Here is a 115,343-nt window from a genome sequence, read left to right as displayed (position 1 = left end):
CATGTATCAGAAGGAAGTGGGGTGTAATGAAGTGGAACTGAAAAAGAAAGAACTGATTTTGGAAGGTCTGGACTGTGCAAACTGTTCTTTGAAAATAGAGAACGAGATGAATACTCTGGAGGGCGTCAAAGCAGAGGTGAATTTTGCCACGAAAACCCTTACCCTCATCTATGGTGCGCATGAAGATGAGGAGCTATTGAAAAAAGCGGAGCATATTGTGCATCGTCATGAGCCTGATGTGGTTGTGAAGGAAAAAAGGAAGAGTAAAACAGAAGAGGAGATTTACCTCCTGGAGGGTCTTGGATGTGCAAACTGTGCCATGAAAATGGAACAGGAGCTTTCGAAGCTTCCAGCTGTTCAGTCTGTTACGCTTGATTTTGCCACAAGAAAGCTGAGAGTGCTGCCTAAAGAAGGGATGCTGTCTCATGAGGACAGAAAAAAGATGGCAGAAATCATAGAAAGCATTGAAAAAGATACGAAGCTCATTTTGGCGGAAAAAGAAGAGAGAAAGGTGGAAGGAGAGTATCAGAAAATACTCCGTGTTCACGGGAAGGACCTGTCCATGATTGTCCTCAGCGGATTTCTTCTTTTGGCTGCAGTTGCGATGCCCGTCAGTGATACCCTGAAGGTTCTTCTCTTTCTCTTGTCCTATGTACTGGTGGGTGGTGAGATTGTGCTTCGTGCAGTCAGAAACCTTGTGAGAGGGCAGGTTTTTGATGAGAATTTTCTCATGGCTATTGCCACGATCGGTGCTTTTATCATTGGAGAGTATGCAGAAGGCGTTGCAGTGATGCTCTTTTACCAGGTGGGAGAACTGTTTCAGTCCATGGCGGTGGAAAGGTCAAGAAGATCCATTGCAGAACTTATGGACATCCGCCCGGAATATGCCAATCTTATTGTAGATGGTGCTGCAGTGAAAGTGTCACCGGAAGAGGTGAAGCCTGGAGATGTGATCCTGGTGAAGCCTGGAGAGAAGGTGCCTCTGGATGGCGTGGTGGTAGAAGGAACCTCTTCCCTGAACACCTCCGCACTCACTGGTGAGTCTATGCCAAGGGATGTGGAGTCAGGAAGCGAGATCCTCAGCGGGTTCATCAACCAGAATGGTCTTCTAAAAGTGGAAGTGACAAAGGAATTTGGAGCCTCTGCTGTCTCTAAAATATTGGAGCTTGTGGAGAATGCTTCTGGGAAAAAAGCGCCGACGGAAAGTTTCATCTCAAAGTTTGCCAGATACTATACACCTTTTGTAGTGGTTTCCGCACTGCTGCTGGCGGTGATTCCACCGCTGGTTCTAGGAGACCCCTTTTCCATGTGGGCTTATAGAGCTCTGGTGTTTCTGGTGATCAGCTGTCCTTGTGCACTGGTTGTTTCTATTCCTTTGGGATTCTTTGGCGGTATCGGAGGTGCTTCCCGAAGAGGTGTGCTGATAAAAGGCGGGAACTATCTGGAAGCGCTGAATGATGTGGAGACCGTGGTCTTTGACAAGACTGGAACCCTTACAGAAGGTAAGTTCACAGTAACAAAGATTCTACCTGAAGGAGATCTTTCTGAGGCTTCACTTCTTGAAACAGCGGCCCATGTGGAGTCCTTTTCCAGTCATCCCATCTCTCTTTCTATAGTAACCGCCTACGGTAAAGAACTGGAAAGAGAACGAATCTCCTCGTATGAGGAAATAGCCGGCCATGGCATCAAGGCTGTACTTGATGGGAAAACAGTATTTGCTGGCAACAGAAGGCTTATGGACAAAGAAGGAATCATCGTGCCTCCACTATCTTTTGGGGGAACTCTAGTGTATCTCTCTCAAGGTGGACAGTACATTGGAGCACTGCTGATCTCTGATACCATTAAAAAGGGTGCTCAGGAAACCATCAAAGTGCTGAAACAAATGGGTGTCAGGAAAACTGTCATGCTCACTGGAGATCTGAAGCAGGTGGGGGAGGAAATCGCAACTGCTCTTAGAATTGATGAAGTGTACACAGAGCTTCTCCCACAAGATAAAGTATCAGTCTTCGAAAGGCTGAAAGAAAATACAGCAAGAAAAATAGTGTTTGTGGGAGATGGCATCAATGATGCGCCGGTCCTGGCTCAGGCAGATATTGGCATCTCCATGGGATCTCTTGGTTCTGATGCGGCTATAGAGGCATCCGATGTGGTTCTTATGACCGATGAGCCCATGAGGATTGTGACCGCACTTAAGATTGCCCAAAGAACCCGCAGCATTGTTTGGCAGAATATCATCTTTGCTCTGGGCGTGAAAGGCGTCTTCCTTGTTCTTGGCGCTTTTGGTGTTGCCAGCATGTGGGAAGCGGTGTTTGCGGATGTCGGAGTAACTGTCATTGCGGTTCTCAATGCCATGAGAGTCATGAAAACAGAACATTTATAAGGAAAAACCAGCTTTCTGTTCTAACCAGCAGAAAGCTGGTTTAGTGTTTTTTTACTGTATATTCTTGAATAGCGTTTTCGATGCTCCAAGGTAAGTACTATAATAAAGATAGAAATATGTACAAAAAATGAGGATCATAGTATGGAAAACTTGCTTATAACCATTGCCGCAGCGTTCTTAGGAGGATTTCTTCTACAGAGGCTGAGAGTTCCTGGAGGAATGATGCTGGGCAGTGTGCTGACCGTGGCACTTCTTAATATCAACACATCCATGGTGGACATCCCGCCTGAGTTCAGATTTCTTGCTCAGTGCATTGCAGGTGCATATATCGGTATGACGGTGAAAAGAGAGAACTTCGGAAGACTGAAGGATCTTGTGCGGCCTATTTTGGTGCTTCTTGGTGGGTTATTCGTCACCAATGTGCTTGTGGGGATTCTAATTTATCTCGTCAGTCCTCTGGATCTTCTTACTTCTTTTTTGTGTGGCATCCCTGGCGGAATCAGTGATACACCACTGATTGCTGCAGATCTGGGGGCTGATGCCACTAAGGTTACAGTGCTTCAGTTTGTGAGACTGATTTCTGGCATCGGTATGATTCCTCTCCTTGTAAAAAGAGAAAAGAATCTAGGGATCTCTCATCCTCCGGTACAGCAAGATCTGATCGTGAAGAAAGAATCGCCTTTTGGGACGTCAAAGCTTTGGCTTTCCTTGGCAGCAGCCTTCTTGGGCGGACTGCTCGGAAAAACGCTGGGCATTCCTGCAGGCACGCTTCTTTTTGCTATGATCTCCATTCTGCTTTTAAAAATGCTCCATATTGAAGTGACATTTCCCATCTGGTTTAAACGTCTGGCACAGCTTTTTTCCGGGGCTTATATTGGCAGTCATTTCGGTTATCAGGATTTTTTAGAGCTGAAGTTTCTTCTGATTCCTGCTCTGATTCTTGTTGGATTGAATCTTCTTGCCTGTTATCTACTTGGGCACTATATCTCGGTGAAGTTTGGTATTCCTTTATCTCAGGCCATCTTGTCCTCCTCACCTGCAGGAGCTTCTGATATGGCGCTGATCGCCTCAGATCTTGGCGTTTCAGGTTCAGATGTGGCCATGATCCAGATTGCAAGGCTCATTGGCGCCATCTCCATTTTTCCTCAGATTTTCTATTTAGTATCCCAGTGGTTTTCTTAGAACCAACGAGATAAAGAACTCCACCATCTTCTGCCCCTACAGTGCGGAGATGGTGGAGTTCTTCTTGTTATTTTCGCAAGCTCAGAATCTTGTCGGCCCTAGGTGCCCGAAGCATGGAGGCAGAAGGCATATTGGAGCCGAGAAGCGGCGTCAGATAGTACTTGAAAGCATCGGTGACATTATTTCCTTCCTTATTTAAAAATTCTTCCGGCATCAGCTTTGTTTTTGCGGCTACTTCCTTCAGGCTGCTGAGCTTGTAATCAACGGAGTAGTATCCGGTTCTATGGATGGTGATGGATCCGTCCACGTTCTGCCAGATGGCGAACTGGGCGGCTTTTTCCCCTACTTCTCTTGCCTCACGCTGATCCACATCCGATACACAACCCATAAAGGAGCGCTGCAGATAACCAAAAGTATCGGAACGGACTCTTCCGATACTGAGCTTCTCCTTCACTTCTTTTACAAGAAGATCGCCCAGAGCACCGGTACCAGAGAGAGAAACATTTCCATGGGAGTCTTTTTCACGGCGTCCCAGTTTTTCTAGAACTGGGACGCCGTTTTCATCTGCAACCCCTTCGGAAACGGCGACGATGCATCTGCCGTATCTGTCATAGATTTTTTTCACATCTGTGAGGAAATGATCCATTCTGAACGCTTTTTCAGGTACATAGATGAGGTGTGGCCCATCGTCCGGATACTTTTGGGCGATGGAGGAAGCTGCCGTGAGAAACCCGGAGTGTCTGCCCATGACCACTCCGATGTGAACTCCGGGAAGGGCCCGGTTGTCGAGATTCAGTCCAATGAAGCTCTGAGCCACAAATTTTGCAGCAGAACCATAGCCTGGTGTATGATCGTTGACCATGAGATCGTTGTCGATGGTTTTTGGGATATGGATGGCTCTGAACTCATAATTGGAGCGTTCTGCTTCTTCATTTACTATTCGGACGGTATCTGCTGAGTCATTGCCTCCAATGTAGAAAAAATACCGCACATCATGGGCTTTGAATACTTTGAAAATCTCCTGACAGTAAGCTTTGTCCGGTTTGTCTCTTGTGGAGAACAGGGCGGAGGAGGGAGTCACAGCCACCCGTTCCAGATTGTTCGTGGTTTCCTGGGTAAGATCAAGAAAATCCTCGTTGATGATTCCCCGAACACCATTAATCGCACCATAGACTTTTGTGATCTGTGGAAATTTTCTGGATTCCAGAACAACTCCCACGAGGGATTCATTGATGACTGCGGTAGGTCCGCCTCCTTGAGCGACTACCACTTTACCTTCCAGTTTCATTCATTGCACCTGCCTTTTGCTGAAATGTGAGAATTTTCTTTTATTTTATCATAAATGGATGCTTTTCCCCAGCAATTTGGAATTTTTTATGCGGATTCTGGTGTTGTTTATCCCAATGCCATCCTTGAAAGTTAAATCCACGTTAAGAGATCGATTTAAGAATAATTGTCTCTTGTGAAAGGAAAGAAATTCCAGTAGACTGAATGAGTATTAGGGAGTAGCTTCTTTCTGTCTGAAATGAGACTGAAAGTGTGGACGGTCGTCATGACGAGTAAAATCCGGTTGTCCAATCAGGTTTATGAAAGCGAGACTTTTACCAGTGGATAGCATTGGAAAAGTCTTTTTCTTTTGCGCTTTTCAGGCAGATTCCAAAAAAACATCGAGGAGAGAAAAAATGAAAACTACCGCTATTGTTCTTTTTATTCTGACCTATGTGCTGCTTCTGTCTTTGCCCAAGCACAGAGCAAAGATTGCCATGGCTACAGCCACCATTTTTGTTGCCTTGGGTATCCTGCCATTCTCAAAAGTGTTCACCACGGTGGACTGGAATGTGATTCTAATGATCGCAGGTACCATGGGACTGGTTTCTCTTTTTATTGACTCTAAGATGCCGTCTCTTCTAGCGGACTTCATCATTGCCAAGACACCGAATGTGAAATGGGCCATTGTGTCACTTTCTCTATTTGCAGGAATTATTTCTGCTTTTGTGGACAATGTGGCCACCGTGCTCATGGTGGCTCCGGTAGCACTGACCATCTGTAAAAAGCTCAAAATTTCCCCGGTGCCAAGTATCATCTCCATTGCAGTGGCATCAAACCTGCAAGGCGCAGCAACACTTGTTGGAGATACAACCTCCATCCTTCTTGGAGGACATCTGGATATGAACTTCTTTGACTTCTTTGTTTATAATGGGAAGCCCAGTCTGTTCTTTATTGTGCAGATTGGAGCCATTGCATCAACCGTGATGCTGTTATGGCTGTTCAGAAAAGAAAAACAGCCAGTAACGTCTCTAGAAAGAACTGTTGTGACAGATTTTTTCCCAACAGTACTGCTGATTTTGATGATCATCCTTCTCATTACAGCCTCTTTCATTCCCAATACACCCAAGACAATCAATGGAATCATCTGCGTCATTTTATTTGTTGTTGGAATAGTCAGAGCTCTTCTTGTTAAGAGAGACAATCAAACTGTCATCAATGCAATCAAAGAAATTGACTATGTTACGCTGCTTCTGCTCTCAGGGCTTTTTATCGTAGTAGGTGGAATCACTGAAGTAGGGGTTATCGAGGACATTGCGGCGATATTTGTAAAGATAGCTGGAGATAATTTATTTGTGGTCTATACACTGATTGTGTGGTTCTCTGTGCTGGTATCCGCATTTATAGACAATATTATTTACACAGCGACTATGCTGCCAGTAATTGGTGGTATTGGTGCTCTTATTGGGGGAGACCCAACAGTCCTTTATTTTGGCCTCATCATCGGCGCTACTTTAGGTGGAAACCTTACCCCCATCGGTGCATCTGCAAATATTGCAGGGATCGGTATTCTTACAAAGCAAGGCTACGAGGTAAAGACTAAGGACTTCACGTCCATTGGTGTCCCATTCACACTGATTGCTGTGATCACTGGATATATTCTGACTTGGTTTATATTCGGATAATTACTTGTTTTCCAAAGACCCTTCGGGGTCTTTTCTTTTGTAGCTATTTTTGAGATTGACAAAAAATTATCTTTACTTGAGAAACGAAGGAAATTCCAGTAAAATGAATGAGTATTAGGGAGTAGCTTCTTTCTGTCTGAAATGAGACTGAAAGTGTGGACAGTCGTCATGACGAGTAAAATCCGGTTGTCCAATCAGGTTTATGAAAGCGAGACTTTTACCAGTGGATTGCATTGGAAAAGTCTTTTTATTTTGCACTTTTCAGACAGAATCCAAAAAACATCAAGGAGAGAAAAAATGAAAACTACCGCTATTGTTCTTTTTATCCTGACCTATGTGCTGCTTCTGTCTTTGCCTAAGCACAGAGCAAAGATTGCCATGGCTACAGCCACCATTTTTGTTGCCTTGGGTATCCTGCCATTCTCAAAAGTGTTCACCACCGTGGACTGGAATGTGATTCTAATGATCGCAGGTACCATGGGACTGGTGTCTCTCTTTATTGACTCTAAGATGCCGTCTCTTCTAGCGGACTTCATCATTGCCAAGACACCAAATGTGAAATGGGCCATTGTGTCACTTTCTCTATTTGCAGGAATCATTTCTGCTTTTGTGGACAATGTGGCCACCGTGCTCATGGTGGCTCCAGTTGCGCTGACCATCTGCAAGAAGCTGAATGTATCACCTGTTTCCAGCATCATAGCCATCTCCGTAGCTTCCAATCTGCAGGGTGCTGCAACACTGGTGGGAGACACCACATCAATTCTTCTTGCTGGACATCTGGATATGAACTTCTTTGACTTTTTCTTCTACCAGGGAAAGATAGGATTGTTCTTTATTGTTCAGATTGGTGCCATTGCATCCACACTGATGCTCCTATGGATCTTCCGTAAAGAGAAGCAGCCAGTGACAGCGCTGGACAAGACCGTTGTGACAGATTATTTCCCATCTTTTCTTCTGATTCTCATGGTCCTGCTGCTCATTGCGGCTTCTTTCATACCCAACACACCGCGCACCATCAATGGCATCATCTGTATGACACTTTTTGTTGTGGGAATGATCCGGGCGTTGGTAGTGAAGCGTGATGAAAAGACCGTAGCCAATGCAGTCAGGGAGATTGACTATGTGACGCTTCTACTTCTTTCTGGACTTTTCATCGTCGTTGGTGGAATCACTGAAGTGGGTGTTATTGATGACATCGCGGCCATCTTTATCAAAATTGCAGGAGACAACCTTTTTATTGTGTATACGCTGATTGTGTGGTTCTCTGTTGTGGTGTCAGCGTTTATCGACAACATCATCTATACAGCAACGATGCTTCCAGTCATCGGCGGTATTGGGGCGCTCATCGGTGGAGACATCACAGTGCTCTACTTTGGTCTCATCATCGGCGCTACCTTAGGCGGGAACCTTACCCCCATTGGCGCTTCTGCAAACATTGCAGGAATTGGTATTCTGACGAAGCAGGGCTACGAAGTGAAAACCAAGGATTTCACCTCCATTGGTGTGCCTTTCACCCTCATTGCCGTTATTACAGGATACATTCTGACATGGTTCTTATTTGCATAAGTATTCATTTTCTAAAGACCCTTCGGGGTCTTTTTTTGTGTGATTATTTTGCTTGTATGCTTGCTTATGGTGAAATAATCAGGATTTTTGTGATAGAATTTTACTAAGATCATACGTAGAAAGAGGTGGAATTTATGCAGCAAAGACGTGGTGTAGCCCTTTCCAAAAAATCATTTTTTTCTTCCGTCACCATTCTAGGGATCCTCATGCTTCTTTCAGGAGTCCTCACAAGGGTGCTCCCCTCAGGTTCCTACGAGAGGATTCTAGAAGATGGCCGTGAAAAAATAGTGCCAGGGTCCTTTTCGGTATTGGAACGTCCGGTGTACCCTCTATACAGATGGATTACTGCGCCCTTTGAAGTTCTCTTTGGTGAAGATCAAGTGACCATCATTGTCATCATCATGTTTTTATTACTGATAGGAGCGTCTTTCCGGGTTCTTGATGAGAGCGGACTTTTGCGCTACATCATGGAGACTATGGTGGAGAAATATGAGAAACGCAAGTATCTTCTCATGGGACTTCTGATACTCTTTTTTATGTCCTTTGGTTCCTTTTTCGGAATCTTTGAGGAGCTTATCGTTCTGGTGCCCATGGCTGTGACGCTATCCTACTCCTTTGGATGGGATTCACTTGTAGGTCTTGGCATCAGCGCCATGGCGTCGGGATTCGGATTTGCTGCGGCCATCCTCAATCCCTTTACCCTGGGGGTATCTCAAAAGATTGCAGGTCTACCGGCTTTTTCAGGAAGTCTTTACAGAGTGCTTATCTTCTCTGTCATTTACTGCATTTTGTATGGGTATCTTTATCTCTATGCGAAGCGTATCGAGAAGAATCCGTCCTTTTCTATGGTGTATGAGGAAGACCGTGCGCTGAAAGAAAGGTTCACCCATTTTGAAGAGCCCATATCCACCAAAAATAAAAATCTTGGGAGAGTTGTAAAGATCTACGGCTATTTTATTCTTGCCATGGTGATGGTTATTGCTTTGGGATTCTTTATCCCAGTTTTATCGGCAGCGGCGCTGCCTTTAGTGGCTGTGATCTTTCTTGTTGCGTCTGTGACCTCCGGGATATTAAGTGAGTACAAGCCGTTTCAGGGGATGCTGAAAGATCTTGCCCAGGGTTTTACTTCGATGCTACCCGCGGTTCTTCTGATCCTCATGGCCATGTCCATCAAGCATATCATGACAGAGGGTATGGTGATGGATTCAGTCCTCTACTATGCTTCAGAGAGGTTGTCTGGCCTTAGCCCCAATATGGCGGTACTGGGTCTTTACCTTCTCATTCTGATGCTGGATTTCTTCATTGGTTCTGGTTCTGCGAAAGCATTTCTTGTGATGCCGATCCTTTTGCCTCTTACAGATATTCTCCAGGTCACAAGGCAAACAGCAGTCCAGGCGTTCTTGTTTGGAGATGGATTCTCCAACCTTCTTTTTCCAACGAATCCAACACTTATGATTGCACTGGGACTTACAGTGGTCAGTTATCCTAAGTGGATCCGGTGGTCCATTAAGATTCAAGGTATTGTTTTTATTGTGACGCTGATGTTTTTGTTTTTGGCCAATTCCTTTCAGTATGGCCCGTTTTAGGAGAGTTTTATGAGAAATTTGGATGATGCGGTGAAAAGTCTTCAGAAAGCAGTTCAGTTCAGGACTGTTTCTGACATGGATATGGAACGAGTGGATTTTAAGCCTTACGAAGAGTTCCTTTCACATCTCAAGGAAACGTATAAAGAAGTGTACAGGAGAGCAGAAGTCACATGGATCAATAAGTACAGTCCAGTTTTTCATCTTCAAGGCAATAAAGAAGATGAGCCGGTTCTACTTCTTGGACATTATGATGTGGTGCCTGTGGCAGAAGGAACGAAAGAAGACTGGCTGAGCGATCCTTTTGGAGGAGAAATCCGGGATGGATATGTATACGGACGAGGCACCTTAGATGATAAAAATCAGGTGATTTCCATCCTGGAAGCCTTGGAGAATCTTCTTCAGGGAGGTTATACACCCGCCAGGGATTTTTACCTTGCCTTTGGATTTGATGAAGAAGTGGGAGGCAGTCTTGGCGCGAAAGAGATTTCCGCCTATTTTAGAGAGAAAAACTTGAGATTTTTTATGGTGCTGGATGAGGGCGGTGCAGTCATGGAAGATGTCCTGGAAGGGGTTACAGTGCCTTTGGCCCTGGTTGGGGTTGCAGAGAAGGGATCTTCCATGATCAAAGTGACAGCAAAGGGAGAAGGCGGACACTCTTCTATGCCGCCGGAATATCTGGTGACAGAAGTCCTTGGAAAAGCGCTCCTTGCCATTGCCAGCCAGCCCATGGAAGCAAGACTGACTGGATCTGTGGAGGCGATGTTTCAAGGGATGGGTCCTCACATGGGATGGAAAGGCAAACTCCTTGGAAACATCAGAACGAGCTTTCCGTTGGTGCGGAAGACCCTGGAAAAAACACCGGCGCTTCATGCGCTCATAAGAACAACCCTTACACCAACGGTGGTCCGGGCAGGAAATGCATATAATGTTATTCCCCAGGAAGCTTCTATGATCCTCAATGCAAGAATTCTGCCAGGGGATACCACAGAGGATGTTCTTCGTCACCTGAAGAAAATCCATGAAGGGCTTCCGGTACAGTACCAGTATCTTGTGAAGGAAGAGGCTTCCAAAGTCACGGACCATGAAGGAGATGCATTTTCTCTTCTGAAAAGTCTTATTCTTGGAATCTATGAGGATGCAGTGGTACTGCCTTATCTCATGGCCGGCGGCACAGACAGCAGAAAATATGAGGAGCTTTCAGATAACATCCTGAGATTTAGTGCAGTGAGGATGAAGAATGAGGATCTCAAGAGAATTCATGGAACCGATGAACGGATTTCTATGGAAAATCTGGAAAGAATGATTGCCTTCTATAGGAATTTATTCCTTCATTTTTCCTAAGGATTCATTTAGGATGCATAAAAGAGCGGAATCTCTTATGGGAGAATCCGCTCTTTTTGATGGCTTTTATTTATTTTTTCAGTCCGAACTTATCTAGGAAGGCATCTTTTTTCGCAACGAGAGCTTCCCATTCATTGAGAAGGAGATTGTCTTTTCGGTCTCCGGTCTCCATGAAAAACATGGAAAGTCCACCAGGACCCACATGGGTTCCTACAGCAACACCCATCTGCATGATATAGATGTCTCCAGTAAAACCAGTCTCCTGAAGAAACTTCGCTTTCAGGTTTTCGGCGTAGCTTTTGTCTGTGGTGTATCCGATGATGACAAAAGCTGTGAGATTTTCATCGTTTCTCTTTTTGAACTCCTCTACGTAGTGGGTAAGAACTTTCTTTCTTCCGCGCTCCTTGGCGACGATGGCGCCTTTTGTGTCTTTCATAGACATGATGGGTTTCAGCTTCAGCATTTTGCCGATGAGGGCGCTGGCGCTGGAAAGGCGTCCGCTTCTAAGGAGATGATTAAGATCATCCACGGTGAGGAAGTGCTTTACGTTTCTTTTGTAAGCTTCATTAAAGTCGATGAGCTCCTGAAAGCTTGCTCCCTTTTCTCTAAGCATGGCGCTCTTCATAAGAAGCCAGCCACTGCCGTGGCTCATGCATGTGGAGTCCACCACATGGATTTTCACATTTGATCCTGGGAACTCCTCGTAAAAATAGTCTTTGGCAAGGACGGCAGACTGGTAAGCACCGCTGGTGCCGCTGCTCATACAGATGCAGAGTATTTCTTCCATACCTTTGTCTTTTGCTTCTTTCATGATATCGAGGTAGGAAGAGGGACTTGGCATGCCAGTAGTCGGTGGTGTCTCCAGATTTTCCATCATGCTGTAAAACTCATCCGCCGTGATATCCACTCGGTCTCTATAGGTTTTTCCGTTCATGGTTACAGTTAAAGGTGCAATGCTGATGTCATACTTGTCCAAAATATCCTGGGACAGGTCGCAGGTTGAATCTGCCATGATTTTGATCATTAAAATTCCTCCAGTTCAGAATGAGTTTCGGTTTCAGTTCATTCTGTAAATCCATTCTATTATAAAATAGATTGATAGATTTTGATACTCTTATCGTCTTAAATTCTTGTATGGAGACTGAAGGTTTTGTATACTGCTGCTGGACAATATTGGAAAAACCTCTGATATAATGGTTGTAAGTTTTTATTTATATCAGAATGGAGATAAACATGAACATATACAAAAGGTATTTTCGTAAATATCGGGTACTTTTTTTTACAGCCACCACCTTTGTTTTCCTGGAGGCCATGGCTGATCTTCTACAGCCCACCATCATGGCCAGGATCATTGATGAAGGGGTTCGTGAGAAAAATGTGGAGACGGTGATAGGATATGGTCTTCTGATGCTCTTCATCACGTTTTTAGGGGCTGTCTTTGCTACGTTACGGAACATTCTGGCTTCCAAAGTTTCCCAAGGATTTGGGAAGGACTTGAGGGCGGATCTTTTCGAGAAGATCATGAACTTTTCTGAAGGAAGTGCAGATCGCATGGAGAGCGGTTCTCTCATCACAAGAATGACCAATGATACTGCCCAGGCGGTGCAGTTTGTCAACGGAATGATGCGCATTTTTTTCAAAGCGCCGGTGACAGGCATCGGAAGTATGATTCTTGCCGCTGCTCTCAGCCCGAAGCTTTCCATGATTCTCTTTCTGGTGGTGGGTGTTGTGGCAGTGCTTATCTATTTCAGCATGAAGTTGAGCTATGAGCGCTTTGCGAAAGTCCAGTATGCCATGGACAGGTTGAACCTTGTGGTCCAGGAATATCTGCTTGGAATCCGTCTGGTGAAAGCCTTTGGCAGACAGGATTTCGAGGAAGAGAAGTTTGCAAAATCCAATGAAGATCTGGAGAGAAAAGGCATCAGTTCCCAGCTGGTCATTGCTTACTTCGCTCCGGTGCTTAGTCTGGTGGTGAGTCTTGGTATTGCGATGGTTCTTTATGCCGGAAGCATTCTTTTTGTTCGGCAGGAGATTGAAGTGGGCAAGGTTGCTGCGTTTATCAGTTATATGACGCAGATTCTCACCTCTATCATTATGATTACAAATATTTTCACGACCTTTGTCCGCACCAAAGCATCCACTGAAAGAATCCATGAGGTTTTCATGGCAGAGGAAGATGCGAAAGGAGGTACAAAGGTAAGCACATCCGAAGCCATGTCTGTGGTGTTTGAGAATCTTTCCTTCTCCTATCCATCTGGAAGCGGACTCTACGCACTGGAAAATTTGAGCTTTCGTATCAATGCGGGCGAGACCTTGGCGGTCATCGGGCCTACGGGATCTGGTAAATCCACCCTGGTTTGGCTGCTCCTTAGATTTTATGATGTGAAGGAAGGCAGGATTCTTCTTGATGGCATAGACATTCGGGACTACGCAGTGGATAAGGTGCGAAATGCAGTATCCGTTTCTTCCCAGAAGACCATGCTGTTTTCAGGTTCTATTCGGGATAATATCGCATGGAGCAGTCCAGAAATGAGTCCTGAGAGAGTGGAGAGTGCTGCACAAGCCGCCCAAGCAGAAGAGTTTATCCTTTCTATGCAAGAAGGGTATGAGAGCAGTATTTACCAGGGGGCGGTGAATCTGTCGGGGGGACAGAAGCAAAGAGTCTCTATTGCCAGGGCGCTGGCCAAAGAATCCAAGCTACTCATTCTGGATGATTCCACATCAGCACTGGATGCAGTGACAGACAGAAAAGTCAGGGAAGCTATAAAGGAGTTTAAACCCAGAAGAACGACCATCCTCATCACCCAGAGAATTGGCACAGCCATGGGTGCGGATAAAATTCTCGTTCTTTCTCAAGGGAAAATGGAGGGATTTGGTACCCATGAGGACCTGATGAAGAATTCTTCCACCTATAGAGATTTGTATGTGTCTCAAATTGGAGAACTGGATAAGGCGGTGATGTAGATGGAAAAGAATGGAAAAGGGGCTCAGAATCTCGATCAGATGCCAAAGTTCGGACGGTTTGGCGGTGGAGCAAACCGTTTTGTTCCTTCTGAAAAACCAAGAGCATACAAGAAAACCCTTCAGCGGCTTCTGGCACTTTTCAGAAGATACAGAAAAGCGCTCTTGCGCGCAACTGTCCTTACCCTGATAGCGTCTTCTTTCTCCCTGGTGGTGCCTCTCTATATCGGAAGAGCCATCAATGCCTATGATCTGGAAAATAACCTCGTGGATACTCCTCTTCTCCAGAGAATGATTCTGTACCTTCTATTCTGCTATGTCATGGTTTGGCTGCTTCAGACCGTCAATGGCGTTCTTATGGCCAAGGTGACCCAGCGTTTGGTGAAGGATCTGAGAGAGAGCTTTTTCAGTAAGCTTCAGAGAATTCCCCTTCTGTTCTATGATAGAAGACCCCATGGAGATACCATGAGCCGTATGACCAATGATGTGGATAATATCAGCGGTTCCATTGCACAGACAACTACAGAGCTCATCGCATCCCTCTTCACATTGGTAGGCTCCCTCATTATGATGCTTTCTTTGAATTTCTTGCTGACGCTTCTTGCGCTCATTGCGGTTCCGCTTTTTATCATCCTGACGAAAATCATTGCGAAGAAAAGCAGAACTTACTTCATGCAGAGACAAAAAGCGTTGGGAGATCTGAGTGGGATTGTAGAAGAGAGCATTACGGGCATGAAAATGGTGAAGGCATTCAACAGAAAAGAAGAAACACTGAAAGAGTTCAGACAGGTGAATGAAGAGCTGGAAAAAGCCGCAACAAAAGCGCTGATCTGGGCAGGTTTTCTCATGCCTTTCATGGGGGTTATCAGCAATCTTTCTTTTGCGCTCATAGCTTTTGCAGGAGGTCTCATGAGCGTGAATGGTACCATCAGTGTCGGGATTGTTGTGAGTTTTCTTACTTATTCCAAACAGTTCGGCAGACCACTCAACAACATTGCCGGTATGTTCACGAACATACAGCAGGCGCTGGTGGGGGCGGAGAGAGTCTTTGAGATTCTGGATGAACAGGAAGAAGAGAAAGATGTTCATGATGCAGTGACCCTAATGAATCCTAGAGGAGAAATCTCTTTTCAGGACGTTTATTTTTCTTACGCCAAAGATAAACCTGTGCTTCAAGGTGTAAGTTTCAAGGTGAATCCAGGGGAAACCATTGCGCTGGTCGGAGAAACTGGAGCAGGAAAAACAACCATTGTGAACCTTATGACCAGGTTTTATGACTTGGAAAAAGGGACCATCACCTTTGATGGAATGGACCTTAGGACTATTGAGAGAAGAAGTCTCATGGAGAATTTCTCAGTGGTGCTGCAAGACACCTTCCTGTTCACCGGTACCATCCGGGAAAACATCAGGTATGCAAGACCTGATGCCACCGATGAGGAGATTTACCATGCAGCCAGAGTCGCTCATGCAGAGGATTTTATTCTGAAGCTTCCTCAAGGGTACGATACGGAGGTTTCTGGGAGTACAGATACGCTTTCCCAAGGGCAGAGACAGCTATTGGCCATCTCAAGAGCAGTGCTTTCTGATGCGCCAGTGCTAATTCTCGATGAAGCCACCAGCTCTGTAGACACCAAGACTGAAAAGGAAATACAGAAAGCCATGGTCAAGCTTCTGAGAAATCGGACGAGTGTCATCATTGCCCACAGGCTTTCCACCATTAAGAGCGCTGACAGAATCTATGTCATCGGAGAAGGAAGGATCCTCGAGGAGGGGCCTCATGAAGAACTGATGAGGATGAAGGGCAGATATCATGAGATGGTTATAAGCCAGGTAGGAAATGGTGCAATATCGGAAGTATAGAATATATTGAAAAGAAGGATCCCTGTGATGAAACAAAGGGGATCCTTCTTGTTGATATCATAGTTTATGGCACAAAAAAAGCAGCTGCTTACGCAACTGCTTGATTTATTAGATTATCTTCTGTTGAACTTTTCGTTCTTTCTTGCTCTTCTGCAATCAGGACATCTAACTGGTTCGTTTTCGAAACCCTTTTCCTTGTAGAATTCCTGCTCACCTACGGTGAAAATGAATTCGTTGTTGCAGTCTCTGCAAATGATCTTCTTGTCTTCCATGTGTTTTTCCTCCTTAGAACAGTTATACCTAAAATTCTCTGTCGCTAAGGCGAAATTGAAATCTGTGTAATTAACTGTAAATTTGTTTTGCCGTTTCCGACTTGTTTAGTATAGCACACCTTTAAAAAAATAGATAGCTTTTTTCGAAAATAGTTTTTCAGAAGAAAAGTAAGTAAATGCAGCAGAGAAAGCAAACAGCATTATGAACTCTGAGAAGTAAAGAGCCACAAGAGTATAACTCTACGGGAATCAGAGAAAATACTTTATTTTCCCATTGGATTGGTTTATGATGAATTTGAATGTGGACTGTGTTATAGTCTGCGTTATATCTTATTTAGGCAAAGGAGGCGTTTTAAGATGATTGTAAGAAGAATGATTGCAAAGAACAGAACTGCTGGAGGATTTGCCGGATAAGAAGCAAAATTCCTCCAAACCAAAGTTGGAGGTAATAAATTGAATCAAAGAAATGAAAGCCTAGGGTTTACAGAACAAGTGCTGGCGGAAGCCAGTCAGTTTGAATCCTATTATGTTGGAAGAATTATCAGCCAGAAGCAAAAACTCTATGAAATTGCACTGCTTGAAGGAACCATTCACGGAGAAGTCACAGGAAAAATGCGTTATGAAGCCATGGATCCAGCGGACTTTCCAGTGGTGGGAGATTTTGTCATGGTGGACCGAAAGGAAGAAACCCATGGATATGCACTGATCCATGAGATTCTCACCAGAAAGAGCCTTTTTGTCCGAAAGGTTGCGGGGAAAAGAAGAGATGCGCAAGCTGTAGCTGCTAATGTGGATACTGTATTCCTCTGTATGGCTCTTAATGAGAACTTCAATCTTAGGAGACTGGAGAGGTATTTTACAGTAGCGCTTGAAAGCGGGGCAGTTCCTGTGATTGTCCTGACCAAGGGAGACCTGGCGGAAAATCTCTCAGAGAAGCTTTCTGAAGTGGAAAGAATTACACTGGGTTATGAGGTCATTGTCACTTCTTCCCTGACGGGAGAAGGGGTGGACAAACTTCGGCCCTATGCGGAGAAAGGCAAGACTGTGGCTTTTCTTGGCTCCTCAGGTGTTGGGAAATCCAGTCTCATCAACAGTCTGCTCGGAAGCTCGGTCATGGAGACCAAGGCTACGGGCTATGAAGATAAGGGAAGACATACGACAACGCACCGGGAGCTGCTGTTATTAGAAGACGGAGGGGCGCTCATAGATACCCCTGGTATGCGTGAACTGGGTATACTGGAAGCGGATTTCTCAAAATCCTTCGAAGACATCTATGCTTTGGCGGAATCCTGCAGATTCAGAGACTGCTCCCATGTGAGTGAGCCCCATTGCGCTGTGAAAAAGGCTGTGGAGGAAGGGGTGCTTCCTGTGGAAAGATATGAGAATTTCCTCAAACTCAGGCAAGAGGTCCCCAGCTATGAAGGCTTGAACTCCAGAGAAATTGAAAAGAAGAAACTGGACCGTATGTTTGGTGGGAAGAAAGAGATGAAGAAGACAAAGGACCAGGTGAAAAAGAAGAATAAGTATGAGTTCCGTGACTGATCACGGAAGTGAAGTGAAGAACCTTTCTGATGGAGAGGTTCTTTCATATTTAGTGGATGATAACTTGCGAAATATCAGTCTGTATGCATTCTTTCCTGCAAATAGTTGAACATTTTTCTGTGTAAAGGTTTAGAGGTCCTTGTGCTTTTTCTTGTCCTGGGTTATTATTAGTTTTAATTAAAAAATGAATCCCCTGTATAATCTTGGAGATATGGTCCATAAGTTTCTACCAGACCACCGCAAACGGTCTGACTACGGGAGTGCAAACTGATTCTTCTTCTGGGAGAGTGGACGTATTTCTGTCCATTATTTTTCAGAGAATCAGGATGTATTCTAGCCGTGGTGAAACCACGGTTTTTTTATTTTGAGCGTATGATCCTAAGAACAGAGGGTATGAAAAGAGGAGCATCATCATGGAAGCATTGAAAGAAAAAATAAGGCAGGAAGGAAGAGTTCTGGGAGGATCTGTTTTGAAAGTGGACAGTTTTCTGAATCACCAGCTGGATCCTGAATTTTTAAATGAGATTGGAAAAGCCTTCAAGGAGACGTTTAAAGAGCTGAAGGTGACAAAAATACTGACAGCCGAAGTTTCAGGTATTGCCATCGCGGTCATGGCTGGACTGCACTTCCAAGTTCCTGTGGTATTCGCGAAAAAAACCCAGTCTCTCAATCTGGATCCCGAGACCTATGAAGGTGAAGTCTATTCTTATACAAAGCAGCAGCATTATAAAATCAGAGTTTCCAAAAGGTATCTCAGTAAAGAAGATCAGGTGCTGATCCTGGATGATTTCTTAGCCAATGGGGAAGCGCTTAAGGGGCTTTATCAGATTGTGGAAGCTTCTGGAGCCACGCTTTTAGGCACAGGCGTAGTCATTGAGAAAGGATTCCAGGAAGGGGGCAAGAAGCTCAGGGCCGAAGGAAGAGATATCAGAGCCCTTGCAACCATTTTGTCCATGGATCGTGGAGAGATTACATTTTTATAGATGATACGTTGCTCGCCCCTCTACTGCACTCATAAAGGAGAGATTTATTTTTGGAAAAGAACTTTTATCCGTGGTTCAAACGTGAAGACATCGATGGTTTCTTTGCTCTGTTTCAGAATAACCTGGCAAATTTTGTGCTCATAGCTGTTTCTATGACAGCCATGGGATTTCCGGCCAGCATCGTTTATGGAAAGGTCATTCCTGGCGTTGCCATGTCGGTGCTTTTTGGCAATCTGTATTATGCGAAGCTTGCAGAAAAGCTGGCTTTGAAAGAAAAAAGAAAAGATGTGACTGCTCTTGCCTATGGGGTATCCACTCCAGTGATGTTTATCTATCTTTTTGGCGTGCTTCGTCCTGCCTTAGAGCTTACAGGGGATCCTGAGCTTGCCTGGAAAATTGGGCTGGGTGCCTGCTTCTTTGGTGGTGTCATAGAAGTTCTAGGAAGCTTTATCGGTAAGTTTGTTCATAGGCACCTGCCTAGAGCAGCCATGCTGGGTGCTCTAGCTGGCGTCGCATTTGCATTCATTGGTGGAGAGATGTTCTTCATGACTTATGAGCTGCCCGTAGCTGGGATGGTGGTTCTTGTCATTATGCTCATTGGTTTTATTGCGAAAAAACCTCTTCCTTTTAAGATTCCTGCTGCACTCTTTGCCATCGTCATCGGGACTTTTCTAGCCTATACTGTGGGTGGTCAGGATATGAGCCAAGTTCGGGAAGGTCTAGGCAGTTTTGGATTCTACCTGCCCATCCCGACCCTTGGACTGTTTGAAGGTATTATTTTCATGGCTAGCGAAATGGCTGGTCTTTTTGCCATACTGCTTCCCATTTCTATCTACAACTTTGTGGAAACCATGAACAACGTGGAAGCCATGGCATCTGCAGGAGACAGATATGATGTGGCAGAGGCTCAGCTGGCAGACGGACTTGGTACCCTCTTTGGTACTTTCTTTGGCGGCGTTTTCCCCACAACCGTTTATATCGCCTCCATCGGGTCCAAATGGATGAATGCAGGAAGAGGATATTCTATCCTCAACGGCTTTGTGTTTCTCTTAGCCTCCACCTTTGGTGTGGTGGCTGTGATGGCTAGGATCATTCCTATGGCTGTCATCGCACCTATTCTTGTTTTTGTGGGCATCTCCATGGTAACCCAAGCCTTCGGCACAGTGGAGAAAAAACATTTTCCAGCCGTGGTGATTGCCATGTTCCCCTACTTCGCCAATTATCTCATGACCCGCTTTAACGGTGGGGCAGGCGAGGTTGTGGCAAAGCTGTCCAGCGGTATTGTCCCTCTTGGACAGGGTGCCATGTTTACGGGCCTTATCTGGGGCGCTATTTTAGTGTTTCTGATTGATGGGGAGTATAAGAAGGCATCGGTCACTTCTCTATGCGCTGCGCTTCTTTCAGCCACTGGATTCATGCATGCACCGAAGCTTGCCTTATTTTTCGACATGAGGTTTGTAACTGGATACGTGGCTGTGACTGTTATTTTTGAAGGGTACAGACGGTATGATAAAGTGCTGCTCCGAAAAAATGAAGTAATCCGTGAAAAGACAGAAGAAGTCTTGCCGGGAGATCTCCTGGCCGCTTCAGAGCAGTAAAACATAAGAGAATATCAGTGTTTTTGAAAGGGCATCTTGAAAAAGAGGGCCCTTTCTTCCTATGGTATAATAGATACATGAAAAAATAAGGAATTAGGTGAAGACATGAGTAAAGCACTGATACTTGCGGAGAAACCATCCGTTGGGAAAGACATCGCAAAAGCACTGGGGCTAAGCAGTTCAAAAGACGGATATATTGAAGGGAAAGACTATATTGTCACCTGGGCCATGGGGCATCTGGTGACGTTAGCTGCTCCGGAAGAATATAAGCCGGAGTACAAAGAATGGAAAATGGAGCTTCTGCCCATAATTCCAGAGAGAATGAAGCTCTCCGTCATCGGGAAAACAAGAAAGCAGTATAATACAGTGAAGTTTCTTCTGGACAGAAAAGATGTGACCAGCATCATCATCGCCACTGACGCAGGCCGTGAAGGAGAGCTGGTTGCCCGCTGGATCCTCCAAAAAGCAGGAGCAAGAAAACCCTTGAAAAGGCTCTGGATTTCCTCAGTGACGGAAAAGGCCATCCGGGATGGGTTTAAAAATCTCAAGGATGCGAAGCTCTATGAGACTCTGTTTTATTCAGCTGAAGCAAGAAGCCAGGCGGACTGGATCGTGGGGATCAATGCCACCAGAGCGCTGACTGTGAAGCATAATGCCCAGCTTTCTTTAGGCAGGGTTCAGACACCGACCCTAGCCATGGTGAAGGCAAGAGAAGAAGAAATCAGAGCTTTTATTCCAGTCCCTTTCCATACCTTGAAACTCAAAGTACAGGGACTGACCTTCCATCATGAGGGTGGTAGAATTTTTAAGGAAGAAGAAGCGAAGAAAAAGTATGATCTTCTGCAGAACAAGAACCTTCTCATTTCTGAGGTGACCACTAAAGAAAAAAGAAAAGATGCGCCGCTTCTTTATGATCTGACGGAGCTTCAGAGAGATGCCAGCAATTTCTACGGGTTCAGTCCCAAGGAAACACTGAACATCATGCAGATGCTCTATGAGCGGCACAAAGTGCTGACGTATCCTAGAACCGACTCCAGATATCTGACGAAGGACCTTCTGGCCACACTGAAAGACCGAGTGAAGGCTTCTGCAGTAGGCGATCTTAGTAAGATTGGCATGGATATCCTTAGAAAAGGCATCAAAGAAAAGAAGAATTTCATCAATGATGCAAAAGTTTCTGACCATCATGCCATCATTCCTACAGAAGAATCTGTGGTGCTTTCCACCCTGACGGACAAAGAACGTAAAATCTATCTGCTGGTGGTTAAAAGATTCCTGTCGGTTCTGATGGATTCCTATGTTTATGAGGAGATGCAGATTCATGGAGAATGCGCAGGAGAAAAGTTCAAAGCATCCACAAAAAGAACCATCCAGGAAGGATACCGGGCTCTTGTGAAGGACGAGGAAGAGGAACTGGAAGAAAGAAGCAGTCAGTTTAAAAAAGGAGACAAGGTCACCATCGAAAGAGTACTCCTTGAAAGAGGACTCACACAGCCACCTGCCTATTTCACGGATGCCACACTTTTATCAGCCATGGAGAATCCTGGAAAGTATATGGAGACAAAAGACAAGTCTCTTGAAAATATTCTGAAGGAAACCAGTGGACTGGGCACTGTGGCCACTAGAGCAGATATCATTGAAAAGCTCTTTTCTTCCTTTGTTCTTGAGAAGCGGGGCAAAGAGATCCATATCACAGAAAAGGGAAGACAGCTTATAAAGCTTGCTCCAGAAGATCTGACTTCACCGGAGATGACAGCAAGGTGGGAGAAAAAGCTGGAGATGATCCGTGCCGGACAGCTGAAAGAGGAAGCCTTTATACGTGAAATGGAAGAGTACACAAGAAAAGTCATCGGAGAAATCAAAGGCTCCAAGGAAACCTTCAGACACGAGAATCTTTCCAGCCAGAAGTGTCCAGAGTGCGGCAAGAACCTTCTAGAAGTAAAGGGCAAGAAGTCCAATATGCTGGTATGCCAGGACCGGGAGTGCGGCTTCAGAAAGACGCTGTCCACCCAAAGCAACGCCAGATGTCCAGAATGCAAGAAGAAAATGGAGCTTCATGGAGAAGGAGATGGGAAGCACTTCAGGTGCGTCTGCGGCTATAGAGAAAAGCTCACCGCTTTCCAGGCAAGAAGAGAAAAAGAAGGCACTGCCATGAAGAAGGGCGATGTGAAAAAATATCTCAATCAGCTCAACAAGAGTAACGATGAGCCAGTGAATTCTGCTTTAAGCGATGCGCTGAAAGATCTGTTCAAATAGTACATAAAAGGAGCTGCTGTTCATTTACTTAGTGAACAGCAGCTCCTTTTTAATTAATGGTGCTATGCCGATACTCTGATGGCGTTTTTCCAGTATACTGGCGGAAGACCTTACAGAAATAGTGCTGGTTTTTATACCCTGCTTTTTCTGAAATCTCAAGAACGGAGAGGTCTTTACTGTTTTTCAGAAGACACATGGAGGACTCTATCCGAATCTTTGTGAGATATTCGGAGAAACTTAGACCAGTCTCTTTTTTCAGCATTCTGCTGAGGGAAGAGGTGCTTATGTGGAGAAGATTCGCCAGGCTCTGCAGGGAAAAATCTGAGTTTCCGTAATTGCGGTAGAGAAGTTGAAGGGCTTTTTTCTCCAGGTTTTCATCCGCACTCAACGTGTTCTCCTTCTTTGCATGATTTTCCTGTATCAGATCATGAAGGGCAGTCTCCAGTGATTGCAGAAGCTTTTTTCTATCGATGGGCTTCAGAATATAATCCAGTGCCCGAAGCTTCACGGCCTTCTGGGCATACTGGAATTCGTCATACCCGGAGATGATGATGAACTTCGAATGGATTCCTTGTGTTTGAACATTCTCCATGATCTCGAGGCCTGTCATTCCAGGCATATTGATGTCCATAAGCACCAGATCAGGTTCTTCAAAAAGGATCATCTCATGGGCTTCAAAACCATTGGAGGCAAGACCGATGATGTCATAATCAGTACACGTCTTCTCAATGATGGCTTTCAGTCCGTTTCTAATGATGGCTTCATCGTCGCAGATGAGCAGTTTATACATCGTAGATCTCCTCCTTTTTCCCTAGGGGCAGTCTGATGGTGACGGTGGTCCCTTCTTGATTAGAACTTTCCACATGAAGGCCATAGGGGCTTCCATAGGTCAACCTTACCCTCTGATGGACGTTATGAAGACCATAGCTCACAGGTTGCCGTTTGCCTTCAAAAGCTTCTTCCAGCTGGTTCACCTGTTCTTCTGTCATTCCTACGCCGTTATCCTGGACCTTTAGAAGCAGGTCCCTTCCCTCCAGTTGAGAGAAGATGATGATTTTCCCGTGAGATAGTTTTGGTTTTATCCCATGATAGATGGCATTTTCCACCAGAGGCTGCAGCAGGATTTTTGGAAGAGACATATCATAGAGGGATTCATCCACCTGGATCTCATAGGTGAGAATCTCTTCGTATCTTGCTTTTTGGATATCCAGGTAGCTTCTTACATGCTGGAGTTCCTCACGAAGAGGAATCATCTCTTTTCCTTTACTGAGGGACACCCGGAAGAAGCTGGACAGGGATAAAATGAGCTCTGAAAGATCAGAAGCGTCATATTCAAGTGCCTTCCACTGTAAGGTGTCTAACGTGTTATAGATGAAGTGGGGATTGATCTGAGCCTGGAGAATCTCAAGCTCTCGTTGACGCTTTTCTTTCTGGGTTTCCACCACTTCTTTCATGAGCCTTTTAAGATCCTTCACCATACTGTTGAAATGGCGGGACAAATCGGCAATCTCATCATTGCCTTTTACAGGCAGCTGACTGCTGAAATCCCCCTCCTGTACATGATCCATGGCCACAGACAGGTTTGTGATTCTTCTTGTGATCTGGCTGCTGATGAAAAAAGCACCTAAGATGCCAGCGCCAAACATGGTGACAAATACTTTGGAGAGGGAAAGACTCAGTGCGGAAGCTTCTTTGTAGAGCTTCTCATTTTCCACCAGCGTGCACAGATACCAGCCTGGACTGGAAGGAATTTCAGCATAGAAAGCATGATGATTCTCATCGATGGCCTTCTGAACCACAGAGGAAGGAGAATCGGAAGGAATAGATTCTCTGATCTTTGTGAGGATCTCTTTTGGATAGCTTTCAGCCCCCATGGTGTACATCATCCCCCGGCGGTCCATGATCATGGTCTTTCCTTCGTAGATGGAGAGATTTCCAGTGATTTCTGTGAGTTTTTTAAGTGAAATAGAGGCAGCCACAAAGCCCTTTTTGCTGCCATCTTCACCAGATATGCCGTAGCAGAGTACAGTGATGGGGGTACCATCTGTCTTGGAAGACACCGGTGCACTGAAAAGATAGGGTTTGTCCGTGACAAGCATTTCTTTGAAGTAGCTGCGGTCTCTGACGTCTATGGTCTGATTTTCTGTGATGTATTCCAGTCCGCTGAAATCATTGATCCCGAAGGTGCCATACTCGTTTCCGTAGTAGGCATCCATATCACTGCTGAGCTTTGTCACATACTCCTTTAAAGCGGTCTCCTCCATGGCAGTGACGGTGGGAGTCCGGCTGATGGTATGCAGCTCCCGGATCCTTTGGCTGAGCCATCCGGAGACTTCGCTGGCCTTGGAGGACATAAGCTTGAGACTCAGTTCATCGGTGGTCTTCCGGCTGCTCTCATAGCTTCTGTATGAAGTGAAAACAGCAGAAAGGACAAAGGTGCCGGTGAGAATAAGGGTAAAGAGCAGGGTGAATTTCCATTTAAGCTTCATTATTTTCTCCATTTGCATAAAAGTATAAAATCTTGACGGGGAAGTGCAAAGACTGCACGAAAGAATTGTACTACACTGTTAAGGAAATAACAAATAATGATTTTTGGAGGGTTTTATGAGAAAAATTATGGCGATGCTCTTGCTGCTTTCGTTGTCGCTGACTTCTGCGGCTTGTGGAAATGGAGCAAAAGACAGTATTCCAGATGGGACTTTTGAAGGAACTGGCAATGGAAGAGGCGGAGAAATCAAAGTCTCTCTTACCATGAAAGATCAGAAGGTTGCGGACATCGAGGTCCTGGAAAATCAGGAATCCGAAGGGCTTTCTGAAGCCATGAACATGCTGAAAGAAGAGATCATAGCAACCAATAATCTGGATGTGGACGTTGTCTCCGGAGCCACTCTGACTTCTGTGGGGTTCCGTCTGGCAGTTCAGGATGCCTTCAGTAAAACAGGGGCAGACAAGTCGCTTCTTCTGAAGAAGGAAAAGCCAGCACCAGAAAAAAGAGAAGAAAAGTATGATGCGGATGTCATTGTCATTGGGGCAGGTGGCGCAGGACTTACAGCTGCCATCACTGCGGCGGAGAACGGCATGAACGTCATCGTTTTAGAAAAAATGCCCATGGCGGGAGGTAATACTCTCATCTCTGGAGGAGAGTATGCAGCACCAGAGAACTGGGTACAGGAAAAGGAAGCTATAGAAGACAGTGCAGATCTTTTCTATGGGGATATCATGAAGGGCGGAGATGAGGAAAGCAATCCTGCTCTTGCCAGAGTGCTTGCGGACAAAGCCCTGGAGGGAGCCGAGTGGCTTCGGGATGAAGTAGGTATGATCTTTGAAGACTATATGCTGTTCTTTGGTGGCCACTCTGTGGAAAGAAGCCTGGTGCCAAAGAATGCCACAGGGTACGAGATGATCCACAAGCTTACAGAAAAGCTGAAAGAGACTGCATCCCCACTGCATCTTGAAACAAAAGCCACAGAGCTCATCATGGATGAGAATGGCCGTGTGACTGGGGTGAAAGCGGAGTATCATGGACAGATCATTGAATACACAGCAAAGAAAGGTGTCATCATGGCATCTGGCGGTTTTGGATACAACAAAGAAATGCGTGCCAAGTACAATGAAGAGATGGGAGAAGGATACCTTTCCACAAACTCTGTGGGCAGCATGGGAGATGGCCTTGTTATGGCAGAAAAGATCGGAGCATCCCTGGTGGATATGAGCTTCATCCAGGCTTATCCAACCTGTGACACACAGTCCGGTGCTCTGCTATACGTGGGTGATGTGAGAATGGAAGGACGCTCTATTCTGGTGAACAAGGAAGGAAAGCGTTTTGTGGAGGAGCTGGAGAGAAGAGATGTGATCTCTAAGGCGGTGCTTCAGCAGACCGGCGGTGTTTCCTACATGTTCTGGGATGCTTCTGCCATGGAGGACTCCGGAATGGATGTGAAGCATGCGGCGGAGTACAATGGTCTCATCGCAAGAAAACAGCTGGTGAAAGCGGATACCTTAGAAGAAGCGGCGGCTTTCTTTGAGATTGATGCAGAAGAGCTGAAGAAGACTGTGGAGAACTACAACCAGTATGCAAAGGACGGGAAGGACCTGGAGTTCAATAAAAGAGGGAACCTGGTTCCTTTTGGAGAAGGTCCTTACTACATCATGGTGTCCAAGCCAGCCATCCACCATACCATGGGCGGAATCAAGATTAACACAGAAGCTCAGGTGGTAAGCACGGAAGGGAAAGTGATTGAAGGTCTTTTTGCAGCAGGTGAAGTTGTAGGAGACATTCATGGCACCAACAGACTGGGCAGCAATGCCATTGCAGATATTACTGTGTTTGGCAGAATTGCCGGTGAGTCTGTCTCAAAATAAACAAGCCCCTATCTCTCTAGAAGCAATGCTTCCTGAGATTTAAAAGCAGCACGCCCATTTTTTTGCGTGCTGCTTCTTCATTTTTTAGAAATCCTCAGGATTCTTTGTAGTCAGGGTGGCTATTTTTAACGTGAAGAGACCTGGGGCCTTGATACCCGTCCGAAAGATCCAGAAATGAGAGATGCCTTAGATTCAGGCAGTCCAGTGTCACTTCCATACGGTGGGGCTCGCCTTCTTCGTCCAGCCAGAGGCTGAAGATCTCCAGGTTCTTTGCTGACGCCAGATGTTTGCGGATGTAGGCCAGTAGTGTCTCGGCTCTTTCTTTGCTGTAACGCCACTGTAGTTCCACCACATAGGGGTTCTCGGTAAGTCTGGCAGAGACTTCTGGAAAGCTTATCTCTTCAGGATGCAGTTCCAGGTCTTCCAGATGCTCTTCTGTATCACAGAGAAGAAAGATCTTTTCCTCCGGGTCCATATCTGGATTTTCCAGCATGAAGTCTGGAATGTCCATGTTTCTTTCCAGGGCCTCCCGGATGGAGAGGTGTTCCAGGAAAGGGTTTTCAAGTTTTTCAAAGGGGTGGTCACTGGCTAAAAACTGGTAACTGCTCATTTTTTTCTCCTACTTATCTTCATAGTCTGTCAGTTCAGGATTTTTGATGAAGTTTCCTTCTTTATCCTTCAAAAATGGAAGTACAGCGGTCACAGAGGAGAGGTTTAATGGGCCGTAAATATGGGGGTAGACTCTACCAAGATTCTCAGGGTCTTCCCAGCGGACCTTTGCTTCAATCTTGTCCTCTTCTAACAGAAGGAGAAGAAGATCCTCCTTGATCTCTTTAAAGTTAGGGGCCACACGGTGGAAGTACTCTATGGGAGAGCAGTGGATGAACCCTTCTGCAGACAAGCTTTCCGAAGAATAGTAAGCGCTGTTTTTCACTCTTTCCCAGGTTTCTTTTTTTAGGCAATGAAGAATCATCGTGGTTTTTCCTCCTTCTGTGCTTCCTTTTTCAGGAAGCTTACTGCATACTCCGCATAGAGGGCACTTCCATGAAGAAGAACGTCTTCGTCCAGATCAAAATGGTCATTGTGATGGGCAAAATCCGTTCCTTTTTCATGGTTTCCGGAGCCAATGAAGACAAAGCAGCCGGGTTTATGTTCCAGATAGAAGGCGAAGTCTTCCCCGCCCGTGGTTTTTTCCTGAAGAACAATATTCTCTTCTCCCAGAATCCTTGAAGCGGCTTCGTAAGCCAAGGCAGAGGAGGCTTCATCATTCACCACAGGTGGAAGATTATAGGTATATATCATTTCTGCAGAGGCGCCATAGAGAGCTGCAGTGCTTTCCATGACACGTCTCATGCTGGACTCAATGGTCTTTCCGATGTCTTTACTGAAATAACGTATGGTTCCTTCAAGAACGGCTTCGCCGGAGATGATGTTAAAGGCTGTGCCACTGTGGATAGAGCCGACAGAAACCACCAGAGGTTCCATGGGGCTGTATTCCCGGCTCACGATGGTCTGAAAATTCATCACCATGGCTGAAGCCACCACCACGGCATCTACGGTCTGGTGCGGCATGGATCCATGACCGGAAAGTCCTTGAATCTTAATCTGGAACCTATCTGTGGCCGCCATGCGCTGGCCAGGCTCCAAGGAAATCTTTCCTGTAGGCAGATAAGACCAGAGGTGAGCGCCAAAGATATTGTCCGTTTCTTCATACCAGGTGCCTGTATTTATAAGAATTTTTGCGCCATGTCCCGTTTCTTCTGCCGGTTGGAATATAAGGTGCACCGTTCCAGGGAGTTCCTCCATCTGGTCTTTCAGGATCCTGGCAGCTCCAAGAAGAATAGCCGTATGACCATCATGGCCGCAGGCATGCATTTTCCCATCCACCTGAGATTTATAGGAAACATCATTTTTTTCCAGAATGTTCAGGGCATCCATATCACTTCGCAAGGCCACTGTTTTCCCGGGTTTCTTTCCTTTGATGGTTGCCACAAGTCCAGTAGGTTCTCCCTTGATATAGGGAATGCCCATGGCATCCAGTTCTCTCATCAGATAAGCCGTGGTTAGAACTTCCTCCAGGGATGTTTCGGGGTTGGCATGCAGGTGACGCCTTGCACCAATGACATAGTCACGGTATTTTTCAGTGGATGGGGATAGCTTTCTCATAAGTTCCTCCTTGGAGACTGTTTTCTGATAATTCTATCTGAAGAAAGCTGTATCTGTCAATGAATAGCGGTTCAGATTATAGGGGAGAGTGTACACATTTGTGAACAAGGAAAGTATAGGTTGAAATTATGGTGAACAGTGCCGAAAGAAGATTGAAATATATACCCCCTAGTGGTATATTGATTATAATAGAATCGAATCCACTGGAGGGAATAAAATGAGCATGACTTTTGAAAAGAGAACAGAGAAGACATTTGAAAATGCCCATGAGGAGCTGAAGAAGAATCTCATGGAAAGAGGATTTGGCGTCCTGTGGGAAATGAATTTCAAAGATAAGCTGACGGAAAAAGGATTGGAGTTTCATAAGAATTTTCAAGTGATGGAAGTGTGCAATCCTCCTAAAGCCAAAATTGTACTGGATGCCCATCTGGAAGCGGGCTATATGCTCCCCTGCAAGATGGTGATTTTTGAGAAGGAAGATGGTGTCCACATTGGCATGATGAAGCCTACAAAGCTTGCAGACATCATGGAAGGCATCGACCTTGGCAATGTGGCTCTGGAAGTGGAGAATATCCTCAAAGATGCCATCGAGAAAACTGTATAAAAAGCAAAAAAGAAGTAGCTGTTTCCTTTCCAATTGTTGGAGGAAGCGGCTTCTTCTTTATGGAATATTCAGCTAAAAAGCGGATCCTAGAAGGGTACCCACCACGGATCCATAAAGGATGGAGCGGATGGGGTTTGAAGAGATGGGACAGGTTCCGTCACATCCGATGAAGTAGTAGTAAAGATAGCCTGCAAGGCCTCCTAGAACAATACCCAAAGCAATTTTCATAGCTCTTTTCTTCCTCCGATCCTGTGGGGTCATCTGTTTCTTTTCCATAGTGTTCTCCTTTTTGAGAAAGAAGAAAAGGATGGCGGTACTGTCATCCTTTCATTCTTTATAGGGGAATGTGGGGTTACAACAATCAAACTAAGATACTTTCTCCATGGTGTTCAGGAATTCCTGAATAGGCTGGTTTCCGAGAAGATCATACTGGTCATTGATGACGATCTTCGGTACACCGGACACATTGTGCTTCATGGACAGTTCACCAAAGGTTTCTGCTTCGATCATTTCTGCCTGAATCATGGGATTCATAAGAGCCATCTTATGAGCCTTCTGTACTGCACCTGGGCAATGTGGGCAGGAGAGGGTGATGAAGACTTTGATGTTGATGGGCTTATCGATCTTCATAATTCTTTCTTCCAGTTCTTTTGGCAGCTCACTTTCATTTCCGGATACTTCCAGAAGTGCTGGAATAAAGGAGTTGATTTCGTGGCCTGCTGGAATTCCGTTGAACTTGATGCCTCTGTAGTTCTTGTTGCTGTCTAGAAGCACAATGGATGGTACCATTTCTACACCATATTTCTCTGCAAGTTCTGTGTCTTTGTCCAGATCGTATCGCTTCAGATGGATCTTATCGCTGAGCTCTTCCACTTCCTGCATATAGGATAGGGTCTCTTCGCAGGTGGCGCATTCTCCTTCTTTGGTGAAGAGAGCGATGGTCACATCTCCTTTAAGGTCTGCAAAAATTTCTCTCAGCTGGTCCTGGATTTCTTCATTGAACATTTTCATTAGTATTTTCCTCCGTTATATCTTACTTATTTGGTTGCTTTCGTATTTTCATCCGTGGCTGTTCAGGTATTCATTGACACCAAGAGCGGCTTTGGCCCCATCACTGGCGGCAATAACAATCTGTTTGTAGGGGACGGTGGTGACATCTCCTGCAGCAAAGACTCCGGGAAGACTGGTTCTGTTTTTCTCATCCACCAGGATCTCACCTCGGTCGTTTAGTTCCAGGAGACTTTTAAAGATGCCTGTATTGGGCAGATGACCGATTTCAATGAAAAGGCCGTCTGCATAAAGCTCTTCTTCTTTTCCGGTATCTTTATGAAGGACTCGGATTCCCTTCATGGCTGTTTCTCCAAAAATCTCTTCAATCTGGGTCTCCAGATGCACGCTGATTTTCGGATCATCCTTCAGTTTATCTGTTAAAACCGCATCGGCTCTGAGCTGACTTCTGTGTACTAAGGTCACGGATGTGGCAACTTTTGCCAGATCCAGCGCCGCTTCAACAGCAGAGTTCCCGCCGCCTGCGATGAGGACCTCTTTGTTTTTGAAAAGTGGTGCGTCACAGATGGCGCAGTAGGCAACGCCTTTCCCTGCGTAGAGGTCTTCGCCGGGAACACTAAGATGCCTTGGATTGGATCCTGTGGCAATGAGGATGGTTTTTGCTTTAAACATCTCTCCGGAATATAGCGTCAGAAGATGTTCTTCTCCATCTTTTGTGTATCCCACCACTTCACTGTCGTCTTTGATGGGCACTTCCAGTGTTTCCACATGGCGTAGAAACTCATCAGCAATGGACTCTCCACTCATTTCTTTGATGCCCAGGTAGTTGTCTACCACGGAGGTATCCAGCAGAAGTCCTCCTTTTCGCTTGGTGATGATACCGACTTCCAAGCCCTTTCTCTTGGCGTAGAGGGCTGCATTTAGACCTGCAGGACCTCCCCCAATGACAAGAAGGTCATAGAGGATATCCGGATTCAGTTTTTTTGTGTCTTTTGAGACGGTGCCTTTTTTCAGGTCGATCTGAAATGAAAATGACATGTGCTTGCCTCCTAGTTGTTGCTCTCTGTCCTTTTAAGGGGACAGTACTTGAATAATGATGGTATAAAATAGGCATGGTGTCATGCCTGTCCTTACTTTTCACATACAGTGCTTAGAATTTTACAGATGCTGGATTCCGAAAGGCCACCAAACAGTATACCCAGTTCTTTCAGGGACAGGGTGGAGTTTTTTCGGAACTTTAGAATGAGATCATTTCGGATCTCCTTATCTTTCAGAAGATCTTCCAGGGGAAGTCCTCTTTCCAAGGAAAATTCTTTGAGCTTCACTTCTGCTTCCTTCAGGGTTTCCATGCAGTTTCTGCAGGGAGAAGTGTCTTTTTTGTCCGCGCTCTTTTCTATGGGAGAGATCCAGTCCAGTTTTAAAGGGGATTCTTTGTCATAGGTGCAGTAGCTGTTCCAAAGGGATCCTGTAACGCCATTTTTGTGGAGACTTCTCACCACATCCTCCGCATCTTCGGTCTCTTTCAGCAGTTCACTTTTATAACGGTCTTTGAAAAGCGGTTCCTTCTGATCTTTATATATGGCATAGCCGATGTTGATGCTTTTCATCACTTTGGACATATCCGCACCGTTCAGATCCATGACAAGATGGTACTGGTTGTCTGACAAGAGGCAATAAGCATAAAGCTTGAACTGGAACTGCAGCTGGGCTTTCTTCAGAATCTCCAGAAACTGTGTCCTGTCTTCCTCTTTTTCAAACAGCAGTTTTTGACCACCACCGGACTGGGTGATGTGGAAAGTGCCGTAGGGGTCTTTGATTCGTGCTTTTCTTGCCACTTTGTTCACCTGCCTTCTGGTACTATCCTATCACAATGAAAAACATAATTCAAGTACCGTCCCCGTAACTTTTTGCTTTTTTATGATACAACGCATAGATAAGAGTGAAGGAAGAGATTCAGCAAGTGAGGAGGAATACATATGAGACATCCGAAAGTATATCTTTCACCAAGCAAGCAGCCCCATAACAGCTACGCCGCGGGAAACACCAATGAGGAAAAGGAAATGGTAGAAGTGTCCAGACTATTGAAGGGAATTCTGGAAAAGGACTATGGTATTGATACGGTGCTGGCGGATCTTTCGCTGGATATTGGCATGAATGGCAGGCCAAAGGAGGCGAAAGACAAGGGGTGCAGTATTTATCTGGCCATTCATTCCAATGCGGGAGGAGCAGGAAAAGCAAAAGGAGCTGTCGCGCTTTTTCATCCAGCGTCAAAAGATTCAAAATCCCTTGGTAAAATTTTGGTGGAGGAGCTCAATGGCATCTGTCCCTATGGAAGCAACCGGTCTGAGCCGCTCGTGGATGGCATGAAGGCTTTTCAGGGGAAAGGATTTGGTGAAATCAGAACGCCTTATGAGTACGGGATCACGCCGGTTCTTATGGAGACCAATTTCCATGACCATGTGGACATTGCCAAGTGGATGACAGGGAATAAGGAAGCCATTGCGAAAAGCTACGGAAGAGCCCTGGCGAAATTTCTACAGGTGGAGAAAAAGACAGGAAATAATCAGATCAAAGAATCTGTAAGCCAAGCTGCTGATGAGAGCCCCCTCTACAGAGTTCAGGTGGGAGCTTTCCGAAAGATTGAAAATGCGGAGGAACTGAAAGCCAAGCTTTGGAGTCTAGGTTTTGAAGGATTCATCAGCTGCAGATAAGGATTTCTGTTCGAGTTTAAGACAATAGCAGTGACTTTCTAGAGAAGAAGGGAAAAGGCTTAACTTTTCATGAAAGTACTTCGATAATAGGATAGGATGGGCGAAGAGAAGAAGTGTGATGCTTTTTCGAAGGTGATAAAAACCGTAGAGATGGTATAAAGCAAATTAAACGAAAAGAAATCGGAGAGAATTATGGAAGATATAACAAATTTTGAGCGGCTGAAAGCAAGACAAAAGAGAGTAAAGCTCCTGGTATTCATGGGAGTGTCACTGATACTTACCATGTTCCTTTTCAGCATGATGATGATTACCATCCATAAAATACAGGGAACAGGCAGAGTCATCAATTATACCGGACTGGTTCGAGGGGCAAGCCAGAGGCTCATCAAGAAAGAGTTTACAGGAATTCGGGGTGATGCTGATATGGCTCGACTGGATGAGATCATGGGTGGGTTGACCCATGGAGAAAGCACTTATAATATTACGCCCATCACGAATGAATATTATCGGGAGAAACTGGAAGTTTTAGTATCAGGATGGGACGCACTGAAAAAAAAACATCCTGATTTTCCGGGAGAATCCGATGACGAAGCCTCTTCTTTATGAAAAAAGCGAGCTGTTCTTTACCCATGCGGATCAAGCTGTGGATGCAGCCGAAAGCTATTCAGAAAACATTGCTTCCAGGCTTTTGACCTACGAAATTTTTCTGATCCTCATGCTCAGCGTGATATTAGTAGTCCTTTGTATACAGATCTTTGGAGAAATCAAACTGAATAAGAAGCTCAATGTCATTGCGTATATAGATGTAAATACAGGTCTGCCGAACAGCAGAAGCTGCGAACATGAGCTTTCCAAAGGGGAGATCCTTGGTGAAAAAGAAGCGGTCTGCTGTTTTATGTTTGATCTCAATAACCTCAAAGAAGTGAATGACACGTTAGGACACAGTTATGGAGATCTTCTCATTTCAAGCTTTGCAACCATCCTTCGGCGTGCTGCGCCAAAGGGGATGTTTGTGGGAAGAATTGCTGGTGATGAGTTTATGGGGATTCTACGCAATACAACGGAGGAAGAAATCAATGCTTTCGCAGAGGCTTTAAAAGCCGAACAGATTGCACTGAAGAATAATCCAACAAATTATGCCATTAGTGTCAGTTATGCCATGGGGTATGCTTATTCCAAGGAATATCAGAACAGCAGTCTAAGAAAACTGCTGGATGTTGCGGATATGGAAATGTACAAGGACAAAAAACGCTGTAAAGAGACAAAAAAAGCTTAGATTCAGTAGAATAACCAAAAAAACGCATAAAAAAAACTCTTCTGGTGTAGGGAAGAGTTTTTTTTCATGTATGCGTTAGGGAGATACATATGAAAATAGGTTTGTTGGCGACCTATTTGTTAATACTTTAACATTATTTTATACAAATGTAAAGAGCTAACCAAGAAAAAAACCTGAAATACTGAGGGTTATTCTGTATCATTGTATTCCATTGAGATCAGAACATAAAATACACAGGATGAAAACGTTATTTTATTAACAAAATATTTTTCGATCTCGGAACAGAACTCGAACTTCACAAAACAGTAATATTTTTTGAGTATGATGTAAAGAAACAGTTCCAGATTGTACTTGAATCAATAAAGGAGAGTTATCAGATGGCTCATATAGATCAAAAAATGAATAGACTGGCTTTGGAGAAATCGCCCTATCTCAGACATCATGCGATGAATCCCGTGGACTGGTATCCCTGGGGAGAAGAAGCTTTTGAGAAAGCAAGGAAAGAAGACAAACCGATTTTTCTTTCCATAGGATATGCTTCCTGTCACTGGTGTCAAGTTAGTTAATAACAGTAGTTATTAGTAGCGTAGAATTAGAGTATTTGATGAAATCATAACTGGAAATAGATTTAACAATACAGACTAAAGAGGATTTATTATGATGATAGTATTAAAGCTATAACAGAACAAGCTATCAAAATCTATACAAGATTATCAACTGAAACAGAAAATCAACGATACAGTAGGATTTACTGATGAATAGTATATTTCTTGTATGGCGACACGTTAAAGCTTTTCAAGGTGGAGTAAGGTAAAATGCACATCACACCACGATATTAGACGGGATATCGAGTTAGGTACCTAAAAATTAGATGTGGTGCGAATTGAGGGCTAATATCTTAGTGAAGGTAAAGTGTTTGCAGTACACCGAGGCTGAAAGTCAGCTGAAAAACGTATCATATATATTAACCAGGGTTGATTATCCACTCTTTTATATAGGTGGTAGGAGCAGAATTTCTGCTCTTATTATGACTATATAGGGAGAGTGTTTTATTTTTCTTGAACATTCAAAGTTAGTATTAATTAGTATTATCGTTCTATACATATACGTATGCATCCAGAAGTTAGACTCAAAAAAAAGAGAGCATAAGCTCTCTATTCTGACATCATATTGTGTAATCATGGCACTGCTTTTATTAGCATGATGACTGCGCTGCGAGGGATACCTTGTGAGTCATGAATTACTTCCATTCTTGGATGATAGGATAATGTCATTTTGCCATATGAAAGGTTAAATGATAGCGCAGCAACTTTTGCTAAAACTGCTGCAGATGTTCCTAAGGCTATTAGTTCAACATCATTTCCTTCCTCCAGCATAAATAAAAGAGATGTACACGCTTTAGCAGGCTCGGTGTTTTTCGATAACCTGATTGTCTTTACGTTCTTCATAATTAATACTCCTTCCATAATTAATAGTGCTATTTTTATATAAAGAATCGTTTGGAGTTAATCAAGAATTTTCAATATCAAATTTCAATCTTTCTTTCAGCAATATTTACTCAGAAGCATTTGCAACTCATTGCTTCAACTAACAAGTGTAAATAGGAACGATGAGAAGAGCATTTCCATATTTAGTGTTCCTATTTGATTTTGGAAGTATATTTCATATTTTCTAATGACTATTTTTCTTTAGATTGGTTGTTCAAGGAGTTGGTTACAAAAATAAATGAGTAGAGTTTGATTTTTGCGTATGATGAATGTCGATTGGTAAAAAATAATAGAAGAGCGAAAGCTTCATTCCAACTATGTACCTAAAGAATTACAGAGTATAATTTTAATTAGAGTATTTGAAAAAGAGATATCATACTTTAAGGAAGGTTGGTGTAGGTAATCCAATAATGTTCAATCACACCATATAGAATGTAGAACATCATAGCGAGAGTAATGATTTATGGTATATATTATGATAAAATAGTATAAAGTATTAGTAGTTAATAAGGAGAAGATTACGTCATGTTTGAACTATATTCTATTCGAAATAGCAAAGAGAATTTAAATGATTTTTATGAGTATGACAATTTCTCTAATAAAATAAGGACTCAAATTTTCCTCATACTTGATGAGTATTTATTTAGTTCAAAGTATAAATTAAATGACTATATATCGAGAATATATGAAAAAGAATCAGGAGAAATCATTTTCTCAAGAAAATTTAATGATACTTCAGTTTTTGAAGACTTTATCTATGCTTGTAGTAGTGAAGAATTAATTGATTTTATCGATGTAATTTGTTATTTCATATGGAATTCTTGTGACCTTGTAGAATATGAGGATGAGTACCATCACATAGAATGGACTAAAGACAAAATTGTTTCTGAACTAAATCATAAGTTCAAACAATCTCACATGGGATATGAAATTATCGAAGATAAAGTTGTAAGAGTCGATAATGAACTTCTGCACTTAACTGTTACAAAACCAGCGTTACATTTTTTGAAAGAAAAGGATTTTAAAGGAGCAGAAGAAGAGATATTTAAAGCATTCTCTTATTATACCGATGGTGATTATGAGAATACTGTTTTATTCTCTATGAAAGCATTTGAAAGCACAATGAAAACGATTTGTTTCAATAAAGGATATGCATCAGAAGTGGAAAAGAAAACAGCTAAAGAATTAATAAACATAGTTTTAACAGAAGGTTATGTTCCAGAATACTTACGGACGCACTTATCTGGTCTACGTAGCACATTGGAAAGCGGGTTACCGCCTCTAAGAAATAATAATGGAGGTCATGGACAAGGAGATAGTATACGGGTGGTTTCATCAGAACTTGCAAGCTATGCGTTTCACCTTGCATGTACAAATATTCTATTTTTAGCAAATCTATATGAAAAAGATAATCAGGAAAGTAATGGTATTGTCTAATATAGAAACCCTTAAAAGCAAATTTTTAATATATCTCGGACCTGTTGATACAGGTCCTTTTTAATGTTTAATCATTAATCACAAAAATGATTATTATTGTTATAATTGAAGGTGAGTATATAACTATGGAATTAATAAATGCTGTAGAATTGGTTGATGGAGACACTGAAGATTCCAGAACCTTTGTAAGTGTCCCAATACTTGTACATCATATAGTATATAATTAAATTTAATGATTTAGGTATTATAAGATTATAGGAGGAAAGAAATGAGCGAAGTAGAAGTTTTTGACAGCGGTGTGGAGTTAAGGGCAAATGTTGGGGTGAATATTTCTGAGAAATCAGCAGTCATCTGGAATATTGCAGACATGCTTAGAGGGCTCTATAAGCCTCATGAGTACGGTAATGTAATTATTCCAATGACAGTCATTAAGAGGTTTAATGACTGTTTAAAACCCACAAGAGAGGCCGTATGGAAGAAGTATGAGGAAGTAAAACACTTTGAAGTGAAAGATGGTTTTCTGAAATCCGCTTCAGGATACCAGTTCTATAATGTTAGTAAATTTGATTTCAACACGTTATTAGCGGACCCCAACAATATCGAGGAAAATTTTAGAAGCTACCTTGCTGGATTTTCTGATAATGTTCAGGATATACTGGAAAACTTCAAATTTGATGTAGAGATTAAAACACTGGCTGATAGCGGCAAATTATTCTATGTCATCCAAGAGTTCAATACACAAAAAGCTGATATGAGCCCAGATAAAATTACTTCTGTGGATATGGGATATATTTTCGAGGACCTCATTAAGAGATTTTCTGAAAGCTATAACGAAGAGGCGGGAGCACACTTTACCAGTAGAGATATCATCTACACTATGGTGGACCTTCTTGTGGAATCTGAGAAAGTTTCACTCATCAATGATGGTGTTGTAAAGACAGTCTACGATATGGCCATGGGAACATCCCAGATGCTTGGCTGCATGGATGAAAGACTCACTCAGTTTGATGAGGATGCAGAAGTTACTTCCTTTGGACAGGAAATTAATCCCCAAACCTTTGCTATCGCAAAAGCAGATGCTCTTATTCGTGGAGAAGATGCAGATAATATGAGAAAAGGTGATACCTTAGCAGACGATAAGTTTAGTGGTTACACCTTCGACTTCGTTATTAGTAACCCACCTTTTGGTATTGATTGGAAGTCCTCAAAGCCTGCAGTAGAAAAGGAAGCAAAGACTGGAGACAAGGGTAGATTTGGAATGGGATTACCACCAGTTTCCGATGGGCAGATGCTCTTCACGCTTAATGGCTTAAAGAAGCTGAAAGATACTGGAAGAATGTGTATTGTTCATAATGGAAGCCCGCTCTTTACTGGAGATGCAGGTTCTGGACCATCTGAGATTAGAAGATATATTTTAGAGAATGACTGGCTTGATGCAATCGTTCAGCTTGGCACAGATATGTTTTACAATACGGGTATCACAACGTACTTGTGGGTATTAGACAAGGACAAGCCCTCTTATAGAGCTGGAAAAGTGCAGCTGATTGATGCATCCAATTGCTATGAGAAGAGAAGAAAATCCATCGGAAGTAAAAGAAATGATATCACAGATAAGGCCAGAGAACTTATCATCAACACTTATCTTGAGTTTGAAAATAAAGAGTATCAAGAGGGTGATTTGAGAACTGAATCGAAGATATTTGATACTATAGATTTCGGGTATAACAAAATTGTGATTGAGTCTCCAGAGAAAGATGAGAAAGGAAAGATTGTTCTAAAGAAGGGAAAACCTGTTGCGGATTCAAGTCTTAGAGATACTGAAAATGTGCCACTAACTGAAGATGTTGATTCATACTTTGAAAGAGAGGTAAGGCCATTCAATCCTGATGCTTGGATTGATAAGAGCAAAACGAAAGTTGGTTATGAGATTCCATTTACAAGATATTTCTATAAGTACGTTGCACCTGAAAAATCAGAGGTTATCGCTGAGAGAATTCTGGAAGTGGAGAAGGAACTGATGGCTTCCCTGCGAGCTCTTTTTGAGAAGGAAGGTGAAAAGAGTGAGTAGAGAGATGAAGGATAGTGGAGTCGAGTGGATTGGAGATATTCCTAAATCTTGGAATTCTATAAAAACAAAAAATAAGTATAGATTTAAGAAGGAAATAGTTAATGATAGAGTGAATCAATATGAAAGACTCTCTCTTACTCTTAATGGCGTTTTAAAAAGGTCCAAAGATGATAGCAACGGTCTTCAGCCAGAAAAATTTGAAGGGTATCAAATTCTTAATAAGAATGAGTTGGTATTCAAATTAATAGATTTGGAGAATGTAAACACAAGCAGAGTTGGATTATCTCTGTTTACAGGGCTTGTATCTCCAGCATATATAGTTCTTAATAACGAAATCGAAGCACCATATGGATATTTTTATTATTATTCGATGTGGCAAAGAGAAGTATTTAACCACATTGGTGGAGATGGAGTTAGAAGTGCTCTTAATAAAGGGGATTTGCTGAAGATACCTTATTTGGATGTTCCTCAAGAAGAACAAATCAAGATAGTGAACTATTTGCAGATAAACATAAATAAAATCAATTCCCTGATTAGAAAAACCAAATCCACAATCGATGACTATAAACTCCTCAAACAAGCCATCATCACAGAAACGGTGACAAAAGGATTGGATAAGAATGTGGAGATGAAAGATTCGGGGATTGAGTGGATTGGAGAGATTCCGACGGGATGGGACACTCTAATGTTGGCACAAGTTTTCGCTCAAGTAAAAAATAAGAATAAAGATATACAGGAAACAAACTTACTATCATTAAGTTATGGGAATATTGTAAAAAGGAATATAGAAACTACTGATGGATTACTACCAGAGAGTTTTGATGGTTATAATATTATTGAAGATGGAGATATTGTTCTAAGGTTAACAGACTTACAAAATGACCATACAAGTCTTAGAGTTGGATTATCAAAAGAAAGGGGAATAATCACCTCTGCTTACATTACATTAAGAAAAAAGATAAACGTTAATGAAAAATATTTGTATTATTTCCTACATAGTTTTGATGTTTTCAAAGGTTTTTATGGTATGGGAGCAGGTGTAAGGCAAGGATTGAATTTCTCAGGTTTGAAAAAACTCAAAATAGCAATCCCAACTATTGATGAGCAACAACAGATAGTTAATCATATTGAGATAAGAGCTTCAAAGATTGAGAATTTAATTAATCAAAAAGAAAAGTTGCTTATAGATTTAGAAATGTTCAAGAAGTCACTCATCTATGAATATGTTACTGGTAAGAAAGAAGTCGAGTAAGGGGGAATCTGATTGGAATATAAAGAAATAAGATTTGAGCAAGATATAGAAACCTTCCTGCTCTCACCTGCTGGGGGCTACCAGAAAGGGGATTTAAAGAAGTATGACAAGGATAGAGCCATGGATATGGAAACGCTAATCTCCTTTGTCAAGACCACGCAACCTAAAGAGTGGGACAGATTTGAACGAATGACCGTTTCAGATGTAGAGAAGAAGTTCTTTAAAGCAATCAATGATGCTATAGACAATTTTGGCCTCATACACGTCCTGAGACACGGTTTCAAGTATCGAGGGATAGATTTCAAGGCTGCATACTTCAAACCCGAATCTGAGCTTAATATGAGGCTCTGGGACCTATATAACGAGAATGTTCTTCATGTGACAAGACAGTTCAGGTATTCCACTCAGAATAACAATTCTGTGGACATGGTGTTGTCCTTAAATGGGATTCCAATCGTAGCATTGGAGCTGAAGAATCAGATTACTGGACAGTCCATTGATAACTCAAAGACTCAATATATGTTCGATAGGGACCCCAAGGAGACTGTTTTTCATTTTAACAAGAGAATCCTTGTTTATTTTGGTGTGGACCTCTACAACGTAGTCATGACCACTAAACTGGACGGAAAGAATACGTACTTCCTTCCATTTGACCAAGGAAGTAATGGAGCAGGAGTCAATGGTGGAAAAGGCAATCCGCAAAATCCAGAGGGGTATGCTACAGCCTATTTATGGGAGAAGGTTCTTCAAAAGGATTCCTTACTCGATATCATCCATCGATTCATACATCTTCAAGTGAAAGAAGTGAAGACAGAAAAAGCTGGGAAAGAGAAAATTGAGAAGAAGAAAACGCTTATTTTCCCAAGATATCATCAGCTTGATGTAGTGAAAAAACTCGTTTCCGATGTGAAAGTGTCGGGCAGTGGTAAGAATTATCTCATTCAGCATTCTGCAGGCTCAGGAAAGTCAAATTCCATCGCATGGACTTCCTATAGACTTGCAAGTTTACATAATGAGGATAATAAATCCATTTTTGCTTCAGTTATCATCGTGACAGATAGAAAGGTTCTTGATGACCAGCTTCAGGACACCATATCGAGCTTTGACCATCAGCCTGGATTAGTAGATACCATTGGTGAAGGAAAGACATCCAAGGACCTCAGAGACGCTATAAACGATGGGAAACGCATCATTGTAACAACTCTTCAAAAGTTCCCAGTGATTTATCAGGAGATTGATGCAAATAAAGGCCGTAACTTCGCTATCATAGTGGATGAGGCCCATTCCAGTCAGACTGGACAAAGTGCAATGAAGCTAAAAACTGCTCTTGCAGACACCGAAGAAGCCTTAAGAGAGTATGCTGAGATTGAAGGAAAAGCAGAGGATGAACTTCTCGATGAAGAAGATAAGCTCATTCAGGAAATCATCACTCATGGCAAACATAAGAATCTAAGCTTCTTTGCTTTTACTGCCACTCCAAAGGAAAAGACACTGGAAATGTTTGGAACAGAGGCTCAGGATGGTTCCTTCCACCCATTCCATGTTTACAGCATGAGGCAGGCTATAGAAGAAGGATTTATCCTGGATGTACTGAAGAACTACATGACCTACAGAACATGCTTTAGAATCGCTAAGAACACTCCAGAGAACCCAGAAGTGCCAGTATCCTTAGCTGCTAAAACTGTGAAGAGGTTCGAATCCCTGCATCCACATAATCTTCAGCAGAAAACAGCCATTATCATAGAGCATTTCAGAGATATCACCAAGAATAAGATTAATGGCAGAGCCAAAGCCATGGTTGTAACGGCATCAAGACTTCATGCTGTTCGTTATTATCATGAATTCAAGCGATACATTGAGAAAATGGAGTACACGGATGTAGATATCCTGGTGGCATTTTCGGGAATTGTTAAAGATGGTGAGACAGATTACACCGAAACTGCTATCAATATGAGTAAAGACGGAAACTCAATTGGAGAAAAGCAGCTACCAGAAGCTTTTCATGATGATTTCAATATGTTGATTGTGGCAGAGAAATACCAAACTGGGTTCGATGAACCGCTTCTCCATTCAATGTTCATCGACAAGAAGCTAAAAGGAGTAAAAGCTGTTCAGACGCTCTCAAGACTAAACAGAATACATCCAGGCAAAAATGATACCTTTATTTTGGACTTCGTGAACACCACAGAAGAAATCCAGGAAGCATTTGAACCGTTTTACGAGGAAACGAGCTTGAAAGAAGAGATTGATGTGAATCAGATTTATGTAAGCCAACATAAACTTAGAGATTATCAGCTCTATAACGATGATGACGTGGAGAAATTTGTAAAAATCAACTTTAAACCAGGAAATCAGACGGCAGTAGACCTTGGTAAGATGACCAGTCTTCTAAAACCAGTGGTAGACAGATATAACGACCTAAACGCCAACGATAAGTATATGTTTAGACGTACCATCAGAGATTTCAATAAGTGGTACACCTACATTACACAGATAACAAGAATGTTTGATGTGGCTCTCCATAAAGAGTTTACGTTCACCTCATACTTCTCAAGGCTAATACCAGCCACAGAGATGGAAAAGTTGAACCTTGATGAAAAACTGAAGCTTGAGTTCTATAAGCTTGAACAGACATTTAAAGGGGATATCACGTTGAATCCGAATTCGCCTCCGCTGGACAATGTTCCAACCTTTGTACCAGGGGAAAAAGAGGATGAAAAGAGAGACCTTCTGGAGGAAATCATCAAGAAGATTAATCAAAGGTTTGAGGGCATGTTTAACGACTCAGATAGGGTCATCGTGGAAGCTCTGTACAATAAGATACTTAAGAATGACAAGAACCTTGCAAAACAAGCAAGAAGAAATGACTCGGAAGTATTTGAAAGAAGTATCTTTCCCAAAACCTTTGAGAGAGCGGCCCAAGAAAGCTACTCAGAGTCCATGAAATCTTTCTCTAAGCTCTTCGAAGATAAGGCGTTCTATAACACAGTGATGGAAGTCATAGCAAGAGAAGCCTATAAGAATCTAAGAACACAAAAACACAATTAATAGGGGGTTAAAAATGATAATTGAATTTAGTGACAAAGATGTGGAGAAGGTAAAAGAAGCTCTTACTGCTGCAGGTGTAGCCTATGAGTTAAAAGACTCAGCTTTCGAAAGTTTTGATGGGTCCAATATCCATGATACATTAACCGCGATTTTTGAGAGAAACCCAGAGATGAACGGAGAATTTGTGATGGATGAAGTCTACAGAAGGACTCCTAAAATTGTGGAAAGAATAAGAAAGCAGTGGATGCATGACAAAAGCTATCATATTGAAGACAGCCCACTATTAGAGCTTGAAGAAAAGATTTTTGATGTGTACACTCCATTTATTAAAGAAGAGCTTGAGGAAATCGAAAAAGAAGGACTATAAAAGGATAATTTGATGAACCTCTTTGTAAGAAACTTTATCTTCTTAATTGAGTAGTTTATGTAAATTGGACAATTAGATTAAAATAGTCTTTCTATACACAAATATCTTAATGGGGTCTATTTGAGTGATATTCTTATTTCTTTTGTCTTGCAAGAGAAATGAGAATACAATATAATGAATTTAAAGGGAACCCTGCTCTAACAGGGAACTCATAGCTGAACCGTAGATTACGGGTAGGCACAACAAGATACAAAGCGTCCTGTGATTTCCGTGCAAGTTGATAACAGGACGCTTTTTCGTTACTTCCTGTGGGTTAATGAAGCTGAGAATAGTCCCAAAAGCGGCTATTACCATAACAGATTTACCATACGGATAGATTTAAATATCGTAACGTTAAAAGGAATTTCAATAATTTTAGTGAATAGAAGAAAATAAAACGACCTGGAAACAAGGTCGTTTTTGCTTTCATGTGGTTAAATGAGTTAGAACGCATAATCCGTTGATTTTGAAATGCTCATCTCAAGGTATAGAAAATGTATTAATAAGATATGTTAATTGTGAGTTTATTCCATTGTCAAAACAAAAGTTAAGTGAAAAAGTAGACTTTTAATTAAAAAATGACCTTAAATATCAGTGTTAATAATAAAATAATTGGTGTTAACGAATTAATTATTACTATTATTAAAATTTATTTTAATAAAAATAAATAATTATAAAAAAACAAAGAAAAAAGAGGAATATTGTGATAAAATGAGTTTGTCGGAATAAATAAAAATGCATAAGCAAGTATAAATAGGAGAGTTGGTTATGATAAAATTTGACATTGCAGACACGATAATTTCGCCAGTGTATCCGAGCAAACGGAATGATTATGAGGAATCAGTAAGGTTATCGGAAGCTATAGTTTCATTGCCATTTACAAAATGCCAAGTGGAGCAGTTGAAAACGATGTGGAAAGAATCCTGTATTGTTAATTTGTCTCAGCAGACACCTTATCTAAAAGGATATAGTTTCTTGCATCGAGCGAATATGACTGAGTTGAATATGCTAATAAGCATGAGACCTGTCTATATAGGGTATAACTGTATACATTATGATTTTCATGATGATTTCATAAAAGGTGTGCTATTTACTAAAATTCTCAGAAGAAACTATAATATCCTTCAGAATGTGAGTTCCGATAATGTCAGAGCCTTGTTTATTCATGCTGAATTGCTGCGCATCATACATTTTTCAACGTGTAATGTGTCAGACAGACTGAACATATCGAGCAAAATAATGGAAAGTATGCATTACGACTTCGATGAAGATGCTTCACCAGCAAATATTGTTTCATTGTGTGTGTTAGAAGGGTACATAAAAAAGTATGAGTTTAAGGAGGGTGAAGAGGCAGTTTTAGAATTTTATGAACCGATTGACTATAATTTGGATGAGCTTGATATTTTTTCCTTCTGATTCACAGTTGGTAGATTGTCCAAGTAAGTTAAGAAACCAACGTAATAAAGATTGTAGGATGATAGTACAGCACGTTGCCGCAGGTCAGTCCACGTAAAAAGATAACGCTAATAATCCCAGTATCAAATTTATGGCCGCTCAAACAGGAGCGGTCTTTTGTTCTATAATAATTGGTTCTGATGATTTAAATACAAGATATTCAGCATACGAAGTCTGTATTTACATAAACTGAAGTTATTTTGAATACTGAATAAAGACCAAGGGATTCACATACTAACAGTAGTTCTAAATGGATGACACTAAAGTTTTATAGTTCAGTCTTAAATCGTCATAGATGATTGTTGAGAACTCCAAGAATACCGCAAAAACGGCTTAGGATTTTTCTATAATGGATTTAGTTATTTATTTGTCTGAGATACCTACGATAGCAGACATAAAGATTCATATCAAAAGGTAAATAGGATTTGTAACAATAAAACCCAAACTCTCCCTCCTTATTAATTCTATATGGGTTTTATTGTTACTAAAAGTATAACTATTGATTTATTGCTTACTCATTTTTAATGAAGAGTTTTGAACCCTTATTCAAATCGGAGTAGCTAATACTGTATTTTCCCCTAATCTCATTGTTTATGGTTACTTCTTTATAGCCCAACTTCTTTGTTATACTGGGTAAAAAATTATTTACCTCTCTGATTTTTAAATCACAGTTATCTTGAACCATCTTACGAGTGTAATATGATTGCGCATGAATAATTGCTTGGACAACTTTCATCACTTTGTTTTCATAGCTTTTGAAGGTGGTGTGGTTGATTGATTGTTGATTATATACTTTATGAGCTAAGTCCTGCCCATGCAAACCAGCGACCTTATTAATTGACATATCTGACATTTTATATCCACAGTTTTTCTCTAAATCAATCATCTCAACGCTTCGAATCAAATCTTCTATTGTCAGTTTTGGGACTCTCCAGTATGTGATTTTCTTGTATGGTTTATGTTTAGACTGATACTCATTTGTTTTCGAAAGCCATTCTTTTGGCAGGTCATCATAATCAATTTTTTCAATAAATCCATAAGAGTTCAAAATATTAGTTTTGTCGTAGATATTCTTCTTAACTGATTGAAATGTCTTGGTTGGAGTGAACTCTTTTCGTATGAACTGAGCGATATGACCGTAGGATGCAAAGATTTCAATATCATTAGAAACGATAGGGATTGCAGGCAAGTGTGATTTAATGTACTCCAAAAAAAGAATATATGCTTTGAACAATCCTTTTTTTTCTAATTTTGAAAACTTTTTATCAGTTATTGCAACATCAATTAGTGCTTTATTGCTTTTTATAGTTGCAAGTCCACGTTGTTTATGCTCTGTCAGATACGGGATATCCAACTCATTGAGGATTCCTTTTTGTAAACAGATAACATTCATACCTGTCAGGGCTTCTAATGTACCAAGTACTGATTTTGCGTGTTTCATATTAGGTGAGGGACATGAATTGCAGTAATATACCTGTTGTCTTTTCTCGTTGAATAGAATACCTGCTGATGGATTGCTATCAATGTGATTAGGCATAATGCAGTTGAAAGCTACATTTACTGGTTGGCCTAAAATTTGATTTAAGGGAAGTGAGTTTATCCATTCGAAACTTGTTATTTCTGTCAGAAAATCTGGTTTGTTTTTGATGGCCAAAGTTTTTATTTGCTCAATAATACTATCAAATGTGTAAGGATTAGTAGAGGGATAAATATTGGGGTTATCTGCGAGGAATCTACTGGAATCTCTCTTCGTTCTTCTACTATTCTTAGATGTATTTTTTCTTGCATCAAAGAAATCTATGTAATCATTGGATAAGAGGATTTTGTTTATATCAATGATATTTTCTTTAGCGTAGCAAAGGTTTTTACCGCCTAATAGCATTCTTGCTATATCCTTACAGTTTGAATCAGCATTAAGTCTGTTTATAAAGAATGTAGTTATTTTTTTGTAAGTATCTTCCTCAATAGTACTACCTAATAACCACATTACTCTGTATCTTTTTATACTTGGGTCATGCAAATTAGTTTCTTTATTAATTCCACTTGATAAAGTGTGATAGATTATTGAGGGGTAAAAGGGGGCACTCATTCTTATAATGTCTTCGACCTCGTAATTATGCTCATCAATATCAACAAAGACAACATTACCACATAAAAATTGGTCCGATGTAAAATTACTATCATTATTCTTAAATTTTCCGTGCTGAAATGAATACCCCTTATTACCAATAAGGTCAGCGAGTTCATCGAATAACCATTCATTAATCAATTCCTGACCATTTTTACGATATGACGATTTCTTCCGCAGTTTTCCAAATATAGCATCTTTTTGAGGGGGTTTTATCGTGAGATTCTCCAAACTCACATATCCTAATATCTTAAAGCATTCCTGTGTTGTGTTTTTTACAACTGACATTTCCATCACTCCTATATAGTTGATAAACCTATATAGGCAATTCCAGGATATTTTTCTACTAATTGAGTTCGATAACGGTAAGAAATGAAAAAACTTTGAAAATAATGTTTTTAAAAGTACAGAATTTTGAACATTGAGAAATAGGTTTTATCATGTTTAATAATGTCCTATGGAAAGTATCTGAATATATACATAAATTAAGGTGCTTTTTTTACACTAAGATAAAAATGCGGAGGTGGCTCAATGAGTAAGAGCTTTACAATAGCGTATGCACGTACATCAAGTACATCACAGAAGTTAGATAGAGAACTTAGCCTATTATCTTCGAACGGATATGATAGGATATTTGTCGACCAAAAATCAGGAAAAGATATGAATAGAGAAGGGTATAATAGTGCAAAAGCAATGTTAAGACCTGGAGATACGTTTGTAGTTACGGCTCTTGATAGAATAAGCAGAAACTTTCGAGAGTTGAAGAAAGAGTATCAGTACTTAATTGAGAATAAGATTAATGTTGTTGTATTGAATATGAAGTTCATGAAGACGGGAAACAATCTAACGGACGAGTTTCTAAATGGAATTTTGATAGAGCTTCTCGCATATATTGCTGAAACCGAGCGGAACTTTATAAAGGAAAGACAAAAGCAAGGTATTGCCGCTGCGAAAGGAAAGGGAAAGAAATTTGGACGTCCTGAGATTAAAATTGATACAACAAAACAAGTATATCTACAAGATTGGTTTGATGGAAAAATTACCGCAACTGAATGCCACACAAGATTAGGAATCTCAAGAACAACACTATACAAAATCAGAAAAAAATATACAGCCATCAAGAGAAAAACAGATAATTAGAGATGGATTTACTATTTCTTGCAGTATGAATAATTCGATTAAACGCATAATGTTTAATGAAGAGTAATAATTAATGAGGAGAAATATTAGTGATATCATAATTATTTTATTTATTGAATGAATTTCTGGACTAAAAGTTTGTAATTATCTATATAACTTCATCTTTAAAAATAGGAGATGAAGTACTATGAAAAATAAAATAGAGTACATCGTAATCGAACTGAACAAACCAAGCGAGGCTGCATTAGAGAGATACCACAAGTTAGTATGTGAAATGATATTGAAAGATGACAGAAGTATGGATTCTGAAGATACGAAAGCATCCAAAAGAGAAGTTTTGCGTAAACTACAACAACAAAGCAATAGAGGTGTGATTTAATGAAAGACAATGAAATAAAGAATGTAGCAATTTATCTTAGAAAGAGTCGAGATGATGGTGACGAAGACATTTTAAGAAAACATCGGATGGCATTGACGGACTTTGCTCATAAGAATCGTTGGAAGTACGAACTATTTGAGGAAGATGCGATTTCTGGTGAGTTCCTCAATAAACGACCAATCGTATCACAGTTGTTAGATAGAATTGAGAATTTAGAGTTTGATGCCATTTTGGTAAAAGCTTTGGATAGACTAAGCAGGGGAGATGAGGCTGAGTACGGAGAACTATTGCGAGTTTTAAGAAATTCTGATTGTAGCATTGTAACACCTGAAAGAGTATACAATCCTTCCGATTTGAATGAATCTATGGTTATATCAATAAATGGTATATTTGCTCATAGAGAGTTAAATGCTATAGTAAACAGACTTCAAGAAGGTAAAAAATATGGAGCAAAAGAAGGAAAGATGACAAATGGGAAGCCTCCTTATCCATATTATTATCATAAAGAGATAATTGACTCAGATAAAGGACAAAAGATAATACCAACCGTAAGAGTAGACCCAGAAAAACATAAAATTTACGAGAAGATAAAAGAGTTATATATCGCACAAAATATGGGTACTGAAAGAATTGCATTTTTCTTAAATCAAAGAGGTATTTCAAGTCCAAATGGTAAAAATTGGACAACTGCGACTGTTTCAAGACTGCTTCTTCATGAGTTTCATATGGGTGTTGCGATATATGGGAAAACACAATGGAAGGAGAACAGAGCTGGCAAAATAAGAGTAGTTAAATTACCTCGAGAGAAATGGCATATTGGGAGAGGAGACTGGCCAATCATAAAGACAGAATCTGAACATAATGAAATATTGAGAATTACTCAGCAAAATTTGCGTGTTCCCAGTAGAGCAAAGCAAGGCGCTTTCCCAACTTCTGGCATAATGTTTTGCCAAAAATGTGGATATTCAATGAGATATAGTTTAGGAAAGCTCGAAGCGAAAAGTGGAAAGGTATACAATTATACTAAGTGTTCACACAAGAATCCAATGGGAAAGAAGTGTGAGCAAAGAGGTGTGAAAATGGATGAAAATTTTTACAACACCTTATATAACACAATCAGTAAATGCAACACTAATAAAAGAAAAGTACTTGAAATTGCACAGAAAAGTGAGAGATTAAGAAGAATTGAGATAGAAATTGAAGAAGTTCAAAGAAAAATCGAAGATATTGATAAACAACTGAAACGTATTAAAGCTGCCTATGCTGCTGGTGTATATACGTTAGAAGAACTTAAAATTGAAAAGAAAGACATTGAAGTAAAGAAGAAAAGTTTATTAAGTGCCTATCAAAATCTAAGTGAAGAAAGGGAAGGTATGAGTATGCTTTCCGAAAAAGAACTAAGTAAAAGAGTGGAAAATTTCAAGGAGAAATGGGCGAATGCCTCCTCTGAAGAAAAGAATGCCCTATTAAAATCATTTATAAAGAAAATTGTATATAATAGAGAAGGCAATAAAATAACACTATCCATTGAGTATCAATAACGGCCAATAGTTTACTGTGTATGATATCTTTCATAATATAATCTACGACCCAAGCATAATCTGTTTTGCAGAAAAAGCTTGGGTTTTTCTTTATTAATTAACGATGAGTATTTTGAAGGTCCTAAGAAATTACTTCTATCCAATTTACTCGAGCTACATTCAAACATTAGGGTATTAAAACAGCGAAATAATCAATTTAGTAAGTCACATAAAATTTATACTCTTACTTAATGAATGCAAGTATAATGTAATAACAACTTACAATATGTTATTAGGAGGTGATGTTATGAACACAGATGTGAAGCCCAACAGATTGATTCTGGAGAAGTCTCCTTATTTGGTAGAGCATGCTTATAATCCCGTCGATTGGTATCCATGGGGAGTAGAAGCATTCATTAAAGCAAGAAATGAGGATAAACCCATTTTCTTATCTATTGGGTATTCATAATGCTGTTAATAGTTTAGTTGTCACTGGTGTCATGTGATGGAAAGGGAGTCCTTTGAAGATCTGGAAGTGGCTGAGGTGCTGAACCGCTATTTTGTCTCTGTGAAGGTAGATAAGGAAGAACGGCCGGATGTGGATCACGTCCATATGAGTTTCTGCCAGGCCATGACAGGAGATGGTGGATGGCCCATGACCCTGATTCTGACACCGGAGAGAAAGCCCTTCTTTGCAGCCACTTATCTGCCAAAAGAAACCAAAGGGCAGCATATGGGCCTTCTGGAAGTCCTTGCGAGGATCACAGCGCTGTGGCAGGAAGAAAAGGAGAGAGTGCTCTCTTCCGCGGACTTTGCTGTGGAAGCCGTGGCTTCGGTGCAGAAAGAGAGGAAAGAAGGGGATCTGGATGATGAAATCCAGGAGAAGGCCTTTGCTTCTCTGATTTCTATTTATGATGAGCATCAGGGTGGTTTTTTTCAAGCACCGAAGTTCCCTCTGACCCATCACCTTTTTTATCTTGTGTGGTACTACAAAACAACAGGGGAGGAGAAGGCGCTGGAGATGCTAGAAAAAAGTCTCATCAGCATGTATAAGGGCGGGCTCTTTGATCACGCGGGCGGTGGGTTTTACCGGTATGCAGTGGATGAAAGATGGCTCATCCCGCATTTTGAGAAGATGCTGTATGACAACGCACTCCTTTCAAGGCTCTACCTTTCGGCCTATGCAGTTACTGGAAGAGAGCTTTATAAGAAAGTATCTGTTAGAACACTGGATTTTCTACTGGAACACTTAAAAGATGGGGAAGGAGCCTTTTACTCCTCCATGGATGCGGACAGTGAAGGAGAAGAAGGCAAGTTCTATCTCTTTGAGAAGGAGGAACTGCTGTCTCTGCTTGGAGAAGAAAGAGGAGAGGAGTTCGCAAAATTCTATGGTGTGGAGGAAAGAGGGAATTTCGAAGGAAAGAACATCCTGAACCTCTATGAGAAACCACTGCAGGATCTTCTGGAAAAAGAGCCAGAGACCATCATAGAGTCCAGAAAGAAAGTGTTGGTGCACAGAGAAAAACGCGTGCATCCTGCAATGGATGACAAGATTTTATCGTCCTGGAATGGTATGATGCTGGAGACTTTGGCTTTAGCAGGAAGGATATTGGAAGAGAGGCGGTATACAGATGCTGCCAATGATCTTGTGCTCTTCCTAGAACAGAAGATGACCGATGAAGAAGGGATCCTTCACGGCGTATACCGGGAAGGATTAGGGGAGACAGAAGCATTTCTTGATGGTTATGTTCATGTTCTTCACGGTCTTCTGGCACTCTATGAAAACACTCTGGAGCTTCGGCATCTTTCCTTGGGTAAAAAGCTGGGTGATCAGATCATTGAAAGGTTTTTCAATGGAAAGGTGTTTCAGCTGAGCGGTAAGTATCATGAGAACCTGAGTATCCCAGCAGAAGAGATATATGACTCCGCTACACCCTCAGCAAACTCGGAAGCAGTCCGTGCCATGGCAAGACTATACAGCTTCACAGGAGAAGAGCGTTATCTTCAAGCCATGGAGAAGGTATTTATGGAGCTTTCTGGCGAAATCATAGAAAACCCCAAAGGGTTTTCAGGAATCCTTCCCTCCTATGATGTATGGATGCATGGGCCCAGGGAAATCGTCCTCTCTGGGAAGAGAGAAGACCCGGTTACTCAGGAGATGCTGCGAATCCTTCAGAAGAGAGATCTCACTGGCATCACTTTGGCGGTTCATGATCCTCGGGAGAAAAAGGAATCAGAAAAGATCTTCTCCTTTATTCGAGAAACAGAAGATGGAACTGCAGCCGTGTTCTTCTGTAAAGACCACAGTTGCAGTCTACCTGTGGAGACAATAGAGGAGCTTCTAGAATCGCTCATGAAGTTCTAATGGTCCTTTTCTAGAGTAGACTTAATATCAAGGTAATAAAGAAGGCTCTGTTTTCCCCCTCTGCAAATGGGAAAACAGAGCCTATCATTTTTTTAATCAGCGGTTTTCCTCCATGGGGATTGGAACCAGTATGGGTTCTCGCAGTGTTTTTAAGGGACCATCTGCCACGTCAAAATACAGAACATCCCCAATCACGTCCCGGAAACTGTAGCTGTATGTTTTGATGTTCAGATCTTCCGTATAACTGGTATAGAGTGCCTGCTGTATCTTCTTATTTCCATCCCTTGTGGATCTGAACGGTAGGGAGTGATAATTTTCAGAAGTATGGAAAGTGATGGTGGTAACATTATCTTCTGTGGTGATGTTTTTCAGTAAGATTCCATAAGGATTATCTTCCAATGTTTTCTCTTCCAGATTCACTTTCAGTGGTTTTCTGTCTTTTGGCACCATGGTATAGGAGTGGATTTTCAAAAGTCTCTCTTTTGGCACTTTGAAGTAATTGTCTTGAATCCGCATGGTGATGGTGGTTTTTCCATCAGGACTGTCCTCATACTGTGTCAGATATCCAGTGGTATTCAGTGGAGTCAGTACACCGTCATTATAGAAATCCATCGACATTGTGATATCCATGGTGTTGCTGTTCTTGATGCTGTAAGTGAAAAGAGACGTGGTGGGATATTGGGTGAGTTTTTCCAGAAGAATCTCCTGATCTTCAATCCATACAGTTTGATTCAGTTCATAAATCTTGGGATCCTTAGGGGGTTCTAGAGACAGATCATAAGAAAAATGATACTCAGCAAGTGTTTTGCGGATGCTGTCCTCATGAGAGGATTTTGTAAGAGTCACTTCCACTGTCAGGTTTCTTGGCATGGCCACTTCTGCAAAATCTATATTCAGCTGACTCAGATGACTTGTTTCCTTAGATTCCTCAAGATATCCAAGGGAACTGGAATATGAGAGGTATCCTTTGTCAATGACCTTTCCAGTGTCACGATCGATGATTTTCTCCCTGGAAATCATCACATCTTCATGGTCGTTCTTTAAAAAATCAGATGGTACATCAAAGAAAAGAATGAGATTTCTCTCGTCTGAAATGACATAGGGAAGGGACAACGTCAGGTCCTCATCGGTGTCTTTCAGGTTCACATACTGGATGTGATCGTTTTCCACTGCACTCTTCAGCGAAGCGTTGTACATGACATATTCTGTAAGTTTATTGAGGATTGGAATATCTTTTAAGGATCTGGCAAAAGCGATGTCGTTATTGACCAAAATAACAAACAGCATGGCTGCAGTGAAGCTTGGCAATGTGGAGAAAAGGATTCGTTTTTGCCTTCTCTCTTTTTTCAGCCTTTTTTCCAGCCTCTCTGTGCTTTGATAGAGTGCATCCGGATACTCTTTGGATGAGGAGATGGCTTTTGCGAACTGTTCTTTATTTTTTCTCATAGGATAAATCTCCTTTCTCATCGGAAAGTTCAATTCTAAGAAGTTCCAGAGCTTTTCTTGTATGAGACGAAACGGTGCCTTCTGGGAGGCTCAGGATCTCCCCGGTTTCTTTAATGGTAAAACCTGCAAAATAACGAAGAATGATGACTTGCTGCTGCACTTCCTGTAGGGAAGAGATGGCAGCTTTTGTGGGAAGTGAGATGACATTGTCTTCCATACCCCGCTCTGGAAGGGTATCGGTATAGTAGACCTTCTTGTCCTTTTTGAGGATTCTCAGACATTCATGGATGAGAATCCGGGTGAGATAGGTTTTTGTGAAGTCTGGTTCTTTGATGGCATCTCTGTTTTTATAGCCCAAATAGATGGCTTCATCCACTGCATCCAAGGCCATGGACTCACTGCCAAGGTATCCGTAGGCCATGCGGTAGAGGACTTCCCGGTATTCTTCTGTGAGTTTTACATAGGTATCCGGATCCAGTTTCTTTTTTGTAAATATACCCATACTTCGCCTCCTTTACCCATTAGAGTGTTTAGAAGTAATTTTCCATGAGAAAAAATAAAAAATAGTGATCTTCAATCTAATTCAATCTAATTTTACTATACCGAAGATGAAGAAAAATCACAAAACGTGTTATAAAATAACAAAAGATGCTGCCAAAAGCAAAGCAGCATCTTAAGTTCATAGAGGTCTAGGGCTCCTGGGGCATATAGACCGTGATTTTATTCTGAATGAGGTAGACATTGATGGCCCCATAATCCTCATCCCGGTAGGCTTCTTTGTTGTCCTCCAGTATTTTCCGAAGGCTGTTGCCGGGGAACAGTCTTCTCTTACCCTGATATAGAGCTTTCATTTCTTTCTCCAAGGTTGTTACTCGATAATTTTCGCTATCTACGATCTGATAGGCATTTTCTTTGATCTTCATGACCAGTTCCTGCATTTCAGAGAAGTTCTCTGGCTCTTTTTCTGTCAGTTCTTCTGTAAGATCTTTTCCGTTGTGGTCAACAATGATGTAGTCCTTATCAAAGTTAAAGGTGCTGTTTTCCTTGTTGAAAATGGCAAAAAGCTTCGCTCTTATCTCCTCTGGAGGCTCTGCATTATAGGTTAAGCTGCTTTCATAAATAGGAAGAGAATGGCTTCCTTCCAGCACAATGTTTTTGGTATAGGGGGTTTCTTCTTTTTTGCATCCTGAGATCAGAAGCAACAGAAAAAGCAGCAAGGTCAGTGTGCGTATTCTCTTCATATGCAGGAACCTCCTCTACAGTGTTTCAATGGTATCTTTATTATAAGGTATTTGTGAGAAACCAGTACACAAAATAAAGTACGAGGAGGATGGCTGCAATCCCTATGAGTTTATCTATCCTTCGTTTTCTTTTCTGAGCAGCATAGGTGAAATCTTCATGGTCTCTTTTGGATTCATCAGGAAGATCCATCCGATTCTTTTCTCTTCGGCTGAAGTCTTGAATTTCAGCTTGTGCTTTCGCCCTGTCGTTGAGGTTCCGGTTGAAGTCATGATTAAAGCTCATTTAGTGATTCTCCTTTCTCATTTCAGGAAGCGATGGTTTTTCAGGTACATCCACATAGAATACAAGTGGTTTTTCAAGATAGGTTTCGTATCCTTGCAGACCCCATTGTTTTATGGTGATTTGTCCCGATAGTTTTTTATCTGCAATTAGGCCCTCGATGAAAAATAGATCAGTATTGCCGCTGGAAGACTTTTGATCAAATCTATACGAATCACCTGATTCATCTATATATTCGTTCCAGAACACGCCGAAGGAAACGCCATTAGGCTTGATCTTTGGCGTGAACTTGAAAAGAAACTCTGTGCGGTTTTCTCTTCGGTTGACCCGTATCAGTTCCACTTCTTTCACTTCTTTTACGAGTGTTTGATTTTCCACATCTATGGTGATGTTCTCGGACGCTCTTGGCATGAGGTTTGCACCAAAAACAGTTATTTTGAGTCTTTTTGTTTCTGCTTTGTCCACGTTGCCATAGCCGGTGGTAAATTGCCCGGTCTTCTCGTTATAATAGCCAGTCATCAAAGATTCTGAAAGTAGAACCCCAGTATCTGCATCTTCTACTTTGCCTAAGAGCTGCTTGATTCTATATTGAGACAAGTTCTTCTGTTTCCAGAGAAGGGTTTGGCCTAAGAGACTGTTCTCAATGGACTCCAGTTCCATGGGCACATCAAAAAGAGAGAAGGAATGCTTCAAAGGCACGTTGTTTACACTCTTGGCATTTTTCAGAGGGATTTCAAAGTGGAAATCACCCAGATCAAGAACCTCCGTAATTTCTATTTTCTGATCGAATGTCCTTCTCTGTACTTTAATGTGAATCCTCATACCAAGATTCTCGGGTAAGGTTTCCTCTGAATCTGGAGGAAGAGCGCCATTCAGCGATAGATATCTGTTGTCTTCCTCAAAACTGCCGGCAAACTGGTAACTGGCAGGGTGGAAAAATTCACTGATGTTTTCGTTGGTTCGAGCGTCGTAAGCTTCTAGTACCTTTAGTTCAATCAGATCATGGTCATTAAGAGTGATTCCTTCTGGAAACTGAAAATATAGAATGAGTCGTTTCGCGTCGGAAAGAACATACTGAAGGTGCACCTCGGATTTTTCATTGGACAGAATCATACCAATTTCCTGGACAGCATCCTTACTTTCATCTTCAAATCTGAAGACTTCCAGAAGCTCCGATAATAAGGGGACAGACTTCATGTTTTGAGCAAAAGAAAGTGTGCTGTTGGCACTGTAGAAGAGAAAAAGAAGTACTCCTATGAAAGATAAGGAGAAACTTTTTGCTCTTTTTATCCGAAGATGAGTCTTGTATCTTTCTAGAGTTCTTTTTTCTATCCGGTTTAGAGATAGTGGAATTTCAATGCTGTTCTCTGCGGAGCTTTTCAGCCTATGCTCAACAGTTCTCATAAAGATTCCCTCCTTCCTCTTTTGTGAGATCTTCTTTTAGAAGTGACAGTGCTTTTTTGGTTCTGGTAGCTACGGTGCCTTGCGGGATAGATAAGAGTTCAGCTGTATCTTTCACGGTTAAGTCTCCGTAGTAGCGCAGAAGGATGATTTCTTTCAGTTCCTCTGGTAGTGCTTCCACACTCATCTGGAGTGCTAAGTCTGTCTCTTGAGAAGGAGATATCGTATCAGGAACTTCTTCGCTGACCACAAGTCTACTCCGTTCTCTTAGAATTCTTTTACATTCATTGATGAGGATTCTTATGAGCCATGTTTTCATATATTCTTCTTTTTTTAGCTTTCTAAGATGCACAAGCCCAAGGAAGATGGATTCATCCACCGCTTCCAGAGCATCCTTTTCATGCCTGAGATAGCCAAAGGCAATCTTGTACAGATATATCTTTTCATTGGTGACCATAGCAAGGAATTGGTCTTTTTTTCTGTTCTTATTCTGAAAAATCCTCAAAGAATCATCTCCCCTTTGTCTATTAGAGTGGCAACTGTATGTTTTTTATTTAGAGTCAGGTTATTAATTTTATTCAGCTATGGACCCTTTTACCAACATGATAAAGGAAGGATAGAAAAGTGTATAGATATAAAATAGGAGTAGCTTATAATAACAGATGTTATGAACTTTGAAGTAGTTCGATGAATATGCGTTTTGAGCTGTCAAAATAATGAATATATGTGACTGGATTCAAAACATCAAGAAAAATTCAGAAAAAATGAATTGTAATTCCATGTTGAAGTTGTATAATTAGTAATCGTTGAAAACAAATGTAAAGCCAAGAAATGGTTCCAACTATCTAAATTAGAAATGAGTTTCGAATTGAATAATCATTCAGGATTAAAGGTTTTCGGTACAGTTTATGTATTTCGTGAACATTGTTTCTGAATACTTAAGGAACCTTGAATCTATTCTTAAACTGCTTGTGAAAACGACCACTGGCAGGTGTATTTTGGTATAGTTAAGCTGAGAATGTAAGGAATGACTTACGTGGGGTGAAAAGTATGGACAATCTGATTAAAAAACTTACACAGAACAAATGGACACTGCCGCTTCTTCTTGGAGCGATTTTATATGGCAAGTCTCTATTTTTATTGGTGACACTTTATGATGCCAGTGCAAGGGTATTCATGATGAGTCTTCTTAGCATTGCGCCAATATTAGTGATTGTGTCTTTTTCTTTCCTATTTGAGGGCAGGAAAAAATTATGGTACTTTTTCTATGTTAATATTGGGTATTCCATTCTATTCTATGCAGATATGACTTATTTTGACGGACTGAACAGACTGTTCAGTTTCTATGTGCTGTATCTAAAGAACATCAGCCCAGAGTTTGCAGCAAGTACCAGTGAGTACTTCATGAACCTCAATTTCCTGGTTTTTGTGGATCTCCCCTTTGTGCTCTATATGCTGCTGAAATCAAAAAAGGTCATCGGAAAGTCTGTTCGTCAAAAAAACAGAGAACTCCGCATGAAAAGGTGGGGACTGTTTGGTACAGCTTTTGCTCTGAGCTTCATGCTCATGGTGACGCAGTTCATGACGGTAAGAAAGACCGCTGGTATTGAAAATTACGAAAACCATGCCTTATTATTGTCCCCAGTGGGCAATCATATGGTCAACCTGGCTACATTTATCAGAGACAGTGTAAAAAAGCTCAACGAAGAGGAAATTGTCTCCATTGAAGACTGGTATGAAGAGAATGCATCCCACTTTAATGTAGCGGATGAATATAAAGACCTGAAAGGACTTCTGGCTGGAAAGAATCTCATTGTGGTCCATTTTGAATCGCTGGAGAGCTTTGCGCTGGACTACACCTGGCAGGGACAGGAAATTACACCGAACCTCAATAAACTGATAAAAAACAGCATCAATTTCACCAACGTGAGAGAGCAGATTCAGGAAGGCGTCAGTTCCGATGCGGAGCTTATGTTCAACACTGGTCTGTATCCTACCCAGAAGGGCAGCGCATTTATGAGCTATGGAGAAAATGAATATTTCGGACTTCCAAAGCTTTTGAAGAATGAAGGATACAATACAACAGCCATTCATGGTGACATGGCAGCTTTCTGGAACAGAGACATCGTATATCCCAATATCGGTATTGAGCGTTATGTGGATGAGGAGCTTTTCGAAGACAAACGATACAGTGGACTTGGTATTTTGGATGAGTCTCTCTTTAAACAGTCCGTAAAGGAAATAGAAAGATCTGCTCATCCTTACTACTCCTATGTCATGACTGTGACCTCCCATACACCGTTCACCATAGAGGAAGAACACAGATACCTGGGTATCCCTTGGGACAACCATGATGCTGGATACTTAGAAAGCATCCACTATACCGATCATTATCTGGGTGAGTTCTATAAAGAGCTGGAAGAAAAGGGAGAGCTGGACAATACAGCGCTCATCGTTTTTGGAGACCACGAAGGTGTTCATAAGTATCATGACTCCAACTTGCCTGACAACGAGAAGAAGCTTCCGTTCTTTATCCACATTCCTGGCATGGAAGAAATGGAAATTGATACATTAGGTGGACAAGTGGATATGCTGCCTACCATTCTCTATCTTCTAGGGGTGGAGGAAGATCTTTATACCGACAAAGTCATGGGCAGCAACCTCTTCAGAGAAGGAGAGGGCTCTGTGGTCATGGCCACAGGAGAAGTCCTTGGCGATCCCAAAGATTACGACCATCTCTTCAACGCCCCCTATGTATCCAACCTCATCATTACAGGAGACTACTTCAGAGCTGCTGAGAAAGATGTGGATGTTACCCCAAATACACAGATGGTGGAAGAAGAAAAGAATAAATCCCATTAACCATAACGTCCTCCGGACCTTGAATTGACGGAAGACGATGAAATATAGAGAGCGTATGCCGGCTGCCTTTAAGGTGCCGAAGCATACGCTCTTTTTAGCTTATATCAGTATTCCATTGGAATCTCAATGCCGTACTGCTCTTTGGTGACCTTCTGATAGACAGCCAGAAGATCCTCTTTTCCAGTGAGCTTCAGGATGAAGAAGGACCGGAAGAGAGAAGACATATAGTTTTTGTTTTTGAGATGATACTCTGCAATCCCTTTTCTGTAATAGAGCGAATTGAGTCCATGGGTGGTTTCTTTCTCCAGACAGTAAGCCAGTGCTTCGTCTGCCACAAGAAGTACCTTTTTATGGGCATCTTCCAGATGATAGTTGTAGCAGATGTTGGTGTAGATCTTCACAAGAAGAAACATCTGGTAGGGTGTTGGTGCCCCCTTTTTCAGTCTTTCCAAAATGAAATAAAGAATTTTCGTGCTGAGTGAAATCTCTTTCTCTTCGGCCAAAAGAATGGCGAAGAGAAGCAGTATACGCAGTTCTATAAAGCTGTACTTGTAGGTCATGAACTGCAGAATATTGAAGGAAGGCTGAGTCAGGCGCAACGCATCCAGAAGAATGTTCTTGGCATCGGTTTTATCGCTTTCAAAACGTGAATGATAAAGTGCTGCGCCTCTAATGAGGAGCAGAAGCTGGATGACTTCATTGGGGTTGATAAAAACAAGATCTTTATTCTCCTTGAAGCTGTCACGGATTTCTTTTTCCAGGGCCCGCATTTTTTCATCGTTATAGGTGGTGATGATATCGTCCAGAGCATCATAGTATTCTGTGAGCATCTTATGAGAACGGCTTTCTTTCAGAAGCTCCAGCAAATCTTCTTTATAGAGACTGGAAAGAAGTTCCAGGGTCTCATATCTTGGTATGACCTCTCCTTTTTCAATTCTACGCAGAGTATCCGAGCTGATGCCGCTTTGCTTTTCCAGTTCCCGCTGACTGTATCCCAAATCTCTCCGGAGTTCTTTCAGTTTGTCGCCAAAAGCCTCCAAGTTATAACTGATGAACATAGTGCACCTCCAAATCCATATCACTACTTTTATTTTAATGATGTGCTTTGCCTTTGTATATCTTACAGCGCTAAAATTTGTGTATTTTCAGAAATTCTTTTCTGTGTCTTGGGAAAAATTGAACAGTACTGTTCAATTTAATTTGCAGTAAAATTTCGCAATTGTTTTCTTAAAGAACAGAAAAAGAACGATATTGGATTATGTTTAGCAGGTATTAAACATCGGGGTCCTTTATTCATGAAAAAACCTGCTAAAACCCTTGAAATCCAGAAGAAGTGCGTGTTTTTTTCTTTCAATTATCTCCTATAGTGTAGGTAACAAAGTATACCAATAAAAGGAGTGTTACGGAATGAAAAAGACAATCGCTAAAATACTCATGGGAGTAATGCTGGCCTCGCTGCTCTTTTCGGTGAATACTTACGCTGGCGAAAATGATATTCCTAGAATGTTCAGCATTATGAGAGTTGAGGTAAGAAAGTAGGTATGGCTCAGATCATGATCTTTCGACCTATGAGGCAGCAGGAACTTTAGTGTAAGAAGCTGCTGGCTTATGGAAGAACCTGCAGCAGAACAACTGGTGTCTACGTGTATCTTAGTCAGAAAGGAGTCGTATTCTATTGGATGATGTGTATCTAGAACAGATTCTCATGAATCAGGAACTGAATCAAGCTCTTTACAGAAAGGGTTCCTTGCTTCTGTGCTATTTTCTGGAAGGAGAAATGATTTTTGAGGAAGTGATCCTTTCCAGCCGTGAAATGATGATTGTAAGGCGCAGGGAGCGTTCATCCCAACGCCTGATGAAACAGTATGAACATTTGTTTTACGTGTCCAGGACCGCCATCAGAGAAGAAAAATTCATGGAATTTCTGGAGCACAGCCACCCCCCTTATGATAATGCCCTCGTCATCTAAGTCATAGAAGATCCTCTCTTCTTTTGATTGTTGACCCAAAGGAGAATCACTGGCAAGCAGATTCACGCCAGTGATTCTCTTTTTTTTGAGTACATGAATGGTGAGCTGGTATTGTAACCAAATTGGAAATTCTACGGGGTGGGGTTTGACCTTCTTCATGATTTCGGTTACACTGATTGTATACATTGTATACCATGAATACAATTCAAGGGGGTTTATCATGAATTTATTTTCACTAGAAGGAAAAGTAGCCATTGTGACTGGAGCTAGAACTGGCCTCGGGCAAGGGATCGCAGTGGCGCTGGCGAAGGCTGGAGCAGATATTGTAGGGGTTGGTTCTACTTCCTTAACGGAAACTGAGGAACTGGTAAAAATGGAAGGCAGGAAGTTTTTGGGTATACAGGCTGATCTTACAAAGACTGAGCCCATTCCAGGCATTTTAAGCAAGGTGATAGAAGAGTTTGGACAGGTTGACATCCTTGTGAACAACGCAGGAATTATTCGTAGAGAAGATGCCATTCAATTCACAGAAAAAGATTGGGATGATGTGATGAACATCAATCTGAAGACCGTGTTCTTCCTTTCCCAGGCTTGTGCAAAAGAGTTCATCAGACAAGGCACTGGGGGTAAAATCATCAACATCGCCTCCATGCTTTCATTTCAGGGAGGAATCCGTGTGCCATCCTATACCTCAAGCAAATCCGGCATCAAGGGACTCACTATGGCTATGGCCAATGAGTGGGCAAAACACGGCATCCATGTCAATGCCATTGCACCAGGCTATATGGCGACAGACAACACCGATGCACTGAGGAAGGATGAGAAGAGAAACGAGGAAATTCTAGGAAGAATTCCGCAAGGCAGATGGGGTACGCCAGAAGATATGGCGGGTCCATGTATCTTCCTGGCTTCGGAGGCATCCTCCTACATGAATGGATTTACCATGGCTGTAGATGGTGGCTGGCTGGCCAGATAGAAAGAGAACTGTCACATAACATATCGCAAATGAAAGATTTTAGGAGGAACAATATTATGAAACTTGAAACAAGATACGCAACACATCCCCAGGATTCCATGCTGTATACCACAGAAGAGCTTCGAAGCCATTATCTCATTGAAGAGGTGTTCGTGAAGGACGAAGCAAATTTTGTATACTCACATAATGACCGCATCATCGCAGGTGGCATTTTGCCTGTGGACAGCAAAGTGGAGCTTGGAAGCACCAAAGAACTGGGTACAAAGTTTTTCTTTGAAAGAAGAGAAGCTGGAGTCATCAATGTAGGGGGACCTGGAAAGGTTCTTCTTGACGGAAAAGTCTTCACCATGGAGAATAGTGATGGACTATACATTGGTATGGGCACAGAAGAAGTGGTCTTTGAAAGTGTGGATGCAAATCATCCTGCAAAGTTCTATTTCAACAGCGCTCCAGCTCATCATGCTTACAGCACAAGGCTCATCACCTTGGCGGATGCGAAGAAAGTGCATCTTGGCAGCGACGAGAACCTCAACAAGAGAACCATCAATCAGTACGTACATCCAGATGTCTGTGAGAGCTGTCAGCTGGTCATGGGCATGACAAGTTTTGAAGCGGGCAGTGTGTGGAACACCATGCCATGTCACACCCATGAAAGAAGAATGGAAGTGTATTTCTACTTCAATCTGAAGGAAGAAGACAGAGTTTTCCATATGATGGGTGAGCCACAGGAAACGAGACACATCATCATGAAAAATGAGCAGGCTGTGATTTCTCCCAGCTGGTCCATCCACAGCGGTGTGGCCACTGGAAAGTACACCTTCATCTGGGGCATGTGTGGAGAAAATATTGAGTTTACCGATATGGACCATGTGGCCATGGCGGATCTAAGATAGGGGAATATACTTCCCTTATCAGAAGGGATGAATTTTATGAAAGACAAAAACAGTATGTTCAAACTGAACACCATGGGGGATGATGTCTACGAGGAAATGAAAAAAGACATTCTGAACCTTCGCATGAAGCCGGGCACTCCAGTGACAGAGCAAGGCATCTGCGAAAAGTACGGGATTTCAAGAACGCCCAGCAGGCATGTGCTTCAAAGACTGAGAGACGACGGTCTCATCCATTCCATTCCCTACAAAGCAAGTTTTGTATCACTTCTTGATTTCAAAAAGATCGAACAGATTATTTTCATGCGTTGTGCCATCGAGGAAAAAGTGATGAAAGAAGCCATGAAGAAGAAAAATGACAAGTTTCTCAAAGAACTGAAAAGAAGCCTGAGAAACCAGGAAGATCTTCTGTCAGAGGAGTTCACACCGGAAGAGTTCTATGCCATGGATGCGGAGTTTCATGCCATCTGGTTCCGCTTCACGGGTAAAGAGTTCGTCTGGGAAGAAATCGAGAAGATGCTGGTGCACTATAAAAGATTCCGCATGCTGGATATCGTGGTGGTGCAGGATTTCCAAACAATCTATGAGGAACATGTGGAATTTGTTCAGATCATGGAACAGGGAACTGAAGACCTGGTAGGGAATAAGATTGCAAAACATCTTTATGGCGGAATCAATCGGCTGGGAGACAAAATTCATGGAGAGTACAAAGAGTACTTCAGGGAAAATGAGTCATAGAGCCAAAAAATGAGATAAATCAAAGAAGAAGGTGGACCTTTTCGATGAAGGTCTGCCTTTGTCACGGGGAGAGAAGTCTCTCATGTAGAAAGAAATAGAAAGAACGGGGATAATTGAGTTCATGGATAAACAGAATTTTTATACGAGACTGGATCAGAAAGACCGCTCTGTTTTGAATGCGGTGTTTTATGTGTTTTTTGTCAACGGCATCTTTGCCATGATCATGGGATCGCTTTTGCCTATGATCAGTTTGGAGTACAATCTGTCAGATACACTTAGTGGATCACTGATTTCTGCCCATTCTGTGGGGAATCTCATTTCAGGGTTCGTTGCAGGAGTGCTTCCTATGTATCTTGGCAGAAAAAGATCCATAGTATTTTTATCTTCCTTTGTGACCTTGGGATTCACGTTGATGATTTTTACAGGAAGTCCGCTTCTTCTTCTTTTGGCTTTTCTTTTCACGGGAATCAGCCGAGGGAGTGTCAGTAACTTCAACAATACCATGGTCAATGAAGTGTCCAACAGCAGCCCTTCTGCTCTAAGTTTCCTTCACAGCGTCTTTGCTGTGGGAGCCATTCTTGCGCCAATCCTTGCGATGGTTTCCACAAAAATCCTGGGCAATGACGGCTGGAGACTGAGCGCGGTCATCATCATTATCCTTACCAGTCTTTCCCTTTTCTTCTTCTCCAGAATGGAGATGCAGGAGAAAGTGCAGGTGAAAGGTAAAGGAGCGGGGTATGATTTTTTGAAATCCCGAGTGTTTTGGATTCATGCAGGGATACTGTTTTTCTACCTTGCTGGAGAAGCTACCATCAACGGATGGATTGTGAAGTACTTTGTGGATGCGAAGATCATGACCATCGGCTATGCCCAGTTTCTTGCATCGATGCTGTGGCTGGCAGTTCTCATTGGCAGAATCACGGTCAGTTATTTCGGTGACCGAATCAGGAAGGAAACCATCCTTCTTGTGACCACCACAAGTACAGTGCTTTTCTACTTTCTTTTGCTTGCGACGAGAAACGTAACTGTGATTACCATAGCCATTTTTGGCATTGGGCTGTCCATGGCGGGAATCTATCCCACGACAGTTTCAAAGGTGGGCAAAACCATTAAAGATTATCCCATGGCCATGGGAGTGCTTCTGGTGCTTGGAGGTGTAGGAGCCATTGTGATGCCAATCCTCACCGGAGCCCTTTCGGATGCCTTTGGTATTTTTGCGGGGATGAGTGCCATTGTAGTGGTGCTGATTCTCATGATGGTCCTGGTGATGTTCTCTCTTTTGGAAGGGAAAAAACGGGAAAAAGCAGCATAATACTTAGAATTTAGATCAATAGAAATAGAAGAACCAGCGTGAAGCATAAGGTATGCGTCCACTGGTTCTTTTTTATGGAATTTTTCAATCTGCTTAATTTTTCTCGATGATTTTACTGTGCATCACTATCCTATATGCTTTTCACGAAAAAGAAGTTCACATTTTGCACTATTTTATGCTGTTTAGATATTAACATTCATAAGAAGTCTCCGATATGTTGAGTGTATGAGTGTTTTTACATCCAGATGAAGCAAGATATGACAGGAGGAGAGGACAGCACAGTTCTTTTGCTTTCTAAGGATTGGGGATCTTTAGAAAACAAAAGAAGGAAGATTTAAAGAAGAAGCTTTTTTGGAAAAAGAACAGCAACAAAGCATTTGGGGAGGAAGAGCCCCAAAATAACTGTAGTGAGGGACTATTGTATGAAGATTCGAGGTAAACTGATTCTAAGTTTTACAGCACTGGTGGCATTTCTTGCCATCAGCTTAGGGATTGTCTCAAGCATCACCGCATCGGATGTGCTTGAAACCCAAGCGGAGCTGAACTTATCCTACAAGGCCATCGAAGGAGCTAAGCTCATCGAAAGTAAAATGGAGACCCAGAGGCTGGCTCTTCAGGTACTGGCAGAGATGGACCAGATGAAGTCCATGGGGCTGGCTGAGATGTTCACGCTCATCAGCAGACAGATCGTGAAAATGGAGTTTGATGATATCTCTGTTATTTTGCCCAACGGCACACTGAACTATAAGGACAAAAAAGTGATTCAGTTGGAAAAAGAGGATCCTGCTCTTAAAGTGTTTGAGGGAGAACCAGTTTCCTACTTTGGTATGAGTCCAGCCACCGGAGAGCCTGTGCTTATCTACGCAGTGCCAATCTATCAGAATACAAGAATTGTAGGAGGGCTCCTAGGCAGGTACCAGGGAGTTTCTTTAAGCGATCTCAGCGATGCAATCACCTACGGAAAAGACGGATATGCTTATATTGTCAATGCAGAAGGCGTCATCATCGCGCATAAGGATCGGGAAAAAGTGCGAAGTCAGTTCAATCCAATCAAAGAAGCGGAGAAAGACCCATCTGTACAATCCACCAAAGAACTGTTCGAGAAAATCCTGAAGAATAAAGCAGGAGTTGATACCTATACTTATGAAAACATTGCCAGATATGGAGCTTTTGCTCCCATCAAAGGCACAGACTGGACTTTGGTGGTCACAGCCACGGAGGATTATGTGTTCTCCGGAGCAAAAGAGATCCAGAAAAACATTTCTTTTGTAGCATTAGGCATGCTGATTCTTGGTGCGGTGTTCACATACTTCATCGGCTCCAGCATTGTGAAGCCAATTAAGCCTGTGGTGGAGAAGGCCAAAGTTCTTGCGAATCTCGATCTTCGGGAAAATCTTCCTGAAAAATCCTTGAAGTCCAAGGATGAGATGGGGGATATCAGTAGAGCCCTGCAGCAGATCATCGACAGTTTCCGGGATGTCCTAAGTAAAGTGGATCATTCCTCCCAGGATGTGGCGGCTTCTTCCAAGCAGCTTCAGGCCAGTGCGGATCAGTCTGCGGTAACTGCTGAAGAGGTATCCAAGACCGTAGAGGAAATCGCAAGAGGAGCACAGGAGCAGGCAGCCAATACAGAAGATGGCTCTCAGAAAGCACTGTCTCTTGGTGAAAGTATTGAAGTCAACAACAAGTTCCTCATTCAGCTCAGTGAATCCAACGAGCAGGTGGCGGAGATTGTAAATATTGGTATGAATGAAATGGAGAAGCTTTCCGGGATCACCAAGGAAAGCACGGATTCAGTAAAAGAAATCGCATCCATCATCGATCTGACCCATAAGAGTGCAGCAAATATCGGACAAGCCAGTTCCATGATCTCAAGCATCGCAGACCAGACCAACCTTCTGGCTCTGAATGCAGCCATTGAAGCAGCAAGAGCAGGAGATGCAGGTCGGGGTTTTGCAGTGGTCGCTGAAGAAATCAGAAAACTTGCGGAGCAGTCTGCCCGTTCCACAAAAGCCATTGACATGACGGTTTCAGAGCTTCAGAAAAATGCGGAGAATGCGGTGAGAACCATGGAAAGAGTGGTAAACATCACCAGTGAGCAGTCCGGTTCAGTATCCTCCAGTATGGATATGTTTGGGGCTATTGAATCTGCTACTAAGTTCTCCATGGAGTATACCGAGCATCTTAATGAGTCCGGCAGAGTGATGATGGAAATGAAAGAAGCCATCATGGATGCCCTTCAGAATCTTACCGCGATTTCCGAGGAGAACTCTGCGGCCACAGAGGAAGCTTCCGCTTCTATGGAGGAGCAGTCCGCTTCCATTCAGGAGATTGCCAGTGCTTCTGAGAATCTTGCAAGGCTTTCTGAAGAACTGAGAAGAATCATCAGCCAGTTCCAGATGTAGAACGGATCCACCCAAAGCGAAGTGAACTGACTTCTTCTCTTTGGGTGTTTTTCATACAACAAAACAGACAGAAAGGGGAATAAAACATGATTTCGTGGAAAGAGGACTATGAAGTTGGGATAGACATCGTGGACAGCCAGCATAAGGAGCTTTTTATCATTGCGGGAAAGGCCTTTGACCTTCTCAAAAATGAGTTTGTCACAGATAAATATGATGCCATGGTGGAGATTCTGGAAGAACTCAAGGATTATGCAGCGTTTCATTTCGAAACCGAAGAAAAATACCTGGAAGAGACAGGATTCAAGAAGCTTTTCTCTCACAAGATGGAGCATGCGGCATTTCTTCAGGAAATCCAGGGGATAGATCTGGAGGAACTTGATGAGAATCAGGAAGAGCATATGATGAGAATTCTTCAGTTTATCGTGAATTGGATTGATCGCCATATATTGGAGAAGGATCAGCAGTTTGCAGTGAACTAGACTCATAAAATCAAGAAAAGATAAGGAAAGGATGAGATTGTTCTTCTTTTAGAAGAGAAAGAGGGGGGACAGATGAGGATTGAAGCCATGTCATGGGCGGAAGCCATTGAAAAAGCTGCGGAAGAGATGAAGCTGCCAAAGGATGGCCTTACAGTTAAAGAGATTTCCAAGCCAGAGAAGAAAATCATGGGGCTGAAGAAGATTCCTGGGGTATATGAGATTCTTCCAAAGGGAATGGAAAAGGAAGAAATCAAAGAGAGAGAGGATGTGAATGGGACTGTTGAAGTGAGAAATGGCCAAGTGCTGGTGACGGATCCAAAAGGAAAGGGAGTGGATGCCTCACTGTTTATTCATGAGGATCAGCTGATCGTAAATATCAATGGTGAGCCAGTCACAGGAAACCGGACCCTAAAGTCACAGGATGTCATTGAAGTGAGTTTCGAGCATCTGCTTCCAGAAGTTCATTTTCAGGTGGAGCCTAGTGAGTCCATGCTGGAGGCTTATGTGGAAATCAGAAGAAAGAGCGGAAAAAGGTACAGATTGAAAAATCTGGAGAAAACATCCAGAGGATCTCTGCAGCTGGAATATGATGCACTTGCTCCTGATCCTATCGATCCGGAGCAAGTGCGTAAAGCTCTCGAGAATTATGGTGTCCTTCCGGAGTTTATTCTGGAAGATGCAGTAAAGAAAGCCTGCGAAAGTAAAGATAGTGGAAAGTTTCTGGTTGCCAAGGGAAAACCTCCTGTGGAAAGCAGAAAGACAGACATCGACTACTGCAGTGAGATTTTTGTCAAAGAGATCACGAGAGGGCTGGAGCCTGTGGTGATGAAAGGCACAAAACTGGCAGAAAAGAATGGGGAAGCAGTGGAAGGAATTCCTGGAGTGGATGTCAAAGGAGCAGAAATAAAAGTCCAAAAGGTAAAGGATGAGGAACTGAAAGCAGCCGAAGGAGCTTTCCTTGATGGGAATGCTGTTTATGCTGAAAGAGATGGACGGCCTTATTTAAAGAAAGGTGAGATTGGAGTGGTGCCGCTTCTCACTGTGGTGGGAGATCTTGATAAAGACACAGAGGACATCGACTTTGACGGTGATGTGGTGGTAAAGGGCAATGTTCAGGACCACATGGTCATTCGTGCCACAGGCAATATTTCCATCATTGGTTCAGTGTACCATTCTGAGCTTTATGCGGAGCAGAACATCGAAGTCCAGGGGAAAGTCATTGGGGGCACGTTAAGAGCTGGGGATGAGAATGCGGTGTTCCAGACCCTTTTACCCATTGTGGAGAAAGTGATTCTTGTCGTAGAAGCCATGTTCACTGGTCTCCAGCTGACGGAAGGAAGAACGGTTCAGGACATCATGGACAATATCAGCAAAGGAAAGGAAGAGATAGAAGTTCTTTTTCAGGAGATCAAGCAGATAGAGGAGATTTTCATACCACATCAGATGCAAGTGGTGGAAGAGATTGAGAAAAAGTTTGCTTATGTCTTCAAGGAAATCAGGCTGCTTCATAAAGAGGGATTTATAGAACTCAACACACTTTATGAAAGACTTCTTTCTATGGCGGAAATGATGAGGGAAGAACTTCTCGATGCAAGACTGATTAAGGTGTACTATGCTCAGAACGCAACGCTGAAATCCAGTGGCGATGTGGAGATTACAGGAGACGGGAGTTACCAGTCCAGCATCGTGGCAGGGAGTGAAATCAGGTTCACGAAGTTTGCCAGTGTGGTCAAGGGAGGGACTCTGCTTGCAGGAAGATACATCAAAGCGGGGATTGTTGGAACGCCCAGTGAGATTCAGACTTTTCTTAAAGTCCTTGATCGAGAGGGAGACATTACAGGCAGATTCTATAAGGGAACGACGCTGATGAGAAAAGATGAGCTGAAGGAATATGGGGCAATTTTAAAGTAATTAGGGGGAATTAAGTTGAAACGAGGCAATCAGATCAAGGGGCTAGGGATGCTGCTTATAATACTGGGAGCACAGGTTGGTGCTTATACTTTGGATCAGGGTCTGCCAGGGGCGCTGATTTTGGGCGCTGTATCAGGAGCTCTCGTTCTTTTTCTCTATTTCTATGGAGAAAGAAGAAAAGAAAGAGAAGAAAACAAAGATAAACCCACAGAGGGAAATCAGCTCAGCGAGAAGCTTCTTCTCCTTTCTGAGGATTTGGGCTTTGACTCTCAGGAACTGTTGTGGCTGACGAAGGAAAATATGAAGACCTTTCAGTCTTTGGCAGAGATTTCCTATGAAATTGACCGCTACAGTGAGCAGAATGCTGCCAGCAGCGAGGAGATCAATGCCAGTGTCAATGAGCTGGTGGCAACATCCACGGAGCTTAATGAAAAGGTGCTTCTCATAGACAAAGACAGTGAGAAATCCATGGACCTTCTTACAAAGAACCAGAAGACCATGGAAGAAATCAGGGTATTCATTGAGCATCTAGGGACGTTAGTTGCAGCTGCGGAAGGAAATAATGGGGAGCTTCAAAGATCCTCTGAGAAAATCCATGAGATTGTGGATTATATCCGTAAGATTTCAAGCCAGACCAATCTTCTAGCACTGAACGCAGCCATAGAAGCTGCCAGAGCAGGAGAAGCGGGAAGAGGGTTTGCGGTGGTAGCCAGTGAAATCAGAAAACTTGCAGAGCAGACTGATGAAGCCATCACGGTGATTGAAGAGGTCACCCGGACGATACTTCTGAAGATTGAAGCTACGCGAAACGCCATGGATGAAATCGGCGGGAAAATGGCTGATGCGGACAAGGTGGTTCTGGAGTCAGGAAAGGCCATCACTGAGATTGGTGGCGCTTTGAAGGAAGTCCGAAGCAATATGGAGGTGCTGACCAAGGTGTCTGACGGGCAGAAGAACACCACCATGGAGATTGAGAAGGCTGTGGAGGATGTAACGAAGGCTGTGGAAGAAACGCATATGATTACGACAAAATCCATAGCGCTTGTGGATGCTCAAACAAAGAAGAATGAGGAGATGCTGTCCTACAGCCAGAAAATCAGTGAAGTGGCAGGAACACTTCAGGAAGAAGCGGTCTCATTGAAGGGAGAGAAGGAGATCATCTTCGGTGTGAATCCTTTCATCTCACCAAAGGAAATCAGAAAAATGTATGTACCGATTCTGGAAAGAGTTGCCGCCTCCATGGGATATAAAGCTAGAACCATCATTGTAAAGAATTATGAAGCCTTGGCCGAAGCAGCGGAGAATGGCATCATGGACATTGGTTGGTTTTCCCCTTTTGCCTATGTGGCAGCTAGGGAGAAAGCGGGAGTTTTACCAGTGGTGACACCGAAAGTCAGTGGAAAAGCTTCCTACAACGGTTATATCATCACAAGAAGAGATGGAGCGGTGAAGTCTATGATGGATTTGAAAGGCATGACCTTCGGTTATGTGGACGAAAAAAGCGCTTCAGGATATTTATATGCCAGAGACAGCATCCGGAAAGAAAAGATGGATCCCGATAGGGTTTTTGCGAAAGTTCTGTTTCTTGGAAATCATGACAATGTCATAGATGCGGTGCTGCGTGGAGAGATTGATGCCGGGGCCACCTATAATGAGGCTTTTGAAGCAGCAGCGAGTAAAGGGTTTGATGTGAGCAAGCTTTCCATCATCAGCAAGACGGAGGATATTCCTAAGGATGTGCTGGCAGCAAGAAAGGATTTTCCGGAAGATCTTCTCGAAGAGCTGAAAAAGAGATTTGTGGATTTTTCCAACTATGAGGGTATTGAAACGAAGGTTCAGGGATTCATTGAATCTTCCGATACCATGTATGATGTCATAAGAAATCTGGATCAGTGAAAAATGGAAGGGTGCCCTGAAACATGGCTTTCAGGGCTGTCTTTTTTCATCAGTCTGTTCCATTCTTTGAAAAGTGATATCTATTTCAACACATTTATGGGAAGAAAATTCCACCTATGCATTAAATGAAAAGCAAAAATGTCGATATAGACAATATCAAATATTTTATGGGAGAACGGATTCTATGAAACAAGTGATCATATTCAATAACTGTGAACAGAATTTTGCGCTGGAGCTGGAGAGAATTGAGCGCATCATCGAGTACTCAAAACCTAAAAAACTTCCAGAAACAGCAGACTATATTCTGGGAGTGATACAGTACAATGAGAAGGTTCTGCCCATCATTGACCTGAACAGAAGGCTATATGGAGTTCCTGGAGAAATCGGAAATCACAGTAAAATCATTGTGATTCTCTGGAAGGGAACACATCTGGGACTTGTGGTGGATGAAATCCTTGGCATCAAGACCGTGGAAGACAGCGCCTATGAGGAAGCAGCCATGGGAGAAGAGAGTATATCTTCAGAATACATCAAGGGTTTCCTGAAAATCGGGGAAGACATCATCATTGTCATGAATACAGACAAACTCTTCAGCTTTGTGCAGTCCAGAGAACTTCTGGATCTGGAGGAAGAGGAAGAGGACGAGGAAGAAGAAGAATATGAAGATGAGGAAGAACTGGAGGACGAGGAAGAATAGCTGAAAACGAAGGGTTTGGTAAGGTGAACAGTATTTTGGAAGAGCAAATGAAGGTTGGCATTGCTGACTATAAAATCGGGACATCCCCACAGAAACTCATCACACTTGGGCTGGGTTCCTGCGTGGGCATTGCCCTTTATGACAAAGTGAAAAAAGTCGGTGGACTCAGCCATATCATGCTTCCAGACAGCACAGCCTTTCATCGGGATGTGAAGGACGAGAAGTTTGCGGATACGGCTATTCCGAAAATGATCCGGGAACTTTGCGGCGGCAGCCTGAGCACAAGAAATCTTGTGGCGAAAATTGCAGGTGGTGCCAGCATGTTCAAGTTCCCTGATAAAAAAATGACCAGTGACATAGGCAGAAGAAATGTGGAAGCAGTGGAAAAGGTGCTGAGTGAACTTGGTATTCCCATCCTTGCCAGCCATACTGGAGGGTCTATGGGGAGAACCATGGTGGTGGATCTGGAGACGTTCTTAGTGGATATCAGAACTGCCAGCAAAAGCATTACGGTGCTGTAAACGGAGGAAGAAAGATGCAAGTAAGACTCATGGTGGTAGACGACTCGGCTTTCATGAGAAAGATCGTTTCAGATGCTGCATCCAAGGTGACAGGGGTCACCGTTGTGGGGACCGCAAGAAATGGCTTAGATGCCATTGAGAATATTGAAAGATACCGCCCGAACATCATCACCATGGATGTGGAAATGCCGAAGATGAACGGTATTGAGGCGCTGAAAATCATAAAAAGAGACCATCCGGAAATCGAGGTGATCATGCTTTCCTCCCATTCCAAAGAAGGAAGTCTTGTGACCATGGAGGCTCTGGAACTGGGAGCGCTTGATTTTATTGAAAAATCATCGGATCGTGGAGATCTTGGTTTTCTGACCAGTCAGCTGGAGTCAAAGCTTCTTATGGCGGAGGTGCTGACAAAGCCCAGAGAAGTTAAAGAGAAGGTGAAGGAAACAGTTCTTCACAGGAGAGAGCCTTTTTCTGCAGGCGGTTTTGACTATAGAAAAGTAAAAGCAGTGGTTCTTGGAGCGTCTACGGGGGGACCAAAAGTTCTGTTCCAGATTGTAAGAAAGATGCCAAAAGAACTGAATCTTCCGGTGTTTATTGTCCAACATATGCCGAAGGGATTCACCAAGTCTTTTGCCGAGCGTATGGACGAAGATTCAGCTTTGCATGTGGTGGAAGCAGAAGATGGGATGTCAGTAGAAAACAATACGGTCTATGTGGCTCCTGGAGATTTCCACATGGTGGTGGAGTCCGGGAAGATCAGGCTCCATCAGAAACCAAAGCTTCATGGCGTAAGACCGGCAGCAGACTTTCTCATGGAATCTGTTGCCAGAAGTTATGGCGGGCATGTTCTTGCCGTGATTCTGACCGGTATGGGTAAAGATGGGGCTGCGGGACTTATGTCCATCAAAGAAGCTGGTGGGTATGTTCTTGCCCAGAACAGGGAGACCTGCGTGGTCTATGGCATGCCTGGATATGCCGTCTCTTCCGGAGTGGTGGATGAGGTCCTTTCTCCAGAGGACATTTCAGAAAGAATAGTAAGGATTGTGAGGTGAAATCATGGAGATGGAACTGGACTTTGATTTTTTTAAAGAATGGGTGAAGAAGAAGCTGAAGATTGATCTTCATGCTTACAAGGAAAAGCAGCTGCACAGGCGTATTGCTACAGTGATGAACAGTGCGGGTGTCTCTGATCTTCGGAGCTACGCTGCACTCATCGAGAAAGACCAGCAGGTCCGGCAGGTGTTTCTCGACTACATCACGATAAATGTGACGGAGTTCTATAGAAACAAGGAAATTTTCGAAGAGTTTGAGACGGCGTTAAGAGAGATTCTTGTGCCCCGTTTCAAGAATCTCAAAATCTGGAGTGCTGCCTGCTCCATTGGAGCCGAGCCCTATAGCGTCTCCATGATTATGGAACGGAACCAGATCAAAAACAGCAGCATCCTTGCTACGGATATTGATGATACTATTTTGAGGAAAGCAAAGGAAGCCAAATACCGGGAAACAGAACTGAAGAATGTGGCTCCATCTGAGCTCACCAGTTTCTTTGTGAAAAATGGAAATGAATTTATTCTCTCTGATGCCATCAAAAAAAGAGTGCAGTTCAAAAAACATGATCTTCTTCTGGATCCATATGAGAAGAATTTTCATGCGGTCATCTGCAGGAATGTCACCATCTATTTTAAAAATGAAGCCAAAAATGAAGTCTACAAAAAGATCAATGAATCTCTTGAAAAAGGCGGCATCTTCTTTACAGGGGCCACTGAAGCCATATATAATCCGTCCAGTTTCGGATTTAGAAAGCTTTCCACCTTTTTGTATGAGAAAGTATAAGGAGGAATGACAAGTTCATGGATGATACACAAAAGTACAGGGAACTGTTTTTTGAGGAAACAGATGAGTACCTTCAAAGTCTGAATGAAAATCTTCTAGTATTGGAAAAGGACACAGAAAGCCCGGGCATCATCGATGAGATCTTCCGGTCTGCCCATACTTTGAAGGGGATGGCGGCGACCATGGGGTACACCACCATGACGGAGCTCACCCACAATATGGAAAATGTGCTGGATCTTTTCAAAACGCGAAAACTGAAGGTATCCAGTGAAGCAGTCAGTGTGATTTTTGCCTGCCTGGACAAGCTTCAGGAGATTGTAGAAGACCTGCGGGCAGATCATTATCCAGACTATGATATATCAGAACTGCTGTATGATCTTTCGAGCCTCACAAATCCAGATACAGTGGAGAAGATTCAGGTGGAAGAAATCGGAGAAACTGTGTTGGAAGCCAAAGAAGGCATGGACCATGATGCCGTGTCCGAAGTGGATGCTTCTGTTCTTCGACAGGCATACGAAAAAGGCTTCAGAGCCTACAGCATCCTTGTAAAGGTCATGGAGAGCTGCATGCTGAAAGGTGCCAGAGCGTATCTTGTGGTGAATAAACTGGAGCAAAGGGGAGAAATCATTGCCACGAACCCTGGTGTGGAAGAAATGGAGGAAGGGAACTTCGACCGGATTTTCAAACTTCTATATGTGTCCATGAGTGAAAGGGAAGAAGTCCTGGAAGCTGTGGAAAATGTGGCGGAAATCGAAGAGGTGCTGGTGAAGGAAGTAAGGGAAGAGGATCTTCCGGATGTGTTCTCTGTGCCTGCACTTATTTTGGAAGAAAAGTCCGAGGTGGAAATCGAAGAGCCTCAAAAGCCTGTAAAGAGAACGAGGGTTACCAAGAAAGCGAAGGAACCCAAAGAAGTGAAACCGAAAAAGGTGAAGGAGCCTGTGAAGGCGAAGGAACCTGTGAAAGCAAAGGCGGAAGAGAAGCATACAGCACCTCATGCCAACCAGTCCATTCGTGTGGACCTTTCAAGGCTGGATAATTTCATGAACTTGGTATCAGAGCTGGTCATCTATAGAACAAGATTGGAAGAGCTCAGCACGCAGTATAAAGCTACTGAAATCAATGAGCCTCTGGAGCAGGTGGCAAGGATCACCTCAGATCTTCAGGACCTGGTGCTGAAAATCCGAATGCAGCCGGTGAATGTGGTCTTCAACCGCTTTCCAAGAATGATTCGGGATCTCACCAAGGAGCTGGAGAAAGAAATGGATCTTATCATTGAAGGTGAAGAGACAGAGCTCGACAGAACTGTAGTGTCCGAACTGGGAGAGCCACTGGTGCATCTCATCAGAAATGCAGCGGATCATGGCATCGAGTCAGCAGAGGAAAGAATAGAAAAAGGGAAGGATCCAAAGGGAACCATTCATCTGTCTGCGTATCAGGAAGGCAACAAGGTGGTCATCAAAGTCAGCGATGACGGTAAAGGCATCGATCCGGAGAAAATCAGAGAGAGTGCCATGAGAAAGGGTATTCCAACAGAAGGGCTGTCCAAGGCGGAGCTAATCAATCTCATTTTCAATCCGGGCTTCTCCACCAACACTGAGGTGACGAGCATTTCCGGACGGGGTGTGGGTATGGATGTGGTGCGCTCTAAAATCACCTCTTTGGGAGGCAGCATTGATGTATTGTCCGAGGTGGACCATGGTACAAATTTTGTCATCAAGCTTCCTCTGACCTTGTCCATCATTCAAGCCCTCATGGTGCATGTGGGCAGTGAAACCTTTGCTCTTCCACTGGGGATCATCGAAAAAGTAGTGAAAGTGCTTCCTGGGGACATCAAAGACTCCCATAATGGAGAAGTTTATGTCTACAGAGAAAAAGTTATTCCAGTTCTCCGGGTGAATGAGGCTCTTTCACTCAGCTCTGAGGGGAAAAATCAGCACATCATTCTGGTGAACATCGGGGGCAGACAGTATGGTCTGGTGGTGGATGAACTCATCGGTCAGCAGGAGATTGTCATTAAGAAGCTCAGTGGCTCTTTAAGTAAAATGAAAGAATATCTAGGAGCGGCCATCTTAGGGAATGGAGATATCACCCTCATTTTGGATGTGGGGAACCTGGTTTCCGGAAAGGAGGAGTCTTTTGAATAAAAGCTTGTACTCTTCTCTTCAGCTGGATGTGCTGAAGGAACTGGCCAATATCGGTGGGGGAAATGCGGCCACAGCCATTTCCCAGTTGGTGGGAAAATTTGTCAATATGAATGTTCCAACCATAGATATTTTGGATTATAATGACATTTATGACAAGATCATGGCAGAAGATACAGAAGTGGTCGCCGTGTCCATGAGCGTTATGGGCATGGAAAGCGGGAATTTCCTCTTTGTGACTACCCCGAAGAATGCCGAAATTCTGGTAAGGATGATGATGCCGGAAGGAGTTCAGCTCAGCGATGAACTGGAATACTCGGCCATCAGCGAGCTGGTGAATATTGTTGTCACCTCTTATTTGAATGCCCTGTCGAGAATGCTCGACCTGTCCTTAATCTCATCGGTGCCCGCCCTTACGGTGGACATGTTCGGAGCCATTTTAAGCTATGCTTATATGGAAAGTGAACAGTACGATGACCAGGTGATGATCATTAAAAATGAGTTTACCTACGATGGAGCCAAGGTGGAATCCTCCTTGTACTTCATCCCGAAGCCAGGGGTTCTGGATTCTTTATTTAAAAAAATTGGAGTGTAACGAAGGGAGATATACCATGTCAAAGAGAATTATGATTGTGGACGATGCTATTTTTATGAGGATGAAACTGAAAGATATCCTGGAGAAGAACGGTTATGAAGTGGTTGCCGAAGCACAGAACGGTGCAGATGCCATAGAAAAATACAGAGCTGAAAGACCTGACATTGTAACCATGGACATCACCATGCCAGAGATGGATGGCATTGAAGCGCTAAAAGGCATTAAAAGAATAGATCCATCCGCGAAGGTTATCATGTGCAGTGCCATGGGACAGCAGGCAATGGTGATGGAAGCGATTCAGTCAGGAGCACTGGACTTCATCGTGAAGCCTTTTGAGACCGACCGAGTCATTGATTCCATACAGAAAGCCAGCAAGTAGGGCGTATTATGGAGAAACAGATTATTGTTTTTACCTTAGGTGAAAAGCATTATGCCGTAAATTCAGACCAGGTGGAGGAAATCAGCAAGATGATGGATTCCACTGTGGTGCCCAATGCGCCAAAGCATATCCGAGGACTCATCAATCTCCGAGGAAATGTGGTGGCACTTGTGAATCTTTCAGAGCTTCTGCGTCTGAAAGAAAAAGAATGCTATAATAATATCGTGATTATGAACAAGGAAGATGAAAAAATAGGAATTCTGGTTACAGAAGTGAAGGAAGTCCTGAAAATACAAGACGAAGATATTGAGAAGGTATCCGGAGATGGCAAAAATGGTGTTGTAGGCATCATTCAGCTGGGTGGAAATCTTGTGAATTACATCGATCTGGAACGCATTATTTCGTAAATGAGGGATGAACTTGAAACAGGTACTATCACAACAGGAAATAGATTCTTTGCTGAATGCGCTCAATACGGGAGAAATCAATCCGGAGGAGATGAAGCAGGAGGAGGAGAAAAATAAAGTCAGAGCTTACGACTTCAGAAGGCCTATTAAGCTTTCTAAAGAATATGTCAATACGCTCTACATGATTTTTGAAACCTTCGCCAAAAGCGCATCAAACGTACTGTCCACCATGGTGAGAACGAACATCAATATAACGCTTGGTGCCGTGGAACAGGTGAGTTTTGATGAGTTTGTCCACTCCATACCAAACCCCACCATCATGGGGGTATTCCATACACTCCCTTTGAATGGAAATCAGATTATGGAGATTAATCCGCAGTTTGGCATCCAGATCATTGAGCTTCTTTGTGGTGGCGCTAAAACAAAGGAAAAGAAGGGACAGAAAAAAGAGAAGTTCACAGACATTGAGCTGGGGATTGTGGAGGATATGATCCAGAATCTCCTGAAGGTTTTCAAAAGTTCCTGGGCTGAAATCCTGGATCTTGAACCGGAGCTTGACAATCTGGAAACCAATGCTCAGTTGATTCAGACCATGTCGCCCAATGAGCCTGTGGTACTCATCAGTTTTGTGGTGGAGATTTTTGATACGAAGAGCTTCATCAATATCTGCATTCCTTATGTTTCCTTTGAGAACATTACAGACAAGCTGAGTATCAGAAGCTGGTTTGATATGGGTAAAACCTATGATGACCACCGATTTAGAGACCAGATTGCAGAGAGGCTTGTGCAGACAGATGTGAATATCACTGTGGAGATGGGAAGAACAGTGCTTACTGTGGATGATTTCCTTCATCTGGAAGCAGGAGATATTGTACAGCTGGACATGAAGACAAATCAGCCCATGAAACTATATGTGGAAGATAAGGTGCACTACCTGGTGCAGCCGGGGCTTTATAAAGAAAAGATGGCCGTACAGGTACTACAATATGTGGAAGAGGATGTTGAACAATGAAAGATAACTTTTTATCCCAAGCAGAAGTGGATGCACTATTAAGCAAAAAGGCCGCCGCGGAAGAGACCGGTCTCAAGGAGACGGACAAGGATGTCATAGGTGAGGTCGGAAACATCACCATGTCTACGGCAGCGACGACCCTTTCTTCCATCATCAGCAAAAGAGTATCCATCACGACTCCTAGAGTCAGTTATATTCCGTTCCAGTCCATCATAGATGAATGTGATATTCCGAAGATTGTTTCAAGAATCGGTTTTAAAGAAGGCCTTTCTGGTAATAATCTCCTTATGATGAATATTGAGGACTCTGCGATTATTGCAGATCTTATGATGGGAGGAGACGGCACCAATGCCAATCAGCAGCTGACAGAACTTGAACTCAGTGCAGTATCTGAGGCGATGAATCAGATGATTGGATCTGCCTCAACATCAATGGCGCAAATGCTCGGCAAAGCCATCGACATCAATCCGCCTATAGTAGAAGTCTGGGACAAGAAAGAAGACATTGACTACAGGAAGTTCATCAAAGAAGATTATATCTGTAAGATCTCGTTTCATCTTTCTGTGGAAGGACTCATCGAGAGCGATATCATGCAGCTGTATACCCTAGACACCGTGAAGGAGATTGTTGCGGTGATGATGGGAGATGCGGTGCCTGAAAAGAAGGAGACACCTCAAACTCCTAAAAGAGAGCCCGAGAGAAGAGAGCCTGAGAGAAGAGAACCAGATAGAACAGCAAGGGAAGAGTATTATGAAGAAGTGCCAAGAAGACGCGAACCTCAGTATGCGGAACGTGTGGATGTTCAGAGGCCTGTATTTGCAAATCTTGAGGACCGCTCTGAACATGCGCCATCAAGGAACTTGGACCTCATCATGGATGTGCCGCTGGAATTCTCTGTGGTGCTGGGCAAGACGAAAAAGACCATCGAAGATGTGCTGGCTCTTGGTGCAGGCAGCGTAGTGGAGCTGAATAAGCTTGCGGATGAGCCACTTGAAGTTTATGTCAACGGTAAGCTCATTGCCCATGGCGAAGTGGTGGTTATCAATGAGAACTTCGGTATCCGGATCACTCAGATTCTTAGTAAAGAACAGAGAGTGAAGGGACTTAAATAGAATATTAAGATTGAAGGAGAAAAAGGGGAAAAGTATTTCCTCTTTTTTTCTCTTTCCTCTTAACATTTGTCGTTTTTCTACGATAAGATAGAATAAGAGTAATAAGGCAGGTGAATTCCATGAAAATAGAACAGTTTCACAGCAACTTCGTGCAGAATGTCTATAAAAACAGTGAAGAAAGAAAGCATGGCTATGTGGAAGGGAAGACCGTTGGCAAGAGCAGTGTGGAAATCTCCACGGAAGCCAAAGCGCTGGTGAAAAGAATCCGTGAATCGGAAGACAGCCATTTCTCCGAGAAAGTGGAGAATATCCGCCGTTCTATACAGGAAGGCAGCTATAGTGTGGATCCCGAAAAGATTGCAGAGAAGATTCTAGAAAAGATTGATGAGGAAAAGGGCAGAGACTGATGAATGATACAAAAAGACTTCAGGGGACGCTGAAAGAACTTCTGAAGATCCTGAAAGAAGAAAAAGAAGTGCTGCTGAAGAATGATGCAGCTTCTCTGGAAAAGATCGTCACAAGGAAAAATGAGATGGTTGCTATCATCCGGGAAGAGCAGGAAAAGGGCGTCTTGGCTGATGAGGCAGTGCGCTCCTATGCGCTCGAAATCGAAAAACTCCAGGAAGTGAATCATCTTCTAACAAGGCAGGCGTTAAGCTTCCAAGAGGAGATCTTCAAAGCACTTTCAAAAAATACTGCGGTGAAGCACAATACCTATTCCAAAGAGGGCAGCATGAACCGTACTAAAGAAGTCAGTATCATCGACCAGTCCGTATAGAGGGGTAATTATGTCAGGATTATTTGGTAGTTTCAATGTGGCGGTTAAAGGCTTAAACGCCAATCAGACCGCACTTCATACAACAGGGCACAATATTTCCAACGCGAATACTGAAGGATTCAACCGTCAAAGGGTGGAGTTGAAAGCAGATACACCATACACCTACGCAGGTGTGGGGCAGCTGGGAACGGGTGTTAGAATTCAATCTGTGGTTCGTATGGTGGATGAGTTTGTGGATCTGCAGATCCGTAACGAAAACAGCATTCTGGCTCAGTACGAGACACAATATGACACCATTGGCCAGATTGAGATGGTTTTTAATGAACCTTCCAATACCGGGCTTAATTTTGCTATGGGTGAAATGTTCAATGCCTGGCAGGAGCTTTCTAAAAATCCGGAGAGCCTTAATGCCAAAAGTATTGTGGTGGAAAAGTCCAAGGCATTTGCAGACAGTTTGAACCATATGGCATCTCGTGCCAATCAGCTCAAAGGGGATGTGGTGGACAGCATCGGAAAGAATGTATTTGATGTGAATTCTCTGGTAACCCAGCTGAATACCGTGAACGAGCAGATTGCAAACATCCAGATCAAAGGGCAGAGCCCCAATGATCTTTTGGATACCAGAGACCAGATTTTAAAAGGACTTTCCAATGTCACAGAAATCAGCACTACCTTCGATAAGTGGGGCAGAGCGTCTGTATCCATAGGGGATCAGCAGATTTCGAAAATATTTGGAAGCAATCTCGAAAGTACAGAAAACAGCACCATACTGAGCAACGTATCTTCAGTAAAACAAGTTGGAGATGACTTTGAGGTTCAGATTCAGATTGGTGGGGATACTTCCAATGTGAAGACAGTCACCATGAGCGGCGAAGAAGTGAAAAAGTTCCAGGAAGGAACACCAGTCTTTGTGAAGATGCCCGAGAATGGTTCCGATCCAGTGCTTGAAGATCTCACTCCTGCAGGAATAAAATCCGGAGCCATTGGCGGACATCTGAACGCCATTAAGGAAATCGATGCAAGAGTTGAGGATCTTACGAAGTTTTCAGAAGGTGTGAAGTATCTGTTCAATTCAGTACATAATCCGAATGGAACGGGAACTGATTTCTTCACAAGCAGCAGTGCTCTCGATTTTTCAGTGAATGAGGAGATCCTCAACAATGAAAATCTGGTTGCCACGGGAAAAGACAATAGTTCACCGGCAGGTGATGGCAGCCGTGCCCTTGCGATTGCGAATTTACGGAATGCGAAGATTGACTTTACTGATTTAACGAAGAATACCTTTAATGCTGTCACCAATACCTTTACAACCACAGGTGCCCCAACCAATATGGAAGGTGCTTATGGAGATATTGTCATTAAAGTAGGGGTAAAGACAGAACAGGCTTCCAATATGGTGGACAACCAGACTGCAGTTCTTTCTCAGCTCTATAACCGAAGAGAATCTGTTTCGGGAGTTTCTATTGATGAAGAAGTGACAAACCTTCTAAAGTTCCAGAGAAGCTACGAGGCAAATTCCAGGGTCATCAGCACCATCAATGAGATGCTGGATACCCTCATCAACAGAACAGGGGTATAGGAGGAGTAGTAAATGAGAATTACCAATAATACCCTCACTGGGAATTACTTGAGAAATCTAAATAGAAATCTCAAAGCCATGCAGAAATATCAGAATCAGCTGTCTTCCGGAAAGGAAGTCTCAAGGCCATCGGATAATCCTATGCTGGTGGCAAGAATCATGCAGCTGGACAGCAATGTCCGAATGAATGAGCAGTATGAGAAAAATATCGGAGATGCCCTTGGATGGACGGATACTGCCGATGGGGCTCTCAATGTTGTGACCAGTACGCTGCAAAGAGCCAGAGAACTTATCATCTATGGGGCCAATGGCACCTTGTCTGATACAGACAGATCCGCACTGAAGGATGAAGTGGACACCTTGCAGGGGCAGCTCATGCAGGTTCTGAACACCAACTATGACGGACGGTATATATTTGGCGGACAAAAGACCACAGAACCTCCATTTCAGATTGATGAGGTTTCAGGGAAGCTCACTTACAGTGGTGACAACAGCAATATTGAAAGAGAAATCTCCAAAGGGGTAAACATCGCAATTCCCACCGATGGAAGTGGAATTACAGTAACTGAAGGGACATCTTTGGGCAATGAGGATATTGGATCTCTTTTCAGGAGCATCTCAGAAGCACTGGATTCTGGAAACACGGAGGATTTATCTGGGAAACTGCTTGGTGATATCGACAAGCATCTGGACAACACCATCCGGTTCCGATCAAAGATGGGAGCAGTCTATAACAGACTGGAGTCTGCTAAAGAAAGAAATGCAGCGGAGAATCTCAGCATGACAGAACTTTTGAGTAAGAGTGAAGACATAGATCTTGCGGAAAAAATGATGGAGTTCTCTACCATGAGGACGGTGTATCAGGCTTCTCTTCAGACCGGTGCTCAAATTCTTCAGCCTAGTCTTCTGGACTATATAAGGTAGGGATAAATGATGCTGATAAAAACGAAATTTCTTGGTGAAGTGGAGATAGAGGAGAAGAATATTCTGGTGTTTCCGGAAGGTATCTTAGGGTTTGAGGACAGCAGGAAGTTCATTCTTCTGCCTATACCTGGCAATGATATTTTTCAGGTGCTGCAGGATGTGGAACATGACTATGTGTCCTTCATCGTAACGGATCCATGGAAGTTCAAAGAAGACTATGATGTGGAGGTTCCAGATGAGGAGCTTCTGAAAATCAACATCATCAAAAAAGAACAGATTGGTGTCCTGGGGCTTGTGACTCTTTCGGATGTGTTTGAAAAGAGCACACTGAATCTGCTGGCGCCTGTGATTCTCAATACAGAGCATCTTATGGGCAGACAGTATGTGCTGAATCAGGCTGGATACAGCACAAAGTTTCCTCTTTTTGAGAAAAAGGAGGAGACGAATCATGCTGATTCTTAACAGAAAACAGGGCGAGAGCCTGATCATTGATGATAAGATTGAGATTAAGATTCTGGAAGTATCTGAAGGAAAGATCAAGATTGGCATTGAAGCACCAAAGAGTGTGAAGGTTTTCCGTAAGGAAGTCTATGAAGAAATCAGAGAAGAAAATAAGAAGGCATCCACCATTTCGCTGGACAGCTTCAGTAAACTTCAAGGACCGCTGAAATAGCGGTTCTTTTTATGAGGATAATTTCTGTATGAGTTTTTCTTTAATTTTCGCTTTTTCAGCCGATATAGGGAGCAGGAGCTGATGAGATATGAGGATAGAAGGTCAGGACCCACTAATAAGGTTACTGGAGCAAATTAATAACAGCAGTATTGGCCATAGAGAAAATGGTGAGCATCTGAAGCCTGAAGAAGTGCTGAAAGAGGTGAAGCTGGCTCTCTCTGAAAGAGATCAGGTGCTTCTTACGGGAGAAAAAAGCTCCCTGGAAATAACATATTCAAGAAAACCAGGGGAGACACCTGAAACATACCTTCAGAGAATTTCACTGGAAATCTCCAGACAGATAGAGCGTGAAAAAGAAGTGGGATCATTGAATCAGATGAGGGAAGGGATAGAGGGCTCTATGGAACAAACGGCTCTTTACCATGAACTGGCAAAGAAGGAGTTCGCCAAGGAAAGATCCAGTGCTTCATCTTCTAATGAATCTTTTCCAGGGGAGAAGCTTCTCTATATCTTTGCAATTACCGTGGTTATTTCTGCGATTGTATATATATTGTTCAAAGTGTAATAAAAAGTGACAGAGATAGGCTTAACTATCTCTTTTTTTGTCCGATAAAATAAGAAACAGCACTATTATGCAGAAATGATGTTGAGATAGAAATAGTACTAAAAAAAATGAAGGATGTGAATAGCTTGATTCAAGTTTCTGGAATTTCCAATGAACATGTAAGTGCAGTGACAAAAGTGGAACCACCAAAACTGGCAAGGATTGAATCTTTACTTCGGGATGAAAAAGTCATGGAGTTTAAAAGATATCCGGATCCGGAAGAAAAGATGTTCACAAAAGAAGAAGTTGAGAAGGCGGTGGATTCCACCAATAAGATTCTCAAAGAAGAACATAATGCGAAATATCAGTTTGAAATCCATGAGGGCACTGGACGGGTGATGGTGAATCTTGTGGATATGCAGACTAAGGAAGTTCTAAAGGAAATCCCGCCAGAGAAGATTCTGGATTTGGTTGCCAATATATGGGAAAGACTGGGGCTTCTTGTGGATGAAAGGGGATAAAGATGTCAATTAATTTTATGGGTTCCTATTCAGGAATAGACCAGACGATGATCGATCAGCTTATGGCAGTTGAGAAGAGACCTCTGGTTCAGATGTCCGAAAGAAAGACCACCATGGAAACGCAAAAAAATGCGTGGAATGATGTAAGAACCAGGCTCAATAACCTTTTTGAGAAAATTAAGGTGCTTCAGAACAGTGACACGTTCAGTTCCATGAAAGCCACTGGCGGTGAGTCTGCAACCATGACTACGAGCAAGAATTCACCCGAAGGTGTGTATGAGATCTCTGTGCAGCAGCTTGCTACAAAAACTTCTGTCATCGGTGGAAAGATCGTTGAAGCATCTAGTGACAGTACAAAAGCATTAGGTTTAACTGGAACATTTAAATTAAATACTGAAGGAAAAGATGCAAAAGAGATCGAGATTGTTGAAACAGATACAGTTAGAACAATTGCTGAGAAAATCAATGCTGTATCTAAAGAGTCTGGGGTGAGAGCTTCTATTATTGATAATAGGCTTGTCCTGAACAACCTAGAAACAGGTACAAAGGCAATACAGATTGCCGAAGAAGCTGATAGTACTATTCTCAATCAGCTAGGATTGAAAGATACATCTGAAGTTATTGAAGGCAAGAATGCCAAGTTTAAAGTCAATGGTGTATCGGTAGAAAAGGAAAGTAATTCTGTAAAAGACGTGGTTGAATATACCACCATCAACCTGACAAAGGCTCATGCAGCGGGAAGCTCTGATACCATTACGATTTCTAAGGATACCTCGAAGGTGGAAGAAGCCGTGAAAGGATTTGTGGATCAGTACAACTCCACCATGACTTTCATCTCTGACCAGCTGAAAGCTGGCAGTCCGGATGATGGAGGAGATAAGAGAGGGACCCTTGCCAGTGACGGATCTCTTATGAGACTCCAGTCCACCTTAAGAACCATGGTGACTTCATCTCTTTCCAATGAGAATACAGCAATAAAAGATTTATCCCAGCTTGGTGTCTCCACGGTGGACCGGTTCGGTCAGCTGACCTTTGATGCAAGTAAACTGAAAGAAAAGCTGGAGGAAGATCCAGTTCAGGTGCAGAACTTCTTCATGAGCAAGAACAGTGAGGGCAAGGACATTGGTTTTGTACCTAAGATCAACAGTTACATCGACAGCTTCTCTTCCTCTACAGGGATCATCAAAGGCAAAACGGACAGCTTTGAGAGAAGCATCAAGGAAGTCAATAAGCAGGTGGACGCTTTTGCGCTTCGAATGGAGCGTAAAGAGAAGTATTACATCTCTATGTTCTCGAAGCTTGATACCGCTATGATGGAAGCTGAGTCCCAAATGGGATGGCTTACCAGTCAGATCAGTGCCCTTTCCGCTTCTTCAGGAAGCAAGAAATAGATTAGGAGGATCGTTTAGATGTACGCAGGAACCAATGCCTATGCCAGTGCAGGAAATGCCTACAAAAGCAATGAGGTGCTCACAGCGCCTAAAAAGAAGCTCGTGGTGATGCTCTATGATGGGGCTATCAAGAATCTGAAGCTTGCAAAGCTTGCCATAGCAGACAAGAACATCGAAAAGACAAATAATGCCATCATCAAAGCCCAGAATATCCTGGCGGAGTTCATGAGCACATTGAACTTTGAAGATGGAGGAGAAATTGCGAAAGGTCTTATGAACCTTTATCAGTACATGTATGACCGAACCATTCGGGCAAACATCGACAAAGATCCTGGAATTCTAGATGAAGTCATTGGTATGCTGGAAGAGCTTCGGGATACCTGGAGCAGAATATGAAAAGCAGAATAGAGCTTCTGAAGGAGAAGAGGAATCTTCTCCTAGAAGCCTTTGAAGAGACTCAAGTGAATTCTGGAAATCCGGAGGAATGCATTCTGGCCATTGCCAAAAACTCTGGGAAAATAGAAGAGATGAAAAGTCTTGATGAGATGCTGCGTGAAATGACTTCACTTTCTGAAGAGGGAGAAAGAAGTCTGGAGGAAGAGATCCATAAGCTTCTTCTTGGGACAAAAGGCAATCTGGAGGTCATCATCAAAGGGCTTCAGAACGAAAAGAAAATGACAACGGAATCTATGACTGATTTTGCGCGGATCAGAAGTATTGCAAACAGTTATGTGAAGACCGCTCAAGGACCTGTTTTTGTGGACAGAGACTTTGAGTAATGAGAAAAGAGTGCATTCTTGGATACAGACAGACGAAGAACACTGGATAGATCATCCATAGAATGAAACATTGTGAAAAGGGGGAGTACTGCGTTGAAAGAACAGTTGGGGAAAGTGAACATAAAACTACCGAAGATGCCAAAGCTCAAACTGCCGAAGAAGGAGATGAAGGAAGCTTCGAATGTCTCCGAACCGTTAAAAGTACGAGCTGACAAAAAGAAGAATATGAAACTCTCCGGAAACAAATGGCCTAAAAAGGGGAAAAAGAAGGAACACGAGTCAAGCACCTTAATAAGCAAGAAAAAGATTGGCACAAAACTTGTTGTCATGACACTTCTTATGGTGATCACTCCGCTTCTTGTGTCCAATACTGCAAGTCTTATCTATATGAACAAGAATTATACAGAAGAGATGGAAGCGAACAATGCCATGCTGGCAGATGCCATCTCCAATCAGGTTGGCGCTTTCGTGGAAAAAGCTTTTATGATCACAGAGCAGCTTTCTGTGAACAACGACGTAAGAGATTATAATGGGATGGCGCAGTCTGCTGTACTGGCAAACACCCAAAGAAGCTACGACTTTTTTGATCTGATCTATGTGACTGATACCACCGGTATGCAGACTGCACGAAGTTCAGGGAGACTTGCGAACCGCTCAGACCGCTGGTGGTTCAAACAGGTGACAGAAGACAAGAAGCCTTTCGTCAGCCACTCCTATTTCTCTCTTACAGGGAATACTGCAGTAACGACCATTGCTATGCCGGTATACAACCATAATATGACTTACCTTGGCGTTTTGGGAGCGGACATCAAGCTTTCTTCTTTCCAGAAGGTCATTGAAGAGTACAGTAAAGGAAGCAGTTATGCGTTCATCGTAGATGGTGACGGTAAAGTTCTCGCTCATCAGAACTATAATATGGTCTCCGAGATGTTTAATTATGTGACCTTAACAAAGACGGTCACAAGAAGGGATGCGTCTGGGAAAACACTGACGGATCCTACGGGGAGTCCCATGATTGATGAGGTTCCCGTAAGAGCTCCTCAAGCACTTTCAGACATTGTGATAAAAGCTGTCGCAGGTGAAGAGGGTGTTGAAGAATATCTGGATCTCGATGGAACAGAGCTCATCAGTGCCTATCATCCGATTGTTCTGCCTGGCGAGTCGAAACCCTGGGCGGTGATCACCGTAGAAAACAAATCTGATGCCATGGCCTTTATTACCGATACCATCTACTTCAGCTTAGGGATTGCTGTGGTTTCTTTAATTCTTGCTGCAGTTCTAGTATCACTTTTCTCCAAAAGCATTTCAGGACCGATTAAAGCTTCGTCACAATATCTGGCAAAAATCGCCAAAGGCGACTTCACGGTGCAGGTAGATGAAAAGCTTCTGAAAAGAGAAGATGAGATCGGAATCATCTCTCATGGCATCCATGAAATGAAAGACTCCTTACGTGCGCTGGTTCTCCGCATCACGGCATCTTCTGAGGACATCAACCATCAAGTGGAAAATTCTGTGCGGTCCATTGAAGCGCTGAACAGTAATCTTGAAAGCGTCTCAGCCACCACAGAGGAACTGGCGGCAAGTATGGAAGAAACTGCAGCATCCACAGAGGAAATGGCAGCGGCTTCCAATGAGATTGAACGTGCAGCCCATTCCATAGCAGAGAAGTCCCAGCAGGGTGCACTGGCAGCAAGAGAAACAGCCGAAAGAGCCGATGCAACTCAGGACAAGGTTCGGAAAGCGCAGAAAAAATCCAAAGAAATTTTTGATTCTGCTAAAGAGGATCTGGAAAAAGCCATTGAGGAATCCAAAGTAGTGGAGCAGATTCGTGTGCTCTCTGATGCCATTTTGCAGATCACAGCTCAAACCAACCTTCTGGCGCTTAATGCTGCCATTGAGGCTGCACGCGCGGGAGAAGCAGGAAGAGGATTCTCTGTGGTTGCAGATGAGATCAGGAAACTTGCTGAGCAGAGCAAGAATGCTGCCACACAGATTCAGGCTGTCACCGGTAAAGTGACAGACAGTGTGGAGAATCTCTCTAGGAGTTCCAACACTCTTTTAACCTTTGTGGAGACGGATGTCCAGAATGACTACGAAAATATGCTGGACGTAGCCGATAAGTATAACAAAGATGCAAGGTATTTTGATGATCTTGTCACGGAGTTCAGTGCGACATCGGAAGAACTTCTGGCATCCATAGAAAATGTGGTCCATGCCATTGAAGCTGTATCAACTGCTGCGGGAGAAAGTGCGGAAGGCACCACGGACATTGCTGAAAAAGTTTCTGAATCCACCATGAAATCCAATGCGGTTATGGAGGAAATGGAGAAGACAAAGCTTCAGGCGGTGCACCTGCAGAAAGAAACCGAGAAGTTCAATCTGTAAAGAATATGATCAGTATAGAAATTATGAAATAAATATGAAGAGTGTATGAAAGTCATAAGACCAACCCATAATAATGGTGGTTTTATGACTTTTTATGCATCAGGGAATATGTTTCGATAAGTGTATATCACATTTGAACATAGTGATTCCATTAGTGAACAAAGGTGGTGTTAATATAAATCATTATCTCATTTTTTTCCGACAATTTTATACATTAATTTTAGGAGTTATAGAAGAATTGTTAAAAATACTATGGAACATACTGTTTGAATCTGAGTTCATACGTGGATGCTTGATAAAAAAGTAAATATCTTATAATTGTTTCGGGGGTTACTTTCAATTAAAATTGAATTAGATGCTAAAACCATTGTAAATAGTAGATTAGCGTGCGGTTAGATTTTTGCAAAACCATCCAGATTTCATTGCAATTTAGAATATGAACGGATAAAATTGGTAGTGATTGAAAAATAAGAAAGTATGAACACAATTATATTTATTCATATCATAGAGTTTTTACTGAATATACTTGGAAGGGGTGTTTTATGAAAGACCTGACATATCAGATCATAAAAAATGGATTAGATGCTTCTGCAAAAAGGCAACGAGTCATTTCGTCCAATATAGCCAACGTGAATACATCAGGGTATAAGGCATCTACGGTGAAATTTGAAACGGAGCTCCAGAAAGCCATTGAGAAGAAAGGAAGCCTTGTCAATACCCATGAGAAGCATCTGGGGGCTGCTGAGGCATCTGAAGTTACAGGACTGGTGGAAAGAAGCCAGGGCAGTTCCATGAATGAAAATGGCAACAATGTGGATATAGATAGAGAGATGGTGGATCTGGCCGCCAATGAGATTTACTACAATGCTCTCATCGAACAGGTGAACCGTAAACTCAGTAGCATGAGCTATGTCATAAACCGCTAGAAGATTTTTATTATACTGAAAACATAAGCACACATAGAAAAAAAGCGAGCTCATCTATCTCGAATGTAGCATGCTACAGATGTTGTGTGAATATGAAGTATAGCAATCCATATAATGAAAAACAGCTATCAGGAGGTACCTATGTCTGTATTTAATTCAATGAGAATCAATGCTTCAGGACTTACACTCGAACGTATAAAGCTGGATGTCATCTCCTCAAACATTGCCAATGTCAACACCACAAGGACAGAAGAAGGCGGTCCATACCAAAGAAAAGAAGTGGTTTTCCAGGAAATGGTGGAAAAAGCACAAAATACTGTCAGCGGCTTAGGAGAAAGAATCACCTCAGGCGTGAAGGTCACTGAAATTCGTGAGGATCAGGAAGGGCTTCGAAGTGTATATGATCCTGCCCATGTGGATGCGGATGAGAATGGATATGTGATCCTGCCCAATGTGAATCTTCTGGATGAGATGGTGAAGCTCATTGAAGCCCAGAGAACCTATGAGGCCAATGCTACAGCGCTGAAGGCCAGTAAATCCATGCTGAATAAAGCCATAGAAATCACAAAGGGGTAAGAGCTAAATGACAACTATCAGCGGCAATTATAAAAATATATTGGACAGATACAGCCTGCTTTTGAATCAGACAGGGGTAACAGAGAGAAAGGAAGAGACGGATTTCTCCAGTTTAGGGCTTGGAGAGAGTTTTGGTGATCTTCTCACCACTCAAGTGGAAAAGCTGAACATGACACAACAGAGTGCGGACCAGATGGTCAAAGACTTTGCTGCAGGAAAAACCGATGATCTTCATAATGTGATGATTGGTGTGGAAGAAGCCAGACTCAGTATGGAGCTGGCGGTTCAGGTCAGAAATAAAATTATTGAAGCGTATAAAGAGCTCACACAGATGCAGCTTTAGAAATGGCAGACAAGGATGAATGCATAGGGTGTGAACGATCTTTTCGCAGCAGCTGACAGAATCGAAGAACAACAATGCGAATGAAAAATATCAAACTGCTTTGTGAAAGCATACTGACGAAAGAAAAAGAATTCTGCAGAACTAATGAGCTGATTTTCTTCCTAAAGGAGTGCGTTGTAGAGCAGTTTTAGTTTTTTCAAAAAGACGGATGAATGGAAGTAACCTTACTAGGCAAGGAGCAACTGATTAATGGATAGCATCAAGAATACCACAGAGAAAATAAAAGGCGGATGGAGCAAAATGGATCCAGGCAAAAGAAAGGCGCTGATACTTATCGTTTCAGCGTTGCTGCTTTTCGTCGTTCTGTTTTCCATGTATTCCAGAAAGGTGACTTATGCCACCCTGTTTCAGGGGCTGGAACTGGAGGATGCCGCAGCCATAACGGCAGATCTTGATACGCGGGGAAACATCAGCTACAAGATTGAAAATGGCGGACGTGATATTCTCCTTGATGAGAAGCATGTGGATAAATACAGGCTGGAACTTGCCATGAACGGGATGATGCCGGACAAGTCCACGGGATTTGAGATTTTTGACAATATGGGCATGATGGTCACAGACGAGGACCGGAAGATCATGTATCAGCGAGGCCTTGAAGGAGAACTTCAAAGGTCTATTATGTCATTGACCGAAATTGAAAGTGCCCGTGTGCATCTGGTGCTGAGTGAGGAGAGTATTTTTGACACAGAAAGAAGAGAAGCTTCCGCATCGGTGATTCTCAGCCTGAAAACCGGAGCGAAGATTTCTGCTGATTCTGTGCGTGGCATCATTGCTCTTGTCACTGGGGCGGTGAATAATCTTCCAGATGAAAAGGTGCAGGTCATTGATACCAGAGGCAATCTTTTAAGCATTGGTCTCACGGGAGAGACCTCTCCTGGCGTAGGCCTTTTGGATAAGCAGTCTGAAGTGAAAAGAACCTTTGAGAAAGAGATTGAGGGCAACATTCTGAATCTCTTAGGTCCCGCATTTGGACCAGATAAACTGAAAGTGGCAGTCTATGCGGATCTTGATTTTGATGCCCAGGAGCAGACGGTCATCGCATACCGTGATCCTGTCATAAGAAGCGAGCAGAACAGTGCCGAGGGACCAAATCTCAATGTGGGCGAAATCACAGACAATCCCATTGACGACAACACCCAGAATGTTCTGGACGGTGAAGAGGACGGCATGGGTTCCTATGAGGGGACCAAAAACTATGAGCTGACTGAAACAACCACACGGACTGTAAGGGCCCCGGGTAAGGTGCAGAAAATCTCCACCTCTGTTCTCTTTGACGGGAATCTTACGGAGGCGCAGCTTCTTGCCATCAGAAATCTTGTTTCCACGGCTACAGGCTATGATCTCAATCGAGGGGATCTCATCAGCGTAGAAAGCATGGAGTTTGACAAGAGCTACCAGGAAGCTCTGGAAGAAGAGCTGGAAGAGCAGAAACGTCTGGAGGAGGCCAACAGGACCTTTATGGAACGATACAGTGATTATATCTATCTGGGTGTGTTCGGTATTTTGGGACTGGTCATTGTTCTTTCCGTGATGAAACTTATTTTCGGAAAGAAGAAGAGAAGAAAAGAGGAAGAAGAACTTCCAGTGATGCTTCCACAGGCTCAGGATGAGCCACTTGGCCAGACTGTGGACATCATTGAGGAAGTGTATCAGAAATTCGAGGTGAAAGAGAATCAGAAGGAAAAGCAGCTGAAGGAATATGCCGAAGAGCATCCTGAGATTGCAGCAGATCTCATTAAAGCCTGGATGAAAGAATGAGGGTGATATGACCTATGCAAAGTAAAGAAAACAGCGGTATAAAAAAAGCAGCCATCCTGCTGATTTCACTGGGACCGGATATTTCAGCGCAGATCCTTCGGATGCTGCCTGATGCCATGATTCAGAAGGTCACCTATGAGATTGCCAACACAGAGTATGTGGAGCCACAAGAACGGGAACGGATCATAGAGGATTTCATGGATATGGCCTCTGCGAGAGAATACATCATAGATGGCGGCATAGACTATGCAAGAAACCTTCTTACCAAAGCTCTGGGCACTGTCCGGGCCAAGGAGGTCATGGATGTGCTGACACAGATTCAGCAAAGAGAGATGCCCTTTGCGATCTTGAGGAAAGCGGATACCCATCAGCTGGCCAATATGCTTTCCAATGAGCATCCTCAGACCATAGCGCTCATCATGTGCTATATCCAGCCGGATAAAGCTGCGGATGTCCTGTCTTTGTTTCCTCATGAGCTCCAGACGGAAGTGGCAGAAAGAATTGGTGTCATCAACAGGACTTCTCCTGCAGTAATTAAAAAAATTGAGTCCATTCTTCAGAACAAGTTCTCCAACATCATAGAGAGCGATGCGGAGAACATTGGCGGTGTGAAGACTCTTGTGGAGATTCTGAACTCAGTGGACAGAACCACCGAGAAGAACATTCTGAACGATCTGGAAAAGACTCAGCCGGAGCTGGCAGAAGTCATCAAAGCCAATCTTTTTGTCTTCGAAGATATTGTCACTCTGGACAAGAGCTCTATTCAAAGAGTTCTTCGGGAAGTGGACAACGAGCAGCTGGTTCTGGCCCTCAAGGGTGCTTCAGAAGAAGTGGCCACGGTGGTTTATGCGAATCTCTCCAAGAGAGCAGCGGACACTGTGCGGGAAGACATCGAGTTCATGGGGCCTGTACGTCTCTCCACGGTGGAGGAAGCGCAGCATAAGATTGTGGGCATCATAAGAAGGCTGGAGGAAGCCGGTGAAATCGTCATTGGAAGAGGTGATTCCGATAGCATTATCGTATAGAATAATCAAAAATACAGAGCCTCTAGAAGAAAAGAAACTCACCTCTCTGGATCTTTCCCAGTATATGGAGAAGACAGAAGCGCTGAAACAGGATGAGATAAGAAAGATCATCAAAAGAGAAGATCCCATGGATGTGGTGAAGCGTGAGATCCGTAAGAATCTGGAGGAAGAAATCGAAATCAAAAAAAACGCCATGCTGGAAAAAGCCCGTCAAGATCTCCAGAAAGAACGGGAAAGAGTACTGGAAGAGGCTAGAAACGAAGGTATAGAGGAAGGTGTGAGACTCGGTAGAGAATCAGCCTATCAGGAGGCAGAGTCCATAAGGCAGGAGGCGCTTTCCTACCTGGAAGAAGCGGAAAAAGCCGCAAAAGACTATCTTTTTGAGAATGAGGAGAGGATTCTGAGGCTTTCAGCAAAAATTGCAGAAAAAATCCTCGAAAAAGTCATTAAGGAAAGTGAGGAGGATGTGATGCTTCTGGCACGGCCTGTTCTTCAGGAATACGGCAAAGTGCAGAATGTCATCATCAGCTGCAATCCTTGTAAGGTGGATCAGGTGAAGCGTTATGTGCCTGAAATGGAAAAAACATGTCCCAACGCTCATATTCTGATCCTGCCGGACAAGGCCCTTGGAGAGCTGGATATCCGGGTGGAGAACGAGCATCAGATTACAGACCTGTCGATAAGAAAACAGCTGGACAGATTCATAGCACTGGCCCTTGGCTAGAAGGAGGAGAAAGATGACAGAGGTTCACTTTGACAGACTGGAAGACCTTTTGGATGAAAGCACCTTATCACTGAAAATGGGAAAAGTGAAAAAAGTCATCGGACTCATCATCCATGCAGTTGGTCTGAAGGTTTTTGTGGGAGAAGTATGTGAAATTCTTCTGGATGAGCGCAACAGGATTTCTGCAGAGGTAGTGGGGTTTGAGGATGACGGTGTTCTTCTTATGCCTCTGGGCGATGTGCAGGGAATTGGTCCGGGATGCCTGGTGCTTCCTACAGGCAGTGCACTGAAGGTCAAAGTGGGAGATGAGCTACTTGGCACAACGGTGGATGGACTTGGGAATCCCATGGATGAGATCAAAAGAAAACTCACGGGATTTGGAGACATCAACAATATGCCGCCAAATCCTTTCCAGAGAAGAAAGATCGAAGAGGTCATGAGTACAGGGGTCAAAGCCATAGATGGTATTCTCACCTGTGGAGAAGGTCAGCGTATCGGTATTTTTGCAGGAAGCGGAGTGGGTAAAAGCACCCTCCTTGGGATGATTGCCAGATACTCTGATGCGGATGTCAATGTCATCGGTCTCATCGGCGAGAGAGGCCGTGAGGTGCTTGAATTTATCGAAAGAGATCTTGGACCCGACGGGTACAAGAAATCTGTTGTGATCTGTGCCACCTCAGACCAGCCTCCTCTAGTGAGACTTAAGGGGGCGTATGTGGCCACAGCCATTGCAGAGTATTTCAGAGATCAGGGCAAAAAAGTTATGTTCATGATGGATTCTGTCACAAGATTTGCCATGGCCCAAAGAGAGATTGGTCTTGCCATCGGAGAGCCGCCTACCACCAGAGGATACACACCATCGGTGTTTGCAACGCTCCCTAAGCTTCTGGAAAGAAGCGGTATGTCCAAAGACGGTTCCATCACCGCTTTCTACACAGTACTGGTGGAGGGGGATGATATGAATGAACCCATAGCCGATGCGGTCCGGGGTATCCTGGACGGGCATATCGTACTTACAAGAAAGCTTGCAGGAAAGAACCACTTCCCCTCCATCGATGTCCAGCAGAGTGTGTCAAGAGTCATGAAGGAGATTGTCTCCAAAGAGCATTATGACTTTGCAGGAAAGCTCAAGGAGAATATGGCCAGATATCAGGAGTCAGAAGATCTCATCAATGTGGGAGCTTACGCAAAGGGAAGAAATCCGGATCTTGACAAAGCGGTGGAACTGAAACCCCTCATTGACCGCTTCCTGAAACAGGATGTGGAGGATGCCAGAAGCTTTGAAGAAACAGTGGAAGAGCTCCATAAAATCTTTGGCAGAAGGTGAGACCGATAAAAAGTCATTTCAGGAAGGAGTAAAGACATGAAGAGCTACAAGTTCAAAATGGATAAAGTTCTGGAATACCGGGAGAATGTGGAAAAAGTCAAAGTGGAAGACTTTGCTAAAATCACCCATAAGCTTCGCAGAGAAGAGGAGCACCTGAAGGATCTTCAGGAAACGCTGGAAGAAAAGAAGAAAGTGAAGCAGCAGGACCTTTATGGGATGAAAATGGGTTTTTTATACAGGGAAAAACTGAAAGCGGAAGTGGACAGGCAGGTGAGCAAAGTGCAGGAAATCTCTGTGAAAGCAGAGGCTGCACAGCATGTGCTTATTGAAGCCAGAAAGGACCGGAAAATCATGGAGATGCTGAAAGAAAAGGATCAGGAGAAATATCGCCTGGACCTCCTCAATACGGAACAGAAGGAGCTGGATGATCTCAGCGTTATGAGATTTGCCAAGTAACTTTTATTCATAGATGCACAAAGAAAGCAAAAGGATCCATTTTAAAGCTTTCAAAAAACTGAATACTGAAAGGAGGTGAGAAATGATATGAGAACAAACATCATGAATCTCATGATGGGCACAAAAGGTTTGGAAAATACGGCAGGGACCGCAATGGAAGTGGACGGAGAACTTTTTTCCGCTTTGCTGCAGAAGGTGACAGGACAGGGCGGGATAGAACCCGAGGCTGTTTTTGATCAAAGTGGTGTTGAAGCAGTGGAGAAAGAAGAACAACTGCCTCTAGATGAAGCTGCAGCGGTACTTGTGGGGATGATATTCTCGAAAGTGCCAGAAGAGAACCTTCAGGCAAAAACACCGGAGAATACTCTGGAAGAAAGCATTAGTTTTCTGAAAGAAGTTCAAGGAAACCCAAAGGATGATCTGGAATTTCAGCAGGTCAGCAATCTTCTCGGATCTTTGGAAACAGGAGACAAGAAGATGTATCATGCAGTGCTGGACATACTGAAAATGAAAAAGGAAGAGCTGATCTCCTCATTGGAGGGGAAAGAGCCCTCTGGAATGAAAAGTCTGGAAGTGGTGCAGCAGGGACAAAAGAATGCAATGGATACGGTCCATGAGGTGGCTTTTCGAAGCATCCTAAGCCAGGAGACGGGGAAGACTGTGAGCGCAGCTGTGGATGAAAGTGCAGATGCTGTGGAAAGTCTAGACAATCCAGTATCTCTTCAGATGGACGGTGCACTTGAAAAGATTTCAGAAAATCCCGCACCACTTTCACAGAAAGAGGAAGGAGAGCAGGAAGCCTCTGAGAAGAATGATCTTCTCCAGGTTGGAACCGAGCCTTATCCAGTAAAGGAAGTGAGACTGCCTGATGGAAAAGCTGTCAAAGTGACAGAACAGGAGATGAGCCAAAACCTCAAAATCACAGAAGATGCCATGGTAAAATCCATGGAGACGCTGAAAAATGGGGATAAAACCACCATGAAACTGAGACTTCATCCGGAAGAACTGGGGGAGATGGAACTGACTCTTTCCATGGAACATGGAAAGATTACAGGGAAACTCATGACAGAAAGTCAGGAAATCCGACAGATTTTCCAGGGGAAACTTCTGGAGCTGCAGGAAAGCCTGAAGGCCCAGAACATACAGGTGGTGAAGCTGGAAGTGTCCACAGGACTCTCTGAGAACGGTCAGAACTTTCAGGGGAAGAATCCTCAGGATGAGATGAGAAAGAGATCTCAGGAGATGACAGTAAGAGGGTATGGAAAAGTAACTGATAAAAAGAGCTCGTACAGCCCAGCTGTCCTGAAAAACCAGGAGGGCATCAGTATTCTTGCATAAGAAAGCAGGTGAAAAAAATGAGAATCAACGGAATCGGTGTACAGGGCACCAACGTGAACGGTCAGAAAGAGGTGAAATCCAATGATACATTGGACGTCAATGACTTTTTGAAAATCCTTACCGCCCAGCTGCAGCATATGGATCCTTTGGGTGGAAACAGTTCAGACCCTACAGAGTATATCAATCAGATGACGCAGTTCACCATGCTGGAGCAGATGAACAATCTGGTTTCAAGCATAGGCACCATGACCATGCTGTCTCAGCAGCAGATGTCGTTTTCCCTGGTGGGCAAAGAAGTCAGTATTTTTGACGGTGAAGAAAGATTCACGGGCATCGTGGAGAAAGTCAGATACCGGGAAGGGGTTGCCTACCCTGTGGTGAATGGTAAAGAGTATCCCATGGGCTATATAGAAGAGATCGGAGGGAAGGAAGATGTCCTTTAAAATTCAAAACGGTCAGATCATCCCATCCGCTCATCCGGGACAGGTCCAGGGGAAGAAGCCTTCAGGTGATTTTGAGCGCCTTTATCTGGAGTCTATTCAAAAAACCAAAGAGACAGTAAAATTGTCTGCCCATGCCAAAGACCGCATGGACAAGAGGGACATCTCTCTTTCAGAGGAAGACATGAAAAAGATCAATGATGCTGTGGATACCTTAGATCAGAAAGGTGCCAGAGAGGGACTTCTTTTATATAAAGATGCCGCATTCATCGCTAGCATCAGAAACCGTACCATCATCACTGCCATGAAGGATGCGGAGATTGAGACCATCACCAATATCGACAGTTTTATGAAAATCAAGTAATGGCTGGACCTCTTGAGGAAGCCATAGAGACTTTGCTGAACGATGGATGCAAAGTACAGAAAAAGGAAAAAATAAACATCCTAGGAGGAATTTATCATGTTAAGATCCCTTTATTCCGGAGTTAGCGGAATGAGAACCAATCAGGTAAAAATGGACGTAATCGGTAATAATATCGCCAATGTGAATACCACCGGCTTTAAATCCGGCAGAGCAAGATTCCAGGATATGCTGAGTCAGACCCTTGCCTATGCACAGGCCAGCACAGAAGAGGCCATCGGGGGCGTAAACGCACAGCAGGTGGGCCTTGGAGTAAAGGTTGGTGCCATCGACACCATCATGACCAACGGAGGTCTGCAGCCAACCAACAGAGATCTGGATTTTGCGGTGGAAGGTACTGGATTTTTCATCGTGACCCAGGAAAATGTGCCGGAAGGCCAGCCCATCAATCAGAGGCTTTACACAAGAGATGGCGCGTTCTACAGAGACAGCCTTGGAAACCTTGTGAATGCTTCCGGTTACCGAGTGGTGGGACAGATGTATGATTTTGAAAATGAAACCTGGCCTGCTGACTTTGAACCTTCCAATCTCCAGACGCTGAAGATCACCAATGAGCTTTCTTACACAGACGCCGATGGCAATGCTGTGAATGTGAATCTGGAAACCTTCTCCATCGACTCCAGCGGTACCATTATCGGTGTTTACGATGATGGTGTGGCCAGAGAGATTGGCAGAATGGTTCTCGCAAAGTTTGAAAACCCTGAAGGTCTTGAGAAAATGGGAAACAACAACTACAGGGCTTCCAGAAACTCCGGAGACGATGTGAAGAGCACAGCAAACTCCGAAGGATATGGCCTTGTGCGTTCCGGTGTGCTGGAAATGTCCAATGTGGATCTGGCCAATGAGTTCACAGACCTCATCATCACCTCCAGATCCTACCAGGCAAACTCAAGAACCATCACCACTTCAGACGAAATGCTTCAGGAGCTTTTGAGCCTGAAGAGATAGGGAAAATTTCACGCAATTTGGAGGATCGGCTAAAGATTCTCCTTAAACAGCCGATTGGTTAAGTAGAACAGTGATATGGAGGAGGCGAAACCTATGATCAAACTCACTGCGTTAAATGGCAGCGATTTCTATCTGAATATCGATTTAATCTATAAAGTGGAGCCTCTTGCAGATTCACTGATCACTTTGACCGATGGTAAAACCCTTCGTGTCAAGGAAACTGCGGACGAAATAGTTCAAAAAATAGTGGCCTACAAAAGACAGATTTTTGCAGGCGTTCTGGAGGGTGACGCGAAATGAAAAAAAGTTACAGTGCGGTATTGGGACTGGTATCGGGAATCATTCTTGTGGTCTGGTCTATACAGTTGGGGGGGAACCTGGGCAGTTTTTGGGATTTTCCATCGGTGATGATTACCTTGGGAGGATCATTTTCTGCCCTAGTCATCAGCTTTCCCATGAAAGACCTGATGAAAGTGCCTAAGATCCTAAAGCTTCTGGTGAACAAACCAGAGCAGGACCGGGTGAAGCTCATCAGCATGTTCTCTGAAATGGCAAGAAAAGCAAGAAGAGATGGGCTTCTGGCCCTTGAAGATGATCTTCAGGGTATGGAAGATGAGTTTCTCACATCGGGACTCCAGATGGTGGTGGATGGTATAGACCCAGATGTCATTCAAGAGATTATGACGCTTAAAATGGAGACTACAGAAAGAAGACATAGAATGGGACAGAGCATCTTCAGTAAATGGGGAGAACTGGCACCTGCTTTTGGTATGATTGGAACGCTCATCGGACTGATTGTTATGCTTGCAGACCTTCAAGACTCCTCAGCCATCGCTTCAGGTATGGCTGTGGCGCTTATCACTACGTTCTACGGTTCATTCCTGTCAAATCTCATATTCATACCAATTGCCTCTAACCTGGCAGCCCAGACCAATGAGGAGATGGTATCCAAAGAAATGGCGATTGAAGGGATTCTGGAAATTCAGGCAGGGACCAATCCTAGAATTCTGGAAGAAAAGCTCATGACCTATCTGTCTCCAGAAGAAGTGAAGATTCTTCAGTCGGAGCGATCCACCGCATCTGAGGCACTGTCTTATGAGTAAGGGAAGAAAACCAAGAAAATCAGAAGCACCACAAAGCTCAGGATCACCAGCCTGGATGACGACTTTTTCAGATATGGTGACTCTTCTTTTGACGTTTTTTATACTTCTTTATTCCATGTCGAATCTTGATGCCCAGAAATTTCAGCAGATTGCTAATTCACTTCAGTCGGTGCTGTCTGGAAGTTCAGGAAGCACAATCATTGAGATGCCTGGACCCAATTCTGAAATACCTTTAGAAGAAAACGCACATGAAGAAGAAGAGGATGAACTGGACCCAACCATCTCTGAGAATACACTGAAGATGTATGAGCAGGTGAAAGACTATGTGAGCAGTGAAGGACTCCAAGCGGAGGTGACGGTAAACCTCAATAAAAGCGGGGTCTTTGTAAACATCCGTGAAGCCATCCTTTTTGAATCGGGAGAAGCTGTGATCAAGGACTCAGGAAGAAACCTTCTGTCAGATCTTGAAGGGCTCTTTCTCTCTTTTGAAAATGAGATTGTGGTGGAGGGACATACGGACAATGTACCTCACCGTTCGAATAAGTATGACACCAACTGGGAGCTTTCTGCAGGAAGAGCTCTGGCGGTGGTGAGATATCTCTCCGAAGAGAAGCGTATTCCAGGGGAAAGGCTTTCCGCCATAGGATATGGCGAATACAGGCCCATCGTGTCCAATGACACCGACGCTAACAGGGCGCTGAATCGTCGGGTGAATTTACTGATTATCATGGATGAAGGCGAGGAATAGGAAATGGCTCAGGAAGAAAAGCAGAAAAAAGAAAAAAAGAAACCCAATGTGCTGGTGATCATCATCGTGATCATGAGTTTCATCATCATGGTGGGGTCTGTAGCAATGGTATTCATCGCCACAGACATCAAAATCTCGGATATCATGGCAAGATTTCAGAAACACGAGGAGTTTGTGATGCCCATGGATTCTTATGTGGTGAATCTGAGAACAGAAGGAAAGAAAACAACGTATCTAAAAGCAAATGTCTCTCTTCTTTATACCAACGAAGACCACGCGGCAGTACTGACCAACAAGACCAGTCAGCTGAGAGATGTCATCATCCATGACCTCATGGAGTACACCCCGGAAGATCTCCTGAAAGAAGGAGGCCTTGCCGGAGCCAAAGTTAAAATCAAAGCCAGCATCAATGCCGCCTTGGGCGAGGATGTGGTGGCAGAAGTCTACTTCACTGAGTTTCTGGTGCAGTAGGAAAAGGAGCGTCCATGGAAACTGTTGAACTGATCCTGTCTTTTCTGAAAATGATCCTAGGCCTTGCTGCAGTGCTCGCTCTTCTATATGTGGTGCTGCGCTTCGGGAAGAAGATGAACTATGGAGGGAACCAGTACATCCAGATGGTGGAAAAGGTGCCTCTGTCGAATCAGGCGTTCCTTGCAGTGGTCCGGGTGGGGAAAAGGTATCATCTGGCCAGTATCAGTTCTGGAAAAGTGGATCTTCTGAAAGAACTGCTTCCGGAAGAAGTGGAGGAAATGATGGAGAATCGCCGAAGACAGCTGGAAGAGAATCCAGTGAAAGAGATGTGGAGAAAGAGGAATGACCGTGAATAAGAAAAAAATGGTGCTGTTTCTGGCACTCTTTGTGGGACTGGGTCTCGCTTTCAATGTAAAAGAGACCTTTGCCCTGGATCTCAGCCAGTGGGGCATCAATTTCAATAATCCGGACCGTGGACCCCAGGCGACAGTGGATACCGTAAGGGTCTTTGTGCTTCTAACCGTACTGACATTGGTGCCAGCTTTTGTGATCCTCACCACGGCTTTCACCAGAGTGGTGGTGGTGCTGTCCTTTCTAAGAAATGCCATGGGTTCCCAGCAGACACCGCCCAATCAGGTGCTCATGGGACTTGCTCTTTTCATCACCATGTTTGTGATGACGCCAGTCTATAACAAGATTATGGATACGGCAGTGACGCCTTTTGTGGCAGAAGAAATCACCCAGGCGGAAGCTCTTGAAATCGGAGCGGTGCCCCTGAAAGAGTTCATGCTAAAGCAGACCAGAGAGAAAGATCTGGCTCTTTTTATGAGATCTGGAAATCTTGAAAATGTGTCAGATCCCATGGAGCTTCCCTTGACTGTAGTGATTCCGGCATTCACCATCAGTGAGCTCCGGACCGCTTTCTCCATTGGATTTATTCTCTTTCTTCCTTTCCTTGTGCTGGACATCGTTGTATCGAGTATCCTCATGTCCATGGGGATGTTCATGCTGCCCCCGGCCATGATCGCTCTGCCCTTTAAGCTTCTTCTCTTCATACTTGTGGATGGTTGGTATCTTGTGGTGGAATCTCTTCTCAAGGGATTCAGTTAGGAGGTTTTTAAGATGAATCAGGTAATGGCACTGGATCTTATGAAAAGTGCGTTCATGACAACAATAAAGGCCTCTGCACCCATTCTGATCATTGCCATGGTGGTGGGACTTATCATCTCCATCTTGCAGGCCACCACCCAGGTTCAGGAACAGACCTTGACCTTTGTGCCAAAGATGATCGCTGTGCTTTTCAGTCTCATACTTTTAGGAGCTTTTATGATGAATACGCTGGTTGCATTTATGAACCAGGCCTTTGATGTCATCAACAGACTCTAGGGGGATTCATGATGCAACTTGAAATTCAAGGATTTTTCTATATTCTTGCAAGAATCACTTCCTTTATCACGGTGGTTCCTGGATTTTCTCATAAAGCTCTGCCAAACACTTCAAAGGTGTTTTTTTCCCTTATCCTGAGTCTTCTTGTGTATTTCAGAGCACCGGAGGTTCTTGTATATGAGGAAACCCTTCTTTTTGTTCTGGCGGTTTCGCGGGAAGTGGTCATTGGTCTCACCATGGGGTATATGGCGAAACTGATTTTCACCGCTGTGGAGATGGCAGGACAGTTCATCGATTTCCAGGTGGGGTATTCCATGGGAGCTGTATATGATCCAATGTCCGGCTCCACATCCTCTTATTACGGCAGTCTCTTTTACTGGATGAGCATTATGGTTTTCTTTATGATGAATCTTCACCATACGCTGCTTACGGCCGTGATGGATTCTTTCCAGGTGGCCCTGCCGGGGCAGCTGGGGCTATCAGGGATCAATCTTGAAGGGGTTCTCTTTCTCTTTTCCCAGAGCTTCAAGATCGCCTTCAGCATAGCAGCACCTATGCTCATTGTGCTTCTGGTAGTGGATATTGTCATGGGGCTGATTTCCAGGTCTGTACCTCAGATTAATGTCTTCATGCTGGGGATGCCGCTGAAATCTCTGCTTGGTATGGTGCTGTTTCTGTTTCTGGCTTCTTCATTTATGAATCATGGAGGCAAGACGCTCTCTCTTCTGGCGGAGTATATGGGAAAAGCTGTAGAAATGTTCAGATAGAAGGATGTGAGGTAAATGGCAGAAGACAAGCACTCAAAAACGGAACAGGCCACCCCAAAAAGGCTCCGGGACAGCAGGAAGAAGGGACAGGTATCGAAAAGCGGAGATCTCAATTCCGCATTGTCCTTTCTCCTCTTTGCACTGGCTCTAGGTGTTCTAGGAGACTATCTCTATAAAAGTGCCAGAACCTTCATGCAGTTCACCTTATCTTCTACCCTTGGACAGGAGCTTGGACCGGCCAACGCAGGCACATACCTTTCAGAGCTTCTCTTGCAGGTCCTTCTCATTTTTCTTCCTTTTGGGCTGGTGGCTGTATTTATCGGGATTCTCAGCAATGTGATGCAAGTGGGATTTCTGTTCACAGCTGAGCCTCTGAAACCTGATTTCAAGCGCCTTAATCCAATTCAGGGTGCCAAGAACATCTTTTCAAAAAAAGCCCTGTTTACGCTGTTCAAGAGTCTCATGAAGCTCTTTATTGTGGTGTATCTCACCTATACAGGACTGCAGGAGTTCATGAAGCCACTGCTGAATCTTGGAGGCGTAGGACTGGAGAAGCTTTTCGGTTTCTTTATAGAGGTTACAAGAACCCTCAGCATCAATATCGCAGGATTTATGCTTGTGCTGGCGCTCATCGACTTCGTCTTTGAGAGAAAAGAGTACAAAAAAAATCTCATGATGACAAAACATGAGATCAAAGAAGAGTACAAGCAGATGGAGGGAGATCCTAAAATCAAACAGAAAAGGCAGCAGATCCAGCGTCAGATGTCCATGGCAAGAACCATGCAGAGCGTGGAGGCTTCCACAGTGCTCATCACAAATCCAACCCATATTGCCATCGCGCTGCGGTATGAGCAAGGGAAAGATGAGGCTCCTGTGGTCATGGCCAAGGGACTGGATTATAAAGCCATGAAAATGAAAGAACTGGCCAAAGAGAAAAAGATCCCCATCATCGAAAACAAACCTCTGGCGAGAAGTATGTATTATAAAGTGGAGCCGGGCTCCTCCGTTCCTGTGGAAATGTATCAGGCGGTGGCAGAAATCCTGGCCTTGGTTTTCACCATGAACAGAAAGAAAAAAGCAAGATAGATAGGAGTATGTTATGCCGCAGAGTCTAAGAGCAAGTCTTTACAATTTAAGAAAATATGCTGAAGTTCTCATAGCCTTTGCTGTGGTTGGTGTCATTGCCATCATCATCCTGCCCATGCCCTCTTTTCTTCTGGATCTTCTGCTTACGGTGAATTTGGCCATCTCCATGATGATCCTCATCCTGACGCTTTTCACAAAAAGTGTTCTGGAATTCTCCATTTTCCCCAGTCTTCTCCTTGTAATGACCATGTTCCGTCTGGGACTGAACATTTCATCCACAAGGCTCATTTTGAGTAAAGGTGATGCAGGAGAGGTCATCAATGCCTTTGCCACCTTTGTTACTGGGAACAACTATGTGGTGGGTGCTGTGATTTTCATCATCATCACCATCGTACAGATGGTGGTCGTGACAAACGGTGCAGGCAGAGTATCCGAAGTCGGTGCCAGATTTACTCTGGATGCCATGCCAGGAAAACAGATGGCCATTGATGCGGATCTTAATTCAGGTCTCATCAATGAGGAAGTGGCCAAGAAAAGAAGACTGGATCTTCAGCGGGAAGCGGACTTTTATGGTTCTATGGATGGTGCTTCGAAGTTTGTCAAAGGAGATGCCGTTGCGGGCATCATCATTACGCTGATCAATCTTGCCGGCGGTATCATCATTTTCTCCATGCAGGGGGAAATGACTATTATGGAATCCATTGGCCATTTCGGGAAACTCACCATTGGTGACGGACTTGTGAGCCAGATACCATCCCTTCTTATTTCCGTAGCATCAGGTCTTATCGTGACCCGGTCCGGTGGAGATGAGAGTTTTGGTAAAACCTTCACCAAGGAGCTGTTCAGCGCCTGGAAAGTCATGATGATTGGCGCTGTAGTCATCTCAGCCATCGGATTTATTCCTGCTTTCCCCACCATTCCTTTTGTGGCCATTGGGGCCTTCATCGGTCTTGGCGGATATCTTGTCTATGAGAATGATAAAGATGAGATTGTGAGAAAGGGAGAAGAGAAGGAGAAAGAAAAGATCAGCAAGATCAAAGATGTGGATGAGACGGTGCGGTCTTACCATGTGGAGCCCATCTCCATTGAAATCGGGTATGGCCTGATTCCACTTGTGGATGAAGGGTCTGATTCCAGCCTGGTTTCCCATATCACTTCGATCAGAAAGCAGTGTGCTACAGAAATGGGGATTCTCATCAATCCCATCAGAATCCGTGATAATCTGCAGCTGGAACCCAACAGCTATGTGATGAAAATAAAAGGAAATGAGATTGCCCGAGGAGAAATCTATGTCCATAAATTTCTGGTTATCGATCCTGGAACCCAGGACTTTGATCTTCAGGGTATCCCTACAAAAGAACCTGCCTTCGGCCTTGCTGCTTTGTGGATTGAGGAGAAAGACAAGGAAAGAGCTGATCTTTCCGGATATACCATTGTAGAGCCAGTGACGGTTCTTGTGACTCATCTGAAGGAGCTTATCAGAAAACATGCGTATGAGCTTTTGGGCAGACAGGAGACGAAAGCCCTCATTGACGAGCTGTCTGAGAAATACAGCGTCATTGTGGAGGAGCTTATCCCAGGGATCATGACCCTTGGAGAAGTGCAGAAAGTGCTTCAGAATCTTCTCAAAGAGAATGTGCCCATAACGGATCTTGTGACCATACTGGAAACATTGGCGGACAATGCCGTTTCCATCAAAGATACAGAGATTCTCACAGAGCATGTGCGTCATGCGCTGCAAAGAACCATAGTGAAAGACTACCTGGATCCGACTGGAGAGCTGAAGGTTCTTACCATAGAGGGTCAGCTGGAGGATCTCATCGGAGGGAACATCCATAAATCCATGGGGGGCTCCATTCCTGTCCTTGAGCCGGAAATGATCACAAGAATCTTCAGCAGTATCCAGAGCGCCTTTGATGAAGCCATGATGAAGGGGTATCAGACCGTAATCCTGGCTTCCCCGAAGATCCGAACGGCTTTAAAGAATCTCATCTCCATGACCTTTCCCCATATGGTGGTGTTGTCTCTGAATGAAGTGCCTAATGATGTACCCATTGAAGTAGTAGGGATGGTGGAATTCCGTTGATTATTAAAAAGTATGTAGTACATGATATGAAAGAAGCCCTGATCCGCGCAAAATATGAGCTGGGCAAGGAAGCCATCATCGTGAGCCAGAAACCGGTACGTCCGGGCAGATGGTATCAGCTGTTCCGAAAGAAAATGCTGGAAGTCACCGTGGCGGTGGAAGAAAAGGTCCATGAGAAAAACCGGAAGGAAAAAGAGGAGTTTCAAAAAATCCTCTTTTCTAAAGAACCTCAGATGAGACGTGAGGATTCCTCGGATATGATCCAGATGGCCAAAGAAACCCTCAAAAGCACGCTGGAGAGAAGCATCCGGAATGAACTTCAGAAAGCGCAGGAAATGGAGATGATGGAAGAGGAGCTGCACCGTAAGGTCTTTTCAGAAAGTCCCATGGCCAAAGAGAAGTTTGATGCGTACAAACTGAAGCATGGCCTGGAGGAGAAGCTCACAAAGGAAAATCTTCTTCAGTTTGTTCAGGAGGTGTATCTGGAGAATCCGTTTCAGAAGGAGAAACCCTTTGCCAGACTCAATGTGCTGGTGGGACCTACGGGAGTAGGAAAGACCACCACCATTGCGAAAATCGCGTCCACGGCACTTCTTGAAGAAAACAAGACCGTGGGTCTTCTCACCATTGACACCTACCGCATTGCCGCTGTGGAGCAGCTGAAAAAATATGCGGAGATTCTTGGAATTCCTTTTGTCACAGTAGAAGATCCCAAGGAAATCGGGAAAAAGCTGGAAGAGCTCAGTGGTGTGGACATCATCCTTGTGGACACCATCGGGGCCAGTCCTAAGGACGAAGAGCGTCTGGAAGACATCAAAGGATATCTTTCGGAGCTTCCGGAGGAAAGAAACACGTATCTGTCCATTTCCATGTCCCAGGATACGGACACGGTAAAACGGATTCTGAAAACCTATAAAGAACTTCGCTATGACGCACTGATTCTCACCAAGCTGGACGAAGTGGAGAATTTCAGAAACTTCTGGGGCATAATGGAGAATACAGTGCTGCCGGTGCAGTATTTCTGCCATGGGCAGGAAGTGCCGGAAGATCTGGAGGAAGCAGAGCTTTCCCGTGTGCTCACCTATTTATGGGAGGAGCTGAAAGCATGATGGACCAGGCAGAATCCTTACGCAGAAAAATAATGGAGAAATTTGGCAAAGAGCCGATGAAAGAGGAAGAGACCGTGAAAAGCGGGCTTGTGAAAATCTATGCTGTGGTCAGCGGAAAAGGAGGTGTTGGAAAAACCAACATCTCTGTGAACCTCTCCATTGCCATGGCGAAAAAAGGAAAGAACGTCCTGCTTCTGGATGCGGACATTGGGATGACCAATGCGGATATCATCATGGGACTTCATTATGAGTATGATCTTTTTGACTATCTGGAAGGAAGAGCAAAGCTCAAGGACATCATCTATGAGGGACCCATGGGCATCAAGGCTATTTCGGGAGGCTCGGGTCTTCTGGAGTTGGAAACCCTGTCAGAGGAGAATCAGGAAAAGCTCATTGAAGAGCTCATTGATCTTGGGGGCTTTGATGTGATGATCATCGACAATGGAGCCGGCATCAGCAAAGAGACTTTGAGTTTCATGACCTTTGCCCATGAGGTGATTCTTGTGACAACTCCAGAACCCACTGCCCTCACCGATGCTTATCGGGTGCTGAAAACCCTCAGTCATTATGGGCTGAAATCATCGGTGAAGCTCATTGTGAACAAGATATCGTCAAAAGAAGCAGGAGATGAGGCTTATGAGAAGCTTTTTGCCACCTGCAGCAATTTTCTTCATATAGAACTGGAGAACTGCGGATATATTTTCGATGACATACGACTGGAAAAAGCCATCATGAATCAAGAACCTGTACTTATATCTTATCCACAAGCGCTATCTAGTAGAAATATAGAGCAAATCGCTGGTATAATATTGGAGGAAACTGTTTTCACCAAGAATATATCAACATTAAAGCAGCTGGGGAACAGATTCCGAAAAATATTTGGCACATAGCGGGTGATGAGATGGATTTTATAACAATTGGGGGAAAGATACAGCTGACAACTGAGGATGGGAATATACTGGAGGCTATGGTTTCAGATAAGACAGACCATAGTGTGGATTTTTCCATCCCGGCAGATGACAAAAGGTTCCGTTTTTTTCATGAGGGAGAGAAGGTGGAGGCTGTTGTTTATCACAGCGCCAAAGGTATGTATTTTACTGGGGTCATCGTAAAGAGAGTGAAGGCGGAAGCGCCCACCTATACCATTGCGCGACTCGAGAATTTCAAGACCATTCAGAGACGGAACTTTGTGAGGGTGTCCTGCACAGAAGAAATTCTATATACGGCCAATGACTACATCACAAACAGTGTGTCCTTCTCCAAGGATCTGAAAGCTGTGGGAGACGAGATCGCAAGGTACATGAAGCCTGGATTTATGGTGGATCTCAGTGCTGGGGGGATGAAAATCACCTGTGAGGAAGACATCAAGGAAGGGAAGAGAATTATTCTGGAATTTGTCATGAACAATCGTAAAATACAGCTCTGGGGCACTGTGATGCACCGGGAGCTTATGGTGAAGCCTTCAGGAATCAAGTATGATTACGGAATAAGGTTTGACCACATCACAGAAAAAATGCAGGAAACCATTGTGAATCATGTGTTTCTGCTCATGAGAAAATCCACAAAACGTTAGTAAAGGAGGCTATCCATGGGGTACGAGAAAAAAGAAGCAGACAGCGAGCTCATACTGAAATACATTCCTCTTGTGAAGAGGATTGTAGGCCGTATGGATGCTGGGGATGGAGATCTTGATAAAGATGATCTTTTTTCCATCGGTGTCATAGGGCTCATGGATGCCCTGAAAAAATTTGATTCAAAGAAAGGTGTGCCTTTTGAAGCCTATGCCACAGTCCGTATCAAAGGGAATATCATCGATGAGATGAGAAAAAGCGGCAGAGTATCCAGAGACCGTATTGCGAAGCTTCATGAGTATTATGAGGCCAAGGAGCGTCTGGAGCAGGAGCATCACAGGACGCCGGATGAGCAGGAGATTTGTGATATTCTCGGTATAGGAGAAAAGGAGCTTTCCAAGCTTCATGAGACCGTTCATTATCTCTCCAAAGTGTCCTTTGAAACCACCCTTTTCCATAAAGATGGCAATGAGGTTCAGCTTTCGGATATGATCCCGGATGATGAAACGGATACGCCGGAGGAAGAGCTTCTGAAAAAAGAAAGAAAATTTCTCCTGAAAGAAGCGGTGACAAAACTTTCGGAGAGAGAACAGATCATCCTGGATCTTTATTACGTTCAGGAACTGACCTTGAAGGAAATCGCCTATGCCATGGATATTTCAATCCCAAGAGTGTCCCAGCTTCACGGTAAAATTCTCATGAAGCTCCGGCAGCTCATGGCATAAATAAAAAGGATGGAATCATTATGTTTATTTTTCTTCTGATCCTGGGGGCATCCCTCATGGTCTACGGTTTTAAGAAAAGAGTGGAGGAGACAAAAGAGCAGCATCTTTCTTCCAGTCATAGAGAGTGGATGCCTGGAGCCGTTTCAGAGGCTTCAGGGGCATCTTTGTCACTGGAAACGGAGGAAGAAGTCAAGGACCTTCGTCATCGCATGGAGATGCTGGAAAAAACTCTTTTTGAGGAGCTTCTAAAATGGCAAATGGAGCGGGAAACTCTGAAATCAGGTCTGCTTCATGAGGAGGATATGGAGCTGTCTTTAAGAGGCAGCGAAGTTTTTGAGGAAGAAGAAGTTCTGGAAAAGAAACCCATGCCGGAACATGTGAAAAAAGTTTGGGATCTTTTAAGAGAGGGACGGAGCACGGCAGAAGCTGCAAGAGAACTTGGCATCAGTAAAGGGGAGGTTTTACTATTAAAAAACTTATCGAAACACTACAAAGAGTAAAGTCTGAGATCTATATCGCCCTGGGTGCTGGGATCCTTGTGGGTGCCATCCTTATGAACCTTTCCCTGTCTTTCTCTATGAACCTTTCTGTAGAGGAGAAGGCAAGAGACTTAGGTATGGTCTATCCGGAAGAAGTCCGGGTCAATCTGGGAGGAGAAAAAGAAGAATGATCATTAGAAGTTTATATAATGTCACAAGACAAATGAATGTCCTGCAGAAGAAGCAGGAGAACAATTCCGCCAATGCAGCCAATGTGAACACTCCTGGGTTCAAGTATCAGGACCTCATTCAAAGAACCATGGAAGAGTTTGATGTATATAACCGTGCAGGCGGCAAAAATAGCAATAGAGTTCAGGAGCTGGGCACCATTAATTTTGGTACAGAGATCGATGGAGCGGTGACGAACTTTACGCCAGGTGTGCTGAAAGAAACGGGGATTGCTACAGATTTTGCGCTGGATGGCAATGGCTTTTTCACCCTTTCTCTTGAAAATGGAGAAACAGGGTACACCAGAAACGGTAATTTTAAAATCAGTGGAGATGGACGTCTTGTGACCCAAGAAGGATATCCTGTACTTGCCGTGAATGGACAGGGTGCAGCAGAAGAGATTTTTGTGGCCGGAGATTTTTTTGAAGTAAGAGAAGATGGAACCATATCTGGTTCTGATCAGAGGCTTCTCATCTCCAATTTCAACAATACACAGAATTTTGAGCTCCGGGGAGAAACCATCTATGTGACAGGGGAAGCCAGTATTGGCATGGGAGATGCGTCTGTGAGACAAGGATACATCGAAAGCGCCAATGTGGACATGGGGGCAGAGATTGTAAAGATGATGGAGATTTCAAGAGAATTCCAGGCAAATCAAAGAGCGCTGACGGTGCTTAATGACACACTTCAGAAGACGGTCAATGAAATTGGTCGTAATTAAGGGAGAAAGCGATGTTTAACGGATTGAGAATCGGTGTTACCGGGATGCAGACATCCCAGAAAGTCATGGATAATGTAGCAGACCAGATCGCCAACAGCACCACAGGGGGTTACAAGAAGAAAGAGGTGCGTTTTGGAGATCTTTTAAGAAATGAGATTTCAAGAAGCCATGCAGCGGTTTCAGAAAACGCGGATGGCGCTTCTGTAGGTATAGGATCCAGAGCCATTGTCTCAAAAACAAACTTCACCCAAGGTGTACTGAAGCCTTCAGATAGCCCTTACCATATGGCGGTGGAAGGCAGCGGGTTTTTCGGTGTCATGACGGGAACGGGGGAGCTTCTTCTTACAAGAAATGGAGCATTCTCTTTGAGTGCAGACGGTGCTTTGACCGATGGGGAAGGAAATGGGCTTGTGTATGAATCCTATGTTCCTGCTGGAAGCATCGGAAGCTACGAAGGGGTGAGCATTTCGGAAAATGGTGTCATCTCCGGACGGAATGATGCAGGTGAAATGATGGAGCTGGGACGCGTGGCTCTATTTCAGCCAAGTGCTGAAGACGCTCTGATTTCATTAGGTGAAAACAAGTTTCTACTTCCAGAAGGCCAGGAGATGGTGAACAGTATTGATAATGCCCAAGGTTTTGGAATCATCCGTCACAAGCATCTGGAAGAGTCCAATGTGGATATTGCTGAAAGCATGACGGAAATGATTCTCACGCAAAGAGCGTATCAGCTCAATGCCAAGAGCATTACTACTGCAGATGAGATGCTGGAAGTGATTAACACTATTATCTAAGTGAGTAGATGAAAGAAGGAGAAGCGGCGATGCTTCTCCTTTAAAATGCTTTTTTTACTTTGCCATGAGCGCCAGTGCTAATGCTCCTTTTATACCGGATTCCACTCCGAGGGAAGGGGTAACGATATACTTATCCAGGTTCTCCATCTGGTCTGTCTTCACATAGCCATTGAGTTTTTCCTTGAGTACTTCTCTGATCTTAGGGATCATATAGGTTCTACCCATGACGCCACCACCCAGAACAATCTTAGTGGGGGAAAGAATCAGGATATAGGACATGAGGGCTTCCGCCATATATTCTGCGATGAAATCAAAGGATTCATGATCCTCTGGGATATCGATTCCCTTCATACCGGTTCT

At 43.3% G+C, this 115,343-nt stretch carries 112 protein-coding genes, 2 pseudogenes and 1 riboswitch (3 of these 115 cut by a window edge); of the genes and pseudogenes, 92 read left to right on the top strand and 22 right to left on the bottom strand.

The window, feature by feature from the left end:
- On the top strand, positions 1–27 hold the end of the coding sequence (locus tag T487_RS0104180; RefSeq protein WP_031574379.1) for an ArsR/SmtB family transcription factor. The gene continues 336 nt to the left of window position 1, outside the view; 27 of the gene's 363 nt are visible here — the last part of the coding sequence; the start codon falls outside the window, past its left edge; it ends in the stop codon at positions 25–27.
- Positions 1–2,380 carry the 3' portion of a heavy metal translocating P-type ATPase gene (locus T487_RS0104175; protein WP_479725066.1) on the top strand. Its footprint begins 32 nt before the window's first position, so 2,380 of the gene's 2,412 nt are visible here — the last part of the coding sequence; the start codon falls outside the window, past its left edge; it ends in the stop codon at positions 2,378–2,380. The genes T487_RS0104180 and T487_RS0104175 overlap by 59 nt, the downstream gene beginning before the upstream one ends.
- Positions 2,381–2,521: 141 nt before the next feature.
- Entirely contained in the window at positions 2,522–3,562 is a 1,041-nt protein-coding gene (locus T487_RS0104170; protein WP_051651486.1) for an AbrB family transcriptional regulator, read from the top strand.
- Positions 3,563–3,629: 67 nt separating this feature from the next.
- Here the strand turns inward: T487_RS0104170 and T487_RS0104165 are convergent, their stop codons facing one another.
- Positions 3,630–4,850 carry a 6-phosphofructokinase gene (locus tag T487_RS0104165; RefSeq protein WP_031574373.1) on the bottom strand — a complete coding sequence of 407 codons (1,221 nt, stop codon included), beginning with the start codon at positions 4,848–4,850 and terminating at the stop codon, positions 3,630–3,632.
- Between the two features lie 394 nt (positions 4,851–5,244).
- Between T487_RS0104165 and T487_RS0104160 the strand changes: the two genes are divergently transcribed.
- The 4 genes from T487_RS0104160 (at position 5,245) to T487_RS0104145 (ending at position 11,006) form a co-directional block, all read left to right on the top strand.
- Positions 5,245–6,513, top strand: coding sequence for an ArsB/NhaD family transporter (locus tag T487_RS0104160; protein ID WP_031574371.1), 1,269 nt, complete (start codon positions 5,245–5,247; stop codon positions 6,511–6,513).
- Positions 6,514–6,810: 297 nt separating this feature from the next.
- Complete coding sequence (locus T487_RS0104155; protein ID WP_031574369.1) at positions 6,811–8,079, top strand: ArsB/NhaD family transporter; 1,269 nt, start codon at positions 6,811–6,813, stop codon at positions 8,077–8,079.
- A 134-nt stretch (positions 8,080–8,213) separates the two neighbouring features.
- Positions 8,214–9,665, top strand: coding sequence for a YfcC family protein (locus T487_RS0104150; protein WP_031574367.1), 1,452 nt, complete (start codon positions 8,214–8,216; stop codon positions 9,663–9,665).
- A 9-nt stretch (positions 9,666–9,674) separates the two neighbouring features.
- Positions 9,675–11,006 (top strand): M20/M25/M40 family metallo-hydrolase, encoded by a 1,332-nt coding sequence (locus T487_RS0104145; RefSeq protein ID WP_051651485.1) that lies wholly within the window; start codon positions 9,675–9,677, stop codon positions 11,004–11,006.
- Between the two features lie 70 nt (positions 11,007–11,076).
- On the opposite strand, the gene T487_RS0104140 is transcribed toward T487_RS0104145, so the two are convergent.
- Positions 11,077–12,030 carry a DegV family protein gene (locus T487_RS0104140; protein WP_031574362.1) on the bottom strand — a complete coding sequence of 318 codons (954 nt, stop codon included), beginning with the start codon at positions 12,028–12,030 and terminating at the stop codon, positions 11,077–11,079.
- A gap of 209 nt (positions 12,031–12,239) precedes the next feature.
- Here T487_RS0104140 and T487_RS0104135 point away from each other — a divergent pair, with 209 nt between their 5' ends.
- Positions 12,240–13,970 carry an ABC transporter ATP-binding protein gene (locus T487_RS0104135; RefSeq protein ID WP_031574359.1) on the top strand — a complete coding sequence of 577 codons (1,731 nt, stop codon included), beginning with the start codon at positions 12,240–12,242 and terminating at the stop codon, positions 13,968–13,970.
- On the top strand, positions 13,971–15,827 hold the full coding sequence (locus T487_RS0104130) for an ABC transporter ATP-binding protein (RefSeq protein WP_031574357.1): 1,857 nt from the start codon (positions 13,971–13,973) through the stop codon (positions 15,825–15,827). It begins immediately after the preceding gene.
- A gap of 113 nt (positions 15,828–15,940) precedes the next feature.
- Here T487_RS0104130 and T487_RS0104125 read toward each other — a convergent pair whose 3' ends face one another.
- Positions 15,941–16,099 (bottom strand): zinc-ribbon domain-containing protein, encoded by a 159-nt coding sequence (locus T487_RS0104125; RefSeq protein ID WP_031574354.1) that lies wholly within the window; start codon positions 16,097–16,099, stop codon positions 15,941–15,943.
- Between the two features lie 453 nt (positions 16,100–16,552).
- Here T487_RS0104125 and rsgA point away from each other — a divergent pair, with 453 nt between their 5' ends.
- The 4 genes from rsgA (at position 16,553) to T487_RS0104100 (ending at position 22,478) form a co-directional block, all read left to right on the top strand.
- Complete coding sequence (rsgA, locus tag T487_RS0104120) at positions 16,553–17,641, top strand: ribosome small subunit-dependent GTPase A (RefSeq protein WP_031574351.1); 1,089 nt, start codon at positions 16,553–16,555, stop codon at positions 17,639–17,641.
- A gap of 173 nt (positions 17,642–17,814) precedes the next feature.
- Positions 17,815–17,916: riboswitch (purine riboswitch) on the top strand.
- 138 nt (positions 17,917–18,054) lie between these two features.
- Positions 18,055–18,624: a xanthine phosphoribosyltransferase gene (locus T487_RS0104110; RefSeq protein WP_031574350.1), complete on the top strand. Its 570-nt coding sequence runs from the start codon at positions 18,055–18,057 to the stop codon at positions 18,622–18,624.
- 50 nt (positions 18,625–18,674) lie between these two features.
- Positions 18,675–20,222, top strand: coding sequence for a uracil permease (locus tag T487_RS0104105; RefSeq protein WP_031574348.1), 1,548 nt, complete (start codon positions 18,675–18,677; stop codon positions 20,220–20,222).
- 105 nt (positions 20,223–20,327) lie between these two features.
- The gene (locus T487_RS0104100; RefSeq protein WP_031574346.1) at positions 20,328–22,478 is read left to right on the top strand and encodes a DNA topoisomerase III; all 2,151 of its coding nucleotides are present in this window, start codon (positions 20,328–20,330) and stop codon (positions 22,476–22,478) included.
- Positions 22,479–22,527: 49 nt separating this feature from the next.
- Here T487_RS0104100 and T487_RS0104095 read toward each other — a convergent pair whose 3' ends face one another.
- Together T487_RS0104095 and T487_RS15755 are read right to left on the bottom strand one after the other, a co-directional pair.
- Positions 22,528–23,268: a response regulator transcription factor gene (locus T487_RS0104095; RefSeq protein ID WP_031574342.1), complete on the bottom strand. Its 741-nt coding sequence runs from the start codon at positions 23,266–23,268 to the stop codon at positions 22,528–22,530.
- Positions 23,261–24,967: a cache domain-containing sensor histidine kinase gene (locus T487_RS15755; protein ID WP_051651484.1), complete on the bottom strand. Its 1,707-nt coding sequence runs from the start codon at positions 24,965–24,967 to the stop codon at positions 23,261–23,263. Before T487_RS15755 ends, T487_RS0104095 begins: the two co-directional genes overlap by 8 nt.
- Before the next feature lie 115 nt (positions 24,968–25,082).
- On the opposite strand from T487_RS15755, the gene T487_RS0104085 reads away from it, so the two are divergent.
- Positions 25,083–26,840 (top strand): flavocytochrome c, encoded by a 1,758-nt coding sequence (locus tag T487_RS0104085; RefSeq protein ID WP_031574336.1) that lies wholly within the window; start codon positions 25,083–25,085, stop codon positions 26,838–26,840.
- 94 nt (positions 26,841–26,934) lie between these two features.
- On the opposite strand, the gene T487_RS0104080 is transcribed toward T487_RS0104085, so the two are convergent.
- The 3 genes from T487_RS0104080 to T487_RS0104070 are packed head-to-tail and all read right to left on the bottom strand — an operon-like array spanning position 26,935 to position 29,006.
- The gene (locus T487_RS0104080; protein ID WP_031574333.1) at positions 26,935–27,450 is read right to left on the bottom strand and encodes a hypothetical protein; all 516 of its coding nucleotides are present in this window, start codon (positions 27,448–27,450) and stop codon (positions 26,935–26,937) included.
- Positions 27,451–27,459: 9 nt separating this feature from the next.
- Entirely contained in the window at positions 27,460–27,813 is a 354-nt protein-coding gene (locus T487_RS0104075; RefSeq protein ID WP_031574330.1) for a DUF952 domain-containing protein, read from the bottom strand.
- Positions 27,810–29,006 carry a M20 metallopeptidase family protein gene (locus T487_RS0104070; protein ID WP_031574329.1) on the bottom strand — a complete coding sequence of 399 codons (1,197 nt, stop codon included), beginning with the start codon at positions 29,004–29,006 and terminating at the stop codon, positions 27,810–27,812. Before T487_RS0104070 ends, T487_RS0104075 begins: the two co-directional genes overlap by 4 nt.
- Positions 29,007–29,223: 217 nt before the next feature.
- On the opposite strand from T487_RS0104070, the gene T487_RS0104065 reads away from it, so the two are divergent.
- A complete protein-coding gene (locus T487_RS0104065; protein ID WP_031574328.1) occupies positions 29,224–29,610 on the top strand; it encodes a DUF302 domain-containing protein in 387 nt (128 codons plus the stop codon).
- A gap of 72 nt (positions 29,611–29,682) precedes the next feature.
- Here the strand turns inward: T487_RS0104065 and T487_RS0104060 are convergent, their stop codons facing one another.
- The 4 genes from T487_RS0104060 to T487_RS0104045 all read right to left on the bottom strand — a co-directional run bounded on the left by T487_RS0104060 (position 29,683) and on the right by T487_RS0104045 (position 32,453).
- Positions 29,683–29,886, bottom strand: a complete 204-nt coding sequence (locus tag T487_RS0104060) for a DUF6132 family protein (protein WP_031574326.1) — start codon at positions 29,884–29,886, stop codon at positions 29,683–29,685.
- Positions 29,887–29,976: 90 nt separating this feature from the next.
- Positions 29,977–30,621 carry a protein disulfide oxidoreductase gene (gene pdo, locus T487_RS0104055; protein ID WP_031574323.1) on the bottom strand — a complete coding sequence of 215 codons (645 nt, stop codon included), beginning with the start codon at positions 30,619–30,621 and terminating at the stop codon, positions 29,977–29,979.
- A 48-nt stretch (positions 30,622–30,669) separates the two neighbouring features.
- Positions 30,670–31,656, bottom strand: coding sequence for an NAD(P)/FAD-dependent oxidoreductase (locus T487_RS0104050; protein ID WP_051651483.1), 987 nt, complete (start codon positions 31,654–31,656; stop codon positions 30,670–30,672).
- Between the two features lie 92 nt (positions 31,657–31,748).
- Positions 31,749–32,453 carry a transposase gene (locus tag T487_RS0104045; protein WP_031574318.1) on the bottom strand — a complete coding sequence of 235 codons (705 nt, stop codon included), beginning with the start codon at positions 32,451–32,453 and terminating at the stop codon, positions 31,749–31,751.
- 141 nt (positions 32,454–32,594) lie between these two features.
- Between T487_RS0104045 and T487_RS0104040 the strand changes: the two genes are divergently transcribed.
- The 4 genes and pseudogenes from T487_RS0104040 to T487_RS0104030 all read left to right on the top strand — a co-directional run.
- A complete protein-coding gene (locus T487_RS0104040; protein WP_031574317.1) occupies positions 32,595–33,329 on the top strand; it encodes an N-acetylmuramoyl-L-alanine amidase in 735 nt (244 codons plus the stop codon).
- 192 nt (positions 33,330–33,521) lie between these two features.
- Entirely contained in the window at positions 33,522–33,935 is a 414-nt protein-coding gene (locus T487_RS15750; protein WP_051651482.1) for a hypothetical protein, read from the top strand.
- Positions 33,913–34,605, top strand: coding sequence for a GGDEF domain-containing protein (locus tag T487_RS15305; protein WP_051651481.1), 693 nt, complete (start codon positions 33,913–33,915; stop codon positions 34,603–34,605). Before T487_RS15750 ends, T487_RS15305 begins: the two co-directional genes overlap by 23 nt.
- 377 nt (positions 34,606–34,982) lie before the next feature.
- Positions 34,983–35,165 (top strand): annotated as a pseudogene (locus T487_RS0104030) (DUF255 domain-containing protein); the annotation flags it as partial.
- A gap of 618 nt (positions 35,166–35,783) precedes the next feature.
- Here T487_RS0104030 and T487_RS0104025 read toward each other — a convergent pair.
- The gene (locus T487_RS0104025) at positions 35,784–36,053 is read right to left on the bottom strand and encodes a hypothetical protein (protein ID WP_031574314.1); all 270 of its coding nucleotides are present in this window, start codon (positions 36,051–36,053) and stop codon (positions 35,784–35,786) included.
- A gap of 564 nt (positions 36,054–36,617) precedes the next feature.
- Here T487_RS0104025 and T487_RS0104020 point away from each other — a divergent pair.
- The 6 genes from T487_RS0104020 to T487_RS0103995 all read left to right on the top strand — a co-directional run bounded on the left by T487_RS0104020 (position 36,618) and on the right by T487_RS0103995 (position 45,719).
- Entirely contained in the window at positions 36,618–37,529 is a 912-nt protein-coding gene (locus tag T487_RS0104020) for an STM4504/CBY_0614 family protein (RefSeq protein WP_031574312.1), read from the top strand.
- A 268-nt stretch (positions 37,530–37,797) separates the two neighbouring features.
- The gene (locus tag T487_RS0104015; RefSeq protein WP_051651480.1) at positions 37,798–39,597 is read left to right on the top strand and encodes a type I restriction-modification system subunit M; all 1,800 of its coding nucleotides are present in this window, start codon (positions 37,798–37,800) and stop codon (positions 39,595–39,597) included.
- Positions 39,590–40,849, top strand: coding sequence for a restriction endonuclease subunit S (locus tag T487_RS0104010; RefSeq protein ID WP_051651479.1), 1,260 nt, complete (start codon positions 39,590–39,592; stop codon positions 40,847–40,849). Before T487_RS0104015 ends, T487_RS0104010 begins: the two co-directional genes overlap by 8 nt.
- Positions 40,850–40,861: 12 nt before the next feature.
- Positions 40,862–43,897: a type I restriction endonuclease subunit R gene (locus T487_RS0104005; protein WP_031574305.1), complete on the top strand. Its 3,036-nt coding sequence runs from the start codon at positions 40,862–40,864 to the stop codon at positions 43,895–43,897.
- A 13-nt stretch (positions 43,898–43,910) separates the two neighbouring features.
- Positions 43,911–44,264 carry a hypothetical protein gene (locus T487_RS0104000; RefSeq protein WP_031574302.1) on the top strand — a complete coding sequence of 118 codons (354 nt, stop codon included), beginning with the start codon at positions 43,911–43,913 and terminating at the stop codon, positions 44,262–44,264.
- A gap of 807 nt (positions 44,265–45,071) precedes the next feature.
- Positions 45,072–45,719 carry a hypothetical protein gene (locus tag T487_RS0103995; protein ID WP_031574299.1) on the top strand — a complete coding sequence of 216 codons (648 nt, stop codon included), beginning with the start codon at positions 45,072–45,074 and terminating at the stop codon, positions 45,717–45,719.
- A gap of 550 nt (positions 45,720–46,269) precedes the next feature.
- On the opposite strand, the gene T487_RS0103990 is transcribed toward T487_RS0103995, so the two are convergent.
- Positions 46,270–48,174 (bottom strand): hypothetical protein, encoded by a 1,905-nt coding sequence (locus T487_RS0103990; RefSeq protein WP_031574295.1) that lies wholly within the window; start codon positions 48,172–48,174, stop codon positions 46,270–46,272.
- 243 nt (positions 48,175–48,417) lie between these two features.
- Between T487_RS0103990 and T487_RS0103985 the strand changes: the two genes are divergently transcribed.
- The 4 genes and pseudogenes from T487_RS0103985 to T487_RS15300 all read left to right on the top strand — a co-directional run bounded on the left by T487_RS0103985 (position 48,418) and on the right by T487_RS15300 (position 53,290).
- The gene (locus T487_RS0103985; protein ID WP_036909060.1) at positions 48,418–49,026 is read left to right on the top strand and encodes a recombinase family protein; all 609 of its coding nucleotides are present in this window, start codon (positions 48,418–48,420) and stop codon (positions 49,024–49,026) included.
- A gap of 187 nt (positions 49,027–49,213) precedes the next feature.
- Complete coding sequence (locus T487_RS0103980; RefSeq protein WP_031574291.1) at positions 49,214–49,405, top strand: hypothetical protein; 192 nt, start codon at positions 49,214–49,216, stop codon at positions 49,403–49,405.
- Complete coding sequence (locus tag T487_RS0103975) at positions 49,405–50,946, top strand: recombinase family protein (RefSeq protein WP_031574289.1); 1,542 nt, start codon at positions 49,405–49,407, stop codon at positions 50,944–50,946. Before T487_RS0103980 ends, T487_RS0103975 begins: the two co-directional genes overlap by 1 nt.
- A 265-nt stretch (positions 50,947–51,211) precedes the next feature.
- Positions 51,212–53,290 (top strand): annotated as a pseudogene (locus tag T487_RS15300) (thioredoxin domain-containing protein).
- 96 nt (positions 53,291–53,386) lie between these two features.
- Here T487_RS15300 and T487_RS15745 read toward each other — a convergent pair.
- The 6 genes from T487_RS15745 to T487_RS0103940 all read right to left on the bottom strand — a co-directional run bounded on the left by T487_RS15745 (position 53,387) and on the right by T487_RS0103940 (position 58,163).
- Positions 53,387–54,736 carry a DUF4179 domain-containing protein gene (locus T487_RS15745; RefSeq protein WP_031574288.1) on the bottom strand — a complete coding sequence of 450 codons (1,350 nt, stop codon included), beginning with the start codon at positions 54,734–54,736 and terminating at the stop codon, positions 53,387–53,389.
- Positions 54,723–55,238: an RNA polymerase sigma factor gene (locus T487_RS0103960; RefSeq protein WP_031574287.1), complete on the bottom strand. Its 516-nt coding sequence runs from the start codon at positions 55,236–55,238 to the stop codon at positions 54,723–54,725. The genes T487_RS15745 and T487_RS0103960 overlap by 14 nt, the downstream gene beginning before the upstream one ends.
- A 187-nt stretch (positions 55,239–55,425) precedes the next feature.
- A complete protein-coding gene (locus tag T487_RS0103955; RefSeq protein ID WP_031574284.1) occupies positions 55,426–55,977 on the bottom strand; it encodes a hypothetical protein in 552 nt (183 codons plus the stop codon).
- 40 nt (positions 55,978–56,017) lie between these two features.
- Entirely contained in the window at positions 56,018–56,260 is a 243-nt protein-coding gene (locus T487_RS0103950; RefSeq protein ID WP_031574283.1) for a hypothetical protein, read from the bottom strand.
- Entirely contained in the window at positions 56,261–57,661 is a 1,401-nt protein-coding gene (locus tag T487_RS0103945; protein WP_031574282.1) for a hypothetical protein, read from the bottom strand.
- A complete protein-coding gene (locus T487_RS0103940; RefSeq protein WP_242848008.1) occupies positions 57,648–58,163 on the bottom strand; it encodes a sigma-70 family RNA polymerase sigma factor in 516 nt (171 codons plus the stop codon). Before T487_RS0103940 ends, T487_RS0103945 begins: the two co-directional genes overlap by 14 nt.
- Positions 58,164–58,708: 545 nt before the next feature.
- Here T487_RS0103940 and T487_RS0103935 point away from each other — a divergent pair.
- Positions 58,709–60,520 carry an LTA synthase family protein gene (locus T487_RS0103935; protein ID WP_031574280.1) on the top strand — a complete coding sequence of 604 codons (1,812 nt, stop codon included), beginning with the start codon at positions 58,709–58,711 and terminating at the stop codon, positions 60,518–60,520.
- Positions 60,521–60,624: 104 nt separating this feature from the next.
- Here the strand turns inward: T487_RS0103935 and T487_RS0103930 are convergent, their stop codons facing one another.
- On the bottom strand, positions 60,625–61,578 hold the full coding sequence (locus T487_RS0103930; RefSeq protein ID WP_031574278.1) for a helix-turn-helix domain-containing protein: 954 nt from the start codon (positions 61,576–61,578) through the stop codon (positions 60,625–60,627).
- A gap of 349 nt (positions 61,579–61,927) precedes the next feature.
- Between T487_RS0103930 and T487_RS16735 the strand changes: the two genes are divergently transcribed.
- The 62 genes from T487_RS16735 to T487_RS0103605 all read left to right on the top strand — a co-directional run bounded on the left by T487_RS16735 (position 61,928) and on the right by T487_RS0103605 (position 114,983).
- Positions 61,928–62,059 (top strand): hypothetical protein, encoded by a 132-nt coding sequence (locus T487_RS16735; RefSeq protein WP_278245019.1) that lies wholly within the window; start codon positions 61,928–61,930, stop codon positions 62,057–62,059.
- Between the two features lie 136 nt (positions 62,060–62,195).
- Positions 62,196–62,489, top strand: coding sequence for a hypothetical protein (locus T487_RS0103920; protein WP_031574276.1), 294 nt, complete (start codon positions 62,196–62,198; stop codon positions 62,487–62,489).
- A gap of 220 nt (positions 62,490–62,709) precedes the next feature.
- The gene (kduD, locus tag T487_RS0103915) at positions 62,710–63,465 is read left to right on the top strand and encodes a 2-dehydro-3-deoxy-D-gluconate 5-dehydrogenase KduD (protein ID WP_031574274.1); all 756 of its coding nucleotides are present in this window, start codon (positions 62,710–62,712) and stop codon (positions 63,463–63,465) included.
- A gap of 56 nt (positions 63,466–63,521) precedes the next feature.
- A complete protein-coding gene (gene kduI / locus T487_RS0103910) occupies positions 63,522–64,358 on the top strand; it encodes a 5-dehydro-4-deoxy-D-glucuronate isomerase (protein WP_031574271.1) in 837 nt (278 codons plus the stop codon).
- Positions 64,359–64,412: 54 nt separating this feature from the next.
- A complete protein-coding gene (locus tag T487_RS0103905) occupies positions 64,413–65,093 on the top strand; it encodes a GntR family transcriptional regulator (protein ID WP_036909180.1) in 681 nt (226 codons plus the stop codon).
- A 121-nt stretch (positions 65,094–65,214) separates the two neighbouring features.
- The gene (locus T487_RS0103900; RefSeq protein ID WP_031574265.1) at positions 65,215–66,405 is read left to right on the top strand and encodes an MFS transporter; all 1,191 of its coding nucleotides are present in this window, start codon (positions 65,215–65,217) and stop codon (positions 66,403–66,405) included.
- Positions 66,406–66,706: 301 nt separating this feature from the next.
- The gene (locus T487_RS16545; RefSeq protein ID WP_162178215.1) at positions 66,707–66,844 is read left to right on the top strand and encodes a hypothetical protein; all 138 of its coding nucleotides are present in this window, start codon (positions 66,707–66,709) and stop codon (positions 66,842–66,844) included.
- Positions 66,828–68,810: a methyl-accepting chemotaxis protein gene (locus T487_RS0103890; protein WP_031574262.1), complete on the top strand. Its 1,983-nt coding sequence runs from the start codon at positions 66,828–66,830 to the stop codon at positions 68,808–68,810. The genes T487_RS16545 and T487_RS0103890 overlap by 17 nt, the downstream gene beginning before the upstream one ends.
- 86 nt (positions 68,811–68,896) lie before the next feature.
- Positions 68,897–69,289 carry a bacteriohemerythrin gene (locus T487_RS0103885; protein ID WP_031574261.1) on the top strand — a complete coding sequence of 131 codons (393 nt, stop codon included), beginning with the start codon at positions 68,897–68,899 and terminating at the stop codon, positions 69,287–69,289.
- A gap of 72 nt (positions 69,290–69,361) precedes the next feature.
- Positions 69,362–71,200, top strand: coding sequence for a FapA family protein (locus tag T487_RS0103880; RefSeq protein WP_031574259.1), 1,839 nt, complete (start codon positions 69,362–69,364; stop codon positions 71,198–71,200).
- Positions 71,201–71,215: 15 nt separating this feature from the next.
- Positions 71,216–73,096, top strand: a complete 1,881-nt coding sequence (phnD, locus tag T487_RS0103875; RefSeq protein WP_051651477.1) for a phosphate/phosphite/phosphonate ABC transporter substrate-binding protein — start codon at positions 71,216–71,218, stop codon at positions 73,094–73,096.
- Between the two features lie 184 nt (positions 73,097–73,280).
- A complete protein-coding gene (locus T487_RS16610; protein ID WP_031574254.1) occupies positions 73,281–73,793 on the top strand; it encodes a chemotaxis protein CheW in 513 nt (170 codons plus the stop codon).
- Positions 73,794–73,840: 47 nt separating this feature from the next.
- Positions 73,841–74,314, top strand: coding sequence for a chemotaxis protein CheD (locus T487_RS0103865; protein WP_031574252.1), 474 nt, complete (start codon positions 73,841–73,843; stop codon positions 74,312–74,314).
- Between the two features lie 14 nt (positions 74,315–74,328).
- A complete protein-coding gene (locus T487_RS0103860; protein WP_031574250.1) occupies positions 74,329–75,366 on the top strand; it encodes a protein-glutamate methylesterase/protein-glutamine glutaminase in 1,038 nt (345 codons plus the stop codon).
- A 16-nt stretch (positions 75,367–75,382) separates the two neighbouring features.
- Entirely contained in the window at positions 75,383–76,147 is a 765-nt protein-coding gene (locus T487_RS0103855; RefSeq protein WP_207638291.1) for a CheR family methyltransferase, read from the top strand.
- Between the two features lie 17 nt (positions 76,148–76,164).
- Positions 76,165–78,291 (top strand): chemotaxis protein CheA, encoded by a 2,127-nt coding sequence (locus T487_RS0103850; RefSeq protein ID WP_031574246.1) that lies wholly within the window; start codon positions 76,165–76,167, stop codon positions 78,289–78,291.
- A complete protein-coding gene (locus tag T487_RS0103845) occupies positions 78,284–78,883 on the top strand; it encodes a chemotaxis protein CheC (protein WP_031574243.1) in 600 nt (199 codons plus the stop codon). The genes T487_RS0103850 and T487_RS0103845 overlap by 8 nt, the downstream gene beginning before the upstream one ends.
- A gap of 16 nt (positions 78,884–78,899) precedes the next feature.
- Positions 78,900–79,262 carry a response regulator gene (locus T487_RS0103840; RefSeq protein WP_031574241.1) on the top strand — a complete coding sequence of 121 codons (363 nt, stop codon included), beginning with the start codon at positions 78,900–78,902 and terminating at the stop codon, positions 79,260–79,262.
- Positions 79,263–79,270: 8 nt separating this feature from the next.
- Positions 79,271–79,669, top strand: coding sequence for a chemotaxis protein CheW (locus tag T487_RS0103835; protein ID WP_031574240.1), 399 nt, complete (start codon positions 79,271–79,273; stop codon positions 79,667–79,669).
- 13 nt (positions 79,670–79,682) lie between these two features.
- Entirely contained in the window at positions 79,683–80,681 is a 999-nt protein-coding gene (fliM, locus tag T487_RS0103830) for a flagellar motor switch protein FliM (protein ID WP_031574239.1), read from the top strand.
- The gene (gene fliY / locus T487_RS0103825) at positions 80,678–81,793 is read left to right on the top strand and encodes a flagellar motor switch phosphatase FliY (protein WP_031574238.1); all 1,116 of its coding nucleotides are present in this window, start codon (positions 80,678–80,680) and stop codon (positions 81,791–81,793) included. Before fliM ends, fliY begins: the two co-directional genes overlap by 4 nt.
- Positions 81,794–81,912: 119 nt before the next feature.
- A complete protein-coding gene (gene flgM, locus T487_RS0103820; RefSeq protein WP_031574232.1) occupies positions 81,913–82,200 on the top strand; it encodes a flagellar biosynthesis anti-sigma factor FlgM in 288 nt (95 codons plus the stop codon).
- Entirely contained in the window at positions 82,200–82,571 is a 372-nt protein-coding gene (locus tag T487_RS0103815; RefSeq protein ID WP_031574230.1) for a flagellar protein FlgN, read from the top strand. The genes flgM and T487_RS0103815 overlap by 1 nt, the downstream gene beginning before the upstream one ends.
- Before the next feature lie 10 nt (positions 82,572–82,581).
- The gene (gene flgK / locus T487_RS15290) at positions 82,582–84,150 is read left to right on the top strand and encodes a flagellar hook-associated protein FlgK (RefSeq protein ID WP_036909055.1); all 1,569 of its coding nucleotides are present in this window, start codon (positions 82,582–82,584) and stop codon (positions 84,148–84,150) included.
- A gap of 12 nt (positions 84,151–84,162) precedes the next feature.
- Positions 84,163–85,074 (top strand): flagellar hook-associated protein FlgL, encoded by a 912-nt coding sequence (gene flgL, locus T487_RS0103800; protein ID WP_031574228.1) that lies wholly within the window; start codon positions 84,163–84,165, stop codon positions 85,072–85,074.
- Positions 85,075–85,080: 6 nt separating this feature from the next.
- Entirely contained in the window at positions 85,081–85,536 is a 456-nt protein-coding gene (gene fliW, locus T487_RS0103795) for a flagellar assembly protein FliW (protein ID WP_051651475.1), read from the top strand.
- A complete protein-coding gene (gene csrA, locus T487_RS0103790; RefSeq protein WP_031574225.1) occupies positions 85,523–85,747 on the top strand; it encodes a carbon storage regulator CsrA in 225 nt (74 codons plus the stop codon). Before fliW ends, csrA begins: the two co-directional genes overlap by 14 nt.
- Positions 85,748–85,835: 88 nt before the next feature.
- Entirely contained in the window at positions 85,836–86,312 is a 477-nt protein-coding gene (locus tag T487_RS0103785) for a hypothetical protein (RefSeq protein ID WP_031574224.1), read from the top strand.
- 107 nt (positions 86,313–86,419) lie between these two features.
- Positions 86,420–86,812: a flagellar protein FlaG gene (locus tag T487_RS0103780; protein ID WP_081827530.1), complete on the top strand. Its 393-nt coding sequence runs from the start codon at positions 86,420–86,422 to the stop codon at positions 86,810–86,812.
- A gap of 2 nt (positions 86,813–86,814) precedes the next feature.
- Positions 86,815–88,203, top strand: a complete 1,389-nt coding sequence (gene fliD, locus T487_RS0103775) for a flagellar filament capping protein FliD (protein ID WP_031574221.1) — start codon at positions 86,815–86,817, stop codon at positions 88,201–88,203.
- Between the two features lie 18 nt (positions 88,204–88,221).
- Positions 88,222–88,599, top strand: coding sequence for a flagellar export chaperone FliS (gene fliS / locus T487_RS0103770; protein ID WP_031574220.1), 378 nt, complete (start codon positions 88,222–88,224; stop codon positions 88,597–88,599).
- A complete protein-coding gene (locus tag T487_RS0103765) occupies positions 88,596–88,982 on the top strand; it encodes a hypothetical protein (RefSeq protein ID WP_031574219.1) in 387 nt (128 codons plus the stop codon). The genes fliS and T487_RS0103765 overlap by 4 nt, the downstream gene beginning before the upstream one ends.
- Before the next feature lie 93 nt (positions 88,983–89,075).
- Positions 89,076–91,367 carry a methyl-accepting chemotaxis protein gene (locus T487_RS15740; protein WP_051651473.1) on the top strand — a complete coding sequence of 764 codons (2,292 nt, stop codon included), beginning with the start codon at positions 89,076–89,078 and terminating at the stop codon, positions 91,365–91,367.
- A 542-nt stretch (positions 91,368–91,909) separates the two neighbouring features.
- On the top strand, positions 91,910–92,293 hold the full coding sequence (flgB, locus tag T487_RS0103755; RefSeq protein ID WP_031574216.1) for a flagellar basal body rod protein FlgB: 384 nt from the start codon (positions 91,910–91,912) through the stop codon (positions 92,291–92,293).
- Positions 92,294–92,434: 141 nt separating this feature from the next.
- Positions 92,435–92,869 carry a flagellar basal body rod protein FlgC gene (flgC, locus tag T487_RS0103750; RefSeq protein ID WP_031574214.1) on the top strand — a complete coding sequence of 145 codons (435 nt, stop codon included), beginning with the start codon at positions 92,435–92,437 and terminating at the stop codon, positions 92,867–92,869.
- A gap of 7 nt (positions 92,870–92,876) precedes the next feature.
- Positions 92,877–93,212, top strand: a complete 336-nt coding sequence (fliE, locus tag T487_RS0103745) for a flagellar hook-basal body complex protein FliE (RefSeq protein WP_051651472.1) — start codon at positions 92,877–92,879, stop codon at positions 93,210–93,212.
- Between the two features lie 249 nt (positions 93,213–93,461).
- A complete protein-coding gene (gene fliF, locus T487_RS0103740; protein WP_031574208.1) occupies positions 93,462–95,030 on the top strand; it encodes a flagellar basal-body MS-ring/collar protein FliF in 1,569 nt (522 codons plus the stop codon).
- A gap of 14 nt (positions 95,031–95,044) precedes the next feature.
- Complete coding sequence (gene fliG, locus T487_RS0103735; RefSeq protein ID WP_031574206.1) at positions 95,045–96,055, top strand: flagellar motor switch protein FliG; 1,011 nt, start codon at positions 95,045–95,047, stop codon at positions 96,053–96,055.
- Entirely contained in the window at positions 96,009–96,779 is a 771-nt protein-coding gene (locus T487_RS0103730; protein WP_143004575.1) for a FliH/SctL family protein, read from the top strand. Before fliG ends, T487_RS0103730 begins: the two co-directional genes overlap by 47 nt.
- Positions 96,780–96,792: 13 nt before the next feature.
- A complete protein-coding gene (fliI, locus tag T487_RS0103725; RefSeq protein WP_031574203.1) occupies positions 96,793–98,106 on the top strand; it encodes a flagellar protein export ATPase FliI in 1,314 nt (437 codons plus the stop codon).
- Between the two features lie 36 nt (positions 98,107–98,142).
- Positions 98,143–98,562, top strand: a complete 420-nt coding sequence (fliJ, locus tag T487_RS0103720) for a flagellar export protein FliJ (protein WP_031574201.1) — start codon at positions 98,143–98,145, stop codon at positions 98,560–98,562.
- A gap of 87 nt (positions 98,563–98,649) precedes the next feature.
- Positions 98,650–99,900: a flagellar hook-length control protein FliK gene (locus tag T487_RS0103715; protein WP_031574200.1), complete on the top strand. Its 1,251-nt coding sequence runs from the start codon at positions 98,650–98,652 to the stop codon at positions 99,898–99,900.
- 17 nt (positions 99,901–99,917) lie between these two features.
- Complete coding sequence (locus T487_RS0103710; RefSeq protein ID WP_074542588.1) at positions 99,918–100,343, top strand: flagellar hook capping FlgD N-terminal domain-containing protein; 426 nt, start codon at positions 99,918–99,920, stop codon at positions 100,341–100,343.
- Positions 100,333–100,704 (top strand): TIGR02530 family flagellar biosynthesis protein, encoded by a 372-nt coding sequence (locus tag T487_RS0103705; protein ID WP_031574195.1) that lies wholly within the window; start codon positions 100,333–100,335, stop codon positions 100,702–100,704. The genes T487_RS0103710 and T487_RS0103705 overlap by 11 nt, the downstream gene beginning before the upstream one ends.
- Positions 100,705–100,800: 96 nt before the next feature.
- Positions 100,801–101,709, top strand: a complete 909-nt coding sequence (locus T487_RS0103695; RefSeq protein WP_031574193.1) for a flagellar hook-basal body complex protein — start codon at positions 100,801–100,803, stop codon at positions 101,707–101,709.
- A 93-nt stretch (positions 101,710–101,802) separates the two neighbouring features.
- Positions 101,803–102,009, top strand: a complete 207-nt coding sequence (locus T487_RS0103690) for a flagellar FlbD family protein (protein WP_031574191.1) — start codon at positions 101,803–101,805, stop codon at positions 102,007–102,009.
- Entirely contained in the window at positions 102,006–102,812 is an 807-nt protein-coding gene (locus T487_RS0103685) for a motility protein A (protein WP_031574188.1), read from the top strand. The genes T487_RS0103690 and T487_RS0103685 overlap by 4 nt, the downstream gene beginning before the upstream one ends.
- On the top strand, positions 102,805–103,560 hold the full coding sequence (locus T487_RS0103680; protein WP_031574185.1) for a flagellar motor protein MotB: 756 nt from the start codon (positions 102,805–102,807) through the stop codon (positions 103,558–103,560). Before T487_RS0103685 ends, T487_RS0103680 begins: the two co-directional genes overlap by 8 nt.
- A gap of 3 nt (positions 103,561–103,563) precedes the next feature.
- On the top strand, positions 103,564–104,031 hold the full coding sequence (locus T487_RS0103675) for a flagellar basal body-associated FliL family protein (RefSeq protein WP_031574182.1): 468 nt from the start codon (positions 103,564–103,566) through the stop codon (positions 104,029–104,031).
- A 14-nt stretch (positions 104,032–104,045) separates the two neighbouring features.
- Complete coding sequence (locus T487_RS0103670) at positions 104,046–104,387, top strand: flagellar biosynthetic protein FliO (protein WP_031574179.1); 342 nt, start codon at positions 104,046–104,048, stop codon at positions 104,385–104,387.
- Positions 104,374–105,141: a flagellar type III secretion system pore protein FliP gene (gene fliP, locus T487_RS0103665; protein WP_031574176.1), complete on the top strand. Its 768-nt coding sequence runs from the start codon at positions 104,374–104,376 to the stop codon at positions 105,139–105,141. The genes T487_RS0103670 and fliP overlap by 14 nt, the downstream gene beginning before the upstream one ends.
- Before the next feature lie 12 nt (positions 105,142–105,153).
- The gene (fliQ, locus tag T487_RS0103660; RefSeq protein WP_031574173.1) at positions 105,154–105,417 is read left to right on the top strand and encodes a flagellar biosynthesis protein FliQ; all 264 of its coding nucleotides are present in this window, start codon (positions 105,154–105,156) and stop codon (positions 105,415–105,417) included.
- 8 nt (positions 105,418–105,425) lie between these two features.
- Positions 105,426–106,184: a flagellar biosynthetic protein FliR gene (fliR, locus tag T487_RS0103655; protein ID WP_081827529.1), complete on the top strand. Its 759-nt coding sequence runs from the start codon at positions 105,426–105,428 to the stop codon at positions 106,182–106,184.
- Positions 106,185–106,199: 15 nt separating this feature from the next.
- Positions 106,200–107,270, top strand: a complete 1,071-nt coding sequence (flhB, locus tag T487_RS0103650; RefSeq protein ID WP_031574168.1) for a flagellar biosynthesis protein FlhB — start codon at positions 106,200–106,202, stop codon at positions 107,268–107,270.
- A gap of 13 nt (positions 107,271–107,283) precedes the next feature.
- On the top strand, positions 107,284–109,356 hold the full coding sequence (gene flhA, locus T487_RS0103645; RefSeq protein ID WP_031574166.1) for a flagellar biosynthesis protein FlhA: 2,073 nt from the start codon (positions 107,284–107,286) through the stop codon (positions 109,354–109,356).
- The gene (gene flhF, locus T487_RS0103640) at positions 109,353–110,465 is read left to right on the top strand and encodes a flagellar biosynthesis GTPase FlhF (protein ID WP_031574164.1); all 1,113 of its coding nucleotides are present in this window, start codon (positions 109,353–109,355) and stop codon (positions 110,463–110,465) included. The genes flhA and flhF overlap by 4 nt, the downstream gene beginning before the upstream one ends.
- Complete coding sequence (locus T487_RS0103635; RefSeq protein WP_031574161.1) at positions 110,462–111,355, top strand: MinD/ParA family protein; 894 nt, start codon at positions 110,462–110,464, stop codon at positions 111,353–111,355. The genes flhF and T487_RS0103635 overlap by 4 nt, the downstream gene beginning before the upstream one ends.
- Before the next feature lie 11 nt (positions 111,356–111,366).
- Positions 111,367–112,038, top strand: coding sequence for a flagellar brake protein (locus T487_RS0103630; RefSeq protein ID WP_031574159.1), 672 nt, complete (start codon positions 111,367–111,369; stop codon positions 112,036–112,038).
- Between the two features lie 15 nt (positions 112,039–112,053).
- Positions 112,054–112,761 carry a sigma-70 family RNA polymerase sigma factor gene (locus T487_RS0103625; RefSeq protein WP_031574158.1) on the top strand — a complete coding sequence of 236 codons (708 nt, stop codon included), beginning with the start codon at positions 112,054–112,056 and terminating at the stop codon, positions 112,759–112,761.
- Between the two features lie 20 nt (positions 112,762–112,781).
- Positions 112,782–113,261 carry a hypothetical protein gene (locus T487_RS0103620; RefSeq protein ID WP_031574155.1) on the top strand — a complete coding sequence of 160 codons (480 nt, stop codon included), beginning with the start codon at positions 112,782–112,784 and terminating at the stop codon, positions 113,259–113,261.
- 166 nt (positions 113,262–113,427) lie between these two features.
- Complete coding sequence (locus T487_RS0103610) at positions 113,428–114,189, top strand: flagellar hook-basal body complex protein (protein ID WP_051651468.1); 762 nt, start codon at positions 113,428–113,430, stop codon at positions 114,187–114,189.
- 11 nt (positions 114,190–114,200) lie between these two features.
- Complete coding sequence (locus tag T487_RS0103605; RefSeq protein WP_031574150.1) at positions 114,201–114,983, top strand: flagellar hook-basal body protein; 783 nt, start codon at positions 114,201–114,203, stop codon at positions 114,981–114,983.
- 54 nt (positions 114,984–115,037) lie between these two features.
- Here T487_RS0103605 and T487_RS0103600 read toward each other — a convergent pair whose 3' ends face one another.
- Positions 115,038–115,343 carry the 3' end of an ROK family protein gene (locus T487_RS0103600; protein ID WP_031574147.1) on the bottom strand. It continues 561 nt past the right edge of the window, so only the last 306 of its 867 coding nucleotides appear in the window; its start codon lies beyond the right edge, outside the window; the stop codon is at positions 115,038–115,040.

The sequence above is a fragment of the Proteiniclasticum ruminis DSM 24773 genome (assembly GCF_000701905.1).
GTDB classification, from domain to species: domain Bacteria; phylum Bacillota; class Clostridia; order Clostridiales; family Clostridiaceae; genus Proteiniclasticum; species Proteiniclasticum ruminis.
This window is presented reverse-complemented; position numbering and strand designations above follow the sequence as displayed.

What these genes read in the sequence shown, in the direction of transcription:
- T487_RS0104170 (WP_051651486.1), top strand. Translation starts at nt 2,522, where the DNA reads ATGGAAAACTTGCTTATAACCATTGCCGCAGCGTTCTTAGGAGGATTT.
- T487_RS0104165 (WP_031574373.1), bottom strand. Translation starts at nt 4,850, where the DNA reads ATGAAACTGGAAGGTAAAGTGGTAGTCGCTCAAGGAGGCGGACCTACC.
- T487_RS0104160 (WP_031574371.1), top strand. Translation starts at nt 5,245, where the DNA reads ATGAAAACTACCGCTATTGTTCTTTTTATTCTGACCTATGTGCTGCTT.
- T487_RS0104155 (WP_031574369.1), top strand. Translation starts at nt 6,811, where the DNA reads ATGAAAACTACCGCTATTGTTCTTTTTATCCTGACCTATGTGCTGCTT.
- T487_RS0104150 (WP_031574367.1), top strand. Translation starts at nt 8,214, where the DNA reads ATGCAGCAAAGACGTGGTGTAGCCCTTTCCAAAAAATCATTTTTTTCT.
- T487_RS0104145 (WP_051651485.1), top strand. Translation starts at nt 9,675, where the DNA reads ATGAGAAATTTGGATGATGCGGTGAAAAGTCTTCAGAAAGCAGTTCAG.
- T487_RS0104140 (WP_031574362.1), bottom strand. Translation starts at nt 12,030, where the DNA reads ATGATCAAAATCATGGCAGATTCAACCTGCGACCTGTCCCAGGATATT.
- T487_RS0104135 (WP_031574359.1), top strand. Translation starts at nt 12,240, where the DNA reads ATGAACATATACAAAAGGTATTTTCGTAAATATCGGGTACTTTTTTTT.
- T487_RS0104130 (WP_031574357.1), top strand. Translation starts at nt 13,971, where the DNA reads ATGGAAAAGAATGGAAAAGGGGCTCAGAATCTCGATCAGATGCCAAAG.
- T487_RS0104125 (WP_031574354.1), bottom strand. Translation starts at nt 16,099, where the DNA reads ATGGAAGACAAGAAGATCATTTGCAGAGACTGCAACAACGAATTCATT.
- T487_RS0104110 (WP_031574350.1), top strand. Translation starts at nt 18,055, where the DNA reads ATGGAAGCATTGAAAGAAAAAATAAGGCAGGAAGGAAGAGTTCTGGGA.
- T487_RS0104100 (WP_031574346.1), top strand. Translation starts at nt 20,328, where the DNA reads ATGAGTAAAGCACTGATACTTGCGGAGAAACCATCCGTTGGGAAAGAC.
- T487_RS0104095 (WP_031574342.1), bottom strand. Translation starts at nt 23,268, where the DNA reads ATGTATAAACTGCTCATCTGCGACGATGAAGCCATCATTAGAAACGGA.
- T487_RS15755 (WP_051651484.1), bottom strand. Translation starts at nt 24,967, where the DNA reads ATGAAGCTTAAATGGAAATTCACCCTGCTCTTTACCCTTATTCTCACC.
- T487_RS0104085 (WP_031574336.1), top strand. Translation starts at nt 25,083, where the DNA reads ATGAGAAAAATTATGGCGATGCTCTTGCTGCTTTCGTTGTCGCTGACT.
- T487_RS0104080 (WP_031574333.1), bottom strand. Translation starts at nt 27,450, where the DNA reads ATGAGCAGTTACCAGTTTTTAGCCAGTGACCACCCCTTTGAAAAACTT.
- T487_RS0104075 (WP_031574330.1), bottom strand. Translation starts at nt 27,813, where the DNA reads ATGATTCTTCATTGCCTAAAAAAAGAAACCTGGGAAAGAGTGAAAAAC.
- T487_RS0104070 (WP_031574329.1), bottom strand. Translation starts at nt 29,006, where the DNA reads ATGAGAAAGCTATCCCCATCCACTGAAAAATACCGTGACTATGTCATT.
- T487_RS0104065 (WP_031574328.1), top strand. Translation starts at nt 29,224, where the DNA reads ATGAGCATGACTTTTGAAAAGAGAACAGAGAAGACATTTGAAAATGCC.
- T487_RS0104060 (WP_031574326.1), bottom strand. Translation starts at nt 29,886, where the DNA reads ATGGAAAAGAAACAGATGACCCCACAGGATCGGAGGAAGAAAAGAGCT.
- pdo (WP_031574323.1), bottom strand. Translation starts at nt 30,621, where the DNA reads ATGAAAATGTTCAATGAAGAAATCCAGGACCAGCTGAGAGAAATTTTT.
- T487_RS0104050 (WP_051651483.1), bottom strand. Translation starts at nt 31,656, where the DNA reads ATGTCATTTTCATTTCAGATCGACCTGAAAAAAGGCACCGTCTCAAAA.
- T487_RS0104040 (WP_031574317.1), top strand. Translation starts at nt 32,595, where the DNA reads ATGAGACATCCGAAAGTATATCTTTCACCAAGCAAGCAGCCCCATAAC.
- T487_RS15750 (WP_051651482.1), top strand. Translation starts at nt 33,522, where the DNA reads ATGGAAGATATAACAAATTTTGAGCGGCTGAAAGCAAGACAAAAGAGA.
- T487_RS15305 (WP_051651481.1), top strand. Translation starts at nt 33,913, where the DNA reads ATGACGAAGCCTCTTCTTTATGAAAAAAGCGAGCTGTTCTTTACCCAT.
- T487_RS0104025 (WP_031574314.1), bottom strand. Translation starts at nt 36,053, where the DNA reads ATGAAGAACGTAAAGACAATCAGGTTATCGAAAAACACCGAGCCTGCT.
- T487_RS0104020 (WP_031574312.1), top strand. Translation starts at nt 36,618, where the DNA reads ATGTTTGAACTATATTCTATTCGAAATAGCAAAGAGAATTTAAATGAT.
- T487_RS0104015 (WP_051651480.1), top strand. Translation starts at nt 37,798, where the DNA reads ATGAGCGAAGTAGAAGTTTTTGACAGCGGTGTGGAGTTAAGGGCAAAT.
- T487_RS0104000 (WP_031574302.1), top strand. Translation starts at nt 43,911, where the DNA reads ATGATAATTGAATTTAGTGACAAAGATGTGGAGAAGGTAAAAGAAGCT.
- T487_RS0103995 (WP_031574299.1), top strand. Translation starts at nt 45,072, where the DNA reads ATGATAAAATTTGACATTGCAGACACGATAATTTCGCCAGTGTATCCG.
- T487_RS0103990 (WP_031574295.1), bottom strand. Translation starts at nt 48,174, where the DNA reads ATGTCAGTTGTAAAAAACACAACACAGGAATGCTTTAAGATATTAGGA.
- T487_RS0103985 (WP_036909060.1), top strand. Translation starts at nt 48,418, where the DNA reads ATGAGTAAGAGCTTTACAATAGCGTATGCACGTACATCAAGTACATCA.
- T487_RS0103980 (WP_031574291.1), top strand. Translation starts at nt 49,214, where the DNA reads ATGAAAAATAAAATAGAGTACATCGTAATCGAACTGAACAAACCAAGC.
- T487_RS0103975 (WP_031574289.1), top strand. Translation starts at nt 49,405, where the DNA reads ATGAAAGACAATGAAATAAAGAATGTAGCAATTTATCTTAGAAAGAGT.
- T487_RS15745 (WP_031574288.1), bottom strand. Translation starts at nt 54,736, where the DNA reads ATGAGAAAAAATAAAGAACAGTTCGCAAAAGCCATCTCCTCATCCAAA.
- T487_RS0103960 (WP_031574287.1), bottom strand. Translation starts at nt 55,238, where the DNA reads ATGGGTATATTTACAAAAAAGAAACTGGATCCGGATACCTATGTAAAA.
- T487_RS0103955 (WP_031574284.1), bottom strand. Translation starts at nt 55,977, where the DNA reads ATGAAGAGAATACGCACACTGACCTTGCTGCTTTTTCTGTTGCTTCTG.
- T487_RS0103950 (WP_031574283.1), bottom strand. Translation starts at nt 56,260, where the DNA reads ATGAGCTTTAATCATGACTTCAACCGGAACCTCAACGACAGGGCGAAA.
- T487_RS0103945 (WP_031574282.1), bottom strand. Translation starts at nt 57,661, where the DNA reads ATGAGAACTGTTGAGCATAGGCTGAAAAGCTCCGCAGAGAACAGCATT.
- T487_RS0103935 (WP_031574280.1), top strand. Translation starts at nt 58,709, where the DNA reads ATGGACAATCTGATTAAAAAACTTACACAGAACAAATGGACACTGCCG.
- T487_RS0103930 (WP_031574278.1), bottom strand. Translation starts at nt 61,578, where the DNA reads ATGTTCATCAGTTATAACTTGGAGGCTTTTGGCGACAAACTGAAAGAA.
- T487_RS16735 (WP_278245019.1), top strand. Translation starts at nt 61,928, where the DNA reads ATGAAAAAGACAATCGCTAAAATACTCATGGGAGTAATGCTGGCCTCG.
- kduD (WP_031574274.1), top strand. Translation starts at nt 62,710, where the DNA reads ATGAATTTATTTTCACTAGAAGGAAAAGTAGCCATTGTGACTGGAGCT.
- kduI (WP_031574271.1), top strand. Translation starts at nt 63,522, where the DNA reads ATGAAACTTGAAACAAGATACGCAACACATCCCCAGGATTCCATGCTG.
- T487_RS0103905 (WP_036909180.1), top strand. Translation starts at nt 64,413, where the DNA reads ATGTTCAAACTGAACACCATGGGGGATGATGTCTACGAGGAAATGAAA.
- T487_RS0103900 (WP_031574265.1), top strand. Translation starts at nt 65,215, where the DNA reads ATGGATAAACAGAATTTTTATACGAGACTGGATCAGAAAGACCGCTCT.
- T487_RS0103890 (WP_031574262.1), top strand. Translation starts at nt 66,828, where the DNA reads ATGAAGATTCGAGGTAAACTGATTCTAAGTTTTACAGCACTGGTGGCA.
- T487_RS0103885 (WP_031574261.1), top strand. Translation starts at nt 68,897, where the DNA reads ATGATTTCGTGGAAAGAGGACTATGAAGTTGGGATAGACATCGTGGAC.
- T487_RS0103880 (WP_031574259.1), top strand. Translation starts at nt 69,362, where the DNA reads ATGAGGATTGAAGCCATGTCATGGGCGGAAGCCATTGAAAAAGCTGCG.
- T487_RS16610 (WP_031574254.1), top strand. Translation starts at nt 73,281, where the DNA reads ATGAAACAAGTGATCATATTCAATAACTGTGAACAGAATTTTGCGCTG.
- T487_RS0103865 (WP_031574252.1), top strand. Translation starts at nt 73,841, where the DNA reads ATGAAGGTTGGCATTGCTGACTATAAAATCGGGACATCCCCACAGAAA.
- T487_RS0103860 (WP_031574250.1), top strand. Translation starts at nt 74,329, where the DNA reads ATGCAAGTAAGACTCATGGTGGTAGACGACTCGGCTTTCATGAGAAAG.
- T487_RS0103850 (WP_031574246.1), top strand. Translation starts at nt 76,165, where the DNA reads ATGGATGATACACAAAAGTACAGGGAACTGTTTTTTGAGGAAACAGAT.
- T487_RS0103840 (WP_031574241.1), top strand. Translation starts at nt 78,900, where the DNA reads ATGTCAAAGAGAATTATGATTGTGGACGATGCTATTTTTATGAGGATG.
- T487_RS0103835 (WP_031574240.1), top strand. Translation starts at nt 79,271, where the DNA reads ATGGAGAAACAGATTATTGTTTTTACCTTAGGTGAAAAGCATTATGCC.
- fliY (WP_031574238.1), top strand. Translation starts at nt 80,678, where the DNA reads ATGAAAGATAACTTTTTATCCCAAGCAGAAGTGGATGCACTATTAAGC.
- flgM (WP_031574232.1), top strand. Translation starts at nt 81,913, where the DNA reads ATGAAAATAGAACAGTTTCACAGCAACTTCGTGCAGAATGTCTATAAA.
- T487_RS0103815 (WP_031574230.1), top strand. Translation starts at nt 82,200, where the DNA reads ATGAATGATACAAAAAGACTTCAGGGGACGCTGAAAGAACTTCTGAAG.
- flgK (WP_036909055.1), top strand. Translation starts at nt 82,582, where the DNA reads ATGTCAGGATTATTTGGTAGTTTCAATGTGGCGGTTAAAGGCTTAAAC.
- flgL (WP_031574228.1), top strand. Translation starts at nt 84,163, where the DNA reads ATGAGAATTACCAATAATACCCTCACTGGGAATTACTTGAGAAATCTA.
- fliW (WP_051651475.1), top strand. Translation starts at nt 85,081, where the DNA reads ATGATGCTGATAAAAACGAAATTTCTTGGTGAAGTGGAGATAGAGGAG.
- csrA (WP_031574225.1), top strand. Translation starts at nt 85,523, where the DNA reads ATGCTGATTCTTAACAGAAAACAGGGCGAGAGCCTGATCATTGATGAT.
- T487_RS0103785 (WP_031574224.1), top strand. Translation starts at nt 85,836, where the DNA reads ATGAGGATAGAAGGTCAGGACCCACTAATAAGGTTACTGGAGCAAATT.
- T487_RS0103780 (WP_081827530.1), top strand. Translation starts at nt 86,420, where the DNA reads ATGAAGGATGTGAATAGCTTGATTCAAGTTTCTGGAATTTCCAATGAA.
- fliD (WP_031574221.1), top strand. Translation starts at nt 86,815, where the DNA reads ATGTCAATTAATTTTATGGGTTCCTATTCAGGAATAGACCAGACGATG.
- fliS (WP_031574220.1), top strand. Translation starts at nt 88,222, where the DNA reads ATGTACGCAGGAACCAATGCCTATGCCAGTGCAGGAAATGCCTACAAA.
- T487_RS0103765 (WP_031574219.1), top strand. Translation starts at nt 88,596, where the DNA reads ATGAAAAGCAGAATAGAGCTTCTGAAGGAGAAGAGGAATCTTCTCCTA.
- flgB (WP_031574216.1), top strand. Translation starts at nt 91,910, where the DNA reads ATGAAAGACCTGACATATCAGATCATAAAAAATGGATTAGATGCTTCT.
- flgC (WP_031574214.1), top strand. Translation starts at nt 92,435, where the DNA reads ATGTCTGTATTTAATTCAATGAGAATCAATGCTTCAGGACTTACACTC.
- fliE (WP_051651472.1), top strand. Translation starts at nt 92,877, where the DNA reads ATGACAACTATCAGCGGCAATTATAAAAATATATTGGACAGATACAGC.
- fliF (WP_031574208.1), top strand. Translation starts at nt 93,462, where the DNA reads ATGGATAGCATCAAGAATACCACAGAGAAAATAAAAGGCGGATGGAGC.
- fliG (WP_031574206.1), top strand. Translation starts at nt 95,045, where the DNA reads ATGCAAAGTAAAGAAAACAGCGGTATAAAAAAAGCAGCCATCCTGCTG.
- fliI (WP_031574203.1), top strand. Translation starts at nt 96,793, where the DNA reads ATGACAGAGGTTCACTTTGACAGACTGGAAGACCTTTTGGATGAAAGC.
- fliJ (WP_031574201.1), top strand. Translation starts at nt 98,143, where the DNA reads ATGAAGAGCTACAAGTTCAAAATGGATAAAGTTCTGGAATACCGGGAG.
- T487_RS0103715 (WP_031574200.1), top strand. Translation starts at nt 98,650, where the DNA reads ATGAGAACAAACATCATGAATCTCATGATGGGCACAAAAGGTTTGGAA.
- T487_RS0103710 (WP_074542588.1), top strand. Translation starts at nt 99,918, where the DNA reads ATGAGAATCAACGGAATCGGTGTACAGGGCACCAACGTGAACGGTCAG.
- T487_RS0103705 (WP_031574195.1), top strand. Translation starts at nt 100,333, where the DNA reads ATGTCCTTTAAAATTCAAAACGGTCAGATCATCCCATCCGCTCATCCG.
- T487_RS0103695 (WP_031574193.1), top strand. Translation starts at nt 100,801, where the DNA reads ATGTTAAGATCCCTTTATTCCGGAGTTAGCGGAATGAGAACCAATCAG.
- T487_RS0103690 (WP_031574191.1), top strand. Translation starts at nt 101,803, where the DNA reads ATGATCAAACTCACTGCGTTAAATGGCAGCGATTTCTATCTGAATATC.
- T487_RS0103685 (WP_031574188.1), top strand. Translation starts at nt 102,006, where the DNA reads ATGAAAAAAAGTTACAGTGCGGTATTGGGACTGGTATCGGGAATCATT.
- T487_RS0103680 (WP_031574185.1), top strand. Translation starts at nt 102,805, where the DNA reads ATGAGTAAGGGAAGAAAACCAAGAAAATCAGAAGCACCACAAAGCTCA.
- T487_RS0103675 (WP_031574182.1), top strand. Translation starts at nt 103,564, where the DNA reads ATGGCTCAGGAAGAAAAGCAGAAAAAAGAAAAAAAGAAACCCAATGTG.
- T487_RS0103670 (WP_031574179.1), top strand. Translation starts at nt 104,046, where the DNA reads ATGGAAACTGTTGAACTGATCCTGTCTTTTCTGAAAATGATCCTAGGC.
- fliP (WP_031574176.1), top strand. Translation starts at nt 104,374, where the DNA reads ATGACCGTGAATAAGAAAAAAATGGTGCTGTTTCTGGCACTCTTTGTG.
- fliQ (WP_031574173.1), top strand. Translation starts at nt 105,154, where the DNA reads ATGAATCAGGTAATGGCACTGGATCTTATGAAAAGTGCGTTCATGACA.
- fliR (WP_081827529.1), top strand. Translation starts at nt 105,426, where the DNA reads ATGATGCAACTTGAAATTCAAGGATTTTTCTATATTCTTGCAAGAATC.
- flhB (WP_031574168.1), top strand. Translation starts at nt 106,200, where the DNA reads ATGGCAGAAGACAAGCACTCAAAAACGGAACAGGCCACCCCAAAAAGG.
- flhA (WP_031574166.1), top strand. Translation starts at nt 107,284, where the DNA reads ATGCCGCAGAGTCTAAGAGCAAGTCTTTACAATTTAAGAAAATATGCT.
- T487_RS0103635 (WP_031574161.1), top strand. Translation starts at nt 110,462, where the DNA reads ATGATGGACCAGGCAGAATCCTTACGCAGAAAAATAATGGAGAAATTT.
- T487_RS0103630 (WP_031574159.1), top strand. Translation starts at nt 111,367, where the DNA reads ATGGATTTTATAACAATTGGGGGAAAGATACAGCTGACAACTGAGGAT.
- T487_RS0103625 (WP_031574158.1), top strand. Translation starts at nt 112,054, where the DNA reads ATGGGGTACGAGAAAAAAGAAGCAGACAGCGAGCTCATACTGAAATAC.
- T487_RS0103620 (WP_031574155.1), top strand. Translation starts at nt 112,782, where the DNA reads ATGTTTATTTTTCTTCTGATCCTGGGGGCATCCCTCATGGTCTACGGT.
- T487_RS0103610 (WP_051651468.1), top strand. Translation starts at nt 113,428, where the DNA reads ATGATCATTAGAAGTTTATATAATGTCACAAGACAAATGAATGTCCTG.
- T487_RS0103605 (WP_031574150.1), top strand. Translation starts at nt 114,201, where the DNA reads ATGTTTAACGGATTGAGAATCGGTGTTACCGGGATGCAGACATCCCAG.